At 68.5% G+C, this 113,628-nt stretch carries 98 protein-coding genes, 1 tRNA gene and 1 pseudogene (1 of these 100 cut by a window edge); 62 read left to right on the top strand and 38 right to left on the bottom strand.

The features are described from left to right. The 3 genes from AC1VNM_RS14585 to AC1VNM_RS14575 all read left to right on the top strand — a co-directional run. Positions 1-208 carry the end of a ParA family protein gene (locus AC1VNM_RS14585; RefSeq protein ID WP_431104835.1) on the top strand. 458 nt of this gene lie to the left of the window's left edge, so the window shows 208 of its 666 coding nt (coding positions 459-666); the start codon falls outside the window, past its left edge; its stop codon occupies positions 206-208. 64 nt (positions 209-272) lie between these two features. Beyond that, positions 273-725 (top strand): MaoC family dehydratase, encoded by a 453-nt coding sequence (locus AC1VNM_RS14580; protein ID WP_377161443.1) that lies wholly within the window; start codon positions 273-275, stop codon positions 723-725. Between the two features lie 341 nt (positions 726-1,066). Next, on the top strand, positions 1,067-1,807 hold the full coding sequence (locus AC1VNM_RS14575) for a response regulator (protein ID WP_377161445.1): 741 nt from the start codon (positions 1,067-1,069) through the stop codon (positions 1,805-1,807). Between the two features lie 103 nt (positions 1,808-1,910). On the opposite strand, the gene AC1VNM_RS14570 is transcribed toward AC1VNM_RS14575, so the two are convergent. The 4 genes from AC1VNM_RS14570 to AC1VNM_RS14555 form a co-directional block, all read right to left on the bottom strand. Then, a complete protein-coding gene (locus AC1VNM_RS14570) occupies positions 1,911-2,753 on the bottom strand; it encodes a segregation and condensation protein A (RefSeq protein WP_483109281.1) in 843 nt (280 codons plus the stop codon). An 82-nt stretch (positions 2,754-2,835) separates the two neighbouring features. Further along, the gene (locus AC1VNM_RS14565) at positions 2,836-3,039 is read right to left on the bottom strand and encodes a DUF3460 family protein (protein WP_377161449.1); all 204 of its coding nucleotides are present in this window, start codon (positions 3,037-3,039) and stop codon (positions 2,836-2,838) included. Between the two features lie 126 nt (positions 3,040-3,165). Next, entirely contained in the window at positions 3,166-5,211 is a 2,046-nt protein-coding gene (metG, locus tag AC1VNM_RS14560) for a methionine--tRNA ligase (protein WP_483107382.1), read from the bottom strand. A 93-nt stretch (positions 5,212-5,304) separates the two neighbouring features. Then, on the bottom strand, positions 5,305-6,297 hold the full coding sequence (locus AC1VNM_RS14555) for a bile acid:sodium symporter family protein (protein WP_483107381.1): 993 nt from the start codon (positions 6,295-6,297) through the stop codon (positions 5,305-5,307). A gap of 971 nt (positions 6,298-7,268) precedes the next feature. Here AC1VNM_RS14555 and minC point away from each other — a divergent pair. From minC to minE, 3 genes are read left to right on the top strand one after another with little or no spacing between them, the layout of a single operon-like run. Beyond that, on the top strand, positions 7,269-8,192 hold the full coding sequence (gene minC / locus AC1VNM_RS14550) for a septum site-determining protein MinC (protein WP_483107380.1): 924 nt from the start codon (positions 7,269-7,271) through the stop codon (positions 8,190-8,192). 49 nt (positions 8,193-8,241) lie between these two features. After that, the gene (gene minD / locus AC1VNM_RS14545; RefSeq protein ID WP_297526444.1) at positions 8,242-9,054 is read left to right on the top strand and encodes a septum site-determining protein MinD; all 813 of its coding nucleotides are present in this window, start codon (positions 8,242-8,244) and stop codon (positions 9,052-9,054) included. A gap of 17 nt (positions 9,055-9,071) precedes the next feature. Beyond that, complete coding sequence (minE, locus tag AC1VNM_RS14540) at positions 9,072-9,335, top strand: cell division topological specificity factor MinE (RefSeq protein ID WP_088403459.1); 264 nt, start codon at positions 9,072-9,074, stop codon at positions 9,333-9,335. Between the two features lie 3 nt (positions 9,336-9,338). Here the strand turns inward: minE and AC1VNM_RS14535 are convergent, their stop codons facing one another. Continuing rightward, the gene (locus AC1VNM_RS14535) at positions 9,339-10,880 is read right to left on the bottom strand and encodes a methyl-accepting chemotaxis protein (RefSeq protein ID WP_377161458.1); all 1,542 of its coding nucleotides are present in this window, start codon (positions 10,878-10,880) and stop codon (positions 9,339-9,341) included. A gap of 278 nt (positions 10,881-11,158) precedes the next feature. On the opposite strand from AC1VNM_RS14535, the gene AC1VNM_RS14530 reads away from it, so the two are divergent. The 6 genes from AC1VNM_RS14530 to AC1VNM_RS14505 all read left to right on the top strand — a co-directional run bounded on the left by AC1VNM_RS14530 (position 11,159) and on the right by AC1VNM_RS14505 (position 18,330). Continuing rightward, the gene (locus AC1VNM_RS14530) at positions 11,159-12,829 is read left to right on the top strand and encodes a 3-(methylthio)propionyl-CoA ligase (protein WP_483107379.1); all 1,671 of its coding nucleotides are present in this window, start codon (positions 11,159-11,161) and stop codon (positions 12,827-12,829) included. Positions 12,830-12,989: 160 nt separating this feature from the next. Further along, a complete protein-coding gene (locus tag AC1VNM_RS14525; RefSeq protein WP_483109280.1) occupies positions 12,990-14,192 on the top strand; it encodes a branched-chain amino acid ABC transporter substrate-binding protein in 1,203 nt (400 codons plus the stop codon). 195 nt (positions 14,193-14,387) lie between these two features. Next, a complete protein-coding gene (locus AC1VNM_RS14520) occupies positions 14,388-15,332 on the top strand; it encodes a branched-chain amino acid ABC transporter permease (RefSeq protein WP_377161795.1) in 945 nt (314 codons plus the stop codon). A 15-nt stretch (positions 15,333-15,347) separates the two neighbouring features. Next, positions 15,348-16,742, top strand: a complete 1,395-nt coding sequence (locus tag AC1VNM_RS14515; protein WP_483107378.1) for a branched-chain amino acid ABC transporter permease — start codon at positions 15,348-15,350, stop codon at positions 16,740-16,742. A gap of 8 nt (positions 16,743-16,750) precedes the next feature. Further along, on the top strand, positions 16,751-17,539 hold the full coding sequence (locus AC1VNM_RS14510) for an ABC transporter ATP-binding protein (RefSeq protein ID WP_483107377.1): 789 nt from the start codon (positions 16,751-16,753) through the stop codon (positions 17,537-17,539). 32 nt (positions 17,540-17,571) lie between these two features. Beyond that, on the top strand, positions 17,572-18,330 hold the full coding sequence (locus AC1VNM_RS14505; RefSeq protein WP_377161797.1) for an ABC transporter ATP-binding protein: 759 nt from the start codon (positions 17,572-17,574) through the stop codon (positions 18,328-18,330). Between the two features lie 19 nt (positions 18,331-18,349). On the opposite strand, the gene AC1VNM_RS14500 is transcribed toward AC1VNM_RS14505, so the two are convergent. The 3 genes from AC1VNM_RS14500 to AC1VNM_RS14490 form a co-directional block, all read right to left on the bottom strand. Continuing rightward, positions 18,350-19,366, bottom strand: coding sequence for a hypothetical protein (locus AC1VNM_RS14500; RefSeq protein WP_483107376.1), 1,017 nt, complete (start codon positions 19,364-19,366; stop codon positions 18,350-18,352). Between the two features lie 144 nt (positions 19,367-19,510). Continuing rightward, positions 19,511-21,523 carry a hypothetical protein gene (locus AC1VNM_RS14495; protein WP_483107375.1) on the bottom strand — a complete coding sequence of 671 codons (2,013 nt, stop codon included), beginning with the start codon at positions 21,521-21,523 and terminating at the stop codon, positions 19,511-19,513. A gap of 35 nt (positions 21,524-21,558) precedes the next feature. Continuing rightward, a complete protein-coding gene (locus AC1VNM_RS14490; RefSeq protein ID WP_483107374.1) occupies positions 21,559-23,532 on the bottom strand; it encodes a hypothetical protein in 1,974 nt (657 codons plus the stop codon). 236 nt (positions 23,533-23,768) lie between these two features. Here AC1VNM_RS14490 and AC1VNM_RS14485 point away from each other — a divergent pair, with 236 nt between their 5' ends. Continuing rightward, entirely contained in the window at positions 23,769-24,299 is a 531-nt protein-coding gene (locus AC1VNM_RS14485) for a hypothetical protein (RefSeq protein WP_377161474.1), read from the top strand. A 43-nt stretch (positions 24,300-24,342) separates the two neighbouring features. Here the strand turns inward: AC1VNM_RS14485 and AC1VNM_RS14480 are convergent, their stop codons facing one another. Continuing rightward, positions 24,343-25,164 carry a hypothetical protein gene (locus AC1VNM_RS14480; protein WP_483107373.1) on the bottom strand — a complete coding sequence of 274 codons (822 nt, stop codon included), beginning with the start codon at positions 25,162-25,164 and terminating at the stop codon, positions 24,343-24,345. 24 nt (positions 25,165-25,188) lie between these two features. Next, entirely contained in the window at positions 25,189-26,289 is a 1,101-nt protein-coding gene (locus AC1VNM_RS14475; protein ID WP_483107372.1) for a hypothetical protein, read from the bottom strand. A 231-nt stretch (positions 26,290-26,520) separates the two neighbouring features. On the opposite strand from AC1VNM_RS14475, the gene AC1VNM_RS14470 reads away from it, so the two are divergent. The 5 genes from AC1VNM_RS14470 (at position 26,521) to AC1VNM_RS14450 (ending at position 33,321) form a co-directional block, all read left to right on the top strand. Continuing rightward, positions 26,521-28,617, top strand: a complete 2,097-nt coding sequence (locus tag AC1VNM_RS14470) for a 3-hydroxyacyl-CoA dehydrogenase NAD-binding domain-containing protein (protein WP_483107371.1) — start codon at positions 26,521-26,523, stop codon at positions 28,615-28,617. A gap of 28 nt (positions 28,618-28,645) precedes the next feature. Further along, a complete protein-coding gene (locus tag AC1VNM_RS14465; RefSeq protein ID WP_483107370.1) occupies positions 28,646-29,821 on the top strand; it encodes an acetyl-CoA C-acyltransferase in 1,176 nt (391 codons plus the stop codon). A 121-nt stretch (positions 29,822-29,942) separates the two neighbouring features. Continuing rightward, positions 29,943-31,847 (top strand): acyl-CoA dehydrogenase family protein, encoded by a 1,905-nt coding sequence (locus AC1VNM_RS14460; RefSeq protein ID WP_483107369.1) that lies wholly within the window; start codon positions 29,943-29,945, stop codon positions 31,845-31,847. A gap of 83 nt (positions 31,848-31,930) precedes the next feature. Continuing rightward, positions 31,931-32,722: an SDR family oxidoreductase gene (locus AC1VNM_RS14455; protein WP_483107368.1), complete on the top strand. Its 792-nt coding sequence runs from the start codon at positions 31,931-31,933 to the stop codon at positions 32,720-32,722. 140 nt (positions 32,723-32,862) lie between these two features. Continuing rightward, positions 32,863-33,321 carry a PaaI family thioesterase gene (locus tag AC1VNM_RS14450; RefSeq protein WP_377161488.1) on the top strand — a complete coding sequence of 153 codons (459 nt, stop codon included), beginning with the start codon at positions 32,863-32,865 and terminating at the stop codon, positions 33,319-33,321. 18 nt (positions 33,322-33,339) lie between these two features. Here the strand turns inward: AC1VNM_RS14450 and AC1VNM_RS14445 are convergent, their stop codons facing one another. Next, positions 33,340-34,548 (bottom strand): hypothetical protein, encoded by a 1,209-nt coding sequence (locus AC1VNM_RS14445; protein WP_483107367.1) that lies wholly within the window; start codon positions 34,546-34,548, stop codon positions 33,340-33,342. Positions 34,549-34,881: 333 nt separating this feature from the next. On the opposite strand from AC1VNM_RS14445, the gene AC1VNM_RS14440 reads away from it, so the two are divergent. From AC1VNM_RS14440 to AC1VNM_RS14420, 5 genes are all read left to right on the top strand, one after another. Further along, a complete protein-coding gene (locus tag AC1VNM_RS14440) occupies positions 34,882-35,901 on the top strand; it encodes an NADP-dependent oxidoreductase (protein WP_377161492.1) in 1,020 nt (339 codons plus the stop codon). Then, on the top strand, positions 35,901-36,374 hold the full coding sequence (locus AC1VNM_RS14435) for a GNAT family N-acetyltransferase (protein WP_483107366.1): 474 nt from the start codon (positions 35,901-35,903) through the stop codon (positions 36,372-36,374). Before AC1VNM_RS14440 ends, AC1VNM_RS14435 begins: the two co-directional genes overlap by 1 nt. Positions 36,375-36,408: 34 nt before the next feature. Next, positions 36,409-37,341 carry a glutathione S-transferase family protein gene (locus AC1VNM_RS14430; RefSeq protein WP_483109279.1) on the top strand — a complete coding sequence of 311 codons (933 nt, stop codon included), beginning with the start codon at positions 36,409-36,411 and terminating at the stop codon, positions 37,339-37,341. A gap of 76 nt (positions 37,342-37,417) precedes the next feature. After that, on the top strand, positions 37,418-38,323 hold the full coding sequence (locus AC1VNM_RS14425) for an SDR family oxidoreductase (RefSeq protein WP_483107365.1): 906 nt from the start codon (positions 37,418-37,420) through the stop codon (positions 38,321-38,323). 115 nt (positions 38,324-38,438) lie between these two features. Next, positions 38,439-40,163: a sensor histidine kinase gene (locus tag AC1VNM_RS14420; RefSeq protein WP_483107364.1), complete on the top strand. Its 1,725-nt coding sequence runs from the start codon at positions 38,439-38,441 to the stop codon at positions 40,161-40,163. Between the two features lie 15 nt (positions 40,164-40,178). Here the strand turns inward: AC1VNM_RS14420 and AC1VNM_RS14415 are convergent, their stop codons facing one another. Then, positions 40,179-43,874 (bottom strand): RICIN domain-containing protein, encoded by a 3,696-nt coding sequence (locus AC1VNM_RS14415; RefSeq protein WP_483107363.1) that lies wholly within the window; start codon positions 43,872-43,874, stop codon positions 40,179-40,181. A 285-nt stretch (positions 43,875-44,159) separates the two neighbouring features. Between AC1VNM_RS14415 and AC1VNM_RS14410 the strand changes: the two genes are divergently transcribed. Together AC1VNM_RS14410 and AC1VNM_RS14405 are read left to right on the top strand one after the other, a co-directional pair. Further along, entirely contained in the window at positions 44,160-45,422 is a 1,263-nt protein-coding gene (locus AC1VNM_RS14410; protein WP_483107362.1) for a BaiN/RdsA family NAD(P)/FAD-dependent oxidoreductase, read from the top strand. Positions 45,423-45,480: 58 nt separating this feature from the next. Then, complete coding sequence (locus AC1VNM_RS14405; protein WP_483107361.1) at positions 45,481-46,164, top strand: Fic family protein; 684 nt, start codon at positions 45,481-45,483, stop codon at positions 46,162-46,164. Between the two features lie 23 nt (positions 46,165-46,187). Here the strand turns inward: AC1VNM_RS14405 and AC1VNM_RS14400 are convergent, their stop codons facing one another. After that, positions 46,188-46,406, bottom strand: a complete 219-nt coding sequence (locus AC1VNM_RS14400) for a tautomerase family protein (protein ID WP_483107360.1) — start codon at positions 46,404-46,406, stop codon at positions 46,188-46,190. Positions 46,407-46,676: 270 nt separating this feature from the next. Between AC1VNM_RS14400 and AC1VNM_RS14395 the strand changes: the two genes are divergently transcribed. The 3 genes from AC1VNM_RS14395 to AC1VNM_RS14385 all read left to right on the top strand — a co-directional run bounded on the left by AC1VNM_RS14395 (position 46,677) and on the right by AC1VNM_RS14385 (position 48,091). Further along, on the top strand, positions 46,677-47,225 hold the full coding sequence (locus tag AC1VNM_RS14395) for a hypothetical protein (RefSeq protein WP_483107359.1): 549 nt from the start codon (positions 46,677-46,679) through the stop codon (positions 47,223-47,225). Positions 47,226-47,402: 177 nt separating this feature from the next. After that, positions 47,403-47,771, top strand: a complete 369-nt coding sequence (locus AC1VNM_RS14390; RefSeq protein ID WP_483107358.1) for a YdaS family helix-turn-helix protein — start codon at positions 47,403-47,405, stop codon at positions 47,769-47,771. Between the two features lie 137 nt (positions 47,772-47,908). Next, complete coding sequence (locus AC1VNM_RS14385; RefSeq protein WP_431104799.1) at positions 47,909-48,091, top strand: CsbD family protein; 183 nt, start codon at positions 47,909-47,911, stop codon at positions 48,089-48,091. A gap of 99 nt (positions 48,092-48,190) precedes the next feature. Here the strand turns inward: AC1VNM_RS14385 and AC1VNM_RS14380 are convergent, their stop codons facing one another. Both AC1VNM_RS14380 and AC1VNM_RS14375 read right to left on the bottom strand, forming a co-directional pair. Continuing rightward, positions 48,191-48,343: a hypothetical protein gene (locus AC1VNM_RS14380; protein ID WP_297531206.1), complete on the bottom strand. Its 153-nt coding sequence runs from the start codon at positions 48,341-48,343 to the stop codon at positions 48,191-48,193. Between the two features lie 66 nt (positions 48,344-48,409). Then, complete coding sequence (locus AC1VNM_RS14375) at positions 48,410-49,786, bottom strand: alpha/beta hydrolase family protein (protein WP_483107357.1); 1,377 nt, start codon at positions 49,784-49,786, stop codon at positions 48,410-48,412. A gap of 340 nt (positions 49,787-50,126) precedes the next feature. Between AC1VNM_RS14375 and AC1VNM_RS14370 the strand changes: the two genes are divergently transcribed. Next, positions 50,127-51,671, top strand: a complete 1,545-nt coding sequence (locus AC1VNM_RS14370; protein ID WP_377152432.1) for a methyl-accepting chemotaxis protein — start codon at positions 50,127-50,129, stop codon at positions 51,669-51,671. A gap of 15 nt (positions 51,672-51,686) precedes the next feature. Here the strand turns inward: AC1VNM_RS14370 and AC1VNM_RS14365 are convergent. Then, a pseudogene (locus AC1VNM_RS14365) lies at positions 51,687-51,818 on the bottom strand (alpha/beta hydrolase); the annotation flags it as partial. Between the two features lie 114 nt (positions 51,819-51,932). On the opposite strand from AC1VNM_RS14365, the gene AC1VNM_RS14360 reads away from it, so the two are divergent. Then, complete coding sequence (locus AC1VNM_RS14360) at positions 51,933-52,082, top strand: hypothetical protein (protein WP_483107356.1); 150 nt, start codon at positions 51,933-51,935, stop codon at positions 52,080-52,082. A 125-nt stretch (positions 52,083-52,207) separates the two neighbouring features. On the opposite strand, the gene AC1VNM_RS14355 is transcribed toward AC1VNM_RS14360, so the two are convergent. Both AC1VNM_RS14355 and AC1VNM_RS14350 read right to left on the bottom strand, forming a co-directional pair. Next, a complete protein-coding gene (locus AC1VNM_RS14355) occupies positions 52,208-52,558 on the bottom strand; it encodes a hypothetical protein (RefSeq protein ID WP_483107355.1) in 351 nt (116 codons plus the stop codon). A 120-nt stretch (positions 52,559-52,678) separates the two neighbouring features. Next, a complete protein-coding gene (locus AC1VNM_RS14350; protein ID WP_377152440.1) occupies positions 52,679-52,924 on the bottom strand; it encodes a helix-turn-helix domain-containing protein in 246 nt (81 codons plus the stop codon). A gap of 77 nt (positions 52,925-53,001) precedes the next feature. On the opposite strand from AC1VNM_RS14350, the gene AC1VNM_RS14345 reads away from it, so the two are divergent. After that, positions 53,002-53,568 (top strand): STM3941 family protein, encoded by a 567-nt coding sequence (locus AC1VNM_RS14345; protein WP_377152443.1) that lies wholly within the window; start codon positions 53,002-53,004, stop codon positions 53,566-53,568. Positions 53,569-53,605: 37 nt separating this feature from the next. On the opposite strand, the gene AC1VNM_RS14340 is transcribed toward AC1VNM_RS14345, so the two are convergent. The 4 genes from AC1VNM_RS14340 to AC1VNM_RS14325 form a co-directional block, all read right to left on the bottom strand. Further along, on the bottom strand, positions 53,606-55,069 hold the full coding sequence (locus AC1VNM_RS14340; protein ID WP_483107354.1) for a M81 family metallopeptidase: 1,464 nt from the start codon (positions 55,067-55,069) through the stop codon (positions 53,606-53,608). Positions 55,070-55,075: 6 nt separating this feature from the next. Further along, the gene (locus AC1VNM_RS14335; protein WP_483107353.1) at positions 55,076-57,106 is read right to left on the bottom strand and encodes a serine hydrolase; all 2,031 of its coding nucleotides are present in this window, start codon (positions 57,104-57,106) and stop codon (positions 55,076-55,078) included. 69 nt (positions 57,107-57,175) lie between these two features. Beyond that, on the bottom strand, positions 57,176-59,167 hold the full coding sequence (locus AC1VNM_RS14330) for a serine hydrolase domain-containing protein (RefSeq protein ID WP_483107352.1): 1,992 nt from the start codon (positions 59,165-59,167) through the stop codon (positions 57,176-57,178). A 10-nt stretch (positions 59,168-59,177) separates the two neighbouring features. Further along, on the bottom strand, positions 59,178-61,463 hold the full coding sequence (locus tag AC1VNM_RS14325; RefSeq protein WP_483107351.1) for a TonB-dependent receptor: 2,286 nt from the start codon (positions 61,461-61,463) through the stop codon (positions 59,178-59,180). A 175-nt stretch (positions 61,464-61,638) separates the two neighbouring features. Here AC1VNM_RS14325 and AC1VNM_RS14320 point away from each other — a divergent pair, with 175 nt between their 5' ends. Further along, complete coding sequence (locus AC1VNM_RS14320) at positions 61,639-62,361, top strand: helix-turn-helix domain-containing protein (RefSeq protein ID WP_483107350.1); 723 nt, start codon at positions 61,639-61,641, stop codon at positions 62,359-62,361. On the opposite strand, the gene AC1VNM_RS14315 is transcribed toward AC1VNM_RS14320, so the two are convergent. Beyond that, a complete protein-coding gene (locus AC1VNM_RS14315; RefSeq protein WP_483107349.1) occupies positions 62,350-63,732 on the bottom strand; it encodes a peptide MFS transporter in 1,383 nt (460 codons plus the stop codon). The two genes, AC1VNM_RS14320 and AC1VNM_RS14315, sit on opposite strands and share 12 nt — an antisense overlap. Positions 63,733-63,857: 125 nt before the next feature. Here AC1VNM_RS14315 and AC1VNM_RS14310 point away from each other — a divergent pair, with 125 nt between their 5' ends. Together AC1VNM_RS14310 and AC1VNM_RS14305 are read left to right on the top strand one after the other, a co-directional pair. Next, entirely contained in the window at positions 63,858-65,009 is a 1,152-nt protein-coding gene (locus AC1VNM_RS14310; RefSeq protein WP_483107348.1) for an NAD(P)/FAD-dependent oxidoreductase, read from the top strand. A 25-nt stretch (positions 65,010-65,034) separates the two neighbouring features. Beyond that, complete coding sequence (locus AC1VNM_RS14305) at positions 65,035-66,024, top strand: dipeptide epimerase (RefSeq protein WP_483107347.1); 990 nt, start codon at positions 65,035-65,037, stop codon at positions 66,022-66,024. Positions 66,025-66,053: 29 nt separating this feature from the next. On the opposite strand, the gene AC1VNM_RS14300 is transcribed toward AC1VNM_RS14305, so the two are convergent. Together AC1VNM_RS14300 and AC1VNM_RS14295 are read right to left on the bottom strand one after the other, a co-directional pair. Beyond that, the gene (locus AC1VNM_RS14300) at positions 66,054-66,548 is read right to left on the bottom strand and encodes a DUF1579 domain-containing protein (protein WP_483107346.1); all 495 of its coding nucleotides are present in this window, start codon (positions 66,546-66,548) and stop codon (positions 66,054-66,056) included. Between the two features lie 115 nt (positions 66,549-66,663). Continuing rightward, a complete protein-coding gene (locus tag AC1VNM_RS14295) occupies positions 66,664-67,587 on the bottom strand; it encodes a M14 family metallopeptidase (protein WP_377152473.1) in 924 nt (307 codons plus the stop codon). A 178-nt stretch (positions 67,588-67,765) separates the two neighbouring features. Here AC1VNM_RS14295 and AC1VNM_RS14290 point away from each other — a divergent pair, with 178 nt between their 5' ends. From AC1VNM_RS14290 to AC1VNM_RS14275, 4 genes are all read left to right on the top strand, one after another. Next, entirely contained in the window at positions 67,766-68,755 is a 990-nt protein-coding gene (locus AC1VNM_RS14290; protein ID WP_483107345.1) for an aldo/keto reductase, read from the top strand. A gap of 100 nt (positions 68,756-68,855) precedes the next feature. Continuing rightward, a complete protein-coding gene (locus tag AC1VNM_RS14285; RefSeq protein WP_483107344.1) occupies positions 68,856-70,013 on the top strand; it encodes a hybrid sensor histidine kinase/response regulator in 1,158 nt (385 codons plus the stop codon). A 148-nt stretch (positions 70,014-70,161) separates the two neighbouring features. Next, positions 70,162-70,359: a hypothetical protein gene (locus tag AC1VNM_RS14280; RefSeq protein ID WP_377152484.1), complete on the top strand. Its 198-nt coding sequence runs from the start codon at positions 70,162-70,164 to the stop codon at positions 70,357-70,359. 19 nt (positions 70,360-70,378) lie between these two features. After that, positions 70,379-70,612 carry a hypothetical protein gene (locus AC1VNM_RS14275; RefSeq protein ID WP_377152486.1) on the top strand — a complete coding sequence of 78 codons (234 nt, stop codon included), beginning with the start codon at positions 70,379-70,381 and terminating at the stop codon, positions 70,610-70,612. Positions 70,613-70,666: 54 nt separating this feature from the next. On the opposite strand, the gene AC1VNM_RS14270 is transcribed toward AC1VNM_RS14275, so the two are convergent. From AC1VNM_RS14270 to AC1VNM_RS14260, 3 genes are all read right to left on the bottom strand, one after another. Further along, positions 70,667-70,882, bottom strand: a complete 216-nt coding sequence (locus AC1VNM_RS14270) for a cold-shock protein (RefSeq protein WP_377152489.1) — start codon at positions 70,880-70,882, stop codon at positions 70,667-70,669. Between the two features lie 325 nt (positions 70,883-71,207). Beyond that, the gene (locus tag AC1VNM_RS14265) at positions 71,208-72,794 is read right to left on the bottom strand and encodes a M20/M25/M40 family metallo-hydrolase (protein ID WP_483107343.1); all 1,587 of its coding nucleotides are present in this window, start codon (positions 72,792-72,794) and stop codon (positions 71,208-71,210) included. Positions 72,795-72,878: 84 nt separating this feature from the next. Beyond that, complete coding sequence (locus tag AC1VNM_RS14260) at positions 72,879-74,717, bottom strand: M4 family metallopeptidase (protein ID WP_483107342.1); 1,839 nt, start codon at positions 74,715-74,717, stop codon at positions 72,879-72,881. 413 nt (positions 74,718-75,130) lie between these two features. Between AC1VNM_RS14260 and AC1VNM_RS14255 the strand changes: the two genes are divergently transcribed. The 13 genes from AC1VNM_RS14255 (at position 75,131) to AC1VNM_RS14195 (ending at position 91,186) form a co-directional block, all read left to right on the top strand. Continuing rightward, the gene (locus AC1VNM_RS14255) at positions 75,131-76,816 is read left to right on the top strand and encodes an acyl-CoA dehydrogenase family protein (protein ID WP_483109278.1); all 1,686 of its coding nucleotides are present in this window, start codon (positions 75,131-75,133) and stop codon (positions 76,814-76,816) included. 168 nt (positions 76,817-76,984) lie between these two features. Further along, positions 76,985-79,324: a Tex family protein gene (locus AC1VNM_RS14250; RefSeq protein ID WP_483107341.1), complete on the top strand. Its 2,340-nt coding sequence runs from the start codon at positions 76,985-76,987 to the stop codon at positions 79,322-79,324. Positions 79,325-79,662: 338 nt separating this feature from the next. Next, complete coding sequence (locus tag AC1VNM_RS14245) at positions 79,663-81,867, top strand: TonB-dependent receptor plug domain-containing protein (RefSeq protein WP_483107340.1); 2,205 nt, start codon at positions 79,663-79,665, stop codon at positions 81,865-81,867. A 69-nt stretch (positions 81,868-81,936) separates the two neighbouring features. Next, entirely contained in the window at positions 81,937-83,019 is a 1,083-nt protein-coding gene (locus AC1VNM_RS14240; RefSeq protein ID WP_483107339.1) for a patatin-like phospholipase family protein, read from the top strand. A gap of 203 nt (positions 83,020-83,222) precedes the next feature. Continuing rightward, positions 83,223-85,148, top strand: a complete 1,926-nt coding sequence (gene thrS, locus AC1VNM_RS14235) for a threonine--tRNA ligase (RefSeq protein ID WP_377152501.1) — start codon at positions 83,223-83,225, stop codon at positions 85,146-85,148. Positions 85,149-85,216: 68 nt separating this feature from the next. After that, entirely contained in the window at positions 85,217-85,762 is a 546-nt protein-coding gene (infC, locus tag AC1VNM_RS14230; RefSeq protein WP_082938615.1) for a translation initiation factor IF-3, read from the top strand. A gap of 153 nt (positions 85,763-85,915) precedes the next feature. Continuing rightward, positions 85,916-86,119: a 50S ribosomal protein L35 gene (gene rpmI, locus AC1VNM_RS14225; RefSeq protein ID WP_067275755.1), complete on the top strand. Its 204-nt coding sequence runs from the start codon at positions 85,916-85,918 to the stop codon at positions 86,117-86,119. Positions 86,120-86,145: 26 nt separating this feature from the next. Further along, complete coding sequence (gene rplT / locus AC1VNM_RS14220; protein WP_067275752.1) at positions 86,146-86,502, top strand: 50S ribosomal protein L20; 357 nt, start codon at positions 86,146-86,148, stop codon at positions 86,500-86,502. Between the two features lie 196 nt (positions 86,503-86,698). Continuing rightward, positions 86,699-87,736, top strand: a complete 1,038-nt coding sequence (pheS, locus tag AC1VNM_RS14215; RefSeq protein WP_483107338.1) for a phenylalanine--tRNA ligase subunit alpha — start codon at positions 86,699-86,701, stop codon at positions 87,734-87,736. A gap of 39 nt (positions 87,737-87,775) precedes the next feature. Next, positions 87,776-90,190 carry a phenylalanine--tRNA ligase subunit beta gene (pheT, locus tag AC1VNM_RS14210; RefSeq protein ID WP_483107337.1) on the top strand — a complete coding sequence of 805 codons (2,415 nt, stop codon included), beginning with the start codon at positions 87,776-87,778 and terminating at the stop codon, positions 90,188-90,190. 17 nt (positions 90,191-90,207) lie between these two features. Continuing rightward, entirely contained in the window at positions 90,208-90,573 is a 366-nt protein-coding gene (locus tag AC1VNM_RS14205) for an integration host factor subunit alpha (RefSeq protein ID WP_431104778.1), read from the top strand. Between the two features lie 40 nt (positions 90,574-90,613). Beyond that, entirely contained in the window at positions 90,614-91,075 is a 462-nt protein-coding gene (locus AC1VNM_RS14200; RefSeq protein WP_483107336.1) for a MerR family transcriptional regulator, read from the top strand. A 34-nt stretch (positions 91,076-91,109) separates the two neighbouring features. Next, a tRNA-Pro gene (locus AC1VNM_RS14195) sits at positions 91,110-91,186 on the top strand. A 13-nt stretch (positions 91,187-91,199) separates the two neighbouring features. On the opposite strand, the gene AC1VNM_RS14190 is transcribed toward AC1VNM_RS14195, so the two are convergent. Further along, a complete protein-coding gene (locus AC1VNM_RS14190; RefSeq protein ID WP_483107335.1) occupies positions 91,200-92,435 on the bottom strand; it encodes an acyltransferase family protein in 1,236 nt (411 codons plus the stop codon). Positions 92,436-92,570: 135 nt separating this feature from the next. Here AC1VNM_RS14190 and AC1VNM_RS14185 point away from each other — a divergent pair, with 135 nt between their 5' ends. From AC1VNM_RS14185 to AC1VNM_RS14165, 5 genes are all read left to right on the top strand, one after another. Beyond that, entirely contained in the window at positions 92,571-93,524 is a 954-nt protein-coding gene (locus AC1VNM_RS14185) for a LytTR family DNA-binding domain-containing protein (protein WP_483107334.1), read from the top strand. A 63-nt stretch (positions 93,525-93,587) separates the two neighbouring features. Then, entirely contained in the window at positions 93,588-94,745 is a 1,158-nt protein-coding gene (locus AC1VNM_RS14180; RefSeq protein ID WP_377152515.1) for an ABC transporter permease, read from the top strand. Continuing rightward, positions 94,742-95,608, top strand: coding sequence for an ABC transporter ATP-binding protein (locus AC1VNM_RS14175; protein ID WP_431104773.1), 867 nt, complete (start codon positions 94,742-94,744; stop codon positions 95,606-95,608). The genes AC1VNM_RS14180 and AC1VNM_RS14175 overlap by 4 nt, the downstream gene beginning before the upstream one ends. Before the next feature lie 72 nt (positions 95,609-95,680). Beyond that, positions 95,681-96,643 (top strand): MlaD family protein, encoded by a 963-nt coding sequence (locus AC1VNM_RS14170; protein ID WP_483107333.1) that lies wholly within the window; start codon positions 95,681-95,683, stop codon positions 96,641-96,643. Continuing rightward, positions 96,640-97,269: an ABC-type transport auxiliary lipoprotein family protein gene (locus AC1VNM_RS14165; protein ID WP_483107332.1), complete on the top strand. Its 630-nt coding sequence runs from the start codon at positions 96,640-96,642 to the stop codon at positions 97,267-97,269. The genes AC1VNM_RS14170 and AC1VNM_RS14165 overlap by 4 nt, the downstream gene beginning before the upstream one ends. Positions 97,270-97,438: 169 nt before the next feature. On the opposite strand, the gene AC1VNM_RS14160 is transcribed toward AC1VNM_RS14165, so the two are convergent. The 3 genes from AC1VNM_RS14160 to AC1VNM_RS14150 form a co-directional block, all read right to left on the bottom strand. Then, positions 97,439-98,296: a J domain-containing protein gene (locus tag AC1VNM_RS14160; RefSeq protein ID WP_377152525.1), complete on the bottom strand. Its 858-nt coding sequence runs from the start codon at positions 98,294-98,296 to the stop codon at positions 97,439-97,441. A 149-nt stretch (positions 98,297-98,445) separates the two neighbouring features. After that, complete coding sequence (locus AC1VNM_RS14155; protein WP_377152527.1) at positions 98,446-100,641, bottom strand: sodium-translocating pyrophosphatase; 2,196 nt, start codon at positions 100,639-100,641, stop codon at positions 98,446-98,448. A 380-nt stretch (positions 100,642-101,021) separates the two neighbouring features. Beyond that, complete coding sequence (locus tag AC1VNM_RS14150; protein WP_483107331.1) at positions 101,022-102,239, bottom strand: citrate synthase family protein; 1,218 nt, start codon at positions 102,237-102,239, stop codon at positions 101,022-101,024. A 253-nt stretch (positions 102,240-102,492) separates the two neighbouring features. On the opposite strand from AC1VNM_RS14150, the gene AC1VNM_RS14145 reads away from it, so the two are divergent. The 4 genes from AC1VNM_RS14145 (at position 102,493) to AC1VNM_RS14130 (ending at position 106,647) form a co-directional block, all read left to right on the top strand. Then, entirely contained in the window at positions 102,493-103,500 is a 1,008-nt protein-coding gene (locus tag AC1VNM_RS14145; protein WP_483107330.1) for a Bug family tripartite tricarboxylate transporter substrate binding protein, read from the top strand. A gap of 53 nt (positions 103,501-103,553) precedes the next feature. Then, entirely contained in the window at positions 103,554-104,507 is a 954-nt protein-coding gene (locus AC1VNM_RS14140; RefSeq protein WP_483107329.1) for a 2-hydroxyacid dehydrogenase, read from the top strand. 136 nt (positions 104,508-104,643) lie between these two features. Next, positions 104,644-105,183 carry an inorganic diphosphatase gene (gene ppa, locus AC1VNM_RS14135; RefSeq protein ID WP_483107328.1) on the top strand — a complete coding sequence of 180 codons (540 nt, stop codon included), beginning with the start codon at positions 104,644-104,646 and terminating at the stop codon, positions 105,181-105,183. Positions 105,184-105,399: 216 nt separating this feature from the next. Further along, entirely contained in the window at positions 105,400-106,647 is a 1,248-nt protein-coding gene (locus AC1VNM_RS14130) for a glycosyltransferase (protein ID WP_483107327.1), read from the top strand. A gap of 25 nt (positions 106,648-106,672) precedes the next feature. Here the strand turns inward: AC1VNM_RS14130 and AC1VNM_RS14125 are convergent, their stop codons facing one another. Continuing rightward, positions 106,673-107,893, bottom strand: coding sequence for a GNAT family N-acetyltransferase (locus tag AC1VNM_RS14125; RefSeq protein WP_483107326.1), 1,221 nt, complete (start codon positions 107,891-107,893; stop codon positions 106,673-106,675). A 58-nt stretch (positions 107,894-107,951) separates the two neighbouring features. On the opposite strand from AC1VNM_RS14125, the gene AC1VNM_RS14120 reads away from it, so the two are divergent. Both AC1VNM_RS14120 and AC1VNM_RS14115 read left to right on the top strand, forming a co-directional pair. After that, on the top strand, positions 107,952-110,057 hold the full coding sequence (locus tag AC1VNM_RS14120; protein WP_483107325.1) for an NAD(+) synthase: 2,106 nt from the start codon (positions 107,952-107,954) through the stop codon (positions 110,055-110,057). Positions 110,058-110,124: 67 nt separating this feature from the next. Further along, complete coding sequence (locus AC1VNM_RS14115) at positions 110,125-110,463, top strand: P-II family nitrogen regulator (RefSeq protein ID WP_067275693.1); 339 nt, start codon at positions 110,125-110,127, stop codon at positions 110,461-110,463. Between the two features lie 113 nt (positions 110,464-110,576). Here AC1VNM_RS14115 and AC1VNM_RS14110 read toward each other — a convergent pair whose 3' ends face one another. From AC1VNM_RS14110 to AC1VNM_RS14090, 5 genes are all read right to left on the bottom strand, one after another. Continuing rightward, complete coding sequence (locus tag AC1VNM_RS14110; RefSeq protein WP_431104762.1) at positions 110,577-110,954, bottom strand: diacylglycerol kinase; 378 nt, start codon at positions 110,952-110,954, stop codon at positions 110,577-110,579. A 26-nt stretch (positions 110,955-110,980) separates the two neighbouring features. After that, positions 110,981-111,532 (bottom strand): RDD family protein, encoded by a 552-nt coding sequence (locus AC1VNM_RS14105; RefSeq protein WP_377152543.1) that lies wholly within the window; start codon positions 111,530-111,532, stop codon positions 110,981-110,983. 9 nt (positions 111,533-111,541) lie between these two features. Further along, positions 111,542-112,291 carry a DUF3106 domain-containing protein gene (locus tag AC1VNM_RS14100; RefSeq protein WP_483107324.1) on the bottom strand — a complete coding sequence of 250 codons (750 nt, stop codon included), beginning with the start codon at positions 112,289-112,291 and terminating at the stop codon, positions 111,542-111,544. 122 nt (positions 112,292-112,413) lie between these two features. Next, the gene (locus AC1VNM_RS14095; protein WP_483107323.1) at positions 112,414-112,932 is read right to left on the bottom strand and encodes a DUF3619 family protein; all 519 of its coding nucleotides are present in this window, start codon (positions 112,930-112,932) and stop codon (positions 112,414-112,416) included. Then, the gene (locus tag AC1VNM_RS14090; protein ID WP_067275679.1) at positions 112,929-113,495 is read right to left on the bottom strand and encodes an RNA polymerase sigma factor; all 567 of its coding nucleotides are present in this window, start codon (positions 113,493-113,495) and stop codon (positions 112,929-112,931) included. The genes AC1VNM_RS14095 and AC1VNM_RS14090 overlap by 4 nt, the downstream gene beginning before the upstream one ends. Positions 113,496-113,628: the final 133 nt, after the last annotated feature.

The following is a 113,628-nucleotide window of genomic DNA, read 5'->3' as shown; positions in this document are numbered from 1 at the left end:
GCTGTCGCAGCAGCAGTTGCACCAGTTCATCGAGCAGCTCGGGCTGCCGCTGCTGGCCGAGCTGCGCGACACCCAGAACTACGTGCAACTGGCCGCTCGCGGCCTGACGCTCTGGGACATCGCCCCCGGCCGGGTGGCCCGCGATCTGGAACAGTGGCAACGACTCTGCGCCTGGCTGGAGCGGCCGGTGAAGGAAGGCAAGGCCTGACCCCTTGCGTTCCAATTCCCGGGACCTGCCGGCGCTGAAGTTTTCAGAACGACAGGAGACCGGGATGCGGATGTTCGAGAAGCTGGAAGACCTGGCGCCCCTGGTGGGGCAGGAAATCGGCGTGTCCGACTGGATCGCGGCGGACCAGCCGCGGATCCAGGCCTTCGCCGACGCGACCGAGGACCAGCAGTGGATCCACACCGACCCGGCGCGCGCCGCGGAGGGTCCTTTCGGTACCACCATCGCGCATGGCTTCCTGACGCTCAGCCTGCTGCCGCGCTTTTACGAGACCGCCTTCCGCGTGAGGGAGGTCCGCATGGGCATCAACTACGGACTGGACCGCGTGCGTTTCCCGGCACCGGTGCCGGTCGGCAGCCGGCTGCGGGGGCGCTTCGTGCTCAAGCGCCTGGAGCCGGTCGACGGTGGGGTGCAGATGATGGTCGAGGTGACCGTCGAGCGCGAGGCCGGCGGGAAGCCGGTCTGCATCGCGGAATCGCTGACGCGCCAGTACCGCTGATCTGCCTCTCCGACGAGTCTCCGACGGGTCTCCGACGACTCGCCGATGACGCCCGGACCACCGGGCGATGACCGCCCGTCGGTGGCATTTCCATCATTTCAGACGCTGGATTTTTCCGCCGTCACACTCGACGGACGGCCTTCACACGTCGATACCGCGATGTGCGAATACAAAAATGTCAGTTTGCCAATAGAACTTTCTACTGTTTCAGATGCCACCGTAAGGGGGAGTGCCTGCCTGGAGGCGCCCGCCTATGATCGCGCCCTGATTCGAAAGTTATTCGGTGCGGCCGGTGGGGAGTCTCCCCTCGTCGAAGTCCGACCATCCAAGGAGAGACACCCGTGAGGGTTTTGCTGATCGACGACCACCCGCTGATCCTGGCCGCGCTCCAGACTGTGATTCAAGGCCTGGGAGAAGATGTGCAGGTGCTGGGCGCCGACAGTGCGGCTCAGGCGCGCGACACGCTGAAGTCGCGCCAGGACTTCGACCTGGTGCTGCTGGACCTGAACCTGGGCGACGCCAGCGGATTCGACGTGCTGGAAGAGTTCCGCGCGCAATACCCGTCGCTGCCGGTGGTGGTGATTTCCGCCTCCGACCGCGCCAGCGACGTGATCCGCGCGATCGACCAGGGCGCGATGGGGTTCATCCCGAAACGCACCAGCAACGACGTGCTGGCGCAGGCGCTGAAGCTGGTGATGTCGGGCGGGATCTACGTGCCGCCGATGTCGCTGGGCTCGGACGTGGCGCCGGAACCGGAGCCCGTCGCCATCGCCGACGCCACGTCGGGGAACGCCAAGCTGCATCAGGTCCAGGCGCTGGCCAGCCAGGCCGGCTACCAGACCACGGCCGGGCTGGAGAGCCTGCAGCTGACGCCGCGCCAGACCGATGTGCTGGCGCTGCTGCTGCAAGGCAAGCCGAACAAGATCATCGCGCGCGAACTGGGCGTGTCGGTCGAGACGATCAAGGATCACGTCGCCGCGGTGTTGAAGGCGCTGGGGGTCAGCTCGCGCACGCAGGCCGTGCTGGCGGTGGGGCAGATGGTCCAGCGGCAGCCGAACGCCGCGTTCACCACCTTCCGCTGAGACCGGTTCAGACGTCCCCGCGACGCTCGCCGAAGCAACAACGCCGGGCTTGACCCGGCGTTTTCCATGGCTGACGGCCATCGCTGGCGAAGGTCGCCGGCAGTCAGCTCGGTGAGTAGGCCAGCCGCACGTAGATCGGCGCGAAGGCTTCCGCCTGCGTGATCTCGACGAGGCGCTCGCGCGCCAGCTCAAGCATCGCGATGAAGGACACGACGAGCACCTGCGGGCCCTTGTCCAGGTCGAACAGGTCCTCGAACTCCACGAAGCGCTCGCCCTGGAGTCGGCGCAGCAGGTGCGACATGTATTCGCGCACCGACAGCTGTTCGCGCGAGATCTTGTGGTGCTGGTTGAGCTTGGCGCGACGCATCAGGTCCGCCCAGGCCGCGCGCAGGTCCTCGACGTGCACGTCCGGCAGCCGCGGCGCCAGCGACTGCTCGATGTGGATCTGCGCCCTCAGGAAGTCGCGGCCCAGCACCGGCATCTGATCCAGCCGCAGCGCCGCCTGCTTCATCTGCTCGTACTCGAGCAGCCGGCGGACCAGTTCCGCGCGCGGATCCTCGACCTCGCCGCCGTCCTCGGACTTCTTGGGCGGCAGCAGCATCCGCGACTTGATCTCGATCAGCATCGCGGCCATCAGCAGGTACTCGCTGGCCAGCTCGAGGTTGTGCTTGCGCAGTTGCTCGACGTAGCTGAGGTACTGCCGCGTGACCTCGGCCAGCGGAATGTCGAGGATGTTGAAGTTCTGCTTGCGGATCAGGTACAGCAGCAGGTCCAGCGGCCCCTGGAACGCTTCCAGGAAGACCTCCAGCGCGTCCGGCGGGATGTAGAGGTCCTGCGGCATGGCGAACAGCGGTTCGCCGTACAGCCGCGCGACGGCGACATGGTCGACCGTTTCAGGCGTGGAAGCGTCGCCGCCCTGATCCGCCGGGGGATCCGGCAGCGTCAGGGCGGTGTCACGGTGGTCGTCTGCGCTGCTCACGCGGGGAACGACGGGCGGGCCGGACGGGGCGGGGAGGCCGCGGTCCCGCTTATTCGGACTTGGTCTGGTAGACGTAGGGCTGCTGCGACACGCGCGCGTCGTTGTAGCCGGCTTGCGCCTGGCGGTCCTGCTCGCGGTCCCACAGCAGGGCGCGGCCGGCGCGCTGTTCGGCTTCCAGCGTCGGCTTCTGGGCCTTCAGTCCGTTGATGAACTGTGTGACTTCGGATTCGTACTTCTTCCAGAACAGCGGCATGGCGAATTCTCGTGTGTGAACAGTGAATCTTAAGGTATTGACCAAGCAGAGTCCGAGGCGCCGGCTCCGCCGGGCCTTCGGGCTCGCCCCCTTGAGGGGGCCGGCGTCAGCCGGCAGGGGGTGGGCTTATCGCACGCGCATGCCCGGCTGCGCGCCCGGGAAGGGTTCCAGCACGAAGATGCCGGGATTGGCTTTTTCATCCGCGTGGCTGGCGGCCAGCACCATGCCTTCGGACACGCCGAACTTCATCTTGCGCGGCGCCAGGTTGGCGACCATCACGGTCAGCTTGCCCTCGAGCTGCTCCGGCTGATACGCGCTGCGGATGCCGCTGAACACGTTGCGCAGGCGGCCCTCGCCGACGTCCAGCGTCAGGCGCAGCAGCTTGTCCGAACCGTCGACCAGCTCGGCCTTCACGATCCTGGCGATGCGCAGGTCGACCTTGGCGAAGTCGTCGATCTTGATCTCGGGCGCGAGGTCCTCGCCGCCGGGCACGACCTTGGGCGGCGCGGGCGGCTCGAACAGCGCTTCCAGCAGCTTCGGGTCGACGCGCTGCATCAGATGTTCGTAGCCGCCGATCTTGTGCGCGCCCAGCGCGCGATCGGCGTCGACGAAGGTCATCGGCGCGACCTGCAGGAAGGCCTCGACCTTGGCGACCAGCGCCGGCAGCACCGGCTTCAGGTAGATCGACAGCAGGCGGAAGGCCTCGATGCAGACCGTGCAGACGTCCTGCAGGACCTGATCCTTGCCTTCGAGCTTGGCGAGGTCCCAGGGCTTGTTCTGGTCCACGTACTCGTTGACGCGGTCGGCCAGCAGCATGATCTCGCGCAGCGCCTTGCCGAACTCGCGGGTCTCGTACAGCTCGACGATCGTCGCCTTGTGCGCGCGCAGGCCGTCCAGCAGCGCGCGGCCCTCGACGCCGACATCCGCCGACAGCTGGCCGCCGAAACGCTTGGACAGGAAACCCGCCGCGCGGCTGGCGATGTTGATGTACTTGCCGACCAGGTCCGAGTTGACGCGGGCGACGAAGTCCTCGGGGTTGAAGTCGACGTCCTCGACCCGGCTGTTGAGCTTGGCGGCCAGGTAGTAGCGCAGCCACTCCGGGTTCATGCCCAGCGACAGGTACTTCAGCGGATCCAGGCCGGTGCCGCGGCTCTTGGACATCTTCTCGCCGCCGTTGACGGTCAGGAAGCCGTGCACGAACACGTGGTTCGGCGTCTTGCGGCCGCTGAAGTGCAGCATCGCCGGCCAGAACAGCGTGTGGAAGTAGGTGATGTCCTTGCCGATGAAGTGGATCTGCTCGGTGGACTCGTCCTTGATGAAGGCGTCGAAGTCGCGGCCGATCTTGCCGAAGTAGTTCTTCAGCGAGGCCAGGTAGCCGATCGGCGCGTCCAGCCAGACGTAGAAGTACTTGCCCGGCGCATCCGGGATCTCGATGCCGAAGTAGGGCGCGTCGCGGCTGATGTCCCAATCGCCCAGTCCGCCCTTGCCGTCCTCGTCCTTGGCGAACCATTCCTTGATCTTGTTCAGCACTTCCGGCTGCAGCCGGCCGGGCGCCTGCGTCCACTGCTCGAGGAAGTCGACGCAGCGCGGATCGGACAGCTTGAAGAAGTAGTGCTCCGAGCTCTTCATCACCGGCGTCGCGCCGGTCAGCACCGAGAACGGGTTCTTCAGCTCCGTCGGCGTGTAGACCGCGCCGCAGACCTCGCACGAGTCACCGTACTGGTCCTTCGCGCCGCACTTCGGGCACTCGCCCTTGATGAAGCGGTCGGGCAGGAACATCGACTTCTGCGGGTCGAAGAACTGCTCGATCGTCTTGACGGCGATCAGCTCGTTGGCGCGCAGCGACTTGTAGATCTCCTTGGACAGCTCGTGGTTCTCCGCGCCGTCGGTGGAGTGCCAATTGTCGAAGCTGATGTGGAAGCCGTCCAGATATTGCTTGCGCCCCGACGCGATGTCGGTGACGAACTGCTGCGGGCTTTTGCCGGCCTTCTCCGCCGCGATCATGATCGGCGCGCCGTGCGCGTCGTCGGCGCAGACGAAGTGCACCTCGCTGCCCTGCATCCGCTGGAAGCGCACCCAGATGTCGGCCTGGGTGTACTCCATGATGTGGCCAATGTGGAAATTCGCATTGGCGTACGGGAGGGCGGTGGTGACGAAGATCTTGCGTGTCATGGCGCGATGGGGCCTGCTTTGGGGCTGCGGTTCTCCTCCCCACGCCCGGACCCTGGATGGGCCGTGCGGTCGCGCGAGGGGGAACCGGCCATTTTAGGCGCCGGATGGCGGAGATGGGCGCGCCGCGTAGCGCTGGGCGAGCCACGAGCACAGGATCAACTGCAGCTGGTGATAGAACATGATCGGCAGGACGATCACGCCGACCGCGGGATGCGCGCCGAACAGCAGCTTGGCCATCGGCACGCCCGAGGCCAGCGTCTTCTTCGAGCCGCAGAACACCGCGGCGATCTCGTCCTCGACCGGCAGCCCCATCGCGCGGGCCGCGAGGCGGCTCAGCACGATGACGACCGCCAGGAACAGCGCCGCGCCGAGGGCGGCCTTGACCAGCAGTTCCGCGCCGTGGTCGCGCCACAGGCCCGAGGCCACCGAGTCGCTGAACGCCGACAGCACCAGCAGGATGATCACCCAGCGGTCGATCAGCGTGATCCGCGACTTGTGGCGCGTGTAGAAGCCCAGCAGCACCGGACGCAGCAACTGGCCGGCGACCAGCGGCAGCAGCAGCAGCTGGGTCAGTTTCCAGACCGCCTCGCCGAAGGGCAGCGTCGCGCCGCTGGTGCCGGCCATCAGCGCCACCAGCAGCGGCGTCAGCACGATGCCGAGCAGGCTGGAGACGCTGGCGTTGAAGATCGCGGCCGGCACGTTGCCCCTGGCCAGCACCGTCATCGCGACGGAGGACGAGATCGTCGACGGCAGCGCGCAGAGGTAGGCGAAACCGAGGGCCAGGTCTTGCGGCAGCCAGCGGCCGAAGAGGGCGCTGAATCCCCACCACAGCAGCGGGAAGAGGGCGTAGGTGCTGAGCTGCACCAGCGCGTGAACCTTCCACTTGAGGGCGCCGTCGCGCAGCGCCGCGGCGGACAGGCCCAGCCCGGTCAGGAAGAACACCAGCGCCACGCCCCAGTTGCTGACCACCTCCAGCCGCAGCCACCCGCCGCTGCGGCCCAGCTCCGGCCAGAAGCTGGCCAGCGCCACCGCGCCGACCAGCGCCAGCAGAAACCACTCCTTGCGGAGCCAGGACCGGATGCCCATCGCGAACCTTTCGCCAGCGCGCGGCCGGCACGTCACCACCATCGGGGGGAGCAGGAGACCTGACGGAGGCCAGGCGTGGCCCGAGCAGGAAGAAAGGCAGGGACTCTATCGGGACCGTGACTTGCCCGCCTGTCATTGGCCTTGCCGTCCCCCGATTTGACCGCTTGCTGAAACGCTGGTCGCCCCGGATGTCGGATTCGTGACGCGGCCTGGTGCATTCGTGACGGCATTCGCCCAGCGGGGCGCGGCCGTCATCGGCAGATCTGACCGGATTTGTAACGGTACGGGGGCCTGTCGCCGCGCCCGGACACCCCTCGGCACCCCGTCGAAGGGGTGTCCGACCTCGTCCTGCGGTTCAAGCAAGCGCGCTAAATGCTTGATTTCAAAGACCGCCGAAAGCTATCCACCGAGACTGTGGATAACTGTGTGGGAAACCTGCCGGGGACTGCTCTAAACCCTTGATCGACGGACTCTCGAGGTTCCGTGCCTCATTTCCGGGCAAGCGAAATCGCGCTATATGAATCAATGACTTGGCGGCGTCCCGGGAAAACGAGCAGCTGCGACGCAGCAGCGGGCTCCGCCGGACCCGTGGAGCGGCTCAATGGGGATAAGTCAAGCCCCGCATCCTCGATTTTTGGGTTGACAACCCTCCGATGACGCCGGAAGAGGCGACCGGCGGGACTGGCCGTCGTCCCTCCGAACGGACGATCTATCCCCCGCCCCTGTGGACAAGCATGTGTGTCACCTGGCGATGACGCTTGCAAGTGCTTGTCACGACCGGTATTCCGGTGGTTTGCTCGAAAATGAGGCGGCCCGTGGCCGGTTCGTGACGAGGCGGGGACGGAACATGACAAGCCTGCGATGGGGCACTGATGGGTTTCAGCACCGCGCGGGCGGGCAGGCCCCTAAAGGGAGGACCTTGCCGCACCGCTAAAATCCGCGACTTTGCAAACGCATTCCTCATTTCTTTCATGACGCAGGCAGTGGCGGGCAATTCATCGGGGCGGTCGGCCGCCGGCAAGTCCCCGGAACTTTTTGAACTGAAGAGCGCCTCGCTGAGCCTGCTCGCCCTCGTCCTGAAGACGGCCGATCCGGCCGCGCTCGACGCGGAACTCCAGGCCAAGCTGGGCGAGACGCCCGACGCGTTCCACCACGACCCGCTGCTGCTCGACCTGAGCCAGCTGCCGGCGGTGGCGGACGCCGCCGAGGCGACGGAGCAGCGCGCGGAGCCGGTGCCGGCGATCGACGGGCAGGGGCAACTGAGCCTGGAGGCCGAGACGTCGACGGACAGGGCCGGCGAGGCCGCCGAACCCGTCTCCCGCGTGGACATCGCCGCGCTGCTGCCGCTGCTGCGCCGTCACCGCCTGCAGCCGGTGGGCGTGGTCGGCGCGAACGCCGCGGAACTGGCGCAGGCGGCCCGACTGGGCCTGGCCGAGGCGCCCGACCTGCCGGTGCGCGCCGAACGCGAGTCCCGTGAGCCTCGTGTCGAGAAGGTCGTCCAGCAGGTGATCAAGGAAGTCGTCGTCGAGCGTCCGGTGGAAGTGCCGGTGCCGACCGAAACCAAGACCGTCTACGTCGACAAGCCGCTGCGCTCCGGCCAGCAGGTCTACGCCAAGGGCGCCGACCTGGTCGTGCTGGCGGCGGTGAACCACGGCGCCGAGGTGATCGCCGACGGCAGCATCCACGTCTACGCGCCGCTGCGCGGCAAGGCGATCGCGGGGGCGCGCGGCAACACCGACGCGCGGATCTTCGCGCAGCAGCTCGAGGCCGAGCTGATCGCCATCGCCGGCATCTATCGCACCAGCGAGAACCCGCTGCCGGACAACGTCCGCGGCAAGGCCGCGCAGGTCCGCCTGGACGGCGAGAAGCTGCTGATGGAGCCGCTGGGCGCCTGAGCCCGCGGACCATCCCCCACCAGACACTCTGAAAAAAGGACCTCGACCCATGACCAAGATCGTTGTGGTGACTTCCGGCAAGGGCGGCGTCGGCAAGACCACCACCAGTGCCAGCTTTGCCACCGGCCTCGCGATGCGCGGCTACAAGACCGCGGTGATCGACTTCGACGTCGGCCTGCGCAACCTCGACCTGATCATGGGCTGCGAGCGCCGCGTCGTGTACGACCTGATCAACGTCATCAACGACGAGATCAAGCTCAGCCAGGCGCTGATCAAGGACAAGCAGCTGGACAAGCTCTTCATCCTGGCCGCCTCGCAGACGCGCGACAAGGACGCGCTCAAGCAGGAAGGCGTCGAGCGCGTGCTGGAGGAGCTCAAGGCGATGGAGTTCGACTTCATCGTCTGCGACTCGCCCGCGGGCATCGAGACCGGCGCGCTGATGGCCATGCACTACGCCGACGAGGCGCTGGTCGTGACCAACCCCGAGGTCTCCTCGGTGCGCGACAGCGACCGCATCCTGGGCATGCTCAACAGCAAGACCAAACGCGCGATCGAAGGCAAGGAGCCCGTCAAGGAGCACCTGCTGATCACGCGCTACAACCCCAACCGGGTCGAAGGCGGGCAGATGCTCTCGCTCGAGGACATCCACGAGATCCTGCGCACGCCGCTGATCGGCGTGATCCCGGAAAGCGAAGTGGTGCTGCAGGCCTCCAACCAGGGTCTGCCGGCGATCCACATGAAGGGAACGGATGTTGCCGAGGCCTACGCCGATGTCATCGCCCGCTTCCTGGGTGAGGACAAGCCGATGCGTTTCGTCGAGGCCGTGAAGCCGGGCTTCTTCAAGCGTCTGTTCAGTCGCTGACACCCGAGGGAGAGACCATGGGATTCATGTCCTTCTTCCTGGGCGAAAAGAAAAGCACCGCCAGTGTCGCCAAGGAGCGCCTGCAGCTGATCCTCGCCCATGAACGCAACGGTCGCGGCGCGAGCCCCGACTACCTGCCGCAACTGCAGCGCGAGCTGCTCGCGGTCATCTCGAAGTACGTCTCCATCAACCCGGACGACATCAAGGTCCACATGGAGCGCCAGGACGACCTCGAAGTCCTCGAGGTCAAGATCGAGCTGCCGGAAGGCCGCAAGCTCTGACCCTCACAGCCTGAAGACAGCGACCGCCTGATTCAACTGGGCGGCCTGCTGCTTCAGGCTCTCGGCCGCGGCGGCCGATTCCTCGACGAGCGCGGCGTTCTGCTGCGTGACCTGATCCAGCTGCGTGATGGCGTCGCCGACCTGGTCGATGCCCTGGCTCTGTTCGGCGCTCGCGTTGCTGATCTCCGCGATCAGGACCGAGACCTGCTGCACCTGGTCGACGATCTGGCCCATCGTCTCGCCCGCCGAACCCGCGATGCGCGTGCCGGCCTCGACCTTGGTGCCGCTGTCGCTGATCAAGGTCTTGATCTCCTTGGCAGCCGCCGCGCTGCGCTGCGCCAGCGCGCGCACCTCGCTGGCCACGACCGCGAAGCCGCGTCCCTGCTCGCCGGCGCGCGCCGCCTCGACGGCTGCGTTCAGCGCGAGGATGTTGGTCTGGAACGCGATGCCGTCGATGGTGCCGATGATGTCGGTGATGCGACGCGAGCTCTCGTCGATCTGACGCATCACCGCCACCACCTGCTGCACCGCCTGGCCGCCTTCGGCCGCGACGGTCGACGCGCTCTGCGCCAGTTGCGTCGCCGTGCGCGCGGTCTCGGCGTTCTGCTTGACCGTCGCGGTGAGCTCTTCCATCGACGCGGCCGTCTGCTCGAGGTTCGCCGCCTGCTCCTCGGTCCGCTGCGACAGGTCGGCGTTGCCGCTGGCGATCTCGCCGGTGCCCGTCGCGATCGAGTCGCTGCTCATCCGCACCTGACCCACGATGCGGGTGAGGCTCTCGTTCATCCGCTGCAGCGCGCCCAGCAACTGTCCCGTCTCGTCGCGGCTGTCGACGCGGATCTGCGAGCGCAGATCGCCGGCCGCGACGGCCTCGGCGACCTTCACCGCCTGCGCCATCGGCGTCACGATCGCGCGGCTCAGCAGCCACGCGGTGAACAGCCCCACCGCCGCGATCACGACGGCGCCCAATCCCGCCTGCCAGCGCAGCGCCGTGCGCGCGTCGGCCGCGGCCTGTCGCGCCTCCTCCGCATGGCCTTCCTGCATCGCGACGAACTGCCCGATCGCGTCGAGGTAGACCTTCACCGACGGCACGTACTCGTTCTGCACGATGCGGCTGGTGGCGCTCCAGTCGCCGGACGCGCCGGCCTCGCGCGCCTTCTTGCTGGCCGCGAGCAGCGTCTGCCCCAGCCCCACGATCTCCTTGAGCTTGGCCTGGTCCTCCGGCCGCTTGGCCTCCGCGGAGATCCGCTCGCGCAGCTTGGCCACCTCCGGCGCGTCGTTGGCGATGTTGGCCTTGAAGAGTTCGCCCACCGCCGGGTCCGAACTGATCGCGCTGGCCATGCTGCGCGCCACCGCCGTCTGCGTCATGCCGTGCCACTGGACGGACTTGCGGATGATGTCCTGCGCATCGTGGATCGCCGCGGTGGACTCGCTGGTGATGCGATCGCTGCGCCAGAGCGTGAACATGCCCACCACGAGCATCGCCACGATCAAGAGCACGATCGCGCCGTTGAGCTTGCTGGTCAGGGGAAGGTCGTTGAGCCGCATCGTTGTCTCCTGGAGGTTCTGGTTTTTCGATGAGAGGACCTGGACGCACCGATTCTGAGCATCGCTTCGTGACGCTGCCAAGAGTGATTGCGCCCGTCGCGGTCCCGTGTAATCCCCTATGCCGGAAACGCCGCCGCGTCACTAGGGTGACGCGAGGCGCCCGGGGCGGTCGATAGACTGACTCGAACAGCCGAAATCAAGGCGCCCGTGCGCTCCCGGATCGCGTCCCGCGCGGCCCGGCAGCCGAGAGGCACCGGCCACAATATCCAGGAGACGACATGGCACTGATGGGCCAGATGATGTCGATGCCCTTGCTGATCTCATCGTTGATCCAGCATGCGGCGCGCCATGCCGGGGATACCGAGATCGTCAGCAAGCGGGTCGAGGGCGACCTGCATCGCACCACCTGGGGCGCGGTGGAGTTCCGCGCCCGGCAGCTCGCGCAGGCGTTCGCGCGGCTCGGGCTCCAGCCCGGCGAGCGCGTCGGCACGCTGGCCTGGAACGGCCACCGCCACCTCGAGATCTACTACGGCACGTCCGGCTCCGGACTCGTGTGCCACACGATCAATCCGCGCCTGTTCCCCGAGCAGATCGCCTGGATCTCCGGCGACGCCGACGACCGCGCGCTGTGCTTCGACCTGACCTTCCTGCCGCTGGTCGAGAAGATCGCGCCGCAGCTCGGCCAGGTGCGCCACTTCATCCTGATGAGCGACCGCGCCCACATGCCGGCCGAGTCCTCGATCCCGAACCTGCGCTGCTACGAGGAACTCGTGGACGCCGAGGACGGGAATTACGTCTGGCCCGAGTTCGACGAGAACACCGCCTCCAGCATCTGCTACACGAGCGGCACGACCGGTCATCCGAAGGGCGCCGTCTACAGCCACCGCAGCTCGGTCCTGCATGCCTACGGCGCGGCGTTGCCGGATGCGATGGCCGCTTCGCGGCGCGACGTGATCCTGCCGGTGGTGCCGATGTTCCACGTCAACGCGTGGGGGCTGCCCTACAGCACCGCGCTGGTCGGCTGCAAGCTGGTGCTGCCCGGGCCGCACCTGGACGGCAAGTCGCTCTATGAGCTCTTCGAGACCGAGAAGGTCACCTTCAGCGCCGGCGTGCCCACCGTGTGGCTGGGGCTGCTGAACTACGTCGGCGCCAACGGCCTGAAGTTCTCGACCTTCAAGCGCACGGTGATCGGCGGCTCCGCCTGCCCGCCGGCGATGCTGCGCACGCTGATGGACGACTACGGCGTCGACGTGATCCACGCCTGGGGCATGACCGAGATGTCGCCGCTGGGCACGCTGTCGCGGCTCAGCAGCCGCCAGCTGGAGCTGCCCCAGGAACAGCAGCGTCGCCTGCTCGAGAAGCAGGGCAAGGCGATCTACGGCGTGGACATGGCCGTCGTGGACGACGGCGGCCGCGCGCTGCCGTGGGACGGCAAGAGCTCGGGCAACCTGGTCGTGCGCGGCCCGTGGGTCATCGACAGCTACTTCGGTCATGAGGGCTCGCCGCTGATCCGCGTCACCGGCGAGGACGGCCGCGACGCCGGCCTGTGGTTCCCCACCGGCGACGTCGCCGCGATCGACGCGGACGGCTTCATGCAGATCACCGACCGCAGCAAGGACGTGATCAAGTCCGGCGGCGAATGGATCAGCTCGATCGACGTCGAGAACATCGCGATGGCGCATCCCGCCGTGCACGAGGCCGCCGTCATCGCGGTCGCGCATCCGAAGTGGGACGAGCGGCCGCTGCTCGTCGTCGTGCGCAAGCCCACCGATGCGGGCGCGGCGCTCACGCGCGAGGACGTGATCGGCTTCTACGAGGGCAAGATCGCCAAGTGGCAGGTGCCCGACGACGTCGTCTTCGTCGACGAGATCCCGCACACCGCCACCGGCAAGATGCTCAAGCTCAAGCTGCGCGAGCAGTTCAAGGGCCACAAGCTGCCGGGCTGCTGAGCCCCCGCCTTCCCGCGACCCCGCGCGTCATCGGGATCCCTGCGATTTCCTTGCTGTTCAGCGTCCTACATCAACAACATCTCCGGAGACAGACATGAACCAGACCCGCAAGCTTTCGACCTTCGTCACGCCGCGCCGCACGGTGCTCGCCGCGGTCGCCATGAGCGCGCTGTGCGCCGCCACCGGCGCCTACGCGCAGAAGGGCGAGACGGTGAAGATCGCCTGGATCGATCCGCTGTCGGGCCTGATGGCGCCGGTGGGCCAGAACCAGGTGAAGTCCTTCCAGTTCTTCGCCGAGAAGTTCAACGCCACCAACCCGGCCGGCGTGAAGTTCGAGATCATCCCGATCGACAACAAGCTCAGCCCCGCCGAGTCGCTCAACGCGCTGAAGTCCGCGATCGACCAGGGCGTGCGCTACGTGACGCAGGGCAACGGCTCGGGCGCGGCGCTGGCGATCATCGACGCCGTCAACAAGCACAACGAGCGCAATCCCGGCAAGGAGGTCGTGTACCTCAACCACTCGGCCGTGGACCCGGACCTGACCAACAGCAAGTGCAGCTACTGGCACTTCCGCTTCGACGCCGACACGTCGATGAAGATGGAGGCGATCACGACCTTCCTGAAAGACCAGCCCGACGTCAAGAAGGTCTACCTGCTCAACCAGAACTACGCGCACGGCCACCAGGTCGCGAAGTACGCGAAGGAGGGGCTGGCCAAGAAGCGGCCGGATGTCCAGATCGTCGGCGAGGACCTGCACCCGCTGGCGCAGGTGCGCGACTTCGCGCCCTACGTCGCCAAGATCAAGGCCAGCGGCGCGGACACGGTGATCACCGGCAACTGGGGCTCGGACCTGGCGCTGCTGGTGAAGGCCGCCTCCGAGGCCGGCTACAACGGCAAGTTCTACACCTACTACGCCGGCGTCACCGGCACGCCGACGGCCATCGGCGCCGCGGGCGCGGGGCGCGTCTACCAGGCGGCCTACAACTACAACAACATGGGCGGCCAGATGGACACCTGGGCCAACGAGTTCAAGGCCAAGTTCAACGACGACTTCTACACCGGCAGCGTCATCCACATCTACTCGGCGCTGGGCGCGGCGATGGCCACGGCCAAGAGCACCGATCCGGTGAAGGTGGCCGCGGCGCTCGAAGGCCTGAAGTTCAAGTCCTTCAACGGCGACGTCGAGATCCGCAAGGGCGACCACCAGCTGCAGCAGCCGATCTACATCTCGCGCTGGGAAAAGGTCGACGCCAAGCGTCCGTACAACGTCGAGAACACGGGCTTCAACTTCGCCGTCGTGAAGACCTACGACGCGTACGTCAGCTCCACGCCGACGAGCTGCCAGATGAAGCGCCCGGGTTGACGCGTCTCCCTGCTGCGCGAGCCGATCTCTGGCCTGCAATGCTCGCCGTACAGGAGTACGGCTCCGCGCTTCGGCCCGACCTCGGCCCGCTCGCGACGGGATCCACGCCAACCCGGCTCGTTGAATGAGGACGATGTCTTGGAACAGATACTGATCAACCTGCTGAACGGCCTGTCCTCCGGACTGCTGCTGTTCATGCTGAGCTCCGGCCTCACGCTGATCTTCAGCATGATGGGCGTGCTGAACTTCGCGCATGCCAGCTTCTACATGCTGGGCGCGTACGTCGCGTACTCCATCGCCGGGTGGATCGGGTTCTGGCCCGCGTTGTTCCTCGCGCCGCTGGTGGTGGGCGGCCTCGGGGCCGTGTTCGAGCGGGGCGCGCTGCGGCGCGTCCACAAGTTCGGCCACGTCCCGGAGCTGCTGATCACCTTCGGCCTGTCGTATGTCGTGCTGGAGCTGGTCCAGCTGGTGTGGGGCCGCACGGCGGTGCCGTTCCCGCCGCCGCCGTCGCTGCAGGGCGCGGCCTTCACGCTGGTCCACGCGCCGGGCCAGGCGCTGCAGCTGGCCTGGGGCGATGCGCCGGCCGCGGTCTGCGCCGCGGCCAGCTGCTCCAAGTTCCCGCTGACACGCGCCTTCATGATGCTGGTCGCGCTGTTCATGCTGCTGTCGCTGTGGCTGCTGCTGACGCGCACCCGCATCGGCCTCGTCATCCAGGCCGCGCTGACGCATCCGGAGATGGTGGAATCGCTCGGCCACAACGTGCCGCGCGTGTTCATGCTGGTGTTCGGCAGCGGCTGCGCGCTCGCGGCGCTGGCCGGCGTCATCGGCGGCGTCACCTTCGTCACCGAGCCGTCGATGGCGGTGCTCGTCGGCTCCATCATCTTCGTGGTGGTCGTCGTCGGCGGCATCGGCTCACTGGCCGGGGCCTTCGTCGCCTCCATCGTCATCGGGCTGCTGCAGACTTTGCCGCTGACCATCGACGCGTCGCTGGCCCAGGTCTTCAAGCTCGGCCCGGACACCTTCGGCTACCCGCTGCTCAAGCTGTCGCTGGCGCAGGTCGCGCCCATCCTTCCCTACCTGCTGATGGTGCTCATCCTGATCTTCCGGCCCAAGGGCCTGCTCGGCACGCGGGAGGGCTGATCGATGTCCGTGGTCATGCCTTCCTCCTCCGCGCCCGCCGTTCCGCCGACGGCCTCGTCTCCAGGCCCGTCGTCCGCGACCCCGTCCGGCGGCGCGCATCGCGTCCATGCCCGCGCGAAACGCGGCGAGACTTACCACTTCAAACCGCACAACGTCGGCCGCTGGCTGATCTGGGGCTTCTACGCGCTGGCGCTGTTCGTGGCGCCGCTGATGTGGACCAGCGGCTTGGCGCAGACGATGCTGTCGCAGATGGGCATCGCGATCATCGCGTGCCTGTCCTACAACCTGCTGCTCGGGCAGGGCGGCATGCTGAGCTTCGGCCACGCCGTCTACACCGGGCTGGGCGCCTACCTGGCGATCCACACGCTCAACGTCGTCGGCGCCGGTCAGCTGGCCTTGCCGGTCGGGCTGGTCCCGATCGTCGGCGGCTTCGCGGGCCTGTTCTTCGCGGCGCTGTTCGGCTACGTGTCGACGAAGAAGTCGGGCACGCCCTTCGCGATGATCACGCTGGGCCTGGGCGAGCTGATCTGGTCGATGTCGCTGATGCTGCCGGAGTTCTTCGGCGGCGAGGGCGGCGTCTCCTCCAACCGCGTCGTCGGCAAGGCCGTGTGGGGCATCACCTTCGGTCCCCAGATCCAGGTGTACTACCTGATCGCGATCTACGCCTTCGCCTGCACGGCGCTGCTGTTCGCGTTCACGCGCACGCCGCTGGGCCGTATGCTCAACGCTGTGCGCGACAACCCCGAGCGCGTCGAGTTCATCGGCTACGACACGCAGTGGGTGCGCTTCCTGGCGTTCCTCATCGCGGGCTTCTTCGCCGGCGTGTCGGGCGGGCTGTCGGCGCTGAACACCGAGATCGTCAACGCCGAGGTCGTCGGCGCGGCGCGGTCGGGCGCCTACCTGCTGTTCACCTTCCTCGGCGGCGCGACCTTCTTCTTCGGACCCATCATCGGCGCCGTGCTGATGGTCGTGGCGACCGTGCTGCTGTCGGAACTGACCAAGGCCTGGCTGCTCTACCTCGGCCTCGTGTTCCTGTTCATGGTGATGTACGCGCCGGGCGGCATCGCCTCGCTGATCATGATGAACCTGCGGCTGGCGGCCTTCGGCAAGCTGCGGTCGTTGTGGCCCTCGTATCTCGGCCTGGCCGGCGCGGCGCTGACGATGCTGGTGGGCGGATCGGCGATGGTGGAGATGCTCTACCACCTGCAGCTCAACGAGGCGCTCGGCCCGCAGATGAGCTACCTGGGCGTCGCGTTGAATGCGAAGAGCGTCGAGTCCTGGTTCGGCGCGGGCTTCGTGCTGCTGACCGGCCTGGGTCTGTTCGAACTCGTGCGCCGGGAGTTCCGCGCCGAGTGGGACCGGGCGCAGGAAGAGATCGAGAAAGAGATCAAGCGGAGGGAGAGCCTGTGAGCGAGACCATGACTGCTTCGGCTCCCTATGCGCTGGAACTGAAATCCGTCCGCAAGAGCTTCGGCAAGAGCGAGATCATCCGCGGTGCGGAACTGGCGGTGAAGCCGGGCGAACGCGTCGCGATCATCGGCCCCAACGGCGCCGGCAAGTCCACGCTGTTCAACCTGATCAGCGGCCGCTTCGCGCCCACCAGCGGCGAGATCCGGCTCTTCGGCGAGCGCATCGACCAGCTGGCGCCGTACCAGATCAACCGCCGCGGGCTGTCGCGCAGCTTCCAGGTCTCCAACCTGTTCACGCGGCTGTCGGTGTTTGAGAACATCCGCTGCGCGCTGCTGTGGTCGATGGGGCACAAGTACGCGTTCTGGAAGTTCCTCGCCGGCATGGACGACGTCAACGACCGCGTCGAGGAGTTGCTGGAGATGCTTCACCTCGACAAGAAGCGCGACGTGCCGGCGGTGAACCTGACCTACGCCGAGGCGCGCGTGCTGGAGATCGGGATCACGATCGCCGGCGGCGCGCAGGTGATCCTGCTGGACGAGCCGACGGCGGGCATGAGCAAGAGCGAGACGAAGCGCTTCATCCAGCTGATCCGCCAGGTCACCGAAGGTCGCACGCTGCTGACGGTGGAGCACGACATGGGCGTGGTCTTCGGCCTGGCCGACAAGATCGCGGTGCTGGTCTACGGCGAGGTGATCGCCTTCGACACGCCCGATGCGGTGCGCGCCAATGCGCGCGTGCAGGAGGCGTATCTCGGCTCGGTGCTGGCCGAATCGCAGACCGCGGGAGCACCGGCATGAGCGTCGCGATGAACGACACCAACATCGGCGCGATGCGCGCCGCGTCGACGGGTGCCGCGGCGGTCGCGAGTTCGCGCGCGCTGCAGCTCGACAACGTCCACGCCTTCTACGGCAAGAGCCACGTGCTGCACGGCGTGACGATGGAAGTCCGACCCGGCGAGATCGTCAGCCTGCTGGGCCGCAACGGCTCGGGCCGCTCGACGACGGTGAAGACGATCATGGGCCAGGTGGACGGCACCGGCTCGATCGCGTGGGGCGGTGAAGCGCTGCTGGGCCGCAAGGCCTACGAGATCGCGCACCGCGGCATCGGCTACGTGCCGGAGAACCGCGACATCTTTCCGAAGCTCACCGTGCACCAGAACCTGCTGCTCGGCGAGAAAGGCAGCGGGGGTGGCCGTCGAGGCGCCGCCAAGCCGCGCTGGAGCTTCGACGACATGTACGCGATGTTCCCGCGCCTGAAGGAGCGCCAGCACACCGAGGCCGGCGTGCTGTCCGGCGGCGAGCAGCAGATGCTGACGCTGTGCCGCACGCTGATGGGCGATCCCGACCTGATCATGATCGACGAGCCGACCGAAGGCCTGGCGCCGAAGATCGTCGAGCTGGTCGCGGAGTACCTCAAGGAACTGAAGCGGCGCGGCGTGTCGGTGCTGCTGGTCGAGCAGAAGCTGGCGATCGCGCTGGAGATCTCCGAGCGCTGCTACGTGATGGGCCACGGCCGCATCGTGTTCGAAGGCACGCCCGCGGACCTGCGCGCGAACGCCTACGTGCGCAAGGAGTGGCTGGAAGTCTGAAGCCGCGCGCGATGGCCGTTCATCGGTATCGCTGCAGCACGTTTAGCGCGGGTCCGTAGTCCCAGCCCTTGGGAATGCCCGGCAGTTCGAGGCCGCGCGGGAGCATCACGCATCGCAGGCGAGGCATCGCCCGCATCTGGCCGAACAGGCGGGCCACATCCAGGCGTGAGGGGTCGGCGCTCCAGAGGGAGAGCATCGACAGCGTCGTGAGGTTGCATCCCTCGACCAGGGTCCCGTCCGGCGCCCGGCAGTCCAGGTGCTCGATCCCCAGCCGTTCGGCGCTCTCCTTGAACTGGGCCGGATCCGGCATGCGATACAGGTGCATGCTCCTCAGCATCAGCGCCGCCCCGGCGCGATAGCAGACGGTGCCGATGAGGCCGGGTGGCGGCAGTTCGGCGCATTCGAGCACCGAGAAGGGCAGGACCGTCGGGAAGCCGGCCCCGCCGTGCTTCTCCATCCGGTCCGCCGCGTCGAGGATGGCGTCCACCGTCGCCGCGCGACAGCGCGCCCGGTCCTGTGTGGGCGCGGCGTGGATCCATTGGGCAAAGCGCGCGCGCTGTGCCAGCAGCGCCCGATCGTCCCCCGGCTTCTGCGTGTACGTGCCGATCCGCAGATCCTTCGCGAGATGCCAGGTCGTCGCCAGGACCTCGAGATCGCCGCGCGTCAGCGCGCACCCGGCCGGGTCATCGAGCTTGTCGCCGAGCTCGCGAAGCCTGGGGATGCCGGGCAAGGGGCGGTAGAGACATTCCGGCAGCGACGCCAGCGCCGCACGAACGGCGGCAGCCTGGGCCGCGTTCAACAGCAGCGCGCCGTGGCGGCCCGACGTGCTGGCGCGCAGACAGTCCTCGGCGTTCCTCACGATGTCTTCGACGGTCTCCCACCCCGCGCGTTCTTCCGGAGACGGCGTCCACCTGCCGTCCAGGGCCAAGCGATCCATCAGCAGCGTCTGGCGGTCGTCGAGCCGCCACGCGTCGGGGGTGCAAGGCACGCCGACACGCCTCTCAGGCGTGCCATCGGTCCCGGCGGGCACGCCCATCAAAGGCATAGGAGGCATCGAGGACGTCGAGTCCAGGTTCATGTGGATTCCAGTTGCATCGGGGGGCGTTGAGTTGGCTGGAGGCCATTGCGGTTCCGTGGGTCGAGTGCCGTCGTCGGCACGGCGCGAGGGCGACGTGCCCGGTCAGGAGCCTGTCGAGGCGGGGTAGGCCCTGCGCAAGGGATCGAGCCATTCGTCCATCAGGGCGAAGGTCAGCCTGTCCAGTTCGAGCGGCATCTGCTCCTGGATCTCCTTGTAGCGCCGTTCGGCCTCGAGGTCCGATGGGTCCTCGTCCGCACGTTCTCCGGCCTCCAGGAATCGCTGTTGCCACTCGTCGTTCGCCGCCTGGTAGGACGGATCGAGCCGCAACCGCTCCACGGCGCGATGGGCCGTCCCGCTGGTCGATTGCATGAACTCGCGCAGCCTCGGGAAGTCGGCGCGGACCTCGTTGCCGAGGATCAGGTCGACCTCTTGCCGCTGGCTGTCCGGCCAGTCCTCCAGCGTGGGCTCGCGACCCAGCGCCCTGTTGTTCATGCCGCTCTGCTGTACGAAGAAGGGGACGCCGGTCCGGGTGAAGGGCTTCTCCGTGATCTGCGTCAGCCGGAAGTCGATCAGCGCCTGCAGCGAGAGGCTGTGTTCGATGTTTTCCGCGTCGGGGTCATGGATGCCGACGTAGAGGTCGGCCAGGTCGTGCAGGCTCATGCGCATCAGTGCGCCCGGGTCGCTGCCCGCGCGGAGCATCTGGTCCATGCTGGCGAGCGTCTTGCGCTTCGCATCGATGCAGGTCCAGGGGCCCGCCAGGTCGTTGCTCAGCTCGGACAGCAACGCAGGCTCGGCGGTCAGCATCTGCAGGAGGCTCTGGCTGCGGGCCATCATCTCCTGGCGGACGATGCCTGCGTACAGCGGGCCCAGCGCGGTCAGCTGCCGGCTGGACTCCACGAGAAAGTCCACCAGGAGCTGGCTGTCGTCGCACGCCTCGATCGCCTGCCAGAGAGCCTCGGGATCCTCGGCTCCCCAATCGGCCAGCACCGCGGCAGACCCCTGGGCCTGCTGGAGCGTCTCCCTGGTCAGCTGCCATGACGTTGCCGAGCGCTCGGCGCGCCACCCGCTGGGGGCTTCAAGCGGGTCTTCCGTGTCGGCAGGCATTCTCACCAGCAGCAGCGCGCGGTCCGGCTGACTGGCCAGCGCCACGGCGAAGCGGCCACAGCGATCCGAGTCGCCCCGGAGATCGACGTGTGTGGCGCAGTCCGGCATCCATGAGAGGGGCTCGGGCGGCTCGTCGCCGAGAGAAACTTGCCAGGAGCGCAGATCGAGGCCGGTCAGCGCATCGCGGATGCTGTCCGGATCCAGGGGCCGGGCGTGACGCAGGATGACATTGAAGTCGCGCGCCTCCAGGTCGAGTTCGGCCAGGAGCGCCGACGGCGGCAGTGAGAACCGGCTGGCGCGTTGGCGGGTCAGGCCTTGACCGTCGAAATACAGGTTCTCCTGCAACGTGTCCTTCACGACTTCACGCAAGGCTCGCCCGCCGCTGGCCCTGGCCTCCGCGTCCCGATCCGAGTACGCGTCCGTCTCCCATCGGGCGAGCTTGGCCAGCGCCTTCGTCCAGGGGGCGCCCGTGTTGCCACGAGCGGCCTGCAAGGCGTCCATGCACGCGATGACCAGGTCGTTGCGGGACGCATGCGTATCGAAGTCGGGCGCCGACGTCTCCGAGGCGCCCTGGCCTTGCTGCCGCAGCGCGAGGGCTTGCTGCCGCTGGCGACCGCTCAGCAGGCACAGGGGCACCTCCGCGATCATTGCCGCCATTTCCTCGGTGCCGGGGAGCATGCGTCGCCTGCTGGGCGCGAAGACCCTCCGGAACGGGCTTTGTGGCCAGCCAGCTTCGACCTCCGCCAGTCGATTCAAGCAGCTTTCGACCAGCGGCGAGAGGGCCAGCGTCTCTCCTTGTTCGAGTCGTTCCATTTTCGCCACCTCGTGCGCCGGCAGCGACCAGGGCGGCGGCAGGCCGGTCTGGCGCGTGCCATGTTCAATGGGGGGGTCGTCGCCCCACATCGTGGTGCCGAGAGACGCGGTGGTGTGACTGGAAGGGATCATGACGCTGTCCAAGCTGAGGGCAAGGTAGTGCTCAGTCGTTCCCGCAGGTTCGTTGACCGTGGTCATGTGTCCGGCGTCCGGACGGCGGGCGCTCGGCCCGATCAAGAGTCCGCCGAGGCGGGGTAGGCCTTGCGCAAGGGATCGAGCCACCCGTCCATGAGGGCGAAGGTCAGCTTGTCCAGCTCGAGCGGCATCTGCGTCTGGATCTCCTTGTAGCGCCGCTCCGCCTCGAGGTCCGATGGGTCCTCGTCCGCGCGTTCTCCGGCCTCCAGGAATCGCTGCTGCCACTCGTCGTTCGCCGCCTGGTAGGACGGATCGAGGATCAGCCGTTGCGTGGCGCGACAGGCCGGCCCGCGGGTCGACTTCATGAGTTCACGCAGCATCGGGAAGTCGGCACGGACCTCGTTGGCGAGGATCAATTCGGCCGCCGCTCGCGGGCCGTCCTTCCAGTCGGCCACCGTGGGCTCGCGATCCACCACGCGGTGCTTCATGCCGCCGATCTCGGCGTAGAAGGGCAGCGCGGCGCGGATGAACGACTTCCCCGTGATCTGCGCCAGTCGGAGGTCGAGCAAGGCCTGCAGCCCGATGGCGCGTTCGATGTCTTCGGCGATGTTGCCGCCCGTGAAGCTGACGTGCAGTTGGCCCAGACTGCGCGAGCTCATGCAGAGCAGCGCGCCGGCGGCGTCGTCCGCGGAGCCGGCGCCGCCCGTGCGCATCGTCAGTTCCATGTCGGAGAGCGCCTGCCCCAGCGCGTCGACGCAGGGCCCGAGGTCCACCAGATCGCAGACCACCTCCGACAACAACTCTGGCTGGTCGGCCAGCATCCGCAGCAGGCGTCGACCGCGGGCGATCATGTCTTCGCGCAGCGCGGGCGCGCCGGGCTCACTCAGTTCGGTCAGCTTCGTCCTGAACGTGTCGAGGAATTCCATCAGGCGCCGGCCGTCGTCGGAGGTGCCGAGCCAGTCCCTCAGATCCGCGAGCCCGTCGCCGCCCCAGTACGCGAATGCCGACGCGGGATCCGGGGCTTCGACGGGCGTTTCGGCAGACAGGCGCCATACCCCTGCCATCGAATCGGCGTGCCAGCCGTCCGGAAGCGGACCCAGCCCATGCGGCATGGGTTCATTGACGCGCACTTCCCGGAGTCGACGCGCTTCCCCACGGGCCAATGCCAGCGCGAAGCGGGCGCAGCGGTCCGGATCTCCCCAGAGGAACACGTGCTCGGCGCCGTCCGGAATCAACAGGGGGGACAAGCCCGGATCGTCGCGGCCCAGGCGCAGGCTCCAGTCGCGCAGGTCGATGGCGCGCTCGGTGTCGAGGAAGGCCTGGAGATCCCAGGGACGGGCCGCGCCCAGTTCCGCGACGAGATCCCGCCCCCGCAGGTCCAGCGCCTCGACAAGCGCGCGGGGCGGCAGGGAGAACTCAGGCGCGGGGCGGTCCGTCAAGCCGTGACCGTCGAGTTGCAGGAGCCCTTCGCCCGAGTCCCTCACCACCTCGCGCAATGCGCGGCCACCGCTCGCCCGGGCATTCGCCTCGGGTTCCGAGGACACGTCGGCCTCCCATCGGGCAAGCGTCGCCAGCACCGTTGCCCGGGAACTTCCCATGCCGCCGCGGGCGGCGTTCAACATGTCCAGGGTCGCGAGACACAGGTCCTCCCTGCGGGCCGCCGGATCGAAGAACGGGGCGCTTGCACGCGATCCGCGCAGCCCGTGCCGTCGCAGCGCGAGGACGTGCTGCCGTTGTCCGGCGCTCAGCAGGCACAGGGGCACCTCGGCGATCAGCGCTTGCGCTTCCTCGTCGCTGGGGCGAGCCAGCCGGCGTTCCAGGAATGCTCTCCGGAACGCGCTGCCCGACACGTGGTCGTCGACCGCGGCCAGTCGATTCAGGCATCGTTCGACCGGCGGCGAGAGTGCCAACCGCTCGCCCCGTTCGAGTCGTTCCAACTTCGTCATCTCCTCCGCGGGAAGCGACCAGGCGAACGACCGCGCCGTGGCGACCGGATGCGGGTCGTGCTCGACATCAGCGCCCGCGTCCCGCGCGGGGTGGGCGGCAGCCGTGGTGGAGCCGGGAGGGATCATGGCGGTGTCCGAACCGAGGGGGAAAGGTAGTGCCCAGGTCTTTCCGCCGGTTCGTCGAGTGCCGCGATGCCCTGGCCGTTTCGACCCCGCGTCCCTGTCCCGACATCCCCACCCCCCACGTTCATGGTCCCTCCGCGCCGTTGCGCCGTCCCCTGATCCGGGTGGCTCGCGGGGCCCCGTCGCACGGCCGTCGCACTACATTGACCGGCAGGCAACAAGAACAGGGAGCCTCCCAGATGAATTCGGTGCAGCCATGGATGATGGTCGTCGGGACGCTGGCCGGATTGGCGGTCGGTGGCGCCGCGGTGAGCGGGTGGTGGTGGCCCAAGCTCAGGCGCGCGCGCCGGCTGATCGACCGGATCGAATCGTCGCGTCTGCTGCTCAACGAGCAGACCACGCAGGCGCGTCGTCAGATCGAGCGCCAGCAGATGGAGCTCGGCGAGCTTCGCCTGGTCGTCGAACGGCTGCGCCGCAAGGCGGCGATCGCCGCCGCGCCGCACGACACGGGCGACGGGGCTGATTCCATCCTGCCGCTGGATTCCGTGTCGCCGATCAGCGCGCCCACGCCGCTGCCGGCATTCCGTCCGATCGACAAGCCGCGGCACGCGCCGGCGCCCACGGTCGCCAGCGTCGACGCCGCGCTGGAGCGCCAGGACCGCGCCCGCGAGCGCGCCGCCCAGGGCGGCTTCGCCCGCACCGAGATCCAGGACGACGACGGTCCGAATTCGCGCGGCTTCATGCCGACGCAACTCGACAAGCCCTTCTGAGCCGTGGCGGCGGTCGGCGGCCGGCGGCCGGCGCGCCGGCCCTTCAGCCGATGAGCGCGATGCCGCCCGCTTCCGCCTTGCGGCGCAGCTCGTCCCAGTCCCTGGGCCATTGGCCTTCCAGCTCCATCCGGACGAGGCCCGGGGGAAGGTGCAGCTGACGCAGGAGTTCCGCGTCCGGAAGATCGGGCGCCGCCAGTTCGCCCAGGCGATCGGCCCCCGAGCGCCAGGCGCCGAGCACCGTGGGAGACGCGTCCCGCTCCGGATCGGTCACGGCCGCGAGCCTCAGCAGGTCCGCCATGTCCTGGCGGATGTAGGGATGGACCGTGTCGTGCTGCGAACGCTCCCACCGCTTGAGGCCCGCCAGGCCTTGCAGCACTTCGGCGTCGAATCTCGCGCCGCCCGGAACGACGCGATCGAACAGGGGCTGGAGCTCGCCCAGCAGTTCGTGAAGACGAAGCAGTTGCTCGTACGAACAGTCCCGCGACGCGTCGCCGCCGAGGCGCTGTTGGCACTCGCGGATTTGCGCCTGGTGCCGGGCACAGAGCAGACCGGGGGGCAGCAGCATCAACAAGGCCCGCGCATCCTGGCGCTCGGCCCGGGCCAGTGGCGCCAGGTCGTCGAGGCTCAACGCGCCGTCATGGGCATGGACGAGCCGCTCCTGGACGGTCGCCAGCCAATCCGGCAACGCGCGCAACGCCGCCCGTTGAGACTGCGAGACGGGAAGCGGCTCGCCGCCAGCCAGCGCCTCCAGCCACGGGTCGTCGGGCAAGGCGCCCCATGGATGTTCGTGCGCGGGCACGATCGTCGTCGAGTCGGCTTCGCCGCAGGATGCGGCCTGTGCCGCGATGCGGGGGAGGGCATGCATGCTGAATCTCCGCTAAACGCAAGCTCACGGACCCCGCCGCACGATCGAGCTGTTGGCCGCGCGCAGGTACGGTGACGCCAGGATCTCGTCTTTCGCCCACAGGCGCCGTTCCGATCGATCGTAGACCCAGCCGGACGGCACGTCGCTCGGGGCTCCCATGGATTTGGCCAACGTGACCAGTCCCAGCTTGGGCAGCTTGCCGAGCTGGTGGAACAGTGCCCGCCAGGTCGGCTTGCTGGCACTTCCGTCCGCCGACAGCTCGATCTCGCGCAGGGTGCGGACCCCGGTCGCCCAGTCGGGCAGACGCCCGTCGCGCAGCGGCAGGCGCAATTGCTGGACCTTGAGCGCGGTCGCACGGGCGGCGAACTGTTCGGGCGCGACGACGCGGCCGCGAGTCAGCGTCAGCTTGCAGGGCTGGCCTTCGAAGCCCTTGAGCAGTTCCAGCGGCGGCAGCTCCAAGCCTGGGCCGTCGTCAGGTTCCCGCAGCTCATTGAACGTCGCGGTCAATCCTGGCCCGTTCGACAGGGACCTCGAGAGGAGCGCGAGGACGAGATCGCGGCGTGCCGCGGTCGGCGCGTCCGGCGCCGCATCCCGCCAGCCCGCGAGCGAAGCCTCCCGGCGCAGCGCCGCGCGTTTGGCGTCGGGTTCCAGGGAGCGTCGGCACGCCGCCAGGCTCATGGCGCCCACGTGGCACAGGTCAGCCAGTTCATCGGCGCTCATCGGCTGCGGACCCCGACCGAGACGTTCCCGCCATTCGCGAGTGCTCTGGATGCCGTCCAACGTGAGCAGGCATTCGGGCGCCGCGTCGAGCACCGTGAGCACGGTGGCCACGTCGTCGTTGGCCAGCGTGAACGTCGGATAGGTGCGGTGCTCCGGGCTGTAGTCGATTTCGGCGGTGTCGAATCGCCAGTCGTTGATCAGGGCGCCGAGACGTCCGAGGGCGGCGCGCTGATCCGGTGCCGGATGCCAGGTGCCGGCCAGCGCGAGCGATGTTTGCACGGTCTGCTGATCGTCCCGTGTGCGCCAGGGAGCGACACCCCGCGACGGGTTGCCGGACGGGATGCCGTCGGACACGTCGGTGGGCGCGGACGACAAGGCCGGGTGTGTTGAGATGGGAAGGTACATGGCGAGCGTCAGGGATGGGGACACGACGGTTCAGTTGTCTGTTCCTCCTTCGGGTTCGCTTGATCCGTTCAGGCCGCCGTCCTCCGCACTTCCCCCGTAGCGCCCTGTCACAGCAGAGACAATCCGCGCGCCTCGGCGCTGCCTAGAATCGAACGATCGTTCTTTTCGCCGGCGGCCTCCGGAGACACGCGGCCGCGGCGAGGCGACTCTTCAGCATCGGAAGGAACAAGCATGGGTGCCAGCTACGAAGTCCGCGGTCAGGTCGCGGTGATCACGCTCAACAATCCGCCGGTCAACGGCCTGGGTCACGCCACGCGGCTGGCCGTCGCCGAGGGCGTCGAGAAGGCGGAGAACGATCCCGCCATCAAGGCCATCGTGATCACCGGCGCCGGCAAGGCGTTCTCCGGCGGCGCCGACATCCGCGAGTTCGGCTCGCCCAAGGCGCTGGCCGAACCCAACCTGGGCTCGCTGATCAACCGCGTCGAGTCCTGCACCAAGCCGGTCGTCGCCGCGATCCACAGCGTCGCCATGGGCGGCGGCCTGGAACTGGCGCTGGGCTGCCACTACCGCGTGACCGCGCCCGGCGCCAAGATCGCGCTGCCCGAGGTGAAGCTGGGCCTGCTGCCCGGCGCCGGCGGCACGCAGCGCCTGCCGCGCGCGCTGGGCGTCGAGCCCGCGCTCAACATGATCGTCAGCGGCGAGCCGGTCCTCAGCGAGCAGCTCGCGCAGGTGCCCGGCCAGGTGCTGTTCCAGAAGGTCGTCGACGGCGACCTGATCGACAGCGCCGTCCAGTTCGCGATGAGCATCGCCGACAAGCGCCCGCTGCCGCGCGTGCGCGACATCAAGGCCCAGCATCCTGAAGCCCAGGCCTACTTCCAGTTCGCGCGCAACACCGTCGGCGCGATGGCCAAGAACTTCCCCGCGCCGCTGCAGTGCGTGGAAACGGTCGCGAACGCGGTGGCCATGAAGTTCGAGGACGGCATGCGCGCCGAGCGCGACGCCTTCCAGCAGCTGATGCTGACGCCCGAATCGAAGGCGCTGCGCCACGCGTTCTTCGCCGAGCGCGCCGCGTCCAAGATCCCCGACGTGCCCGAGGACACGCCGCTGCGCAAGGTCGAGCAGGTCGCCATCATCGGCGCCGGCACGATGGGCGGCGGCATCGCGATGAACTTCCTGAACGCCGGCATCCCGGTGACGATCCTCGAGATGAAGCAGGACGCGCTGGACCGCGGCGTCGCCACCATCCGCAAGAACTACGAGGCGCAGGTCAAGAAGGGCAAGCTCAAGGAAGACCGCTACGCCCAGCGCATGAGCCTGCTGGGCACGACCCTGAGCTACGCCGAGATCGGCCAGGCGGACCTGGTCATCGAGGCGGTCTTCGAGGACATCGGCGTCAAGGAGCAGGTCTTCAAGCAGCTCGACGCGGTGATGAAGCCCGGCGCGATCCTGGCCAGCAACACCTCGACGCTGGACGTCGACAAGATCGCGGCCTTCACCAAGCGCCCGCAGGACGTCATCGGTACCCACTTCTTCAGCCCGGCCAACGTGATGAAGCTGCTGGAGGTGGTGCGCGGCGCGGCCACCGCCAAGGACGTGCTGGCCACCGTGATGGCGCTGGGCAAGAAGATCCGCAAGACCTGCGTCGTCTCCGGCGTCTGCGACGGCTTCATCGGCAACCGCATGATCGAGCAGTACAGCCGCCAGGCCGGCTTCCTGCTGGAAGAGGGCTGCACGCCGCAGCAGGTGGACAAGGCGGTGGAGCGCTTCGGCTTCGCGATGGGCCCGTTCCGCATGGGCGACCTGGCCGGCAATGACGTGGGCTGGTACATCCGCAAGCGCCGCTACCTGGAGAAGCCGGACCTGCGCTACTCCAAGACCGCCGACCTGCTGTGCGAGATGGGCCGCTTCGGCCAGAAGACCGGCGCGGGCTGGTACGACTACCTGCCCGGCAAGCGCGACGCGATCCCGTCCAAGACGGTGCTGGAGATGATCGACATGCACCGCTCGGCGCTGGGCATCACGCCGCGCAAGATCAGCGACGAGGAGATCGTGCAGCGCCTGGTCTTCGCCCTGGTCAACGAGGGCGCCAAGATCCTGGAGGAGGGCATCGCGCTGCGCGCCTCCGACATCGACATGGTCTACCTCACCGGCTACGGCTTCCCGCTCCATCGCGGCGGCCCGATGTGCTACGCCGACACGGTCGGCCTCTACAACGTGGTGCAGGCGATGAAGCGCTTCGCCAAGAACCCGCTGGACGACGGGAAGTTCTGGGAGCCCGCGCCGCTGCTGCAGCGCCTGGCCGACCAGGGCAAGGGCTTCAACGACTGACCCCCGCGGACCGCATCAGGAGAAAAGAATGAGCAAGGCATTGATCGTTTCCACGGCCCGCACCCCGCTCGCCAAGAGCTGGAAGGGTTCGTTCAACATGACCCACGGCGCGACGCTGGGCGGCCACGTGGTGCGCGCGGCGCTGGAGCGCGCCGGCATCGAGGGCGGCGAGGTCGAGGACGTCCTCATGGGCTGCGCCACGCCCGAGGGCGCCACCGGCGGCAACATCGCGCGCCAGATCGCGCTGCGCGCCGGCCTGCCGGTGAGCGTCTCCGGACAGACCGTCAACCGGTTCTGCTCCAGCGGCCTGCAGACCATCGCGACCGCGGCGCAGCGCATCATCGCGGGCGAGGCGGACGTGTTCGTCGCCGGCGGCGTGGAGAGCATCTCCTGCGTCCAGAACGAGGCCAACCGCCACATGGGCCACGAGAGCTGGCTGTCGGCGCACAAGCCCGAGATCTACTGGTCCATGCTGCAGACGGCCGAGAACGTCGCGCAGCGCTACAAGATCCCGAAGGAGCGCATGGACCGCTACGGCGCGGCCAGCCAGCAGCGCGCCTGCGCCGCGCAGGCCGAGGGCCTGTTCAACGCCGAGATCGTGCCCATCACCGTGATGGCCGGCGTCGCCGACAAGGTGCGCGGCATGACGACGAAGGAGGTCACCGTCAGCGTCGATGAAGGCCTGCGCGTGGGCACCACCTACGAGAGCATCAAGGACATCCGCACGGCGGTCCCCGGCGGCGTGGTCACCGCGGGCAACGCCAGCCAGTTCAGCGACGGCGCCGGCGCGTGCGCGATCGTCAGCGAGGCCTATGCCCAGAAGAAGGGCCTGAAGCCGCTGGGTCGTTTCCTCGGCTTCGCCGTGGCCGGCTGCGAGCCCGACGAGATGGGCATCGGCCCGGTCTTCGCCGTGCCCAAGGTGCTCAAGCGCCTGGGCCTGAAGGTGTCGGACATCGACCTGTGGGAACTCAACGAGGCCTTCGCGGTGCAGGTGCTGTACTGCGCGGACACGCTCGGCATCCCGATGGACAAGTTGAACGTCAACGGCGGCGCGATCGCGATCGGCCATCCGTACGGCGTGTCGGGTCAGCGCCTGACCGGCCATGCGCTGATCGAAGGCAAGCGTCGCGGCGCCAAGCGCGTCTGCGTGACGATGTGCATTGGCGGCGGCATGGGCGCGGCTGGGGTCTTCGAAGTGCTCTGACGAGCACCCCCCTACCGGCTGACGCCGGCCCCCTCAGGGGGCGAGCCCGAGGGCCCGGCAAAGCCGGATCCCCGGGCTCCGCTTGATGAGTCGGCGGGCTTCGCTCCGCCTCTGTTGTGAGATGCGCATGCGCCAGACCTTGGATTTCCTTCTCTACGACTGGCTGAAGGTGCAGGACCTCGGCCGGCGCGAGCGCTTCTCGGAGCACTCGCGGGAGACCTTCGACGCGGTGCTCGACACCTGCGAGAAGATCGCCCGCGAGAAGTTCGCGCCGTTCAACCGCCTGGCCGATACCGAGGAGCCGCGCTTCGACGGCGAGCGCGTGTTCCTGCCCAAGGCGACGCACGAGGCGCTCGCCGCCTACGTCGGCTCCGGCATGCTGGCCGCCGCGCAGGACTACGAGCACGGCGGCATGCAGCTGCCCTGCGTCGTCGAGATGGCCGCCAACTGCTTCTTCAGCAAGGCCAGCGTGTCCCTGGGCGGCTACGCGATGCTGACCAACGGCAACGCCAACCTGCTGATGGCGCACGGCACCGACACGCAGCGCGAGGTCTTCGCGATGAACGAGCTGTCCGGGCGCTGGTTCGGCACGATGTGCCTGTCGGAGCCTCAGGCCGGGTCGTCGCTGTCCGACGTGGCCACGCGCGCCGAGGCTGACGGCGCGGACTTCGAGGCCGATCCGCTCGGCCCGCGTTACCGGCTCACCGGCAACAAGATGTGGATCTCGGGCGGCGAGCACGAGATCACCGAGAACATCGTCCACCTGGTGCTGGCGAAGATCCCCGGACCCGACGGCAAGCCGCTGCCGGGCACCAGGGGCATCTCGCTGTTCATCGTGCCCAAGCACCTGGTCGACACGGGCGGGCAGCTCACCGGCGAGCGCAACGACGTGGCGTTGGCGGGCCTGAACCACAAGCTCGGGTATCGGGGCACGACGAACTGCCTGCTCAATTTCGGCGAAGGACGCCACACGCCGCGCGGGAAGAAGGGCGCCATCGGCTACCTCGTCGGCAAGCCCGGCGACGGCCTTCGGCAGATGTTCCACATGATGAACGAGGCCCGCATCGGCGTCGGCCTCGGCGCGGTGATGCTGGGCTACGCGGGCTACGAGGCGAGCCTCGAGTACGCGCGTCAACGCCCCCAAGGTCGGCCGGTCGCCGCGCGAGCCGGCGACGGGCCGTCCCGAGCAGGCGAGACCCCCTCGGGGGGCGGCGACCGCGCAGCGGGCGACCGGGGGCTGACAACCTTCAAGGACGCGGTGCGGCCGCAGGCGCTGATCATCGAGCACGCCGACGTCAAGCGCATGCTGCTGGCGCAGAAGAGCTTCGTCGAAGGCGGTCTGGCGCTGGAGCTGTTCTGCGCGCGGCTGGTCGACGAGCAGCACACGGGCTCGGCGGATGAGATCGCTGCGGCGAAGCGGTTGTTGGAAGTCCTGATCCCCATCGCCAAGAGCTGGCCCAGCGAGTGGTGCCTGGAGGCGAACTCGCTCGCGATCCAGGTGCTGGGCGGCTACGGCTACACGCGTGATTTCCCGGTCGAGCAGTACTGGCGCGACAACCGCCTGAACATGATCCACGAGGGCACGCACGGCATCCAGGCGCTGGACCTGCTGGGCCGCAAGGTCGTGATGGACGGCGGGCAGGCGCTGATGGCGCTGGCCGCGCGCATCAGCGACACCGCGCAGCGCGCCGGCCAGGTGCCAGGTCTTGCCGAAGCGGCGAACGAACTCGGCGCGGCGCTGGCCGCCGTCGGCGGCGCCACGAAGAAGGCCTGGTCGACCGGCGAGCCCGAGGCGGCGCTCGCCAACGCGACACCGTACCTGCAGGCCTTCGGGCACACGGTGCTGGCGTGGATCTGGCTGGACGTGGCGCTCTCGCTCGATGGGCGGGAGGACGACTTCGCCCATGGCAAGCGCGCCGCGCAGCGCTACTTCTTCGCCTATGAGCTGCCCAAGATCCACGCCTGGCTCGGCGTGGTCGCGCGGCGCGAGGCGCTCACGCGCGAGATGCAGGACGCCTGGTTCTGACCCCCGCCGTCACCGCCGTCACCGCCGTCGACGACGGCGGTGACGGTGACATGACCCACATCGAGAACATCAAGGAGACAACGATGAGCAGCAAGGTACAAGACCTCTTCGACCTGACCGGCCAGGTGGCGCTGGTGACGGGCGGATCCCGCGGCCTCGGGCTGCAGATCGCGGAGGCGCTCGGCGAGGCCGGCGCGACGCTGATGCTGAGCTCGCGCAAGGCGGGCGATCTGGAGGAAGCCGTGGCGCATCTGAAGGCGCGCGGCATCGCGGCGCAGTACATCGCCGCCGACGCCTCCGACGAGGCGCAGGCGCGGGGCATCGTCGATCAGACGCTCGCGAAGCTCGGCAAGATCGACATCCTCGTCAACAACGCCGGCGCGACCTGGGGCGCCCCGGCGGAGGACCACCCGGTCGAAGCCTGGGACAAGGTGATGGACCTGAACATCCGCAGCCTGTTCGTGATGAGCCAGGAAGTCGCGCGCCGCAGCATGATCCCGCGCAAGTCGGGCCGCATCATCAACGTGGCCTCGATCGCCGGCCTGGGCGGCAACAGCGGCATGATGAAAACGATCGCCTACAACACCAGCAAGGGCGCGGCGGTGAACTTCACCCGCGCGCTGGCCGGCGAATGGGGCGTGTACGGCATCACCGTCAACGCGCTGGCGCCGGGCTTCTTCCCCAGCAAGATGACCAAGGGCCTGATGGCGGCGATCGGCGAGGAGAAGCTCGCCGAGCACGCCCCGCTCAAGCGCATCGGCGATGATGAGGACCTCAAGGGCGCCGCCCTGCTGTTCGCGAGCCGCGCCGGGAAGCACATCACCGGGCAGATCCTCGCGGTCGACGGCGGCGTCTCCGCCGTCCACGGCAGTTGATGGCTCCTCCCCCTACGCGCTTCGCGCGCCCCCACCGGGGGGCGAGCCCGAGAGCCCGGCAGAGCCGGATCTCCGGGCTCCGCTTGGCGGGGACGGCGTCATGCTGTCGTGGGCGCATCTGCCCGTGATTCGAGGTTGTCGTGACTGAAAAGCCGTCGTTGAAGTTCCCCGTCCACATCCCCTTCGTCCAGCAGCTGGGTTTCGAGCTGGTCCGCATCGACGAAGGCGAGGCCGAGCTGCGGGTCGACATCCGCGAGCTGCATCTGAACTCGTGGGAAGTGGCGCATGGCGGCGTGCTGATGACGCTGCTGGACGTGGCGATGGCGCATGCGGCGCGCAGCGTGCACCGCGACCAGCCGGGCTTCGGCCCCGGCGTGGTGACGGTGGAGATGAAGACCAGCTTCATGCGCCCCGGCGAGGGCGCGCTGCGGGCCGTGGGCCGGCTGCTGCACCGCTCGACGACGATGGCCTTCTGTGACGGCGCGGTCTACGGCGAGGACGGCAAGCTCTGCGCCCATTCGACCGGCACCTTCAAGTACCTGAAGGCGCTGCCCGGGAAGGGCCGCAGCCTCAAGGCGCTGCAGCGCAGCGAGGACTGAGCCCGTCGCCCCAAGGGCTCATCCTTGCGCCGTGCTCCGGACCGACCGGAGTCGCTCGGTGGCGGAGTTCCGCGCCGGCAGTGGGGGAGGTGTCGGAATCTGGTCCGCGACCAGCCGGCGCACGACATCCAGTGCGACGTCCAGATGACGGATGGTCTCGGGCGCAAGCTCGAGCGGGGCAGCGGGGCGCCTCGAGACGAGCACCATCTTCGCCTCGATCATCGACTGGCGTTCCGCCGGCCTGAGGTGATCCGGCGGCACGGCGACCAACGCGCGCGCGATGGCGATCGCCTCCGATGACGAGATGGCGCAACGCGGGTGTTGACCCTCGTCGCTGGCGCGGGTCTGGAGCCAGGCCATCGGCGCGCGCAGCGCATCCACCGCTGCGGAGACCTGCTGAATCGTCGCGCCGAGCGACGATCGCGGCGTCACCATGTCGAGAGGCACGCCTTGACGACGCATCTCCATCGCGTCCACCTTGTGTTTGACATGGACCGAATCCGCCAGACCGGCGGGCGCGCGGCGAGCTTCGGCGAACACGTAGCTCGAGCCCTCGACCTCGTCCGGGCCCTCCACATAGACCGAGCCCTCGAAAGGACTCGTGTCCAGGGCGTGGTCCTTGCCATCGCGACGATGCAGGGAGGCCGGACCCTTGGGGACGACCAGGGATTCGGGGCGCTCGTAGATGCCCCTGTCGCGGCGGGGAAGGACGTCGTGGTCCTTGCTGCGGCGGGGCGGAATGACGTCGTCGTTGTCGCCGCGGCGCGGAGGAACGGCATAGTCGTGGCCGGTGCGGCGAGGAGGAATGGCGTACTCGTGGCCGGTGAGGCGAGGCGGCACGTCATAGACCGATGAGTCCGTGCTGGTCGGCGCCGGCGCGACGGGGACCGGCGGCGTCCGGGGCCGCAGCCGGCGCGGCTTCGAGCAGGGCCGTGGCGACAGCGCCTCCTCGACCGCCGCCATCACCGGCTTCGGCTCGATGTGACGCGCGCCGATCACGCACATCAATCGCAAGGCGATGTCCACAGGGCAATCCTGCGGCAACACCAGGGTCCGCGTCGGCCCGCTCAGGCGCTGCATCAGGCTGCCGGTCAGCCCGTCCAGGAGACGATGCGGCACCGCCGACAGATCCAGGGTTTCCGGTTTGCGGACCAGGGCCTTCTCGATCTGCCGGGCCGCGGCGAGGGCCTCCTTCCCGTGCTTCTCCCTTTCAATCCACTTGCGCACCTGAGGATCTCTCGGCGCCTGCGCCGGCCCGTCATTGCCGCCGAGCCAGGAGGGAAGATGGGAGCGACGGAAGATCTGCGACATGGTGAGGTGGCGTAGGGCTGGAAGGACGATGTCAGTCGACAGCCGCAGGCCGCGGTTCTTGACACGAATCTGCAGGTCGCCTCAGAAAAAGCACGCTCGTTCTTTTCTGTCACCCGAGGGACGTGAAGGGGGAAGAGGGCGTGGTTCAATCGTCGGCATTCCGTCACGGATCGTGGCCGGGTCTCCGCCCGCGATTCCCTTTCATGAGCCATGCGCTGACATGGATCCACAACGACCGAGGAGCCCCCGATGAGCCAAGTGAACCGCCAGATCCATCTGGTGTCCCGCCCGACCGGAGAGGCCGGCACTGACAACTTCAAGCTGGTCGAGCAGCCGATCCCCGAACTCGCGGACGGGCAGGTGCTGGTCCGCAACCATTACCTGAGCCTCGACCCCTACATGCGCGGCCGCATGAACGAGAGCAAGAGCTACGCCGCGCCGCAGCCGCTGGACGCGGTGATGATCGGCGGCACCGTGGGCGAGGTGGTCGCGTCGAAGAACCCGCACTTCGCCGTCGGCGACAAGGTCGTCGGCATGGGCGGCTGGCAGGAGTACCAGCTCGTCGACGCCAACCAGCGCGGCGTGCTACAGAAGGTCGACACGACGCATGTGCCGCTGTCCGCCTACCTGGGCGCGGTGGGCATGCCGGGCGTGACCGCGTGGTACGGCCTCGTCAAGATCATCGATCCGAAGCCGGGCCAGACGGTGGTGGTCAGCGCCGCCAGCGGCGCGGTGGGCGGCGCGGTCGGCCAACTGGCCAAGGTCCGCGGCGCGCGCGCGGTGGGCATCGCCGGCGGCGCCGACAAGTGCCGCTACGTCGTCGAGGAACTCGGCTTCGACGCATGCATCGACTACAAGCAGCACACCGACCTCAAGTCGCTGTCCGCCGCGCTGAAGGCCGAGTGCCCCGACGGCATCGACGGTCACTTCGAGAACGTCGGCGGCATGATCCTCGACGCCGTGATGCTGCGCTCGAACGCGTTCAGCCGCATCGCGATGTGCGGGATGATCGCCGGCTACAACGGCGAGCCGATCCCGCTGACGCTGCCGCAGCTGATCCTCACGAACCGGATGAAGATCGAGGGCTTCATCGTCTCCGAGCACATGGACATCTGGCCGGAAGCGCTGAAGGAACTCGGCACGCTGGTCGCGACCGGCAAGCTGAAGTTCCGCGAGAGCGTCGCGCAAGGCCTCGAGAACGCGCCCGAGGCCTTCCTGGGGCTGCTCAAGGGCCGCAACTTCGGCAAGCAGCTGGTGAAGCTGATCTGATGGTCGGCCCGCGCTGGATCAACCAGCCCTTCGACGAGCTCGGCGTCCGGGGCCTGTACCGCGCGCTGCGCCTGCGCGCCGAGGTCTTCGTCATCGAGCAGCGCTGCCTCTACCTCGACCCCGACGGGCTCGACGAGCACGCCTGGCATCTGCAAGGACTGGGGCAGGGCGTGGACGGCGCGGAGGAACTCTTCGCCTACGCGCGTCTGCTGCCGCCGTCGATCGGCGACGGCTCGGCGCGCATCGGCCGCGTCATCACGGCGTCGACGGCCCGTGGCGGCGGCCTGGGCCGCGCGCTGATGAGCCAGGCGCTGCGCGAATGCCAGAAGCTCTGGCCGGGCCAGCCGGTCGAGCTCGGCGCGCAGGCCCACCTGCGCGAGTTCTACGGCAGCTTCGGCTTCACGCCGATCTCGGACGTCTACGACGAGGACGGCATCCCCCACATCGACATGCGCAAGGACGCGACGCCATGAGCGGCCCCACCCACGAGTCCCCCATTCCGCCGGCCTGCCGTCGGCCGACGACCTCGTCCTGCATCACTACAGCAGCTCGCCGTTCGCGGAGAAGGCGCGGCTGATGCTGGGCCTCAAGGGCCTGGCGTGGCACTCGGTGACGGTGCCGATGGTGCTGCCCAAGCCTGATGTCGTGGCGCTGACCGGCGGCTACCGCCGCACGCCGTTCCTGCAGCTCGGCGCGGACATCTACTGCGACACCGCGCTGATCGCCGAGGTGCTGGAGGGCCGTCGTCCGACGCCCAGCCTGTACCCCGCGGCCGTCGCCGGCCACGCGCGCATGCTGGCGCAGTGGGCCGACACGGACCTGTTCTGGACCGCGCTGCCGTATGCGATGCAGCCGGCGGGCGCGACCGCGCTGTTCGCCGGGGCGCCGCCGGACATGCTGAAGATCTTCGTCGCCGATCGCAAGGCGATGAGCGAGGGCATGCCGCAGGTGCGCGGCGTCGACGCCGGCGCGGCATTGACGCAGTACCTCGAGTGGCTCTCGTCGATGCTGTCCGACGGCCGGCCGTGGCTGCTCGGCGACGAGACGAGCATCGCCGACCTCAGCGTCTATCACCCGCTGTGGTTCGTGACCCGGACCGGGCCGCTGGCCGAGATCTTCCAGCCGCATGAGGCGCTGCGGGCCTGGATGGGCCGCGTCGCCGCGATCGGTCATGGTGAGCGGGCCGGCAAGCTCGACGGCGCCGCGGCGATCGCGCTGGCGAAGACCTCGACACCGCGTCCCGCGCGGGTCGAGGAGGGCCTGGGCTTCGCCGCCGGCGACGCCGTGACGGTCACGCCCTACGACTACGCCCGCGACGCGGTCGCCGGCACGCTCGTGGGCCTGAGCTGCCGCACGGTGACGCTGGCCCGCGAGGACGAGCGCGCCGGCCGCGTGCACGTGCACTTCCCGCGCATCCGCTACACGCTGAAGCGCGCATAGCCCGATCGGGCCCGCGAAGACGGGCTCGGGTGCCTGCGTGGAATGCAGGACAAGAACGCATCAAGGAGACAAGCGCATGAAGGACTATCAAGGCAAGACCGCGGTGATCACCGGCGCGGGCTCGGGCTTCGGGCTCGAGGTGGCGCGCATCGCCGCCGCGCGCGGCATGAACCTGGTGCTGTGCGATGTGCAGCAGGACGCGCTCGACCGGGCCGCGTCGGAGTTCGCCGCGCACCCGGTGCTGGCGCAACGCGTCGACGTGTCCAAGGCCGACCAGATGGAGGCCCTGGCGGCCGCGGTGAAGGCGCGCTTCGGCGCGCCGAACTTCGTGTTCAACAACGCCGGTGTCGGTTCGGGCGGGCTGATCTGGGAGAACGCGCTGTCGGACTGGGACTGGGTCCTGGGCGTCAACCTGATGGGCGTGGTGCACGGCGTGCGCCTGTTCACGCCGATGATGCTGGAGGCCGCCGGCCGGGATCCCGCATGGCAGGGGCACATCGTCAACACCGCCTCGATGGCCGGCATGCTGAACCCGCCCAACATGGGCGTCTACAACGTGTCCAAGCACGCGGTGGTGTCGCTCAGCGAGACGCTGTATCAGGATCTCGCGCTGGTGACGGACCAGGTGCGCGCGTCGGTGCTGTGCCCGTTCTTCGTGCCCACCGGCATCACGCAGAGTCATCGCAACCGGCCTGCCGACGGACCCGGGCACCTGGGCGCGGACAAGCCGACCAGGAGCCAGCTCATCTCGCAGGCGATGACCGACAAGGCGGTCAGCTCGGGCAAGCTGACGGCGGCGGACGTCGCGCGCATGGTGTTCGAGGCCCTGGACGAGGAGCGCTTCTACATCTTCAGCCACCCGCAGGCGCTCAAGGGCGTGCAGACGCGGCTGGAGGACGTGATGCAGCTGCGCAACCCGACCGATCCGTTCGAGGACAAGCCGGAGATCGGCGCGAAGCTGCGGGCCTCGCTGCGCGGCTGAAGCCGGACAGCGCACGGCAAGGTGTCGGAGACACCTGACACTTCTGACAGGGACCTCCCCCGGATGCGGGAGAGCCCTTCCCCTCGCGCCGGAGAGGCGGGCCCACAATCCTTGCGTGGTCCTGTTCGCACTCCCCCGACTTCTGCGCGTGCTGCCGCGCCTGCTGCCGATCCTGGCCGCGGCCGTGGCGGCGTGGCTGGCATTGGCGGGACAAGGGCACGCCGATCCGCGTGACTGGCTGACGACCGAGGAGCGCGCCTGGGTGGCGCAGCATCCGGTGCTGCGGGTCGGGGGCTCGGCGAGCTACGGGCCGTTCACCTATGTCGACGAGGAAGGCCGCCTCACCGGCCTGTCGGTGGACTACGCGCGGCGCTTGATGGAGCTCACCGGACTGCGCTTCGAATTCCAGCCGCCGCGGCCCTTCGCGGACAACCTGGACGCGCTGGCGGCCGGCACGCTCGACGTGCAGATGTCGCTGCGCGAGACGCCGGAGCGCACGCAGCGCTTCGGCTTCACCCGCCCCTACATCACGGTGCCGGCGGTGCTGCTGCGCCGCGCTGGCGCGGGCGACGACCCGCTGCGCCCCGGCGAGGCGGTGGCGGTGGCGCGCGGCTACGCGGTGGCGGAGTTCCTGCGCGACCGCTACGCCACCAATCCCTTGCAGGTCGAGGTCGACGACCGCACGGTGCTGCGCCGGCTGGCCGGCGGCGAGGTCGGCGCGGCGGTGGTGGACCTGGCCGGCGCGACCTACCTGATGCGGCGCGACGGCATCGGCAACCTGCGGGTGGTGGACGACATCGGCTACGCGTACGGGCTGGGCATCGGCTACCGGCGCGACTGGCCGATGCTGGGCCGCATCCTGGACAAGGCGCTCACGCGCATCGGCGACAGCGAGCGCCAGGCCATCGCCGACCGCTGGATCACGCAGGACACGGCGGCGATGCGCTGGCAGCGCCGCGCGCTGTGGGGCGTGGGCGTCGCGCTGGCGCTGGTTGTCGCCGGGCTCGGCGTGACGCTGCTGTGGAACCGCGCCTTGCAGCGCCAGGTGCGGCTGCGCGGCGAGCTGCTGCAGCGCGAGCTCGGCGAGCGCATGCGGCTGCAGGACGTGGACCGGGCCCGCGAGCTGGCCGAGGTCACGAGCAAGACCAAGAGCGAGTTCCTGTCCCAGGCCAGTCATGAGCTGCGCACGCCGCTGAACGCGGTGCTGGGCTTCAGCCAGTTGCTGGCCCACGATCCGAAGCGGCCGCTGGACGATGTGCAGCAGTCGCGCCTGCGGCACATCGACGAGGCGGCCAAGCATCTGCTGGTGCTGATCGAGGACATGATGACGCTGTCGCGCGTCGAGGCGAACACGCTGACCGTGCAGTCGCTGCCGCTGCAGGCGGGGCCGCTGCTGCGCCGCGTGGTGGAACTCGCGCAGCCGGCGGCGGCGGCGGCCGGCGTCGACCTGCAGGTCGGCATGACGCCGGAGGAGGACAGCACGCTCCCCCTCGTCCAGGCCGATCCCATCCGGCTGGAGCAGGTGCTGCACAACCTCATCTCCAACGCCATCAAGTACAACCGGCGCGGCGGCTGGGTGAAGGTCCGCGCCTGCGCGGAACCGCGCGGCTTCCGCATCGAGGTCGCCGACAACGGCATCGGCCTGAGCCCCGAACAGCGCTCCCAGCTGTTCCAGCCCTTCAACCGGCTCGGGCGCGTGGACCAGCCCGGGCACGGCATCGGGCTGGTCATCTGCAAGCAGCTCATGGAGCGCATGGGCGGGCGCATCCTCGTCGACAGCGAGAGCGGACAAGGCTCCCGCTTCACGCTGGAGCTGCCGGCCGTGCCGGCCGCCGCCTAGGCCGTCTAGGCCGCCTCACTCGCGCCACATCCTTCCGCTCCAGTCGGAGAAGGTCTTCAGCCGCTGCGCCTCCACGCCATGGTTGCGCGAGGAGATCACGCTCCAGGTGATGTACTGCTCGCTGGTCCAGTCGACCCACCCGCCCACCAGATGCGGCTGGCCCTTGCCGTTCAAGGGCAGCGGCGTGCGCTTCGCATCGAGGCAGAAGCGGAAGCCCGACTTGGTCTCCGGCTCGCTGCCGAACAGCGCGTTCGGGTCGCAGCGCCGCCACTGCTCGTAGCTCGTGTTCGCGTACATCGTGTTGTAGAGCGAGATCGAGCTGTTGATGAACATCAGGTGCAGTCCCGGCGTCACGTCGTCCAGCAGCCGGAAGCGCGACTTCTCCCAGCTCTCCGGCCCGCGATCGACGACCTCGCCCACGCCCAGCTTGTGGATCGCCAGCGACGCGCGGCTGCGATGTCCCTCGTTGCGGAACAGGTCGGTCGGCGCCGCGGGATCCGGCTTGTTGAAGGAGAGGGTGGTGTTGGCCAGTTGCGCCAGCTTGGTCCGCACCTGGAAGTAGCGCGCCAGGTGGGAGGCCGAGACCTGCGACGGTGCCTTCGCCGTCATCAGGTCGTCCACCACCGCCGTCGTGAAGCCCATGTGGTACGGCCAGTCCATCGGCCCCTCCGAGGCTCCGGACCAGCCCGGGTTCACCGTCATCTGCAGCTGGTACCACTGGTTGGTGCGGTAGTAGGAGGTGAGGCGCGGCTCCCACGAGAAATAGAACTCGCGCTTGCCTTGCGGCGTCTGCTCGTCGACGTAGAGCATGTGCGGCGCCATGTAGAACACGCTGGGCCAGCTGAACGGCCAGCCGCGTTTCTCGCCTTCGCCCACCCATTTCCCGCTGGCGTCCTTCCTGCCGCGGAAGGAGGAAGTTGAGCTCTCCAGACCGTACTCGTGCGCCAGTTCCCATTGCTTGACGCCCATCCAGTGGATCATGCCGAACATGGCCCGCTCGATGAACGCCTCCTTGCTGTAGCCGGCCTTCGCATTCGGATAGAGCGCGCTCGCCGAGGACTGCGTCGAGGGCGACAGCAGGGCCTGCAGCTTGCGGCCGCCGATCTCCGCGCCGTAGGGCTGCGACGGATTGGGCGACACGCGGCTGCCGCGACCGCCGCCGACGAAGTCCAGCGTCTTCGCGCCCGGATCGGTCAGCCAGTACATCGCCCGTTCGCGCTGGTCCGCGCTCAGGTGGCTCCAGTCGCCGTACACCCCGTTCGGGTTCTTGTTGGCGGCCAGCCAGTCGGCGATGCGCTTGACCACCTTGATCGGGTTCGAGCCGTCATCGCCCTTGGTCTCGAACAAGCCCTGACCCTGCCCAGCGTCCGGCGTCCAGATGTCCAGCGGATGCGTGATGGGCAGCCAGGCATTCCAGTCGGGCAGCTGCAGCGGGATCGGCATCTCGCGCGTGTTCAGCACCTTGCCCGGGCTTGGATCCATCGCGGCATCGAGCTCGGCCTGCGTCACCGCGGCCGTGCTGCCGGCCGCCTTGCCGGCGAAGACGTTGACGAAGGACTTCGCGTCCGGCAGCACCGCGTCGATGCCCGCGCCGGCCGCCCATTCGACCGCGGGCCTGCTGTCCAGCCCGGGGCCGGGTTGGTACGGCGGATTCCACGGCGTGGCCTGCGGCACGTGCGGAACCTGCGTCAGCGCCGCGCGCAGGTAGGCGGCGATCTGCCGGCCTTGCGTCTCGCTCAGGCCGTGGAAGCGCGAGCGCTGGACGATCGAATGGTTGGAATAGTTGAAGTACTGCAGGTCGCGGCCCGTCGCCGCATGGCAGGACGCACAGGCGGCGCGCATGCGGCTGTTCACCACCGGCGACTTCAGCAGCAGGCCCGAGGCGTTCCACAGCGCCTTGCCCGCGTCGGCATCGGCCGTCCAGGTGCGGCCGGCCTGCTTCTCGACGGCGATGTCGGCCCAGCGGCGCGGATTGGTCGCGAGGTTGCGCCCGCTCGCGTCCTGCAGCTGCAGGTCGAGGATGCGGAAACCGTTGGAGTTGCCGTCGGTGCCGTTGAAGCGGAACTCGATGCGGTTGGTGGCCGGCATCGCCACGAGGCGTGCCCGCGCGGTGCTGTCCAGCGGCACGCGGAAGCGGATGGTCAACAGCCCGCCGTTGACGCCGCCGTGCGAGCGCTCGACATCGTCGAGCTGGACGCCGGTGTCGCTGATCGGGATCCACGCGGCGGCGCTGGTGTTGTTGGCGTTGGCGGCGCCGACCACGCGCAGGCTGCCAGCGATGGGCGTCAGCGGCTTGCTGAGCGCCTCGAACTCCGGTGAGTTGTAGAAGCCGCAGCGGTGGCAGCGCACCACCAGCTGGGTGGCGGTGGAGAGCGAGGCGGCATCGAGCGACAGCTCGGCGCTGACGATGGTCGGCGCATCGGGAGCACCGGCGCCCAGCACTTCGATCGGCAGGGTCAGCGTCGGTGCCGGACCTGGCGCGGGAGCGGGACCTGGCGCCGGAGCCGGGCCCGGCGGAGGCGCCGGCGGCGGTGGCGGAGGAGGAGGAGGAGGCGGCGGCGGGGGAGGCGGCGTGGGTGACGGCGCCGGAGCCGGAGGCAGTGTGGGTGAAGGCGCCGGAGCAGGCGAAGGCGCCGGCGTCGGTGCCGGGCCTTGCGCATCCGTCGCCTGCAGGCGCCAGCGCTGGTTGTCGCCGTTGCCGCAATCCCATTGCTGGATGCGCCCGCCGGCGGCGACGCTGAAGTCCTTCACGTCGAGGCATTTGCCGGTGTGCTTGGCGGCGATGTTGAAGGCATCGCCCTTGGCCGTGACGGCGAAGCGCTGGTTCGCGCCGGCGCCGTAGCTCCATTGCTGGATCAGTGCGCCGTTCACGGTGGAGATGTCGCTGACGTCCAGCCCCTTGCCGCTGTTGACGTTGCGGAACGCGTAGCTGCCGTCGGCCGCGGCGCTGACCTCGAAGCGCTGGCTGGCCGCACTGCCGCAGGCTGCCAGCAGCGTCTTGGCGCCGTCGGCCATGCTCGCGCCTTCGATGTCCAGGCACAGATCCGATTGAACGCCGCGCACGTTGTACTGCCCCACCGGCAGCAGGCCGCGCGATGCCGAGTCACGTGGATAGAGGAAGAACTGGTGCGCCGCCTCCGCGGTGAGGCAGCTGGCCTGCTGGATCTGCACGCCATTGGCACCCGACCTGCTCGGCAGGGTCCAGCACTTGCCGCTGGACACGTTGACGATCCGGACCCGGTTGCCGTTGGCGCGCCACAGGCGGAAGCGCTGCGCATCGGTGTCGTTGCTGCTCGACTGCTGGATCGCCGCGCCATCGGCGCGTGAGGAACCGGCCAGTTCCAACACCTTCGACGTTCCGGCGTTGACCAGCTTGTAGAACCCGTTGCTCTGCAGGCTCAGGTCGAAGGCCTGGTGGAGGCTGTCGCCGCAGGTCGTCTGCTGGACACGTCCGCCATCGGCGGCGGCAGGCAAGGCCTCGACGCATTTGCCGGTCAGCGCGTTCATCAGCACGTAGCGGCCCGCGGCCACCACCGGCGACGGATCGGGGGCCAGCGCCTCGGCGCTGGCGTGGTCGACCGCCACCGGGCCTGCCGACGCGTCGGGTGAGTCGGCGCCGCCGCAGGCGCTCAGCAGCACGCTGACGGCCAGCGCGATCGTGGTCGGCGCGGCCTGGAGCTTGGCCACGCTCGGGCTGGAGGAGGGGTGCATGCGCGTCTCTCGCTGATGTGGGTTGGGGAACGGACGCGACCGGAGGCGGCGCGACTGCCATCCGATTCATTTTTTCCGCGAGCTGAAAGCGGTTCCAACGGGTAGGCGCAAGAGCTGCAATCAACGGTAAGCGCGGCGATTCGCCGTACCTCTTCCGGGTGAGTCGGCCTGAGCCCGCCGCGAAAGGACATGCACCCCGCGTCGCCCGATCTCCCGATCTCCCGGATCCGGGAGATCCGCGACCGTCTGGCACACTGCGCGGCCTTGCGCAGTACCCTCCATCCCATGCCCATCTCCGAATCCCCTCGTCGCGTCGCCGTCATCGGCGGCGGCCCCGCCGGCCTCATGGCCGCCGAGCGTCTCGCCCGTGCCGGTTTCTCCGTCGACCTCTACGACGCCATGGCCTCGGTCGGCCGCAAGTTCCTCCTGGCGGGCAAGGGCGGTCTGAACCTGACGCACTCGGAGGCTCGCCCCGATTTCGATTTGCGCTTCTTCGAGCGCCAGCGCCAGGTCGGCGCCTGGCTCGACCGCTTCGACGGCGAAGCCCTCCGCGCCTGGGCCCAGGGCCTCGGCGTCGAGACCTTCGTCGGGACATCCGGGCGCGTCTTTCCGAGGGACCTCAAGGCCGCGCCGATGCTGCGTGCCTGGCTGTCCCGACTGCGCGCGCAGGGCGTGCGCTTCCACATGCGGCATCGCTGGCTGGGCTGGGACGCGGCGGGCGCGCTGCGCTTGCGCTCGCCCGAAGGCGAAACGACCGTGACCGCGGATGCCGTCGTGCTCGCACTGGGCGGCGCCTCGTGGCCGCAGCTGGGGTCCGACGGCGCCTGGGCGCCGCTGCTCGCCGAAGTCGGCGCGACCGTGTCGCCGCTGCGCGCCGCGAATTGCGGCTTCGATCTGGGCACGACGCGTGACGGCGCGGCGCCGGGTTGGTCGCCGTTCTTCGCCGAGAAATTCGCGGGCCAGCCGGTCAAGCCGGTGGCGCTGACCGCCGAGGGCGTCGACGGCCGGCGCTTCTCGCGCCAGGGCGAATTCGTCGTGACGGCGACCGGCATCGAGGGCTCGCTCGTCTACGCGGCGTCCGCGCTGCTGCGCGAGAAGCTCGAGCGCGACGGCGAAGCGCTCGTGCACCTGGACCTGCTGCCCGGCCGCGACGCGGCCTTGGTGCTGGAGCAGGTCGCCCATCCGCGCGGCTCGCGGTCCTTGTCCTCGCACCTGAAGAGCCGGCTGAACATCGAAGGCCTGAAGGCCGGCCTGCTGCACGAGGTGCTCACGAAGGACGAGTACGCCGACACGGCGACGCTGGCCCGCACGCTGAAGGCGCTGCCGCTGCGCCTGCGCGCGGCGCGCCCTGTCGCGGAGGCCATCAGCACCGCGGGCGGCGTGACGATCGAGTCGCTCGACGAGCGGCTGATGCTGAAGGTCCGACCCGGCGTGTTCATCGCCGGCGAGATGCTGGACTGGGAAGCGCCGACGGGCGGCTACCTGCTGACGGCCTCGATGGCCAGCGGCCTGGTCGCCGGGGACGGCGCGGCGGCCTATCTGGGTTGAATCGATGGCGTGAGCCGCATTTGACGAAATACGGCTCACCGGATGAGCCGTAAATGCCGTGCACTACCAGGCGCCCGCGTCGCGCGACGTGCCGGCCGAGATGGCGCGCTTCCTCGCGTGGTTCGCCGCCACCACGCCCCGCAAGGGCGCGCCGCCGTCGGAAGATGGGCCGCGACTGGACGGTCTTGCGCGTGCCACGATCGCGCACTTCTGGTTCGAGAGCATCCATCCGTTCGAAGACGGCAATGGCCGCGTCGGCCGGGCGATCATCGACATGGCGATTGCCCAGCATCTCAGACCGCCGATGCGGCTCCACAGCCAGTCCAGGCAACTGCTGGCCGCGCGCACCGAGTGCTACGCGGCGCTGAAGGGCTCGCGTGGCGGGATGGACCTGACGGCCTGGGTTCAATGGTTCGTGCGCCAGTACACCGGCGCCTGCGATGCCGCCAATCACGTCATGGACGCGGCCGTCCAGAAGCGCCGCTTCTGGGACACCCATGCCGCCGGGGCGCTCGCCGAGCGCCAGCGCAAAGTGCTCCAGCGCCTGCTCGACGACGGCGACGGCGGCTTCCTCGGCGGGCTCAACGCCGAGAAGTACATGAAGATGACCTTCGTGTCGAAGGCGACGGCGACCCGCGACCTGTCGGAGATGACCGCGGCCGGTCAACTGCGCGCGCACGGCGCGGGCAAGGCGGTGCGCTACGACGTCGACGTGCCCGGCTGGACGCACGGCGTCGCGTAGCGCCCGCGGGGTCCTGGCCGCGTCTACGACTGCTTCGGCTTGAGCCCCATCTTCTTGAGCGTCAGCGTCTCGTCCGCGCGTCCCCAGCCGCCGTCGGCGACCTCGTCGACCAGGACCATCGTGTAGGGACGTGCGCCTTCGCCGAAGTACTCGACGAACATGGCCGTGACGCGGTGGATGATCTCCTCCTTGCGGGCAGCGTCGGCGACGCCCTCGGGGAGCTTGATGTTGGCGAAGGGCATGGGGGCCTCGTTGAAATGAAGTGATGACGGGAGTGATTCTTCGGATTCGGCACGCGTCGAAAAAGAGCCTCTCGCCGTCATCACATGCCAACGGGAATCAACAATGCGTGCCGGTTGCACGAGCCAGGCAGGCGAGCCGGAAGTGCAATCCGGAAAGGCGACCCGGGAACCTGGGACGCCGCGCGCGCTCCGGGTGTCCGGTCATGCGGCTGACATGAAGCTGGGCGACGCTGCGTCGCGATGCGCCCTGCGACCGGATCCTTCGCCCGCATGCTCGCCGGCTGGCTGCGCCACTCGCGAGGCGTGCTGCTGTTGCTGTTGTGCGCCGCGATCCCGCTGTACGGCGCCGCGGGCGCGCGGCTGACGACGCTCGGCCCGACGCATCACCACCGGACCGCGGCCACCGTCGATCACGATCACGATCACGGCGCGTGGACGCTGGCGCAGACATGGCGTGACCTCGTCCATCGAGGCCTGCAGGTGCTGGCAGGGCAGGAGACCGCGCAGGCCCTCGACACCGCGCGGGCCCGGCAGCAGCTGCAGCTCCAGCGCGACCGGAAGCCCGCGCATGTCCATGCCCATGGTCCGTTCGAGCGCCATCACCACCAGGCCGGCGATCCCACCGTCGTGCTGGACGATCACGACGGGCCTTCCTTGAGCGACGCGGCGGCGCTGGGCGCCTATGTCCTGCCCATGGCGAATGTCGACATGCCGCGAGTGCCCGCGCCCGCGAGCGCCAACGGCCATTGGCCACGCGCCGAGCCGCCGACCTGGCGCAGCATCGGCGATATACGACTGGAGCGACCGCCCCGGCGCTGAACGGCCGTGATGGCGCGCGAACACGTCCACGCCCTTGGCGCGGACGGCGCGCGCTCCGCCGTTCCGCCTTGCCCGGGCCGCCGTCGCTGCGCCTGATCGATGCGGTCACGCCGCCATGCCCGCGGGCCCAGGCGGCGCCATCGGCTGTCCGCCGACGCGGCAGCAGGATCTTTCGTCATGGAAACTCTTGGAACCCTCTTTCCCGACGCCATCCCCGACGCCATTTCAGGCGCCATTTCAGGCGCCATCTCAGGCGTCCTTGCGGTCGCCCGCGACGCCACCGCGCCGATGTCGACGCCGACCTGGCAGGGCGCGGTCGACCAGGCCGTGCGCCTGTGCGGCAGCCAGGCCGCGCTGGCCCGTCATCTGAAGGTCCCCCGGCAGCACGTCAGCGAAGCCCGCACGGGCGGCCGCACGATCCCCACGGACCGCCTGCCCGCGCTGGGGCAACTGGTCCACATGACGCCGGCCGAGCTGTGGACGCTGCAGGAGATCGCCAACATGCCCCGGCGCAATCCATTCTCCCGGGCGTGCGATGGGCGGTAGCGCCTGTTCGAAAACCTGTAGGACCGCTCCGACGGGAGGATGCGCCGCCCGCCGTCACCCGGCGGGAGCCGCCCCGCCTAGGATGATTCCAGTGCCATCGCACCCTGCGGGACACGCAGTAACTTCCGGAGATGATGATGAACAAGGACCAAGTGAAGGGCGCCGCCAAGGACATCGCTGGCAAGGTGCAGCAGAAGACCGGTGAAGTGGTCGGCAGCACCGAACAACAGGCCAAGGGCCTGGCCAAGCAGGTCGACGGCAAGGCCCAGAAGGCCTACGGCGACGTGAAGGAAGCGGCCAAGGACGCGGGCAAGCACTGATCGCCCGGCTCCAGTGGAAACGCCGGCGGGACTCGCGTCCCGCCGGCGTTTCTCATGGTCCGGACCGGTCGATCCGGACCGGTCGGACGAAGCGGGCGATCAGCCCGGCTTGTTCTTCAGCTTGCCCTTGGGCATCACGGCCGTCATCGGCGCGACCGGCCGGGTGGAGACGGAGGACGATTCCTTGGGGGTGCTGGTGTCCTTCTTGGGCTTCTTGTTGGCCTTGTCGTTGCGTTGCTCGCCTTTTGGCATGGCTTGATTTCCTTCTGGTCGTTCAGGGTCGGGATGGCGGCACTCTACTACTGCCGCGAGCCCCGGTCACTTCACCGCCAAGGGTCGGGTGATGACGGCCTTCCCATACCGATCGCCGACGTCTGCGGGTTGACCGTTCCGGATGAAGTCCCGCATCAATGCGAAGTAGCCTTCGGCGTAACGCGTGGAGACGCGTTGCCCATCCGGCGTGCGCTCGAATTCGGTCATGCCGTGATCCGCGCCGGGGTAGACGGCGAGCGTGTAGCGCTTGCCCGCCGCGATCAGGGCGCGGATGTCCGCCTCGGAGCGGGCGCTTGGCGCGACGCGGTCGTCGACGCCGAGCACCCAGAGCTGCGGCGTGCGGGAGGCCCGCAGCGTCGGCATCGGGTCGTAGCGGAAAGACACGTCGAACTTGTAGGTCGTGTTCAGTCCCTCGAGGATCTGCGCCTTGTCGAGCGGCAGCACCAGATGCAGGAAGTTGCCCCGCACGTCCTTGAACCAGGCCCGGGAGCGGTATCGCTCCCGCAGTGCGTCGAACGCCTCGTAGCCTTCCCTGCCACGCGTCTCGATGACCTGCTGGCCGGCGCGCGTCAGCGCCAGCGCGTCCTCGGTGTCCCGCGCGGAATGCCCGTTGGCGCGCATCTCCAGCGCGACGCTCTGCAGGTCCTGCTCAAGCATGGACACCGTCAGGCCGAAGCTCACGACAGCGAAGTCCACCGGGGCGCGCTCCGCCGCCAGCGGCGCGACCCAGCCGCCCTGGCTGCCGCCTTGATAGCCGATGCGGCCCGCGCGTGAGCCCGACAGTCGACGAGCCTCCTTCATGGCCAGCACCGCATCGTCCGCCAGCACGCCGATTTCCTGCGTGTAAGCGCCACCGGAGCCGCCGGTGCCCCGCTTGTCGTAGACGAAGGCGCCGATGCCCTCCGCGGGGAAGATGCGTTGAAGCGCATCGCCTTCGCGTGCGGAGTCCGATTCGGAGCCGTGGAGCAGTACCACCACGGGCACGGGGCCCTGGCCCCTGGGCATGACCAGACGCCCGACCAACGGGACGCCACCCGCATCGAAGGTGGTCTCGCGCACGTCGAAGGCGATGCGCTGGCCGCGCTGTCCGCCGAAGGTGATCTCGCCCTTGTCGCAGTCGGCTGACGACAGCGTGTCCGCCGCCGGGCGATCGGTCCATCCGACGGTGCTGGCCCAGGCGCCGTCGGGCAGGGGCCGCAACCGGCCCGTCTCGCCGCTGAACACGGTCCAGCGCAAGCTGTTGCCTCGGGCCGGCGCGATGTCCAGCGTCCGGCCGCTTTCCAGTCGATAGGCGCCGACCAGGCACCTCGTCGTGAGCGGGACGGCAGCGGGCGCCCGATCCGCCGGGGCAGGCTGGGCCATCGTGGGAGCGGGCGTCGCGGCCAGCAGCGCACACAGCGGCAGCACGGCAAGTGATGTCATTCTTTTCCTCGCAGGTCCATCATCGGAGAGCCGGAGTCTCGATGTCCGCCCCGCTCGAGGCGACCGCCAGGTGACGCGCTACCGGCGAGCCGTGACGAACTGCCATCCGGGCCGACGAGCGTCATCCGCGGACCGGGCTGTCGTCGATCCGTCCTGCGGGGGCCGGTCCCTCCCCGCGTAACGGAGCGGCTTTCGTCAAGCTGTTCACGGCGCCGCTCGGGTCGCGCCCGTGCCGGGTCTGTCCGCCGATGAAACAAGCGCATAGGCTCGCGCCCAACCCGGTGGGGGCTCCCCCAGCACCCGCCGACCGCTTCCACCCCCTGTCCTGGATGAGGTCCTCATGACTCTGAACAACATGCGTGTCGGTACCCGGCTTGGCGCTGGCTTTGCCCTCATCCTGCTGCTGCTGGCGCTGATGCTGGTGGTCAGCGTGCTGCGCCTGAACAGCGCGTCGGTCGCCGTCCAGGCCATGATGGCGTCGCCGCTGGCCAAGGAGCGCCTGCTGGAGGAGCAACTGCGCAACGTCGTCGCCGGCGTGACGCGCGGCAAGGCGATCGCGAAGAATGCGGACGGCGGGCTCGAGGCGCTCTTCCGCGACGAGGCCAAGGCCTCGACCGCGCGCGGCAACGAGATCGTCAAGGCCCTCGCGGACCTGCCGACGGACGACAGCGAGAAGCCGCTCCTGGAGAAGTTCAACGCGGCCCGCAAGGCCTACCTCGACGCGCGGGACCGCATGATGACGGCCAAGCGCGCCGACAAGGCCGACGAGGCCAACCGCATCTACGACAGCGAGTTCAGCGTCGTCGCGCCGGCCTACGTGGCCGCCCTGACCGCCGTGCTGGACTACCAGCGCAAGGTCATCGACGACCTGAACCAGACCATCGCCTCCGACACCGCGCGCGCCCAGTTCCATCTGGAAGTGCTGGGCGGGGTCGCGATCACGCTCGGCATCGTGCTGGCGATCGCGTTGACCCGCTCGATCACGCGGCCGTTGGCGCGGGCCATCGAACTCGTCGACGCGGTCGCCCAGGGCGATCTGTCCAAGCGCCTGCAGGTCGAGGGCCGTGACGAGATCGCCTACCTGGTCGGTTCGCTCGGCAAGATGAGCAGCGGTCTCACCGACCTCGTGCGCCAGGTGCGCCAGGCCTCGGAAGGCATCCAGACCGCCAGCGACGAGATGGCCGTGGGCAACATGGACCTGAGCGCGCGTACCGAGCAGCAGGCCAGCTCGCTGGAGGAGACGGCCTCCTCGATGGAGCAGTTGAGCGCCGCCGTGCGTCACAACGCGGACAGCGCGCACCAGGCCAACCAGCTGGCGCAGAACGCGTCGGACGTGGCGGTGCAGGGCGGCGAGGTGGTCGGCCGCGTGGTCGAGACCATGAAGGGCATCAACGACTCGTCGCGTCAGATCGGCGACATCATCGGCGTCATCGACGGCATCGCCTTCCAGACCAACATCCTGGCGCTGAACGCGGCGGTGGAAGCGGCCCGCGCGGGTGAGCAGGGTCGGGGCTTCGCCGTCGTGGCGTCCGAGGTCCGCTCGCTGGCCGGGCGTTCCGCCGAGGCGGCCAAGGAGATCAAGCGCCTGATCACCGCCAGCGTCGAGCGGGTGGAGCAGGGCACGAAGATGGTGGACCGGGCCGGCGAGACCATGACCGAGGTGGTGGGCAGCATCCGCCGCGTCAACGACATCATCGGCGAGATCAGCTCGGCGAGCAGCGAGCAGTCGAGCGGTGTCGCCCAGGTCGGCGAGGCCGTCACCCACATCGACCAGGCGACGCAGCAGAACGCCGCGCTGGTCGAGCAGATGGCCGCCGCCGCGAGCGGCCTGAAGGCGCAGGCCGAGCAGCTCGTCAAGGTCGTGGCGACCTTCAAGCTGGCCTGATACGACCTCGGCCGCTCACTTCGCGCGAGGCACCTTGCGGTCCAGGAACTCGCGGATCACAGGACCGATCTCCCGCACGTGCGTTTCCAGCGCGAAGTGGCCGGTGTCGAAGAACCGGACCTCCGCGTCGGGCACGTCGCGCTTCCAACGCGTTCTCGTGCATGACCTCCGTGGCGAAGACCTCGTGTGGCTCCGCGTAGAAGCGCTGCTTGAGCATGTGATCGAGTTGCCGCAGGTTCGGCGTCGGCTACGCTCACCGGCATGAAGCACGAGACCGCTTACGACGTGACCCAACTGATCGCAGGGTCCGAGATCGATCCGGTGAGGTCGGAGAAAGACCTGACCCTGAACTTCCACGCGGTGCTTCCCCTTCTGAAGCGGGCGCTCGCCGCGGCTGACGAACAACCGTAGCGAGGGCGGCGGCGACCGAAGTCGCGGTCCACGAATCCGATGCCGCGGCCTTTCGACGCGCGCAGACTGCGCTCTGTCAAGCGCGGCTCAATGCCTCGTCGAAGCAGTGGCGCAAGCGTGCGGGATCAGAAGTCCAGTTTCGCTTCCCGCGACAGCGGCTCATCCGGTTTCGGCCAGTCGCGGCTGTTGAACAGCAGGTAGGCACCGATGAGGGTGCCGATTGGGAATCCGAGCAGCATCAGGATGGCGATGGCCCTGGACGCCGTTCGGCCGCCCGGTGTGCCCTTGCGGGCGGCTCGTGCCGTGAAACCGTGCATTGCGCAGATGACGCCGAACACCAGCAGCACCGGCAGCGCCGCCAGCACGCTGTCCTTGCCCGATCCGAACGCGACAGCGCCCGAAATCGCAAGCCCCAGCAGACCGTACAGGGCAGCGAGCAAACGGTGCACGCGGTACACCTTGATATTGGGTGGCATCTTCTTCTCTCCCTCGAGCTGTAAAAATAAAGCGCGAGAGTGTGACATCGCCGCGCCAGGTTTTCGCTCGTGGTTAGCCCCGTCAATCGATTGACATGCCCGCCGCGGGCAGGGGCGGATTCAACCGGGCAGCGCCGGCCTGATCCCATACAAGGCCAGCATCCCGAACACATGCCCGATCGCGACGCCGGGCTCGCCGGACTCGATCCGCGCGACGGTCTGGACATGCACGCCCAGGCGTGCGCCCGCCGCGCCCTGACTCTCGCCGGCTGCCACGCGCGCGGCCTTCGCGGCGGCGCCCAGGGCCTTGATCGCCTGGAGGGCGTCCTCGTCGATGTCCACCGAGATGCGTTTGCCTTGTGCCATGGGGTGGCATTCTCGCCCGGCGGCGGGCGGCAATGCGGCGACACTGCCGCCCGGGCAATCGCAATGGAGGAAGGCCAGTGAGTCGAGATCAAAGGACCAGCGATCAGACGATCATTCCGCTCAGCAGGACCAAGCTGCTGCTCGTGATGGCGGGCTCGATGGTGTTCGTCGTCGGCGGCTGGTGGATGTTCCGCGCGCAGCCGGGATCGGCGCTGGAAGGCGGACCGCTCGGCCATCTGACGCTGGTCCATGCGATGGGCCTCATCGGCATCGCGTTCTTCGGCCTCGTCGCGGCCTTCGCCTTCAGGAAGCTCTTCGACCGGTCGCCCGGTCTGGTGCTGCGCGAGGACGGCATCGTCGACAACTCCAGCGGCGTCGCCGCGGGCCTGATTCCCTGGCGAGACATCGTCGGCTTCGACGTGATGGTGATCCAGCAGTCGAGGATGCTGGTGATCCGCGTGGTGTCGCCCGAGGCGTACATCGAGCGCGGCAATCCGCTCAAGCGGTCCCTGAACCGGATGAACTTCAAGCTGTGCGGGAGCCCGCTCGCGATCGCTTCGACCACGTTGAAGATCAACTTCGACGAGCTGGTGCGGCTGTGCTCGGCGTACCACGCGAAGTACGGCGCCGCGCAGGGCCGGTGATCGCCACGATCCGGGCGACCGCCGACGGCGCGGCGTGTCAGCCGAAGCCGTGCGGGTCTGAGACCCTCGGCCAGTAGTCCAGCGACCTGGTCCGGTAGGGCGTGCTCGCGAAATCGCAGTTCATCGCGCCGGGCGTGGTGACGTAGAGCACCGCGGCCGCGATCGGCGCGAACTCCGCGTGGAAGTGCTGCGTCGACTTCACCACGATCAGCGCCTTGTTCTCCAGCGTCAGGCCCAGGCCGGTGAACGCGTCCGTGCCGTAGGTCTGCGTGCGGATCGAGCAGAGCACGATGTGCACGCCGTTCGCCGCCTCGACGCGCACGCAGGTGCCCAGCCGCTCGCGCGTGCCGAGCGCGGTCTGCGAGTGGTCCTCGACCACCGCGCGAACGACCACGCGCAGGTCCAGCGGATCGCCCGAGGCCGGGCCGCACTTGCCGCCGATGCGCAGGTCGAGCTCCGCACCCACGCCCGCGTCGCGGCAGATGTGCACCGCGCCCAGGTCCCACAAGGCCCCGACGATCACGTTGCCGATGCCGCGCTGGACGATGCGGCGGAGGATGAAGGTGCTGTCGCAAGGCGCGCCGCCGCCAGGGTTGTCGGCGATGTCGGCCAGTACGACAGGGCCTTCGCCCATCGCCAGCGCGCGGTCGAGCGCGCCGTCGACATCGATCAGTTCCGGCCCGATCTCGTCGCGCAGGTCCCAGAATTCGCGCCCCAGTTGCTCAGCCAGTGAGCGCGCCAGCGCCGGGTCGTCGTCGGTCACGACCCAGAGCTTCGCACCCGCTTCGGGCACGTCACCCCACGGGAAGCCGTGACCGAGCGAGACCGACAACACGCCCGGCTCTTGCTCCAGCGCCTGCATGCGCGCGACGAAGGACTGCATCGGTTCGCGCGTCGTGTGCCAGAGCCCGACCATCTTGCAGTCGAAGGTCGCCGTGACCGGCCGCACGCGGCCCGCCGCCGTGTCGACGAGGATCCGGTAGAGCTCCCGCCCGCGCGGCTCCGCGTCGATGTGCGGGTACTCCTTGAAAGCCACGATCGCGTCCGCCGAGCGCTGCATCAACGCCGTGAGATGGCAATGCAGATCGAGCTCGAGCCCGATCGCGACGTCCGGACCCACGACCGCGCGGATGTGCGCCGCGAGGTCGCCCTCGCAGTCGTCATAGCCCTCGGCGGCCATCGCGCCGTGCAGCAGCAGTTGCACCGCGTCGACCGGCATCGCCGCGCGCAGGTCGGCGAGGATCTCGTCGCGCAGCGCCTCGTAGACATGCCGCACCGTGCGGCCCGAGGGCTGCGCGATCGCGCACAGGCTCTCGGCGACTTCATGCCCGTCCGCCTCGATCAGATCGCGCAGGAATCGCATGAAGGCGCCGGTGCCCTCAGGATCGCGCCGGCTCGCGTCACCGTGGAAGATCCCGTATTCGGCGAAGCCCCCGAGCCCCGTCGGGGCCGGGGCGAAGGTGTTGGTCTCGGTGGCGAGGTGGGCGATGAAGAACTTCATGGGTACTCAGTAGTTGAGGTTGAGGCTCATCAACTGGCCGACGACGCCGATCCAGACGATGCCCACCAGCGCGAGCGCCACCAGCGCGCCCCACATGCGCGTGAGACGCGTCGCATCTACGCGGAACAGCCGCCATGCCACCCATACGCCGACGATGGCCGCCGCGAGCGCGAACACGCCGCTCAGCTGCATCAGGCCGAAGAGCCAGTCGTTCCCACCGTTGTAGATCGCCAGGTCGGTGCTGAGCACCGGCATGATCAGGACGATCCAGGCGCTCAGGTAGACGACGTCGACGATGACCGCGATGCGCTGCCAGCGGCGCAGCCGGAGCAGCGCGGGCGACGCGCCGCTCGTGGCCCGTTCCGCGCGGCGCAGCAGCGCGCCCAGCGGCCACGCCACCAGCGCGCTGACCAGCACCAGCAGCGACAACCCCAGGGTGCTCAGCGTCAACGGCGCCGAGCGCAGGAAGGGCGCTTCCTGCAGCACGGAGACCGGGTTCTCGCTGTCGATGACGGTCTTCACGCCGTCGACGTCGGCCAGCGCGAGCTCCTGCGTGCCGCCCTGCTTGCGCCACAGCTGCGGGGCGACCTCGCGGAAGGTGGCCATCTCGCCGGTCGGACCGGAGGGCGCGACGATCGTGCCGTCGGGATTGGCGGCGATCACCGTCTGGTTCATCAGGTACAGCGCGCTGAGGAAGCCGTGCTCGACGCGACGCGAGGTCTGGTAGCGGCCCGCGATCAACTGCGCGTCCTTCGGCGCCGAGGCCAGCGCCGGCGCGTCGACGACCGGCTGGCCGGGGAAGTAGCGGTCGAGGAAACCTTCCATCAGGGCCTTGCGCGCGAGGTAGACCGCCGAGTCCTTTCCGCGGCTGTTGAACGACACGAAGATCCCGACGCCTTCGTCCGGCAGCAGGCTCAGGTCGGAATGGAACACGATGGTGTCGCCACCGTGGCCGAGCAGCGTGCGGCCGTTGCGGTACTCCCGGAAGAAGCCGTGCGCCATCACGTTGAAGCCGGGCCGTGCCTGTGCGGACGGACTGTGCATCAGCGCGGTGGTGGCGGGGCTCAACAGCTCGACGCCGTCGAGCCTGCCCTGCTGCAGGTGCGCGAGCATGAAGCGCGCCATGTCCGCCGCCGTCGCGCTGCCGCTGCCCGCGGGCGCGGTGACGACGAGCTCGAACGGGGAGGGCGCGGGATCGCTCGCCTGCCGGTAGCCCTTCGCGATGAAGGGCTCGAACTTCGCCGGCAGCGGCTGCGCCGTCGTCGAGTGCCGCATGCCGAGCGGCTGGAAGATGTGGCGGTCGACGTAGGCGTCGAAGGGCTCGCCGGACACCCGTTGCACGATGTAGCCCGCCAGCGCGACGCCGTAGTTCGAGTAACCCGGCGCCTGCCCCGGCGCGAACAGCATCGGCCGCGGGTGCTGCTTCAGGTAGTCCTCGTTGGACGGCGCAAGCTTCGGATCGTAGGCGAGCAGGTCCTTCAGGCCTTCCTCGAAACCGGCCGTGTGGTTCATCAGATGCCGCAGCGTGATCGGCTTGCCGAAGGTCTGTGGGATCTTGAAGTCGAGGTAGTCGTTGACGTCGCGGTCGAGATTCAGCTTGCCGAGCTGGACCTGCTGCATCACCGCCGTCCAGGTGAACAGCTTGGACGTCGAGCCGGGCCGCACCATCGAGGTCTCGGCGCTCATCGGCACCTTGGCCTTGACGTCGGCATAGCCGTAGCCCTTCTGGAACAGGACCTTGCCGTCCTTCACCACGGACACGACGGCGCCGGCGATGTCGCCGGCCTCGAGCGAGTAGGCGACGCGGCCGTCCAGCCAGGCTTCGAGGTCGGCGGCGGTCAGCGAGACGGCGGCGCGGGTCCCCGAGGCGGATGGTGCTGGCGGCTCCGGCGCGGCGGCGGTCTTCGGCGCGAGCGGCTTCTCCGGCGGGATCGCCGCGGGCTGTCCCGTCGGCTGCGCGCTGGACAGCGAGCCGGCAGCCATCGTGAGCGCCAGAGTCATCAAGCCGGCGAGCCCGGCCTTCTTCATCGGATTCATCGAGCATCCTTCAAGCGACACAGGCGCGCCTTGTGGGCGCGCCCCGACTCCATCCCGGGAGCCTCGGGTTCAGAAGTTCTGGTTGAAGCTCATCAGGTGGTGGGCGCCGCCGATCACGATCAACACGGCGAAGGCCAGCACCCAGACGACGGCCAGCGCCTTCGCCCCCTTGCTGCCGCCCTTGAAGGCGAGCCGTGCGTGCCACAGCGCCGCGAGCAGCCCGCCGATGAAGGCCAGCAGGGTCAGTCCTTGCGCGAGCGGCAGGACGACGCTCAGGTCGCCGTCGCCTTCAAGCCGCGTGAACACCAGCGTCCACAGCGCCACGGTGAGCAGCACGAGGACGCTGGCGACTCGCACCGCCAGCAACGGCCGACCCGGCGCCGCGATGCCGTGCTTGCGACGCAGCACCGCAGCCACCGGCCACAGCAGCGCCGTGAGCAGCATCGTCACCAGCGCGAGCCCGACCAGCAGCAGCGCCAGCCCGCTCGACAACGCCGGCACCGGCTCGAACACGAAGGCGAAGACGTAAGGCTCCAGACCCCAGCGCAATACGCGGCCGTTCTCGACGATGGCCTGCAGGCGGCGCTTGCCGTGTTCTTCCTCCCACAGATACGGCTTGACCTCGCGGAACACGCTGCGTGAGCCGGCCAGCTCCAGCGCGACGCGGCCGTCGTCCAGCGCCTGCACCTTCAGCGGGCTGAGCAGCGGCAGCAGCGAGAAGAAGGTCGAGTCCTCGCGCCGCGTGCTCTGGTACGAGCCGGCCAGTTGCTGCGCGTGCTGCTTGGCGGTCGCGTCGTCGACCTGCCGCGGCGTCGCCGGGCGCGCATCGGGCAGATAGCGGTCGGCGAAGGACTCCAGCAGCGTGTCCCGCAGCCACTTGCCCTGGCCGTCCTTGCCCGGCGAGTTGACCGAGATGTACAGCCCGATGCCGTCGTCGACGAACAGCAGCAGGTCGGTGTGGAAGAGGATGGTGTCGCCGCCGTGGCCGACGACGCGATGGCCGTTGATGTCGTGCTGGTAGAAGCCCAGCCCGATGCCGAGCAGCTCCGGCATCGGCTTCGTCAACTGGCCGTGCATCTGCTTCACGGTCTCGGGCTTGAGGAGGCGCGACTCGCCGAGCTGGCCCTGCTGCAGGAAGGCCTGCATGAAGCGCCCCATGTCCGCGCCCGTCGCCGACAGGCTGCCGGCGGGCGCCAGGCTGACGATCTCGAAGCCCTTGCCGGGATCGCCCTGCTTCTCGTAGCCCTGCGACATCAGCGGCGCGAGCGCTGGCGGCAGCGGCTGGCGGAAGCTCGCGTGCCGCATGCCCAGCGGTGTGAAGATCTTCTGCTCGACGTAGTCGTCGAAGGGCAGGCCGCTGACGCGCTGCACGATGTAGCCGGCCAGCGCCGTGGCGTAGTTCGAATAGCCCGGCCGCGCGCCCGGCTCGTAGAGCGCGGGCGGGATGTAGTCCTTGAGCACCTTCGCCAGGTCGGGCGACTTGCCCGAATAGGTGATGAGGTCGCGCGCCGTCTCCTCGAACCCGGTCGTGTGCGTGAGCACATGGCGCAGCGTCATTGCCTTGCCGTTGAACTGGGGGATCTTGAAGTCGAGGTACTGGTTGAGGTCGGCGTCCAGGTTGAGCTTGCCCTGCTCGACCAGCTGCATCACCGCCGTCCACGTGAACAGCTTGGACACGGAGCCCGGGCGGAACAGCGTGCGCTCCGCATCGACGGGCACGCGCCGTTCCCAGTCGGCGTAGCCGTAGCCCTTCTGGATCAGCGGCTGGCCGTCCTTCACGATGACGACGACGGCGCCCGGCACCTGCGCCATCTTCAGCGCGGCGGGCATCAGTCCGTCGAGCCAGGCCTGCGTGTCGGCCAGCGTCATCGGCTGGGCGGCTGCCTTCGCGCTGGCGGTCGGCGGCGCGGCGGAGGGCGCCGAAGCCGGTGCTGTCGCAGTGATCGGCGCGATCGGCGCGGACTTTGGCGTGGTGGTCGGCGTCTGCGCGGAGGCGTTCGGCGCGGCGGCGCCGAACGCGGCCAGCATCAGCGCGACGAGGCGCAAGGTCAGTGGCTTCATGGGTCGGCGTTCAGAAGTTGTAGGTGACCGTGGCGCCGATCGTGCGCGGCTGCGCCGGCGTCGCGCGCAGCGGACCGCCGAAGGCGGTGAGGGCGGTGTCGGCGCCGAGGATCGCGCGCTTGTCGGTCAGATTGCGGACGAAGGCGGACAGCTGCCAGGCGCCGAAGTCCATGCCCCACTGCGCGTCGACCAGCGTGTAGGCCGGCATCACGAAGTTGGGGATGGAGGTGGTGTCGCTGTCGTAACCCGCGTTGCGCTTGCCGACGTGCCGCACCTGCAGGCTGGCGTAGGACGGCTTGCCGGCCAGCGCGAAGTTGTAGCGCGCGCCCAGGGACACGGACAGCCGGGCCGAGTTCGGCAGCTTCGCGCCGGAGGGGCCGAGGGCCGGCGCGTCTTCCTTCAGCTTGCCATCGGTCCAGGCCAGGCTGCCCTCCAGCCGCCAGTCGTCGTTGATCGCATAACGCGACGCCAGTTCCAGGCCCTTGACCTCGGCCTTGCCGGCGTTGCCCATCACCGTCGTCGCGCCGAAGGCGAGCGGCTGCTGCAGCTTGCTCCAGCGGATGTCGAAGAGCGCGACCTCCAGCGACAGGCGCCGGTCCAGCAGGTCGGCCTTGTAGCCGGCCTCGTAGCTCCAGAGCGTGTCGGCCTCGAAGGACGTCGGCGCGCCGGGGATGACCTGGCCGTTCTCGTCGATGGCCTGCGGGTTGGGACCGCCCGGGCGATAGCCGCTGGCGGCGCGGACGTACACGCTGCTCTGCTTGTCGAGCGAATAACGACCCGTCACCAGGTAGGTGTTCGACCGGTCCTTGGATGTGGCGGGCGTCGGGAAGTCCGGGACGTCGTTGGTGAGCGTCTCGTACGCCTGCTTGTTGCGCGCCACGCGGGCCCCCAGCGTGAAGGAGAGCGCCGAGCTCGGATTCCAGGTCACGTCGCCGTAGACGGCGTTCTCCTCGTAGCTCGCGGGCTGGCCCACGCGCACGAGCTCCATGTCCGCGTCGGCGCCGGTGGGCCGGCCCCACAGGCGCTGGTGGTAGTTGTTGCGTTCCTTGTTGTGATACAGGCCGATCAGCCATTCGACGGTGCCCCGCGCCGACGTCAGGCGCAGCTCCTGCGTTTCCTTGCGCAGCTTCGTGCGGTTGTCCAGCTGCACGAAGTCGAAGGCACCGCCGCCGAGGATCTCGGTGGCGTCCAGCAGCGTGTCGCCGTTGAAGCGCTGGCTGGACACGATGGCGTTCAGGCGCGCCCAGCCGAAGTCGTAGTCGACGTCGGCGGAGAGCAGCCGCGTGCGGATGCTGTAGGGCTCGGAGATCGACAGGTCATGGGTCAGGTCGCCGTGGATCGGCTGACCCGTCGCGACGTCGTACTGGACCACGCCGGTGCCGTCGCGCTCGATCTTCTGGTCGACCGCGGAGAGGCGGACCTTCATCGTCGACATCGGCTCCAGCAGCAGCGAGACCCGCCCGCCGCGCGTGTCGCCGTCGTTGACATGCTTGCCGGGCGCCAGGCCGGAGGCCTTGATGTAGCCGCCGTCATGGTCGTTGAAGGCGGCCACGCGCAGGGCGGCGACGCCGGCGCTCAGCGGCACGTTCACCACCGCGTTCTCCGTGTGTCCGAGCGCGCCGCCCTTGATGCCGCGCACGCCCAGGCCGACCTTGCCGGAGAACTCCAGGGTGTCGGGTTCGTTGGTGACGTACTTGAGCAGGCCGCCCATCGCGCCCGCGCCGTAGAGCGTGCCCTGCGGGCCGCGCAGCAGCTCGATGTGATGCAGGTCCAGCAGCGACATGTCGAGCGCAGCCACCGCCGCGCCGCCGAAGGCGGTGCTGGAGCCGTAGGCCACCTCGTCGACATAGGTGCCGACCGTCGCCGTGCCGGCGCTGCCCACGTTGATGCCGCGGATGCTGACCTGCCCCCGGCCCGGGCCGCCGTCGCTGCTCACGTCCACGCCGGGCAGGTTGCCGACGTAGTCCACCAGCGAGCTGGCGCCGGAACGCTCCAGGCCCTCGGTGCTGATCGTCTCGACGCGCAGCGGCACGTCGCGCAGCGGCTCGCGGCGGCGCGTCGCGGTGACGGTCACGACTTCCAGCTTCTCCGCCTTGACCGCGGCGCGGTCGCCTTGCTTCTCCGTGGGCACCGCGGACGAGGCCGGCGAGGCGGGCGCCGCCGGTGCGGCGGCCTGGCTCCAGGCGGGCAACGCGTGCATCGCCGCCAGGCAGGGCAGCAGCAGCGGCGCTACGGCGAAGCGTCGCGCGGCGGACGCTCGGCGGCCGGAGCGGGGAGAGCGGGGGGAGGCGTTCATTCGGTGGACTCCTGGCGAGGCGGGCGAAGTTGAGCCACAAGTTTCCATTTTGGAAAAAGCTTTCACATTGGTGGAAACCTTAGCTGCTATCGCGCGAAGCTTCAACTCAGGGTGATCGCGGTGGTCCGCCGGGGAGGCCTTGCTAAGATCGCCGCACTGTTTGCTTCTCCCGACCATGGCCATCGACTCGAACCTTCCTGGTGACCACATCCGCAGCGTGCGCCGACGGCTGGGCCTGACGCTCAGCGACGTGAGCGGGCGGACCGGCCTGGCGGTGTCGACGCTTTCCAAACTGGAAAAGGGCAATGTCTCGCTGTCCTACGACAAGCTGATGCTGCTCAGCAAGGGGCTGGGCGTGGACATGGCCGAGCTGCTGGCCGACGTGCCGGGCACGCGCGCCGCGCCGGGCGGCGGCGGGCGCCGCATCGTCGAGCGCGCGGGGGAAGGGCAGCAGGTGGTGACCGAGAGCTACCAGCAGCTCTACCTGGCGACGGAGCTGCTCAACAAGCGCGTCACGCCCTTGATCGCCGAAGTCCGCGCCCGCACGCTGGACGAGTTCAAGGCGGAGTTCGGCGACCTCATCCGCCATCCGGGCGAGGAATTCGCGTACGTGCTCGAGGGCGAGATCGCCTTCCACTGCGAGCTGTATGCGCCCGTGGTGCTGAAGGCGGGTGACTCGATCTACTTCGACAGCGAGATGGGGCACGCCTACCTGAAGGCGTCCGACGAACGCTGCCGCGTGCTGGCGACCTGCGCGCCGCGCAGCAGCGGCACGCCGGACGGCTTCAGCCAGCATTTCATCGATGTGTCGCGGCGTCTGCAGGAGCCGGCGCCGGCGCCAGCGCCCTCGGGCAAGGGTGCGAAGGCGGGCGGCAAGGCGCGTTCGTCAAAGCGTTGAGGCGGGAGCTTCCAGCTTCCTGAGCATCGGCGTCAGCGCCAACAGCGCGACAGCCGACATGGCAGCAAGCGCCGCGAGCAGCACGAAGAAGCCTGCGGGGCCGAGCCACTCCCACGCGCGTCCCACGACGCCCGACAGCAGGTTGCCCGCGAAGGCCGCGAGGAACCACGCGGCGATGACCGTCGCGCCCATGCCCGACGGCGCGAGCCGCGCGAACAGTCCCAGGCCAACGGGCAGGATGTAGAGCTCGCCGATCGTGTAGACCGCGAAGAACACCAGCAGCCACAGGCCGCTCACCGGCTTGCCATCGGACATCGCGGCCATCCCCGCCAGCAGCAGATAGGCCGCGGCGACGCCGGCCGCGCCGATCGCCATCTTCAGGACCGGCGCCGGTTCGCGGCCCTGCACGGCGGCGCGACGCCATGCGCGGATCAGCAGCGGCGTGAACAGGAAGACGAACAGCGGGTTGAGCGACTGCACCCAGGTCACCGGGACCGCGAAACCGAAGACGTGCAGATCGACGCTCGTGTCCGCCCACAGCGCCAGCGTGTTGCCGCTGTGCGCGTAGGCGCTGCGGAACACCATCACCGACAAGGCCACGAGCAGCAGCGGCATGACGATCGCCGCGCCGCCGGGCTTGCGACGCGCGTTCCCGCCCGCAGATCCCGCCGCGCCCATGGAGCCGGTCGAACCCGCGGCCCCCGCCGCATCGGGGCTCGCGGCGTTGGCGGCGCGGGCCGACGTGTCGCGCGGCCGGTCCTGCGGCAGATGCCGCCCGCCGAGCAGATAGATCGCCAGGCCCACGCACATGCCCACGCCCGCGGCGCCGAAGCCCCAATGCCAGCCGTAGACCTCGCCCAGCGTGCCGCAGGCCAGCGGTGCGAGCAGGCCGCCGAGGTTCACGCCGACGTAGTAGACGTTGTAGGCGCCGCCGCGGCGCGGATCGTCCTCGGCGTAGAGGTCGCCGACCTGGCTCGGCAGGTTGGGCAGGAAGAGGCCGTTGCCCAGCGCGATCAGCACGAGGCTCGGGTAGAACAGCGCCTCCCAGCTCAGCGCGAAGTGCCCGACCGCCATCAGGCTGCCGCCGATCACGATCGCGAGGCGCCTTCCCAGCCATCGGTCGGCGAGGTAGCCGCCGGCGATCGGCGTGAGGAACACGCCGCCCGTGTACAGCCCGTAGATCAGCGAAGCGTCCGCCTGCGAGAAGTGCAGCTGCTTGGTCATGTAATAGACCAGCAGCGCGCTCATTCCGTAGAAGGAGAAGCGCTCCCACATCTCGGTCAGGAACAGCACGGTGAGCCCGCGCGGCTGGCCGAACCAGGTCGCGCGCAGGGGCGTCGCGGCATTGGGGGCAGGGCTGGGGGTGGTCATGGTGGCGCTCATCGTCGCGGTGCCTCCGGAAGGATTTCTGCGGGTCTTCCCGTGACAAACAAGGTTGTGCATCGAGTTGTCTGGATGGTAGAGTTATTTTCCATTTTGGAAAGTAGCTAAAAACCATGAGTGAGACGACCGCCCGCAGCGTGGATTGCCTGGTGATCGGAGCCGGCATCGCCGGGGCGTCGGTCGCGGCGAACCTGGCGCCGCACATGACGGTGGCCGTGCTCGAAGCGGAAGCGCATGCCGGGTATCACACGACCGGCCGGTCCGCGGCGCTGTATTCGGCGCTCTACGGCAACGCGCCGGTCCGGGCGCTGACGCGGGCGAGCCGCCCGTTCTTCGATCAACCGACGGCGGGCTTCGCCGAGGTGCCGCTGCTGCGGGCGCGTGACACGCTTTATCTGATCGGCGCCGGGCAGCAGGCCATCGCCGACCGGTTCGCCGCGGATGAGGACGTGCGCGCGCAGACGCGCCGTCTGGATGCGGACGAGGTGATCAGGCGCCTGGCCATCCTTCAGCGCGATCGGATCGAGGGCGCCTTGCTCGACGACACGTCGGCGGACATCGATGTCGACGCGCTGCATCAAGGCTTCCTTCGCCAGGCCCGGGCCGGTGGCGTGCGGCTGCACCTCGGCTCGCCGCTGCGCGAGCTGGTGCGGGAGAAGAAGGGCTGGCTCGCCCGCACCGACAGCTTCAGCGTGCGCGCGCCGCTGGTGATCAACGCGGCCGGCGCCTGGGCGGACGCGGTGGCCCAACTGGCCGGGGTCGCGCCCTTGTCCCTGCAGCCGCTGCGGCGGACCGCCGCGCTGATCGATGTGCCGGCGGGCGTCGCCGCCGCCGAGGCGGCCGACTGGCCGGCGGTCATCGCCATCGACGAGAGCCACTACTTCAAGCCGGATGCCGGCCTGCTGCTGATCTCCCCGGCGGACGAGACGCCCAGCCCGCCCTGCGACGCGCAGCCCGAGGAGCTGGACGTGGCCATCGCGGTGGACCGCTTCGAGACGCTCAGCGGGCAACGCGTCGCGCGGGTGCGCCATCGTTGGGCCGGGCTGCGCGTGTTCAGTCCCGACCGCACGCCGGTGGTGGGGTTCGATCCGACGGCGCCCGGCTTCTTCTGGTGCGCGGGACAGGGCGGCTACGGCATCCAGACCGCGCCGGCGCTGAGCCGCGCGGCGGCGGCGCTCGCGCTCGGCCAGGACCTGCCCGAAGACATCGCTCTTGCCGGCGTGCACGCCCGGGATTTTTCTCCTCATCGTTTCCGCAACACCTGACCCTCCACGCTCTGTTCCCGATGTCATGACCCGTCTTCAACTCTCCAGCCATGTCGAGCAGCTCGTGCTGCGCGAGCCCTTCGTCATCTCCGGCTACCGCTTCACCGAGATGCCCGCGATGCGCGTCGTCTTGCGGGATGGCCCGTACGAAGGGCGCGGCGAAGCGGCCGGCGTCTACTACTTGGACGACCGTCCGCCGGACATGCCGGCGCAGCTGGAGGCCGTGCGTGAGGCCATCGAGGGCGGCATCGGTCGGCAGGCGCTGCGGCGCCTGCTGCCGCCGGGCGGTGCGCGCAACGCGGTCGACTGCGCGCTGTGGGAGTTCGAAGCCCGGCGCGCCGGCCGGGCTGTCTGGCAGATGGCGGGGCTCAGCGAGCCGCGACCGCTGACCACGACGATCACCTTGGGCGCCGGCGAGCCGGGCGCGATGGCGAAGGCCGCGCTGGCACTGCGCGACATGCGGGCGCTCAAGCTCAAGCTCACCGGCGACACCGACGCGGACATCGCGCGAGTGCGGGCGGTGCGCGGCGCGCGGCCCGACGTGTGGCTGAGCGTCGACGCCAACCAGGGCTTCACGCCAACGACGATCGAGCCGCTGCTGCCGGTGCTGGTCGCGTGCGAGGTCAGCCTCGTCGAACAGCCCTTCGCGCGCGGCCGCGAGGCCGACATGGCGCTGGTCGATTTCCCGATGCCGACAGCGGCGGACGAAAGCTGCCTGAACCTCGACGAACTCGAGTCGCTGCCGGGTCGCTTCGACGTGCTCAACATCAAGCTCGACAAATGCGGCGGCTTGACCGAAGGGCTGCTGATGGCGCACCGCGCGCGGGTGCTCAAGCTCGGCGTGATGGTCGGCAACATGGGCGGCACCAGCCTGGCGATGGCGCCGGCGATGCTGGTCGGCCAGCTGTGCGACATCGTCGACCTCGACGGGCCTACGATCCTGGTGCAGGACGTCGTGCCCGGCGTGCGCTACGGAGCAGGGACGGTGGACTGCCCGGTGGCGGTGTGGGGGTAGGACGACTGCGGCTGTGACGCAGCGCTGCTCTAGCTCGCCGCGGAGACCCGCGTGAACCGCATCACCCAGTTCGTCTCCCAAGTGCTCCCGCCGTCGGCGGAGAACGCCTGCTCCCAGCGGGGCTCCTCCGGGTTGCGCTTGTCCCAGGTGAAGCGGACCTTGATGTCTCGGCCTTCCAGGACGTCGTCGGCGAAGAAGAGGCCGACCGGGCCGTCGAAGCGGCCCTTGACCGGCACGTCCAGCGCATGCGGCGCGCGGCTGTCCAGCCACCAGATCGCCCATTGCCCGCTCGTGGCATCGAAGGACCGGAGCGCCACCGCGCGATAGCTGCCCTCTGGGAGATCCAGCTCGTTGTCCTCGAGGTTGCCCAGACCGCCCAGGATGGGCCGTGTCGTGCAGCGACCCTCGAAGGAGGTCCACTCGTCGCAAGCGCTCAAACGTCGATTCAATCGGCGGTGGTGGACGGTCCAGGCGCCGAATTCGAAGTTGAAATCATCGGCGCCTGTGGAAGGGGGCGTGTGCATGGCGGGCCTCGGGTCGGGTGGTCGACCGGCCCAGTTTCCGCGCGAGGCCGTCCAGTTCTGGCAGCAGACCCGGGCGCGCGTTTCGGGCCCGTCTCACGTCCGCTTCACGCCCGTCTCAGGGCCTGTGCGCGATGGCGAAGTCGAGCGCGGCTCGCACCGCCGTCACCTGCGCTTCGACGCATTCCTCCGGGTTGGTGCGCGGACTGTCCGGATAGACCTCGGTGGTCGTCGTGAACGGTGCTCGCGTCACGCATGCGCACAGCCCCGAGTTGCGGACGGGGAACTCGATGACGCCGCGTGCGCTCAAGGGCGCGCCGATGATGTGGCCGTCCGCATCGGGCGGCGCGATGTGGGTGACCCGCTCCACCGCCTCGATGATCGCCTGCTGGAAATCGAGCCGGGTCGTCTCACTGTCGCCGACCAGATAGAAGCCGTCGGGCACTTCCTCGGCCTCGAGCGGCTTGCCGTCGCGGGCCGCGAGCGCCAGGCGGAACTCGGTGATGTCGGTGTCCGTCGTCTCGTGCAGGTCGATGTGCATCAGGAACTGGCCGGCGTACGGCGCCAGCAGCTCGATCAGCGCCGACGACTCCGCCGCCTCGCGTCGCGCGCCGAAGTTCCGGTTGGGATCGACCGCGTGATAGTTCCAGCGGCAGATGCGCTCATAGGCCCACGGGCTCACGCAAGGCGCGACGAGGACGTTCACGCGATCGCCGAAGGCTTCGGCGTGTTCCTCGGCGAAGCGCAGCGCACCGAGCACGCCGCTGGTCTCGTAGCCGTGGACACCGCCGGTGACCAGCGCCACCGGGCGCGACGGATCCCACGAGCGGCTCTTCAACGCGAGCAGCGGGTAGGTGTCGGCGCCATACGCCAGTTGCCCGTAGCGGACGATCTCGAAGCGGTCGGCCAGGGCCTCGACGCGCGTGACGACGTCGTCCTGATAACGCCGGGAGGCCACCTGGCGTTCGCGCCAGGCGGTGCGTTCGGCGTCGCCCCACGGGACGCCGGGAGTGCCGATGGGATAGAAACGCGCTGAGGTCATGAATGCTCCGTAACCGGGGAGGGCCATCAAGAGGTCGAGTGTCTCCCATTCGCGATGCTCGACTATCCTGCGGCGGCATTTCGAATGGACGGCGGATGCCACCGCCGTGCGGCGTCATGCGCCGCGATGCATCGCTGTCACGCGGCATTCACTTGACCTCCAACCAGGAGCTGCAGGCATGAAGTACACCAAGCTGGGCAACACGGGACTGGACGTCTCGCGGCTGTGCCTGGGATGCATGACCTTCGGGGCCGCCGACGTCGGCAACCACAGCTGGACCTTGGACCTCGACGCCTCCCGCCCGATCTTCCGCAAGGCGGTCGACAGCGGCATCACCTTCTTCGACACCGCCAACAGCTACTCCGGCGGCACCTCCGAGCAGATGGTGGGCGTGCTGCTCAAGGAGATGACGCGCCGCGAGGAGGTCGTGCTCGCGACCAAGATGTACTTCCCGTACGAGACGCCTGAAGGTGTCAGGCATCGCCGGGGCCTGTCGCGCAAGCAGGTGCTCGCCGAGATCGATGCGAGCCTGGCGCGACTGGGCACCGATTACGTCGACCTGCTGCAGATCCACCGCTGGGATCACGACACGCCGATCGAGGAGACGATGTGCGCGCTGCATGACGTGGTGCGCTCGGGTCGGGCCCGTTACCTCGGCGCGTCCTCGATGTATGCGTGGCAGTTCGCGAAGGCGCAGGAGGTGGCGCGTCGCAATGGCTGGACGCCGTTCGTGAGCATGCAGAACCACGTCAACCTGCTGTACCGCGAAGAGGAGCGGGAGATGATCCCGCTGTGCGCGGACCAGGGCGTGGGACTGATCCCGTGGAGTCCGATGGCACGCGGCCGTCTCACCCGGCCCGCGGACGAGGCCACGCCGCGGCTGCAGACGGACGACGTCGGCAAGCGGCTCTACGACAAGTCGGGCGAGCAGGACCGCCCCGTCATCCAGGCCGTGCAGGACCTCGCGGCCAAGCGCGGCGCGAAGATGGCGCAGGTCGCGCTGGCCTGGGTGCTGGCGAAGCCGCAGGTGACGGCGCCGATCATCGGCGCCTCGAAGATCGGGCAGCTGGAGGACGCGGTGGGTGCGCTCGATGTCGCGCTCGATGCCGACGAGATCGCCGCGCTGGAGGCCCCCTACGTACCGCACGCGATCAGCGGACACGAGTAAATCCGGGCCGCGCGGCCGGCGGCGTTGCGCTACCCTGGGCGCTCGGGTCCGGCGTCATCCATCCGGTGGTGGCGAGGCGGATCCCGCGAGGAACACAGGGATGGATGCCGCACATCAGGCGCACGGGAGGCGCACGATCCTGCTCGTCGATGACGAGGCCGCGCACCGCTATGCACTGCGGCGCCGGCTGGAACTCGCAGGCTTCGCGGTCGTCGAGGCGCCGGATGGCGCGCAGGCGCTGAGGCAGGCTGTCGATGGCGACGGTGCCGGGGTCGACGCGGTCATCCTCGACGTCATGCTGCCCGACATCAGCGGCTTCGAGGTCTGCCGGCAGCTGCGCGCGTCGACGTCGACCGCGTCGGTGCCGATCATTCATGTCTCCGGCATCCACGTCGCGGACCGGGACCTGGTCCATGGGCTTGAAAGCGGCGCGGACGCCTATCTCACGCGCCCCGTCGACGAGGACGTGCTGATCGCCAACCTGCATGCGCTGCTGCGGCGGCGCGAGGTGCTGCGGTCGCTCTCCGACGAGCTCGACCAGAAACGGCTCGACGAGGAACGCGCGCGGGATCTGTTCCTCGCCATCCTCGGACACGATCTGCGCAATCCGCTGGACGCGATCTCCATGAGCAGCCAACTGCTGGCGAAGGCGCCGCTGTCCGCCGAGCTGACGCAGAAGATGGCGTCCCGCATCACGGCGGCGTCGCAGCGCATGACGCACATGCTCGACGACATTCAGGATTACGCCCGGAGCCGGCTCGGCGCCGACCTGATCCTCCGGCGTACGCCGCAGCGCCTGGGCGCGTTGGCGTCCGCGGCGATCGACGAGGCGCGGGGCGCCAATCCGGGCCTCGTCGTCGAGCTGGTGCAGGAGTCGCCGGACGACGGCTGGTGGGATGGCGAGCGCTTGTCGCGTGTCATCGCCAACCTGTTGCGCAACGCCGTGGAGCATGGGGCCGTCGGCCGGCCGATCGTCGTGAGGACGAGTGGTCGTGCCGACCTCCGCGTACTGTCGGTGCGCAACGAAGGCCAGCCGATTCCGGAGGACGTGCGGGAACGGCTCTTCGAACCGATGGTCCATCGGGCCACGGACGCACCGGCGGCCAGCAACATGGGCCTGGGGCTTTTCGTGTGCCGCACGATCGTCGAGGCCCACGGCGGACGCATCGGCGTCCAGACCGGCGACGCGGGCACCGAGTTCCGGATCGAGCTGCCCGCCGGGCCGGCTGGCGCCGCCGACTGCGCGGAAGGCGTCTGAGCTACTATCGGCCCATAGACCGTGAGGTTGTCATCCCGAAGTCCTTGCCCCGTTCGAGCGTGTCGGATGCGCCGCAAGTCCTCGCCTTGATCGCTTGGCGCTTCTGTTCGCGCCGCATGTCGTGGCGCGAAACGCGAGGAGTAGGACGATGGCTGTACCGCAGGACCTGGAAGCCCTCCGGGCCTCATTGCGCACCTGCGTGGACGCGCTCCACCGGCGTCGCGCGAGCGAGATCCCCGAACTGCTGATCGATCGGCTCGTGAGCCAGCATTGGCTGGAATGGCGGGGTGGGGCCTTGTGCCTGACCGAGGTCGGCGAGGGCATCTACTGGCAGGAGCTGGCGTGAACACTGCGGCGGTGATGCCATGCTGATCCGGACGCGTCTGGCCAACATCAGCGGCCTGCGGATCGATTCGTTTGATCTGGTCTTTGTCACGGCACCCGCGACGGACGTCGGGGCGGTGATCTTTCAGCGGCCGGGGCTGCCGACGCGGAGGGTGCTCCACGTGGAGGGCGTCGCTGATGATCGCGAGGCGGCTGCGCAGGCGATCAGGAGAGCGCTCGACCCGTCGCTGAGCAGCGACGGGTGGAAGCTGTGAGGCTCGAAGGCGCGGCTCCGGGGAGATGCGCCTGTCAGCTCACTCAGCCCGCGTTCAGATGACGCGGATGCCGGAGGCTTGGGGGCCCTTCGGGCCGTCCTTGGTCTCGAACTCGACCTTGGCGCCTTCGGCCAGCGTGCGGAAGCCGCCGGAGCTCTGGATTTCGCTGTGATGGGCGAACAGGTCCTTGGAGCCGTCTTCCGGGGTGATGAAGCCGAAGCCCTTGTCGTCGCTGAACCACTTCACAGTGCCGGTCTTCTTGGTCGTCATGTTGTTTCCTTTGGAATGAATGACAGGAAAAAACCCGGCGCACGATTGCGGGCCGGGACAGACACACTCAAGAGCTTGCAGCGGGGGGGTGTTGCTGAAGCAGTCCGCTCGCACGAAAGGCCCGGGGAGGGCCGGCGGCGGCTGCAGAGAAGACCTCAGAAGAAAGGTCTTGTGCGAATCTATCCGATTAATGTAGCACGAATGAAACCCCCTGGAGGTTCTCGCGGAAGAAGCCGTGTTCCGGCGCCAGGCCGGGCGGGTGCTCGACCTGGCGCCTTTCCTGCGGCCGCCGCTGCGGCCGTGACTGCGGCTGTCCCTGCGGCTGTCACTGCGGCCGGTAAGTCACCTTCAACTGGTAGCTGCCCGCCGAGTAGCCGTAGACCAGCACATAGACGTCGCCATTGGCCGTCATGTTGACGCTGCAGCCCTCGGTCGCCGTCGAGCCGTCCGACTTGCACGTGTAGGTGCTCGTCGTGGGCACCGCGCTCTTGCGGACGTAGAGGTCCATGTCGCCGGTGCCCGTCGTGCTCGCCGCGAGGCTGCCGCCGTTGGCGACCTTGAACGGGCCGAAGCTCTTGCTCTGGCCGCGCGTCAGGCTGCCGCTGAAGTTCTCGGTCTTGTCCGCCGGCGGCTGCGTGCCGGGACCGTCGCTGCCGAGCTCCACCGCGTAGGCCGCGGCCATGCGCGCGAACTTCAGCGCATGGTCGGCCTGGCTGCCCATGTTGGCGTAGGTGTCGTTGGCGCTGTGGATGTACGGGTTGTCCGCGCTGAAGCTCGACTCGAACGGCATGCTGGCGAAGTAGCCCTTGGCGTTCCACGAGGCATGGTCCGAGCAGGCGTAGCCGCAACGGTCCGTGCCCACGCGCAGCGTCGGCAGGTAGGTCGCGATCACGTTCGTGAGGAAGGTGTTCTGCGCGCTGTCCGTGTAGTCGGTGAAGATGTAGATGTCGTTGGCGGCGCCCTTGTAGTTGGTCATGTCGAGCTGCAGCACGCCGACCACGTTGGTGTTGGCCGCGGCGAAGCTGTTGGCGATCTCCTGTGAGCCGCGCAGGCCGACTTCCTCCGCCGCATAGGCCATCAGCTTGATCGTGCGGCGGGGCTTGTAGTTCGCCTGCACCAGCGCGCGCAGCACCTCGGTCAGGCTGGCCACGCCGGAGGCGTCGTCGTCGGCGCCCGGCGCGCGCATCGTCTCGCCCGAGCCGCCGGACTGGTTGATCGAGTCCAGGTGCGCGCCCATCACGATCACCTCGCTGCCGTTGTCGCTGCCCTGGATCGTCGCGATCACCGACTTCTGCGCCCAGCCCGCGTGGGTGAACTGCTCGACGGTGATGTCGCTGCGGCCCGCGCCCAGCGTCGTCCACTTCTGCTTGAGCCAGTTGGACGCCGCCACGCCGCTGCTGCTGGTGTAGTAGCGGTTGATGTTGGCCGACAGGTCGACGATGGTCTGGCCGATGTTGCTCGCCTGCATCTGCGACAGGATGGGCGTGACCACGGATTGCTGATCGATCGTGTAGCTGGGCCGCGTCGCGACCAGCGCGGCGGCCAGCTGCTGCGACGCGACCGGCGTGCTGTGGCGCTTCAGCGAGGCCAGGCCGGCCTCCTGGCTGGCGTGGTACATGTAGCCGCCGCAGCGGCGCAGCTCTTCGTGGATCGAGTGGCTCAGCGAGGCGAGCGCGTCCTCGTCGACTTCCACCAGATGGATGCCCTCGGGCCTTGCGGCGAAGGACTGCGCCGACGCGTCCTGCGCGGCATCGGCCTTGACGCTGGCCACGGCGCGCGCGGCCGGGCGGTGCTTCTGCAACTGGGCCAGCGCGGCGTCGCCGAGGCTGATCCAGACCTTGTCGCCCGCGTACGCGGGGGTGAGCGCGGCCAGGCCGACGCACACCGCGGTGATGGTGAGGAATGAACGCATGGGGTGTTGTCTCCGGATTCGTTCCAGGAATGGCGAAGCCGGCGCGCCGCGCAGGGCAGCGCGTCGGGGTCGTTCAGGCGGGGATCAGTAGGTACCGACCAGCGAGGTGCTGGTGACCGTCGAGTACGCGCTCAGCAGCACGTAGTACACGCCGGCCGTCGGCGCCGAGAAGGTGATCGTCTCGGCGTTGGTCGAGCCGATCGAGCGCTTGTCGTAGCTCGTCGTCGTCGGCGCGGAGCCGCGCTTGACGTAGAGGTCGCCGTCGCCCGAGCCGCCGGACAGCTTGATCGTCAGCGTCGTGCGGCCCGCCGGCACGGTGATGCTGTAGAGCTTGGTCGCGCCCTTGGCCAGCGAGATGCCGGTCACCGGCACGCCGCTGGTCAGCGGGGTCGCGGTCGGCGGCGGCGTGGTGCCGCTGCAGCTCACGCCCACGCTGGCGAAGGCCGCCGTGACGTCGGCCTTGGCGTAGCCGCGGTTGGTCGCCGCCGTCTCCACGCCGCAGGCGCCCTGGTTGAAGGTGCTGTTGGCGGTCCAGTAGAGGCGGTTGGCGTCGACCATCACCTCGAAGGCCTTGCGCGTGTTCCAGCCCGGCTTGGTCGCCAGCAGGTAGAAGGCCTTGTTGTAGACGCCGCTCGAGTAGTGCACGTCCATGCCGCTGCGGTAGTCGGCCGCATTGCCGATGGAGCTGCCGTCGCGGGTCGGATCATCGAAGTAGCGCAGCGCGCCCGAGCCCTTGAAGATCTGCGCGCCGACCAGCCAGTCGTTGCTGCCGTTGTTGCGGTAGTACTCGGCGGCTTCGCCGGCCATGTCGGAGAAGGCTTCGTTCATGCCGCCCGACTGGCCGGAGTAGGTCAGGCCCGAGTTCTGCTCGGTGAAGCCGTGGCTCACCTCGTGCGCGGACACGTCCAGCGACACCAGCGGGTAGAAGGTGGTGCGGCCGTCGCCGAAGCTCATCGCCGTGCCGTCCCAGAACGCGTTCTCGTAGTTGCTGCCGTAGTGCACGCGCATGTACAGCGTGCCGGTCAGCGGACGGATGTTGAACCAGTCCCCGTACATCTTGAAGATGATCTCGCCGAAGTAGTGCGCGTCGTTCAGCGGCGAGTAGGCGCCGTTGATCTGCTTGTACTCGTTGCGCGAGCAGGTGAACTGGAAGGGCGTGTTGCTGGCGCCGGTGCTGCCGTTGAGGTTCACGGTGACGACGTTGCCGGAGTTCATCTGGCAGGTGTCGGTCACCTTCAGCGCCGGGTAGTCGGTGCCGTACTCGTAGCGGCCGGTCTTGGCGTTGCCGCCGGGGCCGGTCGCGTCCTTGTGGGCCAGTCCTTCCCAGCGCTCCAGCACGGCGCCGGTGGTGGCGTCGATCATGAAGTGCGGGCGGCTCGGCTGCTTCGCGTCATGGCGCACGAAGGACACCAGGTAGAACAGCTGCGCCTTGTTGTTCTGGTTCAGCCGGACGTAGAGCTTGACCTGCTCGTTCTCGGTGATCGCGGCGTTGATGGCGCCCTTGGCCTGCGCCAGCGCGCCTTGCGAGGTCAGGCTGGCCTGCGTGGTGGCCAGGTCCTGCTGGATGTTGGCCAGCATGCTGCCGGAGAAGCGCGAGGTGCCGGCGCTGGTGTCGAGTTGCTCGACCACGCCTTCGCCCCACACCGGGACGCCCTGGTAGTACTGCTGGTGGCGCGTGACGACCTTGCCGGTGGCGTAGGTCTGGCTGCGCACCGGCTGCAGGTCGCTGGCCGCGAGGCCCAGCGCCGTGGCGGCCGATTGCGGAGCGGCGCTCGACGCGCGCATCTGCGTGTTCACCGGGGAGGCGTCGTCGAGCAGGACGCGGTCCGCGGCGATCGCCTGGCAGGCGGCGGTGGCCGCGGCGGCGATGAGGGTCGCGCGCACGGCGCGTTGGATGAATGCCTGTGTGGAAACCTTAGACATAAGCCTCATTCTTTCGTGATGGATCGATCAGATCTCCCGAAGAAATGGCCGTGCTCGCTCAGGTAGGAACGGGACGGCCCCCTCTGTTCGCGACCCGTGGTGGGGCCGTGACAGATGTTCTTGGAGGTGCGGCTGGCGCCGCGTCCCGAGGTGTCGCCGGGTGCCCCGGAGGTCCCGAGGTCAGGTCTTGAGTGGTCCGGACGACTGGGCGAATGTAGGGGCTTCGCGGGCCGGTTCGGACTGTCAGGCCTTACAGCCGGTGTAACCCTTGCAACGAAGTTTCCGGGCACGTCCGTGGCTGGCGTGCGCGCGATAGGCGAGGATCCGGATTGTCGCGACCCCGATCCAGAGGACATGCTGGAAACGAGGGACGTCGACGACGGACGCATCAGGAGACGCACACCATGACGACCATGGACACGAACCCCACGCCGGCCGCCGCCGCGGCCTCGGGATGGCGCACCCACGAGGTCGCCAATCAGGTCGACGAACTGGCCGACTACTCGCTGCTCGACACCGATCCGGCGCTCAAGGAGGCGCTCGCGCGCGCCGGCGCCGACGCCTTCGTGCCGGGTCTTGCCGCTTACGCCAGCCAGTTGGGGCGGGCGCAGACCTACGCGATCGCCGAGCGCATCAACCGCGTCACGCCGACGCTCGAGAGCTTCGACAAGCGCGGCCGCCGCATCGATCGGGTCGAGTTCGACGCCGGCTGGCACGAACTGCTCGCGATGTACCGGCAGGCGGATCTGGTCGCGATGCCGTTTCGGGACGAGCGTCCCGGCCGCTGGGCGGCGTGGGCCGCGGGCTTCTACCTGCACGGGCAGGTCGAGGCCGGCACGCTGTGCCCGGCGACGATGACGCAGGCCAGCATCCCGGTGCTGCGTCGCGAGCCGCAGTTGTGGGGCGCGCTGCGCGACCAGCTTTTCAGCACCGCGTACGACGGCCGCGACATGCCGCTTGCGCAGAAGCGCTCCATCTGGCTCGGCATGGGCATGACGGAGAAGCAGGGCGGATCCGACGTGCGCGCCAACACGACGCGCGCCGAGCCGGTGGGCGCCGGCGGTCGCGGCGGCGAGTACCGCCTCACGGGGCACAAGTGGTTCTTCTCCGCGCCGATGTGCGATGCGCACCTGGTCGTCGCCAAGACGCCGGACGGTGCGCCGGGCTGCTTCTTCGTGCCGCGCTGGCGGCCCGACGGGACGAAGAACGCCGTCAACGTGCAGCGCCTCAAGGACAAGGTCGGCAACCGCAGCAACAGCAGCTCGGAGGTCGAGTTCCAGGCCGCCTACGGCGTGCTGATGGGCGAGGAGGGCCGCGGCATCCCGACCATCATCGAGATGGCGACGTACACCCGGCTGAACTGCGTGGTGGGCAGCGCGGCGATGCTGCGGCAGGCGCTGGTGCAGGCGCTGCACTACACGCGGCATCGCACGGCTTTCGGCAGGCGGCTCGCGGAGCAGCCGCTGATGCGGGCGGTGCTCGCGGACCTCGCGCTCGAGAGCGAGGCCGCGATGCAGCTGAGCCTGCGTCTGGCACAGGCCTTCGAGCACCAGGACGATCCGCGCGAGCGCACCTGGATGCGGCTGGTCACGCCGGCGGCGAAGTTCTGGGTCTGCAAGCGTGCGGTCGAGCTCACCGGCGAGGCGATGGAAGTCCTCGGCGGCAATGGCTACATCGACGACGGCGTCATGGGCCGCCTGTATCGCGAGGCGCCGGTCAACTCGATCTGGGAAGGCTCAGGCAACGTGATGTGCCTGGATGTGATGCGCGCCGTCGCGCGCGATCCGCAAGCCTTCCTGGCGCTGCTCGACGAGTTCGAGGCGGACCTCGGCGACGACCGCGCGTTGCGCGCCGAGCTCGATGCGTTGCGCGACTTGCTGACCACGCCGCCGGAACAGCTCGAAGCGCTCGGCCGCCGCTTCGCGTCGCGCCTGGTGCTGCTGGCGCAGGCCGCGCTGCTGCGCAGGTACTCGCCCGGTGTCGTCGCGGACGCATTCGCCGCCAGCCGGCTCGATCCGCGTTGGGGCGCGGTCGCCGGTGCGCTCGATACGCGCGCCGTCGATGTCGATGCGCTCCTGCAGCGAGCGTTTCCCGCGTGAGACCGAGCCCGTCGGCAGGCGCCGGTATCCCCCCTCGCTCCTACGACTCGCAGGCTCCCCAAGTCGCTCGGGGGGGCACCGGCGCCTGCCGACCCGCCAGCGCCGCTGTTCCAGTGCCCTAAACTCGTCCGCTTTCGTTGCTCTCTGGGCCGTTGGCCCGTCGCTGTTTTGGACAAGATCCTGCTTCAGATTGCCGCCGAACTGAAAGTCCGTCCGGCTCAGGTCAACGCGGCCGTGGAACTGCTCGATGGCGGGGCCACCGTCCCGTTCATCGCCCGCTACCGCAAGGAGGCCACCGACGGCCTCGATGACATCCAGCTGCGCGAACTCGAGGCCCGCCTGAGCTATCTGCGCGAGCTCGAGGACCGTCGCGAGGCGGTGCTCAAGAGCATCGAGGAACAGGGCAAGCTCACGCCCGAACTCGCCGCCGCCATCGCCGCCGCGCCGACCAAGCAGGAGCTGGAAGACCTCTACCTCCCGTACAAGCAGAAGCGCCGCACCAAGGGCCTGATCGCCCGCGAGGCCGGCCTGGAGCCGCTCGCCGACAAGCTGTTCGCCGATCCGTCGCTCGATCCGATGACGGAAGCCGCCGCCTTCCTCAACCCCGACGCCGGCTTCGCCGATGCCTTCGCGGTGCTGGACGGCGTGCGCGACCTGCTCTCCGAGCGCTGGGCCGAGGACGCCCTGCTGATCGGCAAGCTGCGCGAGTGGCTGTGGGAGGAGGGCCTCTTCAAGTCCAAGCTGATGGACGGCAAGGACGAGAACAACCCCGACATCTCGAAGTTCCGCGACTACTTCGACTACGCCGAGCCGATCCGCACCGTGCCCTCGCACCGGGCGCTGGCCGTCTTCCGCGGACGCACGCAGGAGTTCCTCGACGCCAAGCTGGCGCTGGATGAGGAAGTCGTCCTCGGTCAGCCCTCGCTCGCCGAAGGCCGCATCGCGCGCCACCTCGGCTGGAGCCATGCGAAGCGCGCCGGCGATGAACTGATCCGCAAGACCGTGGCATGGACCTGGAAGGTGAAGCTTTCGCTGAGCCTGGAGCGCGATCTCTTCGCGCGGCTGCGCGAGGAGGCCGAGAAGGTCGCCACCAAGGTCTTCGCCGAGAACCTGCGCGACCTGCTGCTGGCCGCGCCGGCCGGCAAGCGCGTCGTCATGGGCCTGGACCCGGGCATCCGCACCGGCGTGAAGGTCGCCATCGTCAGCGATACCGGCCGCGTGCTGGACACCTCGACCGTCTATCCGCATGAGCCCAAGCGCGATTGGGAAGGGTCGATCCACACGCTGGGCCGCCTGTGCGCCACGCACGGCGTCAACCTGATCGCGATCGGCAACGGCACCGCCTCGCGCGAGACCGACAAGCTCGCCGCCGACCTGATCAAGCGCATCCAATCGATGGCGCCCGAGACGATCATCGAGAAGGTCGTCGTCAGCGAAGCCGGCGCGTCGGTGTATTCCGCGTCCGAATTCGCGTCGAAGGAACTGCCCGACCTGGACGTGTCGCTGCGCGGCGCCGTGTCGATCGCCCGCCGCCTGCAGGACCCGCTGGCGGAGCTGGTGAAGATCGATCCGAAGTCGATCGGTGTCGGCCAGTACCAGCACGACGTCAACCAGAGCGAGCTCGCGCGCACGCTGGACGCCGTCGTCGAGGACTGCGTGAACTCGGTCGGTGTCGACCTGAACACCGCGTCCGCGCCGCTGCTGTCGCGCGTGTCTGGGCTGTCGGCCAGCGTCGCGAATTCGATCGTGCGCTGGCGCGACGCCAACGGCGCGTTCCGCAATCGCCAGCAGCTGCTGGACGTCACCGGCCTCGGTCCGAAGACCTTCGAGCAGGCGGCCGGCTTCCTGCGCATCCGTGACGGCGACAACCCGCTCGACGTCAGCGGCGTGCACCCGGAGACCTATCCCGTCATCGAGCGCATCCTGGCGCAGGTCCAACGTCCGATCGCCGACGTGATGGGCAAGTCCGACGTCATCCGCGCGCTGAAGCCCGAGGCCTTCGCCGACGAGCGCTTCGGCGCGATCACCGTCAAGGACATCTTCGGCGAGCTGGAAAAGCCGGGCCGCGATCCGCGACCGGACTTCAAGGTCGCGCGCTTCAACGACGGCGTCGAGGACCTCAAGGACCTGAAGGAGGGCATGGTGCTGGAAGGCACGGTGTCCAACGTCGCGCAGTTCGGCGCCTTCGTCGACCTGGGCGTGCACCAGGACGGCCTGATCCACGTCAGCCAGCTGGCCAACAAGTTCGTCAACGATGCGCGCGAGGTCGTCAAGACCGGCGACATCGTCAAGGTGAAGGTGCTCGAGGTCGACCTGGCCCGCAAGCGCATCTCGCTGACGATGAAGCTGGACGCGCAGGCGCCTCGCGGCGGCTCGAAGCCGGACAACAGCTTCCGCCCTGCTGGCCGCAACGAACGGCAGGGCGGTGCTCGCCCATCCGGCGCGCGTGACGCCCAGCCTGTCGGCGGCAACGCGATGGCCGCGGCCTTCGCCAAACTCAAGCGCTGAGACGCTGAGACGCTGAGACGCTGAGACGCTGACGAGCTCGGTGCCTCGGATCGGGACGACCGGGGCCCCTTTTCGGAGGTCAAGGAGGGAATTTGGCTGCCGGGAGGCAGCCAAAGGAGGGACACGGAGAAAAGGGGCCCCGGTTGTCCCGATGCGCTCGCTCGAAGAAGTGAACGCCGTCCACGGCTCCTGATCGCGTTTGATCCCACATTTTTCGCGGCTGGTCGCACCTGAGATGCCAGGACTGGCGGTGTACGGCTACGCTGCGCGCCGTTTACCGTCAAAGACAAAAGTCGACAGACCTACACGGTGTCGACACCAAATCCCCGGGAGTTCCCTTGAAGACCCACGCCATCGCCAGGGCCTGCGCCCTTGTCTGTCTGTCCGCGCTTGCGCCTGCGACTGCCGTTCTTGCGCAGGATGCTCCTCCTGGGCTGGGCAACGAGCCGACCTCGGGCAAGCGCCTGGACCGCGTGGAGATCACTGGCCGGAACACAGATTCCGAGTTGCGCCGCCGCGCGCCGGTGGCCAAGCAGATCTATGGCCGCGACGAGCTCGACAAGTACGGCGACACGAGCGTCGCCGACGTGCTCAAGCGCCTGCCGGGTGTGAACGTGTCCGACGGCGCGCCGCGCATGCGGGGGTTGGGTTCGGGCTACACGCTGATCCTGATCAACGGCGACCCCGCGCCTCCGGGCTTCAAGCTGGACCAACTGGATCCCGCCCAGGTCGAACGCATCGAAGTGACCAAGGGCCCGAGCGCCGACCAGAGCGCGCAGGCCGTCGCCGGCGCGATCAACATCATCCTGAAGGAAGCGCCGAAGATGTCGCAGCGCGACCTGCGCGTCGGGGCCGGCTACAACATCAACCACCCGGTGCCGTCCGCCACCTTCACCTACGGCGAGCGCTTCGGGCCGGTGTCGGTATCGGTGCCGCTGTCGGCGTTCCAGTGGCTGCAGGAGATGAAGTCAACGACCGAGCGCAACGGCACCGACCTGGACGGTCAGCCGGTCATCGCTTCCCAGCACGGGAAGATGCGCAACTGGGGCCACGGCTTCAATTCCGCGCCGCGCGCGACCTGGAAGATCAGCGACGACGAGACCGTGTCGCTGATCGGCTTCGCGCAGAAGGGCTTCTGGAACAACTCGGTGCGGCTCACGCCCGACGCCGTCTACAGCCCCGGCACGCGACTGGACGACAACGCCGACAACCAGGGCACGTGGCAGATGCTGCGTGCCAACGCGCAGTGGAACAACCGCTTCAGCGAGACCCAGAAGTGGGAACTGAAGGCCGGCGTGCAGGACGCCAAGAACCACATCGAGAACCACACGCTCACCGGCAGGCCGGTCGATGCGCTGCTCGACAGCCGCGACCGCAGCCTGACGCAGGCGGGCAAGTACAGCCAGATCCTCGGCGAAGAGCACACGCTGACCGTCGGCTGGGACTTCGAGTTCCGCAAGCGCGACGAGATCCGCAACACCCTCGTTGCCGGCGACGAGCAGAGCCCCGGACTCAACGGCGAGAACTTTGGCGCCCGCATCCGCCGCCAGGCCTTCTTCATCCAGGACGAGTGGGAGATCAATCCGCAGTGGTCCACCTACTTCGGCCTGCGGCATGAGCAGATCGTGACCACCAGCCGCGGCGTCGCCACCGATGCGCGCAACAGCTCCAGCGTGCTGTCGCCGCTGTGGCACCTGACCTACAAGCTGGACCCGAAGGGTCGCGACATGATCCGCGCCAGCATCACCCGCAGCTACAAGGCGCCGGAGCTGACGCAGATGCTGGGCCGCTACACGCCCAACAGCAAGTTCCCGAGCCCCGCCACGGGCGAGCAGAACGACGAGTTCAATCCCGACCGCATCGGCAATCCGGGCCTGAAGCCGGAGCTCGCGACCGGCTTCGATGTCGCGTACGAAAAGTACCTCACCGGCGGCAGCCTCTTCAGCGTGGGCCTCTTCCACCGCAACATCAGCCAGTTGATCCGCAACGTCGTGACCCTGGATCCGGCCAATCCGCCGCTGTCCACGGTGCCGCGTTACGTGATCCGGCCGATGAACTTCTCCAGCGCCACCACCAGCGGCATCGAGATGGAGCTCAAGGGCCGTGCGGGCGAGCTGTTCCCGTCGCTGTTCGATCCGAAGCTGCCGTTGAACCTGCGCAGCTCCGTGAGCGTCTACCGTTCGCGGGTCAAGGCCGTGGACGGCCCGGACAACCGGCTCGACCAGCAGCAGCCCTGGACCGCCAACCTCGGTTTCGACTACCGCTTCAGCAGCGTGCCGGTCACCACCGGCGCCAACCTGAACTACACGCCGGTCTACACGGTGCGTCAGACCGATCGTCAGAGCGTCGAGTACTCGCGCAACCGCGGCCTGGACGTTTTCGCCCAGTGGATGGTCAGCCCGAAGACCTCGGTGCGCTTCTCGGCCAATAATCTGTTCCCGCTCGACGCCCGGGCCGAGACCCAGCTCCCCGGGGATCAGTTCTACGCCACCGGTCGCGGTCTGAAGCCGTGGTTCCAGCTCAACCTGGAGATGAAGCTCTGAGCCTTCTCCGGAGCGAGGGCTTCAGGTCCGCGTCGGGCGTTTCCGTTTCTTGAAAGGACGACCCGCCCGATGCAGGCCTTGCAGATCCTCGCCGGACCCCGTGCGCGCCAACGGCTGCGCGACCATGGCCTTCGGGCCGCCGACGTGCGCGTCGTGCCCGGCGCCGCCGGCGGCCCGAAGGGGCTGGTGCTCAGCGCGCTCGACGCGCATCTCTTCGGCGAGTTCCTGCCGTCGGGCGGTCAGGAGGTCCATCTGCTCGGCGCCTCCATCGGCGCCTGGCGCATGGCCACGGCCTGTCTGACCCGCGACGCCGCGCAGGCGAATGCGGAGTTCGAGCGCCTCGCCCACGATTACGCTCATCAGGACTATGAGTCGGCGCCCGGCAAGCGGCCGACCGCCGCGACGGTCTCGCGCGCGTTCTCCGAGAAGCTCGGAGAGATCTTCGGCGGCCGCGAGGCCGAGGTGCTGTCGCATCCGCAGTTCCGGCTGCATGTGTTCACCTCGCGCGGCAAGCACGTGCTCGGGCGGGAAGGGCGGCTGCGCACGCCGCTCGGCTACCTGGGCGCGTTCGCGGCCAACGCGATGTCGCGGCGCGCGATGGGTGCCTGGCTGGAGCGGGTGGTGTTCTCCGACAAGCGCTCGCCGCTGCCGATGCCGCTGGCCGACTACCGCAGCCGGCAGGTGGCGCTCGACGCAGGCAACCTGAAGCGAAGCATCCTGGCGAGCTGCTCGATCCCCTTCTGGCTGCAGGCCGTGCACGACATCGAAGGCGCCCCGGCCGGCGCCTACTGGGACGGCGGCATCACCGACTACCACCTGCATCTGAACTATGCCGCGATGGTCGGCGACGGCATCGCGCTGTATCCGCATTTCCAGGCCAGCGTCGTGCCGGGTTGGCTCGACAAGGCGTTCAAGCATCGGCATCGGACCAGCGCGTTCCTGGACAACGTCGTGCTGCTGACGCCCCACCCCGAATGGGTGAAGACGCTGCCCAACGGCAAGCTGCCTGATCGCAACGACTTCCAGCGCTACCTGAACGACGTCCCCGGCCGCGCCCGCGACTGGCTGAAGGCTGTCCGCGAAGGCGAGCGCCTGAGGGACGAGTTCCGCGAAGCCTGCGCCCGGCCGACCCTCGACATCCAGGCGCTCTGAGCTACACTGGTCGCCTCTTTTTCTTTTTCCAACAAGGACCGGGAAAGGCGACATGGTTATGACACCGCGGACTACCACCTCCACTGCGAAGGTTTGAGCGACCGCGGCTCGTCACGTCTTTCATCAGCTGTCCGGAAAAAGTCAGCACCCCAGAAAAAGCGCGGCACGTGGTCGCGCTTTTTTGTTTTCTGGAGTTCCCTCACATGTCCCACATCTCCATCCAACTGCCCGACGGCTCCAAGCGCGAGTTCCCGCAACCGGTGACCGTCGCCGAAGTCGCGGCCTCGATCGGCACGGGCCTGGCGAAGGCGGCGCTGGCCGGCCGCGTCGGCTCGGGCGACGACGCCAAGGTCGTCGACACGAGCTTCCTCATCGACAAGGACACGCAGCTGGCCATCGTCACGGACAAGGATCCGGACGGGCTGGAGGTCATCCGCCATTCGACGGCCCACCTGCTGGCCTATGCGGTCAAGGAACTGTTCCCCGACGCGCAGGTCACCATCGGCCCGGTCATCGAGAACGGCTTCTACTACGACTTCTCCTACAAGCGCCCGTTCACGCCCGACGATCTGGCGGCGATCGAAGCCAAGATGGGCGAGCTCGCGAAGAAGGACGAGAAGGTCACGCGCTCGGTGCTTCCGCGCGATGAAGCCGTCGAGTACTTCAAGGGCATCGGCGAGGCCTACAAGGCCGAGATCATCGCCAGCATCCCGGCGGACCAGGACGTCTCGCTGTACGCCGAAGGCGGCTTCACCGACCTGTGCCGCGGCCCGCACGTGCCGTCGACGGGCAAGCTGAAGTTCTTCAAGCTGATGAAGGTGGCCGGCGCCTACTGGCGCGGTGACCACCGCAACGAGCAGCTGCAGCGCATCTACGGCACGGCCTGGGCGACGAAGGACGACCTCGCGAACTACCTGCGCATGCTGGAGGAGGCGGAGAAGCGCGACCACCGCAAGCTCGGCAAGGACCTGGAGCTGTTCCACATCGACGAGCATGCGCCGGGCGTCGTCTTCTGGCATCCCAAGGGCTGGACGATCTGGCAGGAGGTCGAGCAGTACATGCGCCGCGTGTACCGCGACAACGGCTACCAGGAAGTGAAGGGCCCGCAACTGCTGGACAAGACGCTGTGGGAGGCCACGGGCCACTGGGACAAGTACCGCGACAACATGTTCACGACGGAATCGGAGAAGCGCGACTACGCGCTCAAGCCGATGAACTGTCCCGGCCACATCCTGATCTTCAAGCACGGCATCAAGAGCTACCGCGACCTGCCGCTGCGCTTCGGCGAGTTCGGCCAGTGCCACCGCAACGAACCCACGGGCGGCCTGCACGGGATCATGCGCGTGCGCGGCTTCACGCAGGACGACGGCCACATCTTCTGCACGGAAGACCAGATCCTGGCCGAGTGCGTGGCGTACACGGCACTGTTGCAAAAGGTCTACAAGGACTTCGGCTTCGACAACATCATCTACAAGGTCGCGACGCGCCCCGAAGCCCGGATCGGTTCGGACGAGGTCTGGGACAAGGCCGAGTTCGCGCTGATGGAGTCGCTGCGCGCGTCGGGCGTGGAGTTCATCATCGCCCCGGGCGATGGCGCCTTCTACGGTCCGAAGATCGAATACACGCTCAAGGACGCGATCGGCCGCCAGTGGCAGTGCGGCACGATGCAGGTCGACTTCTCCATGCCCGCGCGCCTGGGCGCCGAGTACGTGGCCGAGGACGGCGAGCGTCACACCCCCGTCATGCTGCACCGCGCGATCGTCGGCAGCCTGGAGCGTTTCATCGGGATCCTGATCGAGCAGCACGCCGGCGCGCTGCCGGTTTGGCTCGCTCCGACGCAGGTCGTTGTCGCCAATATCACCGACGCCCAATCGGACTACGTTTCCAGCATTGTGAAATCGCTGCAAAAACAAGGGGTTAGGGTCCAGGCAGATTTGCGGAACGAGAAAATCACGTATAAAATCCGCGAGCATTCACTGCAAAAGGTGCCGTTCATCCTGGTCGTCGGCGACAAGGAAAAGGCGAACGGCGCAGTCGCAGTGCGCGCCCGAGGCAACCAGGATCTGGGCGTGATGTCGCTGGAGGACTTCGTTTCGAAGCTCTCGACCGCCATCGCGGACAAGACCTGAGTCGGGCGCTTTTTGCGTTGTACTGATCATTACGGACCCTTGCCAAGGCCCGCCTAAAGGTAACCACCATCGCTACTTTTGCTGACCGTCGTGCGATTCCGGAGCGCAAGCACCGCCTGAATCGCGAAATCATCGCTTCTGAAGTCCGTCTCAATGGCCCCGAGAACGAGCCGATCGGCATCGTCTCGATCCAGGAAGCGCTCCGGATGGCCGGTGACCTGGACGTCGATCTGGTCGAAATTGCCGCCACTGCAGTCCCGCCGGTCTGCCGGTTGATGGACTACGGCAAGTTCAAATACCAGGAGCAGAAGCGCGCCGCGGAAGCCAAGTCCAAGCAGAAGGTCATCGAGGTCAAGGAAGTCAAGTTCCGTCCGGGCACGGACGAAGGCGACTACCAGATCAAGATGCGCAACCTGCGCCGCTTCATCGCGGAGGACGGTGACAAGGGCAAGGTCACGCTGCGCTACCGGGGCCGCGAGATCACCCACCAGGACATCGGCATGCGCATGCTGGAACGCATCCGCGATGAGCTGTCGGACGTGGCGGTGGTCGAGCACATGCCCAAGCTCGAAGGGCGCCAGATGATCATGGTGCTCGCACCGAAGAAGCGTTGAGCTTCTGAAGAATCGACTCGGCGGGGCCGGCAGGCCCCGCCACAGTTTCAGCCCGCCGATCTGGTCGTCGGCGGGCTTATTAGTCTCCTGCAGGCCGGTCAAGTACCGCGGAATCCGCGGTCGCCTGGAGGGACGCACATAGAAGGAGCAGTCATGCCCAAGATGAAGACCAAGAGCAGCGCGAAAAAGCGTTTTCGCGTTCGTCCGGGTGGCACCGTCAAGCGCGGTCAAGCGTTCAAGCGCCACATCCTGACCAAGAAGACCACGAAGAACAAGCGCCACCTCCGTGGTGCCACGACCGTGCATGAGACCAACATGGGCCACATCGCTTCGATGCTGCCCTTCGCTGGTCTGTAATCCAGCAGTAGACAAGGAGATACAACATGCCTCGCGTCAAACGTGGTGTAACCGCACGTGCTCGTCACAAGAAGGTCCTGGCTCTGGCCAAGGGCTTCCGTGGTCGTCGCAAGAACGTCTTCCGCATCGCCAAGCAGGCGGTGATGAAGGCGGGCCAGTACGCCTACCGTGACCGCCGTGCCAAGAAGCGCGTGTTCCGCCAGCTGTGGATTGCCCGTATCAACGCGGCAAGCCGTGGCCTGGGTCTGAGCTACAGCAAGTTCGTGGCCGGTCTGAAGAAGGCCGAGATCGACATCGACCGCAAGGTCCTGGCCGACCTCGCCGTCAACGACCCTGCTGGTTTCGCCAGCATCTTCGCCAAGGTGAAGGCCGCTCTGGCTTGATAGCCATGGTCCGCCCGCCGGTGCTCTCCGGCGAGCGGACTGGCCGCTCCGGCCTTGCCGGGGTTGCCTCTTTCAAAGGCCGACACCCCGGTGTTCGGCCTTTTTTCATTCCGGCGCGGTGGTGCGATGTTCGCCATTCCACCGTCGTGCCATTCGATTTCCGCCAACGACGCCGACGCCCAGTCGCCGCCCCGCGATGAACGACCTCGATCAATTGCTGCACCAGGCGACCGGCGAATTCGCCGCCGCCACGACTCCCGCCGACCTGGAGAACGCCAAGGCGCGCTTCCTGGGCAAGACCGGTCAGGTCACCGAGCTGATGAAGGGCATGGCCAGCCTGCCCGTCGAGGAGAAGAAGACCCGCGGCGCGCAGATCAACCAGCTGAAGCAGGGCATCGAGGCGGCGCTGACCGCGCGCCGCCAGGCGCTGGCGGACGCGGAGCTCGAGAAGCAGCTCAAGGCCGAGGCGCTGGATGTGACGCTGCCCGGCCGCCAGCGCGGCACCGGCGGCCTGCACCCGATCACGCGGGCGATGGAGCGCATCGAGGCGATCTTCGGCTCGATGGGCTTCGACGTCGCCGACGGCCCGGAGATCGAGAACGACTGGTTCAACTTCACCGCGCTGAACACGCCGCAGGACCACCCGGCGCGCTCGATGCACGACACCTTCTACATCGAAGGGGGTCATGTCTTGCGCACCCACACCAGCCCGATGCAGATCCGCTATGCGGTGCAGCATGTCAAGAAGCACCGTGCGCTGATCGACGCCGGCCAGCCGATGCCCGAGATCCGGGTGATCGCGCCGGGCCGCACCTACCGCGTCGACAGCGACGCCACGCATTCGCCGATGTTCCATCAGGTCGAGGGCCTGTGGGTCGGCGAGAACATCAGCTTCAAGGACCTGAAGTCCGTCTACGTGAACTTCATGCAGCAGTTCTTCGAGACGACGGACATGGAGATCCGTTTCCGTCCGAGCTACTTCCCGTTCACCGAACCCAGCGCCGAGATCGACATGATGTTCGGCTCCGGCCCGCTCAAGGGGCGTTGGCTGGAAGTCTCCGGCTCCGGCCAGGTGCACCCGCAGGTGATCCGCAACATGGGGCTCGATCCCGAGCGCTACATCGGTTTCGCCTTCGGCTCGGGCATCGACCGCCTGGCCATGCTGCGCTACGGCGTCAGCGACTTGCGCCTGTTCTTCGACGGCGACCTGCGCTTCCTGTCGCAGTTCAAGTAATTCGAGCCCCCGGTCGCCTAGAGAGCAAGAGAGAACCCCATGCAATTCCCTGAGTCCTGGCTGCGGGCCTTCTGCAACCCCGCGCTGAACACGCAAGAACTGGCCGAGCTGCTGACGATGTCCGGCCTCGAGGTGGAAGAGCTGCGCCCGGTGGCGCCGCCGTTCCACGGCATCGTCGTGGCCGAGATCGTCGAGGCCGTCCAGCATCCGGACGCCGACCGCCTGCGCGTCTGCAAGGTCAGCGCCGGCGGCCCCGAGCTGCTGCAGATCGTCTGCGGCGCGCCGAACGCGCGCGTCGGCATCCGCGTGCCGCTGGCCACGATCGGCGCCGAACTGCCGCCGGGCGAGGACGGCAAGCCCTTCAAGATCGGCAAGGGCAAGCTGCGCGGTGTCGAGAGCTTCGGCATGCTGTGCTCGGCCCGCGAGCTGAAGCTGGCGGAGGACCATGGCGGTCTGCTGGAACTGGCCGCGGACGCAGCGATCGGCGAGAACATCCGCAAGCACCTGAACCTGGACGACACGCTGTTCACGCTGAAGCTGACGCCGAACCTGGCGCACGCGCTGAGCGTGTACGGCGTCGCGCGTGAAGTGGCCGCGCTGACTGGCGCGCCGCTGCTCGCACCCGAGATCAAGCCTGCCGCTGTCGCGACCGATGCGAAGCTGCCGGTGCGCGTCGAGGCTGCGGACCTGTGCGGCCGATTCTCCGGCCGTGTGATCCGCAACGTCGACACGACCGCGAAGACGCCGCAGTGGATGGTCGACCGCCTGGCCCGCTGCGGCCAGCGTTCGGTGTCGCCGCTGGTGGACATCTCGAACTACGTGATGTTCGAACTGGGCCGCCCGTCCCACATCTTCGACCTCGACAAGATCCACGGCGAGCTGATCGTCCGCTGGGGCAAGCCGGGTGAGCAGCTCAAGCTGTTGAACGGCACCACGATCGAGGTCGATGCGACCGTCGGCGTGATCGCCGATCGTGAGCAGGTCGAGTCGCTGGCCGGCATCATGGGCGGCGACGCCACGGCCGTCTCCGACGACACGAAGAACATCTACGTCGAAGCCGCGTTCTGGTGGCCGAAGGCGGTGATGGGGCGCTCGCGCCGATTCAACTTCTCGACCGACGCCGGCCACCGCTTCGAGCGCGGCGTCGATCCCGCGGGCACCGTCGACCACATCGAGCGCATCACGCAACTGATCCAGTCGATCTGCGGCGGCGAGGCGGGCCCGATGGACGACCAGACCACACAACTGCCCGAGCGCAAGCCGGTGGCGCTGCGCGTCGAACGCGCCGCCAAGGTCATCGGCATGCCGGTGACTCAGGCGGACTGCGAAGGCGTGTTCAAGCGCCTGGGGCTCGAGTTCACCTCGGCACCGGGCGTGATCACGGTGACGCCGCCGACCTTCCGCTTCGACATCCAGATCGAGGAAGACCTGATCGAGGAAGTCATCCGCGTGCTGGGTTATCCGAAGCTGCCGTCGACGCCGCCGCTGGCGCCGGTGGTCGGCAAGGTGGGCTCGGAATCGCGCCGCGCGACGCATGCGCTGCGCCACGCGATGGCCGGCCTCGGCTACTTCGAGACGATCAACTTCAGCTTCGTCGAGGCGCGCTGGGAGCAGGAGCTCGCCGGCAACGCCAACCCGATCCAGCTGCTGAACCCGATCGCCGCGCCGCTGGCGGTGATGCGTACCTCGCTGATGGGCTCGCTGGTCCAGGCGCTGCGCAACAACCTGGCGCGCAAGTCGCCGCGCGTGCGCGTGTTCGAGATCGGCCGCGTGTTCCTGCGCGACGCGTCGGTGCAGGAAAGCGACACGACGATCGCCGGCATCGCGCAGCCGATGCGGCTGTCCGGCCTGGCCTGGGGGCCGGCGGACCAGCAGCAGTGGGCGCAGAAGGACCGCGCGGTCGACTTCTTCGACGTGAAGGGCGACCTGGAGGCGCTGTTCGCGCCGCGTGTGCTGAGCTTCGAAGCCGCCACGCATCCCGCGCTGCATCCGGGCCGCAGCGCCCGCGTGCTGCTGGACGGCAAGGCGATCGGCGTCGTCGGCGAGCTGCATCCGAAGTGGCGCCAAGGCTACGAACTGCCGAGCGCGCCGGTCCTGTTCGAGCTGTCGCTGGACGCGGTGCTGGCCCGCACGCTGCCGCAGGGTCAGGGCGTGCCCCGCCTGCAGGCGGTGCAACGCGATCTGGCGCTGATCGTCAATGAGCAGGTGACCTATGCCTCCCTCATCCGGGCGATCGAAGCCAGCGGCGAAGCCCTGGTACGCTCTGCGCGTTTGTTCGACGTCTTCAAGCCCGCCCAACCGACGGCGGAGCTGAAGGCGAACGAACGCAGCCTGGCCGTGCGCCTGGAGCTGCTCGATGACGAGAACACGCTGACCGACGAACGCATCGAGCAGGCGGTGGCGAAAGTGGTGGCGCAACTGGGCGAACGCCTCGGCGCGCGCCTGCGAGGCTGAGGGAGGGGAGGACACCCATGAGTGATGACGATCTGAAGGATCAGGCGCGCGTGCTGCTCGGCAGCCTGGAGACGCCCACGCTGACCAAGGCCGAGCTGGCGGAACTGCTGTTCGACAAGCTCGGCCTGAACAAGCGCGAGTCCAAGGACATGGTCGAGGCCTTCTTCGACATCATTCATCAGAGCCTGTCCAGCGGCCGCGAAGTGAAGCTCTCGGGCTTCGGCAACTTCAACATCCGGCGCAAGGCGCCGAGACCGGGCCGCAATCCGCGCACCGGCGAGGCGATCCCGATCAAGGCCCGCAACGTCGTGACGTTTCATGCGAGTCACAAATTGAAAGAAGCCGTCCAAGGCAACACGCCTTCGGGTGGTGACTTCGAGTAGAGTCTGACCCTTCCCGCCGCTGCCGGAGCCGTTGATCCCCATGGACGTCCAGCTTCCCGCCATTCCTGCCAAACGCTACTTCACCATCGGTGAGGTGAGCGAACTGTGCGGCGTGAAGCCTTACGTGCTCCGCTATTGGGAACAGGAGTTCACGCAGCTCAAGCCGATGAAGCGGCGGGGCAACCGGCGCTATTACCAGCATCACGAGGTGCTGCTGATCCGCCGGATCCGCGATCTGCTCTACGACCAGGGCTTCACGATCAGCGGCGCACGCAATCAGTTGATCGACGTCAGCCACACCGGGGTCAGCGCCCAGGAGTTTCGCGCCGAGGCGTTGGCGGCTGCGCAGCTCGACGCCTACCGCGATCATCGCGAAGCGTCGCGCGCGTTGGCGGCGGACGTTGCGGACAGCGCGGCACACACGACCGTGTCGCTCGAGAAGCTCACGCTGGAGCAGGTCAGGGATGAGTTGTTGGCGATTCGAGAGAGTTTGCTTGCATGAGTCTCTCGAATACGTATAGAATCTAAGGCTTAGTCGGGGCGTAGCGCAGCCTGGTAGCGCACTTGCATGGGGTGCAAGGGGTCGCGAGTTCGAATCCCGCCGCCCCGACCATTTATAAGAAGAATCAGGAAGCCCGGTATCGCAAGATGCCGGGCTTTTTGCTTTCCCGGCTTAGCCCCATCCACGGGCGCAGCGCGTTCACGCGCATCGCCAGCAGCGCGGCCAGCAGGCATCCCAGCGCGGTGATCGTGACGAGTGCGATGGCCTCCATCGCGAGCGGCCTCTGCAGCGGCGCGAGCAGATGCCCCGCGACCACGGTGACTGTCTGGTGGACCAGATAGAAGGGGAAGACGGCGAGCGTCAGCCAACGCAGCAACGGCGAATCGCGATCGGCCAGCCACTGCCTCCCGAAGCCCAGCACCGCCACGATCGGCAGCCATTGCTTGCCGGCGTTCAGCGCGCGCAGTGCCATCAGCAGCCACTGCGGGAAGTCATCGCCGTGCGCGACGCGCCACTCGTCGGTGAGCATCTGCGACATCCACTGCACCAGGACGTAAGCGATCAGCGCGACCCAGCGAAGTCGGCGGGCTCCTTCCCAGGCGCCATGGCGATCGTCTCGGCTGCCGTAGAGCGCGAAGCCCAGGACGAACACCGTCAGATACACCCCATGCTGGTACCAGTCGTGGACGAGGTCGTGCGTGCTGGGGAAGCGTTCCAGCAGATGCTGGCGCAGCAGCGCGAACACCAGCCAGGGCACCCACAGCAAGCGGCCTCCGGCGACGACGTGTCGCCAGCCCGGATGCGCGACGAGGGCGCGCACGGCCCGAAGCCGCAACGCCAGCAGCACGAGCACGGTGTAGGCCCACAGGTAGGGCAGGAACCAGAGGTGATTCCAGGTCGGCAGCTTCAGGCAGTCGTCGCCGCGGCAGAAGCCGTGATAGGCCTGGAAGTAGAGCGTCAGGAAGTCGCCATAGTTGCCGGCGTAGTGCAGCTTCTCGACGACCTCCAGGTAGGCCTGCGGCGGCACGATCACCGTCATCCCGAACAGCAGCGGCAGCAGCAACCGCTTGCTGCGCGTCGCGATCAGGCCGGAGCCGCCGTCGGCGCGTCCCGTCATCAGCGCGGTCGCCGCGCCGGAGATCAGGAACAGCAGCGACATCCGCCACGGGTTCAGCCACAGCATCCAGGACTCGAGCGCGGGGACGAGTCGCGGCGACTTCACGTGCCAGTCCCAGCTCACGTAGAACATGCCCGAGTGGTAGAGGATCAGCAGGCCGAAGGCGATGACGCGGAGCCAGTCGAGCTCCGTCAGCCGGGACGACGCTGCCACGCTGCGCGCGGCGGGAATGGAGGTGTTCATGAGTCGGAGCTTCGTCGCGCAGGGCGCTTTCACGGAGGGAATGTGACGAGCCGCCCCCGCCGGGTGACGACCCGCCCCGTCCCAGGGGCCGCTCGACGGGCTCATCGGCGCGCGGCGCCCCTACACTGCGCCGCCATGACCGAGGACAAGTGGCTGGCGATCTATCTGAAGCGACGGCGCTGGGTCGAGCGCGGGATCTGGAGCGCCTTGCTGCTTGGCTCGGCCATCGCGAACACGATCACCACGAATCTGGACATCCGCCGTGCCGGCCTGCCCTTCGAGTCCTGGGAACCGGCGGTCTGGGAGTTTTCGAGCGCCATCGTCTGGATGGCGCTGATCCCGTGGATCGTCCGCGCGGCTGACACCAGACCCTTGCGCTGGGGGCTGCTGCGCAGGCATCTGCCATGGCACGTCCTCTTCGCGCTGGGGACCAGCCTCGCGCATGTCCTGGGCATGGTGGCCCTGCGCAAGCTGGCGTACGCGACGCAGGGCGCGGTCTACGACTTCGGCAACTGGCCGCTCGAACTGTTCTACGAAGCATTGAAGGACGTCCGCAGTTACGCCTTCGTCCTGGTGATCGTCGGGGCGTACCGGCTGTTCGTGTGGCGCTGGCAGGGCGAGGCGAGTCTGCTGGCGGATACGCCGGAACAGCCCGCCGCGTCGACGCCGCCATCGACACCTTTGCCGTCGGCGGCGTCGGCCACGCCCGTGCCTGGATCCACTCCTGGAATCGTCGCGGCGACCCCGGTGGAGCGGCCCGCGCTCCCCGAGCGCCTGCTGGTGAAGAAGCTCGGCAAGGAGTTCCTGCTGCCGATGGACGAGATCGAATGGGTGCAGGCCTGCGGCAACTATGTGAACCTGCGTCGGCAGCAGCACGACTACCCGCTGCGCAGCAGCCTGGGCGCCTTCGAGCAACGCCTGGACCCGGCGGCATTCGTGCGCGTGCACCGCGGCTACCTGGTGCGACTGAGCCTGATCGAGGCCATCGAGCCGACCGAGGCCGGCGATGCCCACCTGCGCCTGCGTGACGGCAGCCGCGTGCCCTGCAGCCGCACCTATCTGGAGCGCTTGCGGCAGCGTCTTGTCTGACGGGGCGAACTCCTGCCCGCCGGGTTCACCGGAGGGCTCGCGCGCAGCTATGCTCTGACCCCAATGGACGCCCCTCTGGAACCCCACGACGTCGCCGACCCGTCCCCGCGCCTGCTGCGCGAGTCCGGCGAGGGCGGACGCATCCAGGCGCGGCTGGAGGGCGACTGGACGCTGCTGGCGCTGCGCGAGCGCGTCGAGGCGCTGCGCGGCGAACTCGGCGAGGTGCCGACCGCCAATGTGTCCTGGGACCTGAGCGCGGTGCGCCGGCTCGACCCGACCGGCGCGCTGCTGCTGTGGCAGGCCTGGGGTCGCCGCCAGCCGGAGGATCTGCGCTGGCCGCCCGCCCCGATGGCGGACATGTTCCAGGCGCTGTTCGCACGACTGGGCAGCAAGCAGGGCAAGCCGGCGAAGCCGCCGCGCGCGCAGAACGTGCGCCAGTTCGGGCAGGGCCTGCTCAACCTCGCGAGCCATCTGCTCGATGCGACCGCGTTGCTCGGCCAGGTCACGCGTGACCTCGGCACGCTGGCCCGCCACCCCAACCTGATCGCGTGGAAGGACATCTCCGCCCACATCTACCGCAGCGGCGCTCAGGCGCTGGGCATCACGGCGCTGGTGGGGGTGCTGGTCGGCATCACGCTGTCCTACCTGACCGCCAAGCAGCTGCAGAGCTACGGCGCCGACATCTACGTCATCAACATCCTCGGGATCAGCGTCTGGCGCGAGCTGGGGCCGCTGCTCGCGGCGATCCTGGTGGCGGGACGCAGCGGCTCGGCGATGACGGCGCAGCTCGGTGTGATGCGGGTGACGCAAGAGCTGGATGCGCTGTCGGTGATGGGCATCTCGCACACGATCCGGCTGGTGGTGCCCAAGATGGTGGCCCTGGCACTCTCGTTGCCCTTGGTCATGACCTGGACCAGCAGCATGGTGCTCCTGGGCGGCATGCTGGCCGCGCGCGCCACGCTGGGCCTGGACTACATCCAGTTCCTGCAAGGCCTGCCGGCCGCGGTGCCGGTGGCCAACCTGTGGCTGGGACTGGCCAAATCGGCGGTGTTCGGCGTCATGATTGCCTTCGTGGCCTGCCATTTCGGGCTGCGGATCAAGCCGAACAGCGAAAGCCTCGGGACCGGCACCACCGATTCGGTGGTGAGCGCGATCACCGTGGTCATCATCGTGGACGCGATCTTCGCGGTGATGTTCTCCGACGTGGGGTTGAAAGCATGAGCGGATGTATCGAACCGACCTCGGCCGAAGCCGTCGAGGAACTGAACGTCCAGCCGGGCGATCCGGTGATCGAGGTGCGTCACGTCGGCACGGTGCTCGGCGGGGTGCGCATCCACAAGGACCTGAGCCTGGAGGTCACCGCCGGCGAGGTGCTGGCCATCATCGGCGGCTCGGGCAGCGGCAAGACGACCTTGCTGCGGCTCATGCTGGGCCTGGAGCGGCCCAGCGAGGGCGAGGTGCTGGTCTTCGGCCACAAGCTCGGCAAGTGCGAGGCGACCGACCTGGCGCAGGTGCGGCACCGCTGGGGCGTGCTGTTCCAGCAGGGCGCGCTGTTCTCGGCGCTGTCCGTGTTCGACAACGTCGCACTGCCGCTGCGCGAGCTCAAGAGCCTGCCCAAGGACCTCATCGCCGAGCTGGTCATGACCAAGCTCCAGCAGGTCGGGCTCAAGCCCGAGGACGGCATCAAGATGCCGGCGGAACTCTCGGGCGGCATGATCAAGCGGGTGTCGCTGGCGCGCTCGCTGATCATGGATCCGCAGCTGCTGTTCCTCGATGAGCCGACGGCTGGGCTGGACCCGGCAAGCTCGAAGAACTTCGTGCAACTGATCGAGAGTCTCCGGCGCGAAATGGCGCTGACGGTCGTGATGGTCACGCATGACGTCGACACGCTGTTCGCGATCGCCGATCGGGTGGCGGTGCTCGCGGACCAGCACCTGATCGCACACGGGCCGCTCGAGCTGGTGGTGAAGCAGAAGCATCCGTTCATCCGCAACTTCTTCCTCGGCCATGCGGACCGCTGCGCCGCAGACAACCTGCGCAGCTACCGCGACGCGCTGCAGCACCGCGACGAGATGCCCGCCTGAACGCGGCGAACGGCCGGCGGACTTCTCCCACCACAACGAACAACGATCAACCACAAGGACTCGGGCGAGCACATGGAAAACAAGGCACATGCATTGGCCACGGGCCTCTTCGTGCTGCTGCTCGGGGCGGCGCTGGTGGCGGTCATCCTGTGGTTCCGCGATGATCGCGGGGACACGCAGACTTTCACCGTGGTGACCGCTTCGGGTGTACCGGGGCTCAATGTGAAGGCGCCGGTGAAGCTGCGCGGCGTGCAGGTCGGCAAGGTCGACACCATCCGTTTCGATCCGGCGCAGCCGCGGCAGATCCTCGTCGACATCGAGGTCGACTCGGACGCGCCGATCGCGCCGGGGACGCAGGCCAAGCTGGGCTATCAGGGCATCACCGGGCTGTCGTTCATCGATCTGTACGACGGGCCGGATCCGACGGATCCGAAGCAGAGCGTGCTGCAGACGCGACGCATCGCGCTCGCCCCCGGTTTCCTCGACCAGTTGCAGGACGCGGGGCCGAAGCTCGCGGCCGGTGCGCTCGCCACGATGGACCGCATTCAGAAGGTCCTCAGCGACAGCAACCAGCAGCAGCTGAGCCAGACCCTGGCGCAGCTGAACGAGGCCTCCGCGGGGCTCAATGAGCTGGTCAAGGAACTGCGGCCAACGGCGCAGGCGTTGCCGGGGCTGGTGAAGAACACCGACGGACTCATGGTCGCGGGTCGGAACACGCTGGGCAACGTCGACACGCTGGCGAAGCAGGGCGGCGAACTCGTCGATGAATACAAGGGCAAGGCGGCCGCGATCGATCAACTGGGCGACGCGGCGGTGCAGTTGCAGCGCACGCTGCGCCGGGTGGAGCTGTCATTGGTGGGCTCGGCGGACAAGCCGCGTCAACGCGCGGTGCTGGACGATCTGTCGGCGGCGGCGCGCGCCCTGGAGCGCGCGGCGCAGAACATCGGCGATCAGCCGCAGAGCCTGATCCTCGGGCCGACGCCCGGTGCGCCCGGACCCGGTGAGACGGGATTCGAGGCGGGAGCGAAGAAATGAACGACCACATCGAACTTCCGTGGACCGGTAGCCTGCGCCGCGCGCTGCTGCTCGGCGGCCTGGCGCTCGCCGCGACGCTGAGCGCCTGCGGCAGCCGGCCGCCGGCGCCGACGCAGATGGACCTCGGTCCCGCGCCCGCGTGGCCGCAGCAGACCACGCTGGCCAAGCGCGTTGAACTCCAGGCGGTCACCGCGCCAGAGACGCTGCAAGGCACCGGCATCGCCTACCGGCTCGTCGACTCCGATCCGTATGCGCGGCGCGTTTACCGCGACTCGCGCTGGGCGGCGCCGCTCCCGGTGCTCGTGGGCTCGCGGCTGCGCCAGCAGATCGCACGTGCGCCCGTCGCCGCAGGCGCCGATCCGCAAGTGGCCATCAGCGTGACCTTGGAGCTTGAAGAGAGCCTCCAGAACTATTCCAGCGCCTCGCGCAGCGACGTGCAGGTGCGGGTGATAGCCACCGCCGAGGACGGCACGCAGCGCGCGTTCGATCGGTCGGAACCCGCCGGCGCGAGCGCCGAAGGCGCCGTCAAGGCGACCGCGGCTGCGGTCGATGCGCTCGGACCGGAGATCGCGGCCTGGGCGGCGACCTTGTCTCCCCGCGTGCCTCAGGCGCGGGGGCGGCGCTGATCGGCAGGCTGCCCACCTTCACCCGGCTGTGCGTTGGCCGCCTGTGCTTGGGGCCCCGGAGGCGAGCTCCGAAACCCCAAGCACAGCCGTCCCCAACCACTGCCGTACTTCCTCGGTTTTGCTACCGAGGACTTTGGGGAGCGACAAGCGGAGAGGCGGGGCTGAGTCTTCAGTGAGAGGCGGCGATTCCGCCACCCATGCGCTGCTGGCGCTGGCGCAGGAAGGCCTCGGCCATGCTCGAGGCAGGCTGCAGGCGCTGGCCGATGTAGAGCTCCTGCCGCCGTTCGGTGATCTGGGCGCGCAGGCGATTGGCCATGATCCCGAGCGGATCCAGGCCGCGCTTCTCGGCGCGCTCGATCGACTCGCCAAGTTCATGCATCGTGTGGCTCTTCAGCAGCGCCAGGTGGGCCTGGACGACGCGCAGCCGCCCTTGCACCGAGCGTTCCGCGCTGCGCAGCCATTCCATGACCGCGTCCGCATCGCCGCCGCGAACCTTCACCAGGCTCTCTCCGGCAGCCAGCAGCAGCGCTTCGAGACGATCCCGATCGCAGGCCTCATAGGCCTCGTTGACCTCGGCCATCTTGCGTTCGCGATGCACGCGCTCGGCGTCGTCCGGCGCAAGGTCCGGATGCAGCCGCTTCGCGGCGCGGCGGTAGAGGGTCTTCAGCGGCGGCGGGCCGACCTGCACCAGGCCGCCTTCCGGCTCGGCGGGCAGCGGGGCGCCGGCCGGGAGCACCGGCAGTTGTGGCATGGCCGTGGCGCGGGGCGAATCAAGGGCGCGGACATCCAGTCCGTTGCGGGCCAACGCGTCGTGCAGGTAGCGCATCGCGCAGTAGAGCTGCGATTCGAGCGCGTCCAGCTCCATGTACAACGGACCCAGCGCGGCGACGTAACGGTCGACGAAGCGCTGCATGCGCTGGCGGCATTCCGCGTACTCGGATTCCTGCGAGGCCAGGTAGCGCTGAAGCTCGGCCAACTGCTCGCGGCGGCGTTCGAATTCGCGCGGCGTGATGGCCTGGCTGAGCATGTTGAGCGGAGTCCCTGGACGTTCTGGTATCGACAGCCGATTCTGCCGTGAGCGCATGACCCTTCAAAGCGCAAACAGCCCCTCGCGGGGCTGTTTTTCTCAGCGTTTTCACCGAGGCTCGGGCGAGCCTCGCCCAGTCGGTCCGACCGTCAGGGCGCGGAGGCCGCGCTGGCGGCTTCCGTCGGCCCGCTGGCCACCGCGTCCGGCACGCCCGCAGGCGCTGAGGCATCGGGAGCCGGCGCGGTCAAGGCCGGCGGCGTGTGCGCCCCCGCCGCGGGGCCGCTGATCCCGGCCGTGGGCAGCAGCGGCACGATCAGCAGCGCGACGATGTTGATGATCTTGATCAGCGGGTTGACCGCGGGCCCCGCCGTGTCCTTGTAGGGATCGCCGACGGTGTCGCCGGTGACGGCGGCCTTGTGGGCCTCGGAGCCCTTGCCGCCGTGGTGGCCGTCCTCGATGTACTTCTTGGCGTTGTCCCAGGCGCCGCCGCCCGTGCACATCGAGATGGCGACGAACAACCCGGTGACGATGGTGCCCATCAGCAGCCCGCCCAGCGCGGCCGGTCCGAGCACCAGTCCGACCACGACCGGCACGACCACCGGCAGCAGCGACGGCACGATCATCTCCTTGATCGCCGCGGCGGTGAGCATGTCGACGGCGCGTCCATATTCGGGCTTGCCGGTGCCTTCCATGATCCCCTTGATCTCGCGGAACTGGCGGCGCACCTCCTCGACGACCGAGCCCGCCGCGCGACCCACCGCCTCCATGGCCATCGCGCCGAAGAGGTAGGGGATCAGCCCGCCGATGAACAGGCCGACGATGACCATGTGGTTGCTCAGGTCGAAGCTGACCGAGAGTCCGCGCTGCTCGAGCGCATGCGTGTAGTCCGCGAAGAGCACCAGCGCCGCCAGGCCCGCGGAGCCGATCGCATAGCCCTTGGTCACGGCCTTGGTCGTGTTGCCCACGGCGTCCAGCGGATCGGTGATGTCGCGCACGCTCGCGGGCAGGTCGGCCATTTCGGCGATGCCGCCGGCGTTGTCGGTGATCGGGCCATAGGCGTCGAGCGCCACGACGATGCCCGCCATGCTGAGCATCGCCGTCGCCGCGATCGCGATGCCGTAGAGCCCGGCCAGCTTGAATGCCACCAGGATCGCGATGCAGACGAACAGCACCGGCCAGGCCGTCGAGCGCATCGACACGCCCAGCCCCGCGATGATGTTGGTGCCGTGACCGGTGGTCGACGCCTGCGCGACGTGCTGCACCGGCTTGTAGTTGGTGCCGGTGTAGTACTCGGTGATCCACACCATCGCCGCGGTCAGCAGCAGGCCGACCAGGCAAGAGAGGAAGAGGGCGTTCGCGCCGATGGTCTGTCCGCCGGGCAGCGTCAGGTCTTGCGGGAACAGCGCGCGGGTGATGAACCAGAACGCGATCGCCGACAGCACGCCCGCGACGATCAGGCCCTTGTAGAGCGCCGGCATCACGTTCTTCATGCCGGGGCTGGCCTTGACGAAGCTGCAGCCGATGATGGACGCGATGATCGACGCCCCGCCCAGCACGAGCGGATACACGATCGCCGCGATGGACATGCCGCCGAAGGTCAGCGCGGCCAGCGCCATCGTCGCGATCAACGTGACCGCGTAGGTTTCGAAGAGGTCGGCCGCCATGCCGGCGCAGTCGCCGACGTTGTCGCCGACGTTGTCCGCGATCACCGCCGGATTGCGCGGATCGTCCTCGGGGATGCCGGCCTCGACCTTGCCGACGAGGTCGGCGCCGACGTCGGCCCCCTTGGTGAAGATGCCACCACCCAGCCGCGCGAAGATCGAGATCAGCGACGAGCCGAAGGCCAGGCCCAGCAGCGGCTTCAGCGTCTGGCTGTCCGCGCGGGTGCCGCTGTCGCTGACCCACATGAAGAACAGGCCCACGCCGAGCAGGCCCAGGCCGACGACCAGCATGCCGGTGATCGCGCCGCCCTTGAATGCGACGTTGAGCGCCGGCGCCATGCCCTTGGTCGCCGCCTGCGCGGTGCGCACGTTGGCGCGCACCGAGACGTTCATGCCGATGAAGCCGCAGGCGCCGGACAGCAGCGCGCCGATGAAGAAGCCGATGGCCGTCTTCCAGTCGAGCGCGACGCCGATCAGGATGCCGAGCACGACGCCGACGATCGCAATGGTGCGGTACTGCCGCGCCAGGTAGGCCGCGGCACCTTGCTGGATCGCGCCGGCGATCTCCTGCATGCGGGGGTTGCCGGGATCCTGGCTCAGGATCCAGCTGCGTTGGATAAAGCCGTAAAGCACCGCCGCCAGCCCGCAGGCCAGCGCGAAGTACAGCGCCAAACTCGTCGACATAGGGTTGTCTCCTCTCGCTGATTCTTGATCCGTGAAGACGGTTCCATCCAGCGGGCGCCGGGCCTGCGCGCACGCAACAGCAACAGTCCGTCGATCGATGCTAAGGCCGTGAATAGTGCATGGCATGAGCGTTTACCAGCGGATTCACGGGCTTTGCAAGACGGGTGTCAGGCTTTGCAGGGGCGCGCGACAAGACAGGGGCAACAACTGGCCCCGGGCATGTCATGTGCCTCGTCACGTCACCTTTACACGCAGCCGGTGCGCTGCGCCCGAAGCCGGCGGAGCCGGTGCCCCTCTCCGCTCAATCTCCTCCTCGCCGCTCGGAATTCGCTCCGAGGGGCACCGGCTCCGCCGGCTTCTCCGGACCGAGGACCGCCCCGTCAACGCTTGCGACGTTCCTTGCGGGGATCGACCGGACCCGCAGCGCTGGGGCCGATGTAGCGGCCGCGCGGACGGATCACCGAATCGATGGCGAGCTGCTCCATGCTGTGCGCCAGGAGACCGACGCTGCGCGCGATCGCGAAGATCGCGAAGCCCGCGTCCGGCGGCAGCTTGTAGCGCGAGACGAGCGCGGCGAGCGCCACGTCCATCGACGGCGGCAGACCGGTCAGCGCCACGACGCGTTCGATCAGGCGGGCGATCGCCGCGGGCGGCTTGAAGTCCGCCATCAGTGATGCGGCGCGTGGATCGCCGTCCGGATAGATGTGATGGCCGAAGCCGGGCAGCGGCATCGCGGACGCCAGGTAGCGGTCGACGACGGCATCGGCGCCGTCGCGCTCGACCTCGTCGAACAGCGTGCGCACGCGTCCCGAGGCGTCGCCGTGTAGCGGGCCGGAGAAGGTGGTGAGTCCCGCGAGCAGGCACGCCGGCAGCGAAGCGCCGGTGGACGCGGTGATGCGTGCGGAGAAGGCCGAGCTGGTGATCTCATGGTCCGCCGCAAGGACCAACGTCTTGCGCAGCAGCGCGGCCACTGCCCGCGGCTGGCCCCAGCCGCGGGCGAGGCGCTCGTGCAGCGGCAGCGCCTCCTCATCCGAGGCGCCGAAGGCGACGGCCAGTCGACCGACCAGCGCCGACGCTTCCTCGATCAGCACGCGCGGCACGCGGCCGCGCGTCGAATGTCCGGTGGCGGTGAGCGCCGCCAGTTCGGCGAATGCGCGGGAGCGCCCATTCGGCAGCGCGGCGACGACATCGAGCGCGGCGCGCGAGGGCGAGCCCGATGCGACCGCGGGGCGCGGGAACGCCGGCGGCGTCTCGACGTTCCACAGCAGCCTCGCCGCATCCTCCAGCGTTGCGGTCGCGGCCAGTTCGACGACGTCGACGCCGCGGTAGAACGGCCGTCCGCCCGAGAAGGTCGAGACCGCCGTCGGGATACTGGGCTCGGCGCCGAACAGCGTCGTCGCGGCGAGCGTCTCGCGCGTGCGCCCCGTCTCCTTGCGGCGTACCAGCGCCTTCACGTCTTCCGTGCGGTACAGGCTTCGCCGCGAGTCCTGCGGGTCGGGCTCGACACCGATGCGTCCGCGGCTCACATAGGCATAGATCGTCTGCGCGCGGACGCCGAGCGCGTCGCGTGCTTCATCCAGGGTCATCCAGGCGGCCATCGGGGCATGGTCTCGTGTCGTTGATGTCGTCAATGTATTCATCAACATAAGTCCTGTCCAGGTTCCGACGTTCGCCGGTCATTGGGCCGATTCAGTCGAATCAATGGGAGTATCCGTGCCTCAGATTGATATTGATCATCAATATTGACCGGTTGTTTTCGCGCTGCCAGCATGAGTCCACGCGACATCGACGGAGACCGCCCAGAAGCCTCCGCGATGCCGGCCCTCATGCCCCTTCCATGGAGACAACCGCATGAACCGCATCCCTCGCTTCCAGCCGGCCCGACGCCGGGCCTCGCTCGCCCTCGCGGCCGCCGCCGCCTTCGCCTTCTTCGCGTCCTCCGCCTCCTTCGGCGCGCTCGCGCAGGGCGAGACGTTCCCCTCCCGCGCCATCACTCTCGTGGTCGGCTCCAGCCCTGGCAGCACCACCGACGGCCTGGCGCGCGCCCTCGGCGCGGAGATCACCGCCGCGACCAAGGTGCCGGTGATCGTCGAGAACAAGGCCGGCGCCAGCGGTGGCATCGCCGCGCAGGCGGTGGCGCGCTCGGCCGCGGACGGCTACACGCTCTTCATCACGACCAACACGACGCAGGCCGCCAATCCGCATCTGTTCCGCAAGCTCGCCTATGACCCGGTGAAGGACTTCGCGCCGGTGGGCGCACTGGTGAAGGGCTATCTGCTGCTGGTGACGAATCCGCGCATCCCCGCACGCAACGTCACCGAGCTCAGCGCGATCGCGAAGAAGCAGCAGCTCACCTTCGGCGCCGGCAGTTCGTCGGCGCGCGTGGCGGCGGAGCTGTTCCAGCAGATGACGCAGACGCAGCTGACCTATGTGCCGTACAAGGCCAATCCGCAGGCGATGGTCGATCTGGTCGGCGGTCAGGTCGATCTGATGATCGTCGACCTGACCACGAGCCTTCCTCAGGTGAAGGCCGGCAAGCTCAAGGCGCTGGGCGTGAGCAGCCCAAAGCGCTCACCGCTGGTGCCGGACCTGCCGACCATCGCCGAGGCCGGCCTGCCCGGCTACGAGATCAGCTACTGGAACGCCGTCTACGCGCCCGCGGGAACACCGACGCCCGTCGTCGAGCGCATCAACGCGCTGATGCAGAAGGCCATGACCGCGGAGCCGGTGAAGCGCTTCGTCGAGCAGAACGGCATGGAGCCGTTCACGTCGACGCCGGCGGAACTCGCCAGCTTCCAGGCCGCTGAATACAAGCGTTGGGGCGCTGTCATCAGGACCGCCGGCATCCAGCCTGAGTGAGCCGGGACGCCGGTGCCCGCATCTTTTCCGACCCTCCTGAAGTAGAGAACGCCATGAAGCCGAACATCCTGCAACTCAATCCCATCCTCGTGCCCGCGATCAATGCGCAGCTGGACGCGCTGTACACGATGCACCGGCTGTTCGAGCAGGCCGATCCGGACGCGTACATCGCCACGCACGGCGCTGCCATGCGCGGCGTGATCACCGGCGGGCACACGGGCATCTCGCGATCGATGATGGAGCGGCTGCCTGCGCTCGAGGTGGTCGCCGTGAACGGCGTCGGCACGGACGCCGTGGACATCGAGTACGCCCGCTCGCGCAGCTTGCCGGTGACCGGCACCTTCGGCGCGCTGACCGAGGACGTCGCAGACATGGCGCTCGCGCTGCTGCTGGCGACCGCCCGCAACGTCGCGTCGGTCGACCGCTTCGTGCGCGGCGGCCTGTGGCCCAAGTTCCCGCAGCCGAATGCGATCCCGTTGGCGCGTCGCGTGAGCGGGATGCGCGTGGGCATCGTGGGTCTCGGCCGGGTCGGCCGCGCGGTGGCGGAGCGCGTCGGCGCCTTCGGTTGCCCGGTGCGCTACACCGACCTGAAGGAGATCGCCGACGCGCCGTGGGCCTTCGAGGCGGACCTCGTGCAACTCGCCCGCGACAGCGATGCGCTGATCGTCTGCGCCGCGGCCGACAAGGCGCGCGATCTGATCGACGCGACGGTGCTCGATGCGATCGGTCCGCGCGGATTCCTGATCAACGTCGCGCGTGGCCGCCTGGTGAAGGAGTCCGATCTCGTGAAGGCGCTGCAGGAGAAGCGCATCGCGGGCGCGGGGCTTGACGTCTTCGCCGACGAGCCCAACGTGCCGCCGGCCTTGCTGGACCTGGACAACGTCGTGCTGCAGGCGCATCGCGCCAGCGCGACCGAGGAGACGCGCGCCGCGATGGGCCGCATGGTGCTGGAGAGCCTGGCGCAGGCGCTGGCCGGCGAACGGCCGGCGCACAGCCTGACGACCTGAGCTTGGCCGCGGGATGGCGAGGGATGACGAATCCCCGCGATGGAGGAGGGCGTCAGGGCCGGTTCAGGCGACCCTCTAGAATTGCTGCTTTTCCGGAACCCTCCGGATTCCCCCGCTTTCACCGCTGTCCACCACCATGAGCCTGCACAAAGTCACCCCTGGCGCGAAGGCGCCCGAGCAGTTCAACGTCGTCATCGAGATCCCGATGAACGCCGACCCGATCAAGTACGAGGTCGACAAGGAAAGCGGCGCGCTGTTCGTCGACCGCTTCATGACGACGGCGATGCATTACCCGTGCAACTACGGCTACGTTCCCCAGACGCTGGCTGACGACGGCGATCCGGTCGACGTGCTGGTGATCACGCCCTTCCCGCTGACCCCGGGCGTGGTGGTGACCTGCCGCGCCATCGGCGTGCTGCAGATGGACGACGAAGCCGGCGGCGACGCCAAGCTGCTGGCCGTGCCGACCACCAAGATCCTGCCGATCTACGAGCACTGGACCAAGCCCGAGGACATCAACCAGATGCGCCTCAAGGCGATCCAGCACTTCTTCGAGCACTACAAGGACCTCGAAGCCGGCAAGTGGGTGAAGGTCAAGGGCTGGGAAGGCCCGGAAGCCGCCAAGAAGGAAATCACCGACGGCATGGCCAATTACGCGGAGGCCCAGCAGGCCTGATCGCTGGACTGGAACGCCGGGCCTGCAAGGCTCGCTGCAGTACGACAAGCGCCCCATGTGGGCGCTTTTTCATTTCTGACCGCAAGAATGTCCGCGTGGCAAACACGATGCCATGACGGTGCGTTACAACTGAGATGTCCCCGCTTTGGGGATTGACGTTGTGTGCTGGTGCGTGCGGCACCAAAATGGGCGACCTCACCACGGAAGTATCGTCACGTGAAAGTCGCCTACCTGCTCAATCACTATCCCAAGGTCAGCCACACCTTCATCCGCCGGGAGATCCTGGCGCTGGAGCAGCAGGGCGTCGACGTGATGCGGCTGGCCGTCCGCGGCTGGGACGATGCCGCCCCCGATCCCACCGACCAGGACGAGAAGTCGCGCACCCACTACCTCCTGCGCGGCGGTGTCGGTCCGCTGCTGAAGGCGATGGCGCGCCAGGCGCTGACCTCGCCGGCGAAGTTCCTGTCCGCATTGGCGTTGACCTTCAAGCTGGGACGTCGCGCCGACCGGCCGCTGCCGGTGCACTTCATCTATCTGGCGGAAGCCTGCCTGGCCGTGCCGTTGCTGCGCGCCGAAGGCGTGAACCATGTGCACGCGCACTTCGGGACGAATGCGACCGAGGTCGCCGCGCTGATCGAGGCGCTGGGCGGTCCGGGCTACAGCTTCACCTGCCACGGCTCCGAGGAGTTCGACCGGCCCGAGATGCTGCATCTGGGCGAGAAGATCCGCCGCTCGCGGTTCGTCGTGGCGATCTCGTCGTTCTGCCGCAGTCAGATCTACCGGTGGGTGGATCACTCGCACTGGTCCAAGGTGCCGATCGTGCCTTGCGGTGTCGAGCCGGCGTTCCATGCCACGCCGGCCGCGCCGGCGAGCGGCCGCCGCCTGCTGGCCGTCGGTCGGCTGTGCGAGCAGAAGGGTCACCTGTTGATGCTGGAAGCAGCCGCGCTGGTGGCCGCGAAGGGCATCGATTTCGAACTGGTGCTGGCCGGCGACGGCGAACTGCGTGAGCCGGTCGAGGCGCGCATCGACGCGCTGCGCCTGCGCGACCGCGTGCGCATCACGGGCTGGATCAGCAGCGACCAGGTGCGCGAGGAGATGCTGGCGTCGCGGGCGCTCGTCGTGTCGAGCTTCGCGGAAGGCCTGCCGGTGGTGGTGATGGAGTCGATGGCCTTGAGCCGTCCGGTGATCAGCACCGCGATCGCGGCGATCCCTGAACTGGTCCGGCCGGAGAACGGCTGGCTGGTGCCGGCCGGCGATCCGCAGCCGCTGGCGCAGGCCATGATCGATTGCCTGCAGCTCGACGATGCCGAACTCCAGCGCATGGGCGAAGCGGCGCGCGTGCGCGTGCTCGCGCGGCATGACGTCGACGATGCCGCGACCAAGCTGGCCAAGCTCTTCCGCGAACATGCGGGCGAAGCCGTGCGCACGCAGCCGCGCCTGGTGACATCGACGACGACGAGCTGAACGCGGCCAGTCGCGTCCGTCCCTGTCAGGCGGCGTCGCCCGGCCCCGCGGCCTTGAACGGCTGATGCCGTTCGAGTTCGTCGATGTACTCGCCCATCGCCTCACCCTCGCGGGCCAGGAAGTCCGCGACCGCCTCGCGGAACTGCGGATGCGCCAGCCAGTGCGCCGAGTACGTCGCCACCGGCATCAGGCCGCGGGCCATCTTGTGTTCCCCTTGCGCGCCGCCTTCGAAGCGGCGCCATCCGTTCTCCAGGCACCAGGCCAGCGGCTGGTAGTAGCACGCGTCGAAGTGCAGGTTGGGGATGTAGCGCGTCGAGCCCCAGTAGCGCCCGTACGCCGCGCGCTGCGACTCGTCGATCGCCACCAGCGACGCGGCCACGCGCTCGCCCTGGGCATCCCGCGCGATGAACATCAGCCAGTGCTCCGGCATGTCCGTCGCCATCCGTGCGAAGAAGTCGCGCGTCAGGTAAGGCTTGTTGCGATGCGCGAGGTAGGTCAGCGTGTAGCACTCGTAGAAGAAATCCCAGTCCTCCACCGTGATCGCGGCACCGCGCAGCGCCTCGAAACGGACGCCGGCCTCGACGACCTTGCGCTGCTCCTGCTGGATCTTCTTGCGCTTCTCGCGTTGCAGCGTCGCGAGGTACTCCGCGAACGGACGCGGCACGCCGTCACCGGTCCAGTGGAACTGCACCTGTTGCCGCGCGAGCCAAGCGTCGCCCGTCAATGCCCGTTGGTCTTGCTCGTCGCCGAACAGGACGTGCACCGACGAGAGCTCCGAGCGCGCCGTCAGAGCCTTCAGCGCCTTCACGAGCCATTCGCGCGCGGCGTCGTCCTTCGCCAGCAGCCGGCTGCCCGGCACCGGCGTGAACGGCACGGCGACCAGCAGCTTGGGGTAGTACGCGAGCCCGTGCCGTTCGTAGGCATCGGCCCAGGCCCAGTCGAACACGTATTCACCGTACGAGTGGCCCTTCAGATAGGCCGGGCAGGCGGCGATCAGTTCGTCGCCGTCCCACACGCTGAGGAACTGCGCCTGCCATCCCTTCTTCGGCACCGCGGAGCCGGACGCGTGCATCGCGCTCAGGTACTCGAGCTTCATGAACGGCGACGGCAGCGGCGATGCGGCGAGCAGGGCGTTCCATTGATCGCGGGGCAGTGCGGCGGGATCGTCGTCGACGCGGATCAGCGGCTGGGCGACGTCGTGTTCCGGCACGTCGGCGGAGGGAGGAGGCGAGGGCGGGGCAGTCATGCGCGGCAAATCTTAGGCGCAAGCTCAAACCCTTCGCTTTGATGGCAGGATGCTTCCCATGCAAGCGACGACGACTTCCACCCCGACTGGCGCAACGACGTTCCCTTCCGCCGCGCCGTCCTTCGACAACCTCTACACCCACGACTTCGCCCGCGTCGCCGTCGGCATCCCGTTGTGCCGCGTGGCCGATCCGGGCTTCAACGGCGAGCAGACCGCGCAGCTGCTGCGCGAGGCCGCCGCGGACGGTGCCGCGGTCGCGGCGTTCCCCGAGCTCGGTCTGGCCGCGTACACCAGCGACGATCTCTTCCATCAGCGTCCGCTGCTCGACGGCTGCGAGGCGGCGCTGGCGCATCTGCTGACCGTGTCCCGCGACCTGCCCACCGTTGCGATCGTCGGCCTGCCGCTGCGCATCGAGCATCGACTGTTCAACTGCGCGGTCGTGTTCCAGCGCGGCCGGCTGCTGGCCGTGCTGCCCAAGACCTACCTGCCCAACTACGGCGAGTTCTACGAGGCGCGCCAGTTCAACGCCGCCGACGAGGCGATCTCCGAGGAGATCACCTTGCTCGGCCAACGCGTGGCCTTCGGGACGCGGCTGGTCGTTGCGGCGACCGACCAGCCGCTGCTGCGTCTGCATGTCGAGATCTGCGAGGACGTCTGGACGCCGATCCCGCCGTCGTCCTACGCCGCGCTGGCCGGCGCGACCGTGCTCGTGAACCTGTCGGCCTCCAACATCACGGTCGGCAAATCAAGCTATCGCCATCAGCTTGTCGGCCAGCAGTCGGCGCGCTGCCTGGCGGCCTACGTCTACACCTCGGCGGGCGCCGGCGAATCCAGCACCGATCTCGCCTGGGACGGCCAGGCGCTGGTCTATGAAAACGGCAGCTTCCTCGCCGAGAGCGAGCGTTTCCAGCGTCGCTCACAGTTCGTGTCGGCCGATGTGGACCTCGAGCGGCTGTCGCGCGAGCGGATGCGGCAGACGAGCTTCGGTGATTCGGTGCGGCAGCATGCACCGTTGTTGAAGGCCTTCCGCACGGTCGAGTTCGAGCTGGGACTGGACCGCGCCCAAGCGCTGCCGCTGCGACGGCGCCTCGAGCGCTTCCCCTACGTGCCGTCGGACCGCCAACGTCGCGACGAGCGCTGCAACGAGGTCTTCCAGATCCAGGTCCAGGCGCTCGTGCAGCGATTGGTGTCCAGTGGCATCCACAAGCTGGTGATCGGCATCTCGGGCGGGCTGGACTCGACGCACGCGTTGCTGGTCGCCGCGCGAGCGATGGACCAGATGGGTTGGCCGCGGACGAACATCCTCGGCATCACGATGCCGGGCTTCGCCACGGGCACACGCACGCGTGACCAGGCGCTGCGCCTGATGCGGGAAATCGGCTGCGAGGCGCGCGAGATCGACATCCGTCCGAGCTGCGAGCAGATGCTCAAGGACCTTGGGCATCCGTATGCCGCCGGCGAGCCGGTCTACGACGTGACCTTCGAGAACGTCCAGGCCGGCGAGCGCACCAGCCACCTGTTCCGCCTGGCCAATCACACCGGGGCGCTGGTGCTCGGCACCGGCGATCTGAGCGAGCTCGCGTTGGGCTGGTGCACCTACGGCGTCGGCGACCACATGTCGCACTACAACGTGAACGCTTCGGTGCCGAAGACGCTGATCCAGTACCTGGTGCGCTGGGTCGCGGAGACGGCGCAGCTCGGCCACGCGGGGCAGGAAGTGCTGCTCGACATCCTGAACACGGAGATCAGTCCCGAACTCGTGCCGCAGGATGCGCGCGTGGAGGGCTCCGGCCTCCAGAGCACCGAAGACAAGATCGGCCGTTACGAGCTGCAGGACTTCAACCTGTTCTACACGATCCGCCATGGCTATTCACCGGCCAAGATCGCGTTCCTGGCGCGCCACGCCTGGGGCGACAAGGCGCGCGGCGAGTGGCCCGACGGCGAGCACGTCCAGCGCAACGAGTACCCGCTCGCCGAAATCAAGCGCGTGCTGCGGATCTTCGTGAGCCGCTTCTTCCGCGGCAGCCAGTTCAAGCGCAGCTGCGTGCCCAATGGGCCGAAGGTGGGCAGTGGCGGGTCGCTCTCGCCGCGCGGCGACTGGCGTGCGCCGAGCGATTCGGAGCCCGCCGTGTGGCTCGCCGAACTCGACCGCATTCCGGACTGACGTCGTTGCGATCCGTGCTTAAATCACAGCCAGTCCTGCCCGCCAATCCCCCTTTCGGAGCCCCGTGATGAAACAGATCACCGCCATCATCAAACCGTTCAAGCTCGACGAAGTGCGCGAAGCGCTGGCCGAGGTCGGCGCGTCCGGCCTGACGGTCACGGAAGTGAAGGGTTTCGGCCGCCAGAAGGGCCACACCGAGTTGTACCGTGGCGCCGAGTACGTGGTCGACTTCCTGCCAAAGGTCAAGGTCGAGGTCGTCGTGAAGGACGACGAGGTCGAGCGCTCCATCGACGCCATCCTGAAGGCCGCCAAGACCGGCAAGATCGGCGACGGCAAGATCTTCGTCACCGCCGTGGAGCAGGTCATCCGCATCCGCACCGGCGAACAGGACGAAGCGGCGGTCTGACCGCGCGACCCCGACGGGGTCACCAGAAACAGGAAGGGCGGGCGCCGAGTTGGCGTCCGCCCTTTGTCATTCAGGCACCCAGGGAGACCTCAGGCCTAGGGCGCTCGAGCGCGTCAGCGCAGGTGTTGCCAGATGGCCGCCGCCCAGATGCCCCCGGCCAGCACCAGCGACAGCAGCACGGCGGCGCTGGCGATGTCCTTGGCCCGCTTGCTGAGGTCGTGCAGCTCGAACGACACGCGGTCCACGACCGCTTCGACCGCCGAGTTCAGCAACTCGACGATCAGCACCAGGATCAGCGAGCCGGCCAGCAGCGCGACCTGCACCCAGTCCCTTCCGACCCAGAACGCGAGCGGGAGGCCGATGATCGTCAGCCAGGTCTCCTGGCGGAAGGCGCTTTCGCCGCGGTAGGCGGCGCGCAGACCGGCCCAGGAGTAACCGGCGGCGTGCAGGATGCGATCCAGGCCGGTGCGGCCCTTGTGGGGGTTGCTCATCGTCGGGGGGCGGGAGATCAGAAGAATCAGGAGTCAGCCGGCAGTGCGGCGGACTTCTTTGGTCGAGGCGGCGGCAACTGCGTGATCAGGCGGGTGCCGCAGATCACGTCGTGCAGGAACTGCCGCTGGGGATGGAGTCGGGCCAGCAGCAGGTATCCGGCGATGCCGGCGAACATCGCGCCGAAGATCGCCCCGGTGCTGCGGTCCAGGCCCAGCAGGTGCACGCTGGCCAGCGCCGGCAGGAACCAGAGCCAGGCGGCCAGGTAGCGGGCCGTGGCGCGGGCTTGCGTGAGCGGGCGGCCGTTCGCGTCGACGACGCGCAGGTGCCAGGCCCGCATTGCCACGGTCTGGCCGCCGCGCGACCAGAACCAGATGAAATAGATGCCCAGCACCAGGAACAGGAAGGCTTGCAGGCCGTGCTGACCGACCAGCGCATTGCGCTGCTGGGTGAGTGTCGAGTAGAGCCAGCCGGCGATGAACACGACGCCGAACAAGACGACGCCTTCGTAGATGAAGGCGGCGAGGCGGCGCATCAGGCCCGGCGGTGTGTCTTTGCCGGCGGCGGGGGCGGAGGTCATCCGGCCAGTTTAGCGGCTGGCTCCGTCGCGCCGGGGGAGCAGCGTGTCCGGGTCGAGCTTCGCATCGCGCGGCGAGCGGATCGGCCGTCCGGGCGCGGCGCTGGCGCCGGGCAGCGGCGGCTCGGCGCGCTGCGTCATCAGCACCGTGGTGGCGCCGGGCAGGGCCTGGACGATCGTCGGGCCAGTCGTCGCGGTCAGCGGCGTGCGCTGGATCGGCGCCTTCGCGCGATTGGGTGTCGGGGGGGCGTCACGGCCGGCCGCCGAGGCCTTCTCCGCGGCGCGCTCCACCAGGCGTTGGCGCTTCTCAGGTGGCAGCGCCTGGTAGGCGTCCCACTTCTCGCGCAGTCTGGTTTCCTGTTCTGGCGCGCGGAGTTCGTTCGCGTGCTGATAGCCGATGCGAGCGCGCTGGCGCTCCGCTGGCGACATCCTGGTCCATTCGACCATGCGTTCGCGCAGACGTTGCTGGTGCTCAGCGGGCAGCGTCGGATAACGGGCGGCGATTTCCAGCCACTTGCCCTTGCGGGCACCGTCGAGCTGATCCCATTCCTTGGACAGCGGGGCCAGCGCCTCCTTCTGCGACGCGCTCAGAGAGGCCCAGTTCTGGCTGCTGGTCAGTGCGCCGGGCGTGACCGCCGGCGAGACGGGTCTGACTGGCGACGAGGCGCGCGGTGCGGGCGAGACGACCGAGGTGGCTCCCTCGACCGGCGCGGAAGCGGCGGTGTCCTGGGCCGAAGCCATCGCGGCGCTGAACGCGAGCATGCCGCAGACGGCTGCCGAACTCAGGCGGTGAACCTGACGGCGCGATGTGGAAGGATCAGGGAAAACGCTCAGATCACCCCTCGCGAACGGGAGAAAACGGAAGGAACTGACCACGCACCGCCTCACTGCGACGATTTGGCTTCGTCGGACTTCTCGCCGTCGGCGGCCCCGTTCGGGTTGTTGGGGTCGGTCTGATCCTCGTTCAGGTATTCGCGGAAGCCAGGATCGCTATACGCCGCCGGCGGCAGCGGCTTGGAGAGCATCTCGGTGTCGAGTTCGGCCGCGCTGCGGATCTGCTCGTACCATTGGCTGTGCTGGATCAGCAGCAGGCCACCCAGCAGCAGCGCGAGCGGCAGCAGGGTCGCGGCCTTTCTCCAGCGCGGGGTCTTCTCGCCGCCGCCCAGGGCCAGCGCGCCGCCGCCCACTTGGCGGATATCGGAGGCGGTCTGTGCAGGGGCCGCGGCGCGTGCCGCCATCGCCCTGGCGAGCGCCTGCTCACGCGCGAAGCGCAGTCGTTCCTGGATGTCGCCGGACAAGGTCTCGCTGTGCTCGGTCAGGCCCGCGGCCACCCGGAGTCCGAAACGGGTCACGCGCGCGTCCGCCTCGAGCGGCAGCGGCGTTCCTGGCGTGTTCTTCTTCATAGCGAGATTCCCTTGGCTTTCAGCGTTTTGGCCAGCGCATGCACGGCGCGGGAGCAGTGTGTCTTCACGCTGCCCTCCGAGCAACCCATGACCGCTGCTGTTTCGGCGACGTCGAGTTCCTCCCAGTAACGCAGGAGGAAGGCTTCCCGTTGACGTGCCGGCAACGCTGCAACTTCCTGTTCGATCGCGGCCAGCACTTGAACGCGCGAGACCTCGTCCGCGGCCGACAGCGCGCCCATCGATCCTTCCCGCGTTTCCAGCGATTCCAGCAGGTCGAAGTCGTCGCCGGGATCGGCGCCTTCGAAGTCCGACAGGTTGCTGAACAGCGCGTTGCGCACCTTCTGCCGCCGGAACCAGTCCATCGTGGCGTTGGACAGGATGCGCTGGAACAGCAGCGGCAGCTCCGCCGCCGGGCGGTCGAAATACTTCTCGGCCAACCGGATCATGGCGTCCTGGACGATGTCCAGCGCGGCGTCCTCGTCTCGAACCATGTAGACCGTGCGCTTGAAGGCGCGTCGATCGGCGGTTTTGAGAAAGTCGTTGAGTTCTTTGTCTGTGGCCAAGGGCTGGCGCCGTCAGAGGGCGGGTCTAGGGCGGTCGAGCGGGCAAAACGGCGCGGATTATCGCATCAGCGCTACAGACTGCGATCGAATCCAGACATGTGCGGGTTTGCATGCATAATCGGCGGCTCGCACA

It is taken from the genome of Mitsuaria sp. MSU3D (genome assembly GCF_056867975.1).
This window is presented reverse-complemented; position numbering and strand designations above follow the sequence as displayed.

Coding starts and splice junctions, on each gene's coding strand:
- AC1VNM_RS14580 (WP_377161443.1), top strand. CDS start 273: ATGCGGATGTTCGAGAAGCTGGAAGACCTGGCGCCCCTGGTGGGGCAG.
- AC1VNM_RS14565 (WP_377161449.1), bottom strand. CDS start 3,039: ATGCCGCTGTTCTGGAAGAAGTACGAATCCGAAGTCACACAGTTCATC.
- metG (WP_483107382.1), bottom strand. CDS start 5,211: ATGACACGCAAGATCTTCGTCACCACCGCCCTCCCGTACGCCAATGCG.
- AC1VNM_RS14555 (WP_483107381.1), bottom strand. CDS start 6,297: ATGGGCATCCGGTCCTGGCTCCGCAAGGAGTGGTTTCTGCTGGCGCTG.
- minC (WP_483107380.1), top strand. CDS start 7,269: ATGACGCAGGCAGTGGCGGGCAATTCATCGGGGCGGTCGGCCGCCGGC.
- minD (WP_297526444.1), top strand. CDS start 8,242: ATGACCAAGATCGTTGTGGTGACTTCCGGCAAGGGCGGCGTCGGCAAG.
- minE (WP_088403459.1), top strand. CDS start 9,072: ATGGGATTCATGTCCTTCTTCCTGGGCGAAAAGAAAAGCACCGCCAGT.
- AC1VNM_RS14535 (WP_377161458.1), bottom strand. CDS start 10,880: ATGCGGCTCAACGACCTTCCCCTGACCAGCAAGCTCAACGGCGCGATC.
- AC1VNM_RS14530 (WP_483107379.1), top strand. CDS start 11,159: ATGGCACTGATGGGCCAGATGATGTCGATGCCCTTGCTGATCTCATCG.
- AC1VNM_RS14525 (WP_483109280.1), top strand. CDS start 12,990: ATGAGCGCGCTGTGCGCCGCCACCGGCGCCTACGCGCAGAAGGGCGAG.
- AC1VNM_RS14520 (WP_377161795.1), top strand. CDS start 14,388: ATGCTGAGCTCCGGCCTCACGCTGATCTTCAGCATGATGGGCGTGCTG.
- AC1VNM_RS14515 (WP_483107378.1), top strand. CDS start 15,348: ATGCCTTCCTCCTCCGCGCCCGCCGTTCCGCCGACGGCCTCGTCTCCA.
- AC1VNM_RS14510 (WP_483107377.1), top strand. CDS start 16,751: ATGACTGCTTCGGCTCCCTATGCGCTGGAACTGAAATCCGTCCGCAAG.
- AC1VNM_RS14505 (WP_377161797.1), top strand. CDS start 17,572: ATGCGCGCCGCGTCGACGGGTGCCGCGGCGGTCGCGAGTTCGCGCGCG.
- AC1VNM_RS14500 (WP_483107376.1), bottom strand. CDS start 19,366: ATGGGCGTGCCCGCCGGGACCGATGGCACGCCTGAGAGGCGTGTCGGC.
- AC1VNM_RS14495 (WP_483107375.1), bottom strand. CDS start 21,523: ATGACCACGGTCAACGAACCTGCGGGAACGACTGAGCACTACCTTGCC.
- AC1VNM_RS14490 (WP_483107374.1), bottom strand. CDS start 23,532: ATGATCCCTCCCGGCTCCACCACGGCTGCCGCCCACCCCGCGCGGGAC.
- AC1VNM_RS14485 (WP_377161474.1), top strand. CDS start 23,769: ATGAATTCGGTGCAGCCATGGATGATGGTCGTCGGGACGCTGGCCGGA.
- AC1VNM_RS14480 (WP_483107373.1), bottom strand. CDS start 25,164: ATGCATGCCCTCCCCCGCATCGCGGCACAGGCCGCATCCTGCGGCGAA.
- AC1VNM_RS14475 (WP_483107372.1), bottom strand. CDS start 26,289: ATGTACCTTCCCATCTCAACACACCCGGCCTTGTCGTCCGCGCCCACC.
- AC1VNM_RS14470 (WP_483107371.1), top strand. CDS start 26,521: ATGGGTGCCAGCTACGAAGTCCGCGGTCAGGTCGCGGTGATCACGCTC.
- AC1VNM_RS14465 (WP_483107370.1), top strand. CDS start 28,646: ATGAGCAAGGCATTGATCGTTTCCACGGCCCGCACCCCGCTCGCCAAG.
- AC1VNM_RS14460 (WP_483107369.1), top strand. CDS start 29,943: ATGCGCATGCGCCAGACCTTGGATTTCCTTCTCTACGACTGGCTGAAG.
- AC1VNM_RS14455 (WP_483107368.1), top strand. CDS start 31,931: ATGAGCAGCAAGGTACAAGACCTCTTCGACCTGACCGGCCAGGTGGCG.
- AC1VNM_RS14440 (WP_377161492.1), top strand. CDS start 34,882: ATGAGCCAAGTGAACCGCCAGATCCATCTGGTGTCCCGCCCGACCGGA.
- AC1VNM_RS14435 (WP_483107366.1), top strand. CDS start 35,901: ATGGTCGGCCCGCGCTGGATCAACCAGCCCTTCGACGAGCTCGGCGTC.
- AC1VNM_RS14425 (WP_483107365.1), top strand. CDS start 37,418: ATGAAGGACTATCAAGGCAAGACCGCGGTGATCACCGGCGCGGGCTCG.
- AC1VNM_RS14415 (WP_483107363.1), bottom strand. CDS start 43,874: ATGCACCCCTCCTCCAGCCCGAGCGTGGCCAAGCTCCAGGCCGCGCCG.
- AC1VNM_RS14410 (WP_483107362.1), top strand. CDS start 44,160: ATGCCCATCTCCGAATCCCCTCGTCGCGTCGCCGTCATCGGCGGCGGC.
- AC1VNM_RS14400 (WP_483107360.1), bottom strand. CDS start 46,406: ATGCCCTTCGCCAACATCAAGCTCCCCGAGGGCGTCGCCGACGCTGCC.
- AC1VNM_RS14395 (WP_483107359.1), top strand. CDS start 46,677: ATGCTCGCCGGCTGGCTGCGCCACTCGCGAGGCGTGCTGCTGTTGCTG.
- AC1VNM_RS14390 (WP_483107358.1), top strand. CDS start 47,403: ATGGAAACTCTTGGAACCCTCTTTCCCGACGCCATCCCCGACGCCATT.
- AC1VNM_RS14385 (WP_431104799.1), top strand. CDS start 47,909: ATGAACAAGGACCAAGTGAAGGGCGCCGCCAAGGACATCGCTGGCAAG.
- AC1VNM_RS14380 (WP_297531206.1), bottom strand. CDS start 48,343: ATGCCAAAAGGCGAGCAACGCAACGACAAGGCCAACAAGAAGCCCAAG.
- AC1VNM_RS14375 (WP_483107357.1), bottom strand. CDS start 49,786: ATGACATCACTTGCCGTGCTGCCGCTGTGTGCGCTGCTGGCCGCGACG.
- AC1VNM_RS14370 (WP_377152432.1), top strand. CDS start 50,127: ATGACTCTGAACAACATGCGTGTCGGTACCCGGCTTGGCGCTGGCTTT.
- AC1VNM_RS14360 (WP_483107356.1), top strand. CDS start 51,933: ATGAAGCACGAGACCGCTTACGACGTGACCCAACTGATCGCAGGGTCC.
- AC1VNM_RS14355 (WP_483107355.1), bottom strand. CDS start 52,558: ATGCCACCCAATATCAAGGTGTACCGCGTGCACCGTTTGCTCGCTGCC.
- AC1VNM_RS14350 (WP_377152440.1), bottom strand. CDS start 52,924: ATGGCACAAGGCAAACGCATCTCGGTGGACATCGACGAGGACGCCCTC.
- AC1VNM_RS14340 (WP_483107354.1), bottom strand. CDS start 55,069: ATGAAGTTCTTCATCGCCCACCTCGCCACCGAGACCAACACCTTCGCC.
- AC1VNM_RS14335 (WP_483107353.1), bottom strand. CDS start 57,106: ATGAATCCGATGAAGAAGGCCGGGCTCGCCGGCTTGATGACTCTGGCG.
- AC1VNM_RS14330 (WP_483107352.1), bottom strand. CDS start 59,167: ATGAAGCCACTGACCTTGCGCCTCGTCGCGCTGATGCTGGCCGCGTTC.
- AC1VNM_RS14325 (WP_483107351.1), bottom strand. CDS start 61,463: ATGAACGCCTCCCCCCGCTCTCCCCGCTCCGGCCGCCGAGCGTCCGCC.
- AC1VNM_RS14320 (WP_483107350.1), top strand. CDS start 61,639: ATGGCCATCGACTCGAACCTTCCTGGTGACCACATCCGCAGCGTGCGC.
- AC1VNM_RS14315 (WP_483107349.1), bottom strand. CDS start 63,732: ATGACCACCCCCAGCCCTGCCCCCAATGCCGCGACGCCCCTGCGCGCG.
- AC1VNM_RS14310 (WP_483107348.1), top strand. CDS start 63,858: ATGAGTGAGACGACCGCCCGCAGCGTGGATTGCCTGGTGATCGGAGCC.
- AC1VNM_RS14305 (WP_483107347.1), top strand. CDS start 65,035: ATGACCCGTCTTCAACTCTCCAGCCATGTCGAGCAGCTCGTGCTGCGC.
- AC1VNM_RS14300 (WP_483107346.1), bottom strand. CDS start 66,548: ATGCACACGCCCCCTTCCACAGGCGCCGATGATTTCAACTTCGAATTC.
- AC1VNM_RS14295 (WP_377152473.1), bottom strand. CDS start 67,587: ATGACCTCAGCGCGTTTCTATCCCATCGGCACTCCCGGCGTCCCGTGG.
- AC1VNM_RS14290 (WP_483107345.1), top strand. CDS start 67,766: ATGAAGTACACCAAGCTGGGCAACACGGGACTGGACGTCTCGCGGCTG.
- AC1VNM_RS14285 (WP_483107344.1), top strand. CDS start 68,856: ATGGATGCCGCACATCAGGCGCACGGGAGGCGCACGATCCTGCTCGTC.
- AC1VNM_RS14280 (WP_377152484.1), top strand. CDS start 70,162: ATGGCTGTACCGCAGGACCTGGAAGCCCTCCGGGCCTCATTGCGCACC.
- AC1VNM_RS14275 (WP_377152486.1), top strand. CDS start 70,379: ATGCTGATCCGGACGCGTCTGGCCAACATCAGCGGCCTGCGGATCGAT.
- AC1VNM_RS14270 (WP_377152489.1), bottom strand. CDS start 70,882: ATGACGACCAAGAAGACCGGCACTGTGAAGTGGTTCAGCGACGACAAG.
- AC1VNM_RS14265 (WP_483107343.1), bottom strand. CDS start 72,794: ATGCGTTCATTCCTCACCATCACCGCGGTGTGCGTCGGCCTGGCCGCG.
- AC1VNM_RS14260 (WP_483107342.1), bottom strand. CDS start 74,717: ATGTCTAAGGTTTCCACACAGGCATTCATCCAACGCGCCGTGCGCGCG.
- AC1VNM_RS14255 (WP_483109278.1), top strand. CDS start 75,131: ATGGACACGAACCCCACGCCGGCCGCCGCCGCGGCCTCGGGATGGCGC.
- AC1VNM_RS14240 (WP_483107339.1), top strand. CDS start 81,937: ATGCAGGCCTTGCAGATCCTCGCCGGACCCCGTGCGCGCCAACGGCTG.
- thrS (WP_377152501.1), top strand. CDS start 83,223: ATGTCCCACATCTCCATCCAACTGCCCGACGGCTCCAAGCGCGAGTTC.
- rpmI (WP_067275755.1), top strand. CDS start 85,916: ATGCCCAAGATGAAGACCAAGAGCAGCGCGAAAAAGCGTTTTCGCGTT.
- rplT (WP_067275752.1), top strand. CDS start 86,146: ATGCCTCGCGTCAAACGTGGTGTAACCGCACGTGCTCGTCACAAGAAG.
- pheS (WP_483107338.1), top strand. CDS start 86,699: ATGAACGACCTCGATCAATTGCTGCACCAGGCGACCGGCGAATTCGCC.
- pheT (WP_483107337.1), top strand. CDS start 87,776: ATGCAATTCCCTGAGTCCTGGCTGCGGGCCTTCTGCAACCCCGCGCTG.
- AC1VNM_RS14205 (WP_431104778.1), top strand. CDS start 90,208: ATGAGTGATGACGATCTGAAGGATCAGGCGCGCGTGCTGCTCGGCAGC.
- AC1VNM_RS14200 (WP_483107336.1), top strand. CDS start 90,614: ATGGACGTCCAGCTTCCCGCCATTCCTGCCAAACGCTACTTCACCATC.
- AC1VNM_RS14190 (WP_483107335.1), bottom strand. CDS start 92,435: ATGAACACCTCCATTCCCGCCGCGCGCAGCGTGGCAGCGTCGTCCCGG.
- AC1VNM_RS14185 (WP_483107334.1), top strand. CDS start 92,571: ATGACCGAGGACAAGTGGCTGGCGATCTATCTGAAGCGACGGCGCTGG.
- AC1VNM_RS14180 (WP_377152515.1), top strand. CDS start 93,588: ATGGACGCCCCTCTGGAACCCCACGACGTCGCCGACCCGTCCCCGCGC.
- AC1VNM_RS14175 (WP_431104773.1), top strand. CDS start 94,742: ATGAGCGGATGTATCGAACCGACCTCGGCCGAAGCCGTCGAGGAACTG.
- AC1VNM_RS14170 (WP_483107333.1), top strand. CDS start 95,681: ATGGAAAACAAGGCACATGCATTGGCCACGGGCCTCTTCGTGCTGCTG.
- AC1VNM_RS14165 (WP_483107332.1), top strand. CDS start 96,640: ATGAACGACCACATCGAACTTCCGTGGACCGGTAGCCTGCGCCGCGCG.
- AC1VNM_RS14160 (WP_377152525.1), bottom strand. CDS start 98,296: ATGCTCAGCCAGGCCATCACGCCGCGCGAATTCGAACGCCGCCGCGAG.
- AC1VNM_RS14155 (WP_377152527.1), bottom strand. CDS start 100,641: ATGTCGACGAGTTTGGCGCTGTACTTCGCGCTGGCCTGCGGGCTGGCG.
- AC1VNM_RS14150 (WP_483107331.1), bottom strand. CDS start 102,239: ATGGCCGCCTGGATGACCCTGGATGAAGCACGCGACGCGCTCGGCGTC.
- AC1VNM_RS14145 (WP_483107330.1), top strand. CDS start 102,493: ATGAACCGCATCCCTCGCTTCCAGCCGGCCCGACGCCGGGCCTCGCTC.
- AC1VNM_RS14140 (WP_483107329.1), top strand. CDS start 103,554: ATGAAGCCGAACATCCTGCAACTCAATCCCATCCTCGTGCCCGCGATC.
- ppa (WP_483107328.1), top strand. CDS start 104,644: ATGAGCCTGCACAAAGTCACCCCTGGCGCGAAGGCGCCCGAGCAGTTC.
- AC1VNM_RS14125 (WP_483107326.1), bottom strand. CDS start 107,893: ATGACTGCCCCGCCCTCGCCTCCTCCCTCCGCCGACGTGCCGGAACAC.
- AC1VNM_RS14120 (WP_483107325.1), top strand. CDS start 107,952: ATGCAAGCGACGACGACTTCCACCCCGACTGGCGCAACGACGTTCCCT.
- AC1VNM_RS14115 (WP_067275693.1), top strand. CDS start 110,125: ATGAAACAGATCACCGCCATCATCAAACCGTTCAAGCTCGACGAAGTG.
- AC1VNM_RS14110 (WP_431104762.1), bottom strand. CDS start 110,954: ATGAGCAACCCCCACAAGGGCCGCACCGGCCTGGATCGCATCCTGCAC.
- AC1VNM_RS14105 (WP_377152543.1), bottom strand. CDS start 111,532: ATGACCTCCGCCCCCGCCGCCGGCAAAGACACACCGCCGGGCCTGATG.
- AC1VNM_RS14100 (WP_483107324.1), bottom strand. CDS start 112,291: ATGCTCGCGTTCAGCGCCGCGATGGCTTCGGCCCAGGACACCGCCGCT.
- AC1VNM_RS14095 (WP_483107323.1), bottom strand. CDS start 112,932: ATGAAGAAGAACACGCCAGGAACGCCGCTGCCGCTCGAGGCGGACGCG.